Source organism: Paenibacillus sp. SYP-B3998 (assembly GCF_010820665.1).
In the GTDB taxonomy this organism is placed as follows: Bacteria; Bacillota; Bacilli; order Paenibacillales; family NBRC-103111; genus Paenibacillus_E.
On record NZ_JAAIKC010000013.1, the window covers coordinates 1 to 115,343 of the forward strand.

A 115,343-nucleotide genomic window follows, 5' to 3' on the forward strand; every position below is an offset into this window, starting at 1 on the left:
TTACGAGCTTTCAACTTTAACAATGTAACCTCGTCGTTTATTCTGGTTGGATTCCGGATAACAACTTCTCAGATTCGTACCATTCAACGTACAGGCAGAATGCCAAACGCAATTTCCAAATTATAGGAAAAAAGGGCGCTGAAAAGCGCCCTTTTTTCTTGTAACCTTAACTTCATTTAATACTGCAATAATGTTTTCGTTTTTTTCTTCAGCAAGATAAGTTCATTCCTTGGTGCAGCAGGCGTAAAGATATCGAAATGATCTATATCGTGAGTACCATCGGAAAATTCTCCAGCGCCTACACGATATTCTTCGTTCGCGCCATTTCTATGGCTTCTTCGCGGTTGTTGACGCCGAGCTTCGAGTAGAGAATCGAGCAGTAATTGCGGATCGTTCCCTCCGATAAAAATAGCTTGGCGGCGATCGATTTGTAGCGCAGTCCGCTCGACAGATGCTCCAGAATCTCCATCTCGCGTTTCGTAAGCCCGTACGGGTAGTTTCCCTGACTTGAGCTGATCTTCTCCAACTGCTCACGTTGACGCTTCATCTCTTCGAAAACTCGCGTAGCGACCGATTGGTCGATCCAGGTTCCTCCGTTATAAATACGTTTCAAGGCTTCCTTCATCTCCCGCGGATGAATCGACTTCAGCATGTAGCCTTCCGCCCCGCGCTCCAATGCAGTTGCTGCCTGCAAGGAATCCTCAAACGTTGTCATGAACACAACCTTCATATCAGGCCATCGTTGTTTCATCTCAAGTAAAGCTTCAATCCCGCCAATTCCCTGCATATGAATATCCATTAGCACGATATCCGGTTGGGACTGCTCACAATGTTCTAATGCTTCGCGCCCGTCTCCGGCTGTACCAACGACGATAAAATCAGCATGCTGATCCAAAATTTGCTTCAAGCTGTCGGTAATGATCACCTGGTCATCAACGATCAGCAGGCGGATCGTATCATGTACAGGCTCTGTCTGCAACGGAATATTACATATGACGAAAGTTCCTTGTCCTGACTCGGAATGCACGGACACCGTGCCGTGAAATAGTTCAACCCGTTCCTTCATCCCACCCAGCCCAAATCCAAATTGGATTTCTTCCATTCCGATGCCGTTATCTTCGATCTGTAACCGGAGTTGCTGGCTATCGAAATGCAACTGAACGGATATCTCGCTCGCTTTGCCGTGCCGAACCGCGTTGGTTAGAGACTCTTGAAGGCAACGAGATAGACAAAAGTTTATTTTTTGCATAACGAGAGTCTCACTGCCGATCACACGGAAGTTGACCGTTATACCTGTTGACTTCATAAAATCTTCAGTTAATTGCCGCAGCGATTCACTTAACGAATGGTTCAACGGAGTATGAGAGAGCTGATGCAGATGCTTTCGGATATCAACCAGACTGTGTTGGGCGATTCCGACAAGCGAATCGATCCTCTCTATTTGCGCATCTGGTACGGACGATCGCAGTGATTCGACGCCGACGATGAGCGAGGTAAGTGTATGGCCAATCGTGTCATGCAGCTCATGTGACAGCCGGCTGCGCTCCTCCATCAGTGTAAGTTCCTCAATCCGCTTAATATGCTGCTCCAGCAACAGCTTTTGTTCTTGAATAATTTGGGATTGCTTATGGTACTGAATTAATATATTAAACGCGAAGCCGATGGCGAAACCAAGGCTGCAGCTAACGATAAACTCATACGGGAGACGATCAGCAATCCAACCGTTCAATACCGGGAATACGATTCCGCTAAGGATACCTGTCCACACATAGGTTTTTCGACTGCTCGTCAAGCCGATAGTCATCACGAGTAAAATAAAAGACCAAAGCAATCCCGGGGCTGCGTAGGCTAAATAAAGATGGAATAAGCCCGCTACCGTGACTTCGACTGCAAGATACCGATCTGTATTCCTACACCAGACGATTAATGGAAAGAGATAAACGACGAAAGCAAGAGAAAGTACAACCCAAAGCGGCACAACGATCAATGACGGATCGACAAAACCAGCACTTGCGATAATGACCAGCCAAAGCGTTCGTATGGCCACAAGTATCCAATCATACCAGAACCTTTTTTTCAGTATAGAGAACACGAATTATGCACACCTGCTTATATTTTTTTGCAAACCAATTTCCGAATGATTCAGACCTATCATGCAATATAACTTCCCGATCCGTCAAGCGAAAGAGGGGGTTTTAACGCGTTAGAACGTAGCTTGGCAAGCACGTCATATAAGACAGTTGACATTTTGTCATGCGGTATATGTGACAGGTCCAAATACGATGTCATCAAAAGGTTGGCGGTTTTATCACTGTTTGATTTAACAATTTCGGGGGTAAGGTGAGGGGGTAAAGCAGAACAACATTCTAAAATAATAGGAGCGATGCGTTATGAAATCATTCACGATTCAAAAAGGGACTGTACTTGCATTTACAGCTATATTGGCGGGTACACTGGTATTTTCTGCTTATGGATCTGTAAACGCGGTACAGACTGAAAGCGTGGTACAAGTGGACACAGAGAAGGCAAAGAAAAGCAAGCATAGGGAGGAAGTCGAACGCGTCATTGATGAGGTGGTAACCACCAAAGGAGTCCCAAGTGTCATAGCTGGCGGGCTAAAGGATGGGGAACGCTGGTCTTACGCTACAGGTACAGCCAGTTACGAAGTACCACGCCCGGTGGAGTCCGATTTCTCATTCCGTATTGGAAGCATTTCGAAGACGTTCACCGCCTCCGTTGTATTGCAGTTGGCTGACGAGAAAAAATTGAATCTGGATGATTCGATTGAAAAATGGCTGCCAGGGGTCATAAAAGGTGAAGGGTATGACGCCAACAAAATTACGATTCGTATGTTATTGAATCATACAAGCGGGCTTGCTAGCTATACAGATTTGGATTTCCGAGATATTACTTTGCCTCAAAATCCGTTCCGTTACTATTCCGTCGATGAGCTTATCGGCATGGGACTTTCAAAGCCGCCTGTATTTGCGCCAGGGAAGGGCTGGAATTATTCCAACATGAATACTGTAATAGCCGGTCAAATTATTAAGAAGGTAACAGGAGAAACGTATGCGGAGCAGATCAGGAAACGGTTCATCATACCGCTTGGGATGACAGCAACATTTGTGATGGGAAATAGTCACGAAATTCCAGGTAAGCATGCCACAGGATATAATATGGACAGATCGGGTCAATTGTATGATTTTACAGATATGAATCAATCATGGGCAAATGCAGCCGGAGATATAGTCTCAACAACTAAAGATTTGACTACCTTCTTCAGTGCGCTGTTGGGCGGGAAGCTTCTATCTCAAGAGATGATGGACCAGATGCACACAACAGTAGATGGACCTATTGGTAAAGTCGGACTAGGGATTTATGAATTTAAAACAGCGGACGGGCAATCCTACTGGGGGCATGCCGGCGGTACTTTCGGATTTGAATCGAGAGCCTTCGGATCTCTAGACGGGAAGCATATTTTGGCAACGGTCATCAACGCGGTAGGCCCGGCAGTGGAACCGGCTCACAGTAAAATAATCAATAAGGAGTTTGGCCGTTAAGTTTAAAGTCGACATCGCGCCCTTTATTTGAGGGCGGATGTCGGTTTCTTGCTTTACCGCCGAAACCGGTGAAATAGGCTAGACGCAAATTGAATAAGAAGATATATGAATTTTTAGAAATACATAGTAGGAAAATCATTGTAGTAGTCAGCAATAAGATGCTACTGCATGAAGACTTATTCAATGAAAAACGATAGTTAAACATCTTAAGGACTGCCGTGTGACAGCCCTTAACTCCGCTAACCGGCAGAATACTTGAGAAGCAGCTCCAAGAAGAATCCTCAAAAATGATCAAAATATTAGCATATTCTGGTTATTTCGAGGAGGGGGAATTTTATACTTATCAGAACTCTTATTGAGGAAGATTTAAAAATAGTAGTAGTAAAAATAATGGGTGACAAATAAGTTTTGAAGTAAACGATAAAGTTCTGAAGTACTCCTTCAGAAGGATACCTTGACGTGACACACTCCGATTCATTACGTTTGTGCAAAATCATATTGAAAATGTGTATGGAGTCAGCCTAATTGGCAGGTTATAATGGGCTATGAATGTAGTGATAACGATTATCATTATTACTGATGGTGTTCATTGCATAACAATAGACATTAGCTAAGGGAGTTGGCACAAAGAATGGCAGAGAAATTAAAAGGGCACATACTGGGGATTCATTGGCTGGTTGTTCTCCTTGTTATTATGGTGAGTTTGGCAGGCTGCAGCGATAAGCAGGGGACAATTGACGCGGGAGTCAATAAACAGACGGACAGTGGAACAAGAACAGTCAAGGATGCTTTTGGTGAAGTGAAAATTCCCATTAAGCCAAAGCGAGTGGCGGGCATTTACTTGGAGGATTATATGTTGGCGCTGGGTGTGAAACCGATAGTGCAATGGTATCATCCATCGTGGGGCAAGCAGGATTATTTGGGGATGGCGAATACAGATGTGCCATTGTTCGATATTACCGGCAGTTTGGAGCCGTTGATTGAGCAGAATCTTGATTTAATTATTTTGAATGCCGGGATAGATCAAGCTGACTATGAATTATATTCTAAGATTGCCCCAACCTATCGGTTGACCCGCGAGGTGACTGTGGACGCTGCAGCGACACTACGAACTATTGCCGATCTGCTCGGTATTCCTGAAAAGGTGGACGGTGTATTGAAAGACTATGAGCAGAAGATAGCAGATGCAAAATTGAAGCTGGAAGCAGCCATTGGCAGGCAAACGGTTGCTGTTGTGCGTCTTGATGTCGGAGGAAAGCCGGAGCTGCGTTTGTTCGGTCAGAATAATGCCTACACGGGCATGATTTATAAAGACCTCGGTTTGGAGCCGTTTCCGTGGGTGAAGAGTATCGAAGCCCATGAAGTTATTTCACAAGAAAAAATACCCGAGTTTACTGCCGATCATATTATCATTTTCCCTTCTGATGGAAAGTGGGACTCAGAGTCCAATAAGAAGGCGGTTGCCCTGCTTGACGATCCCATTTGGAGAGGTATTCCAGCTGTAAAAAATGGTCATGTGTATCAACTTGAACGTTCGCATTGGCAATCGGGTGCCATTACAGCGAATCGTATGAAAATTGACGACCTGTTGAAATTTTTAGTGAAATAAACGGTCCAGTAAACACATCATTATGACATAAAGGGAAAGCTTTTCATGCAAGATTGAAGAGCTTTCTTTTTTGTCTTATAATAGTGATAATAATTCTCATTTAAAGAAAAAGGGGCGTGTAAGATGAATAATGAGACGGCATCTCGCCGCTATCCTTTCGTCATTTATATCATGACAGGTATCAGGAAACTCCATATGGCCCCATTTTCTAGCGAAAAGTGTGTCGGTCTCGATGGCGAATACATGCTGTTTGCCGTTATGGACGGAGCAGCAGAAATGAAGATAGGAAGTCGTTCCTACGGACTGATCAGGGAAAGTCTGATTGTTGCAGAGCCAGGTCAAGCCGCTCTCAGCTCTACACAGGAAAACAGCCTCTCTCTCTATTTCATCACTTTCAAAGCGTTTCGAGTTTCGGATATAGTTGCGTTGCGATACGAGTCGCCGGAGGCATTCCCGTGTATTGGCGAATTAACTTGCGTACCGTTCTCACAATGTGTCGATCTACTAGAAGCAATTGAGCAGCATAGTCCCGATGAAAATGAATTGATGAGGTTTTACAACCATGTGCGGTTCGAGGAGCTGATTCGTCTTGTCCTACAGCAAAACACAAGAGCAGCGCCGGCATCGAACTTGCGTGATATTGTGAAAAGCTCGATTGACTATATAAGCGGCCATTACGCCGATCAAATGACTGTGTCTCAGTTGGCTTCAGATGCGAACATTTTTCAGTGGCAATACACGCGGATATTCAAGGAACTGACAGGTCAATTCCCTCTTGAATTCATAAATAAGCTGAGGATCGACCATGCTAAGCAGTTACTGCTAAAAACAGAGGATCGGATTCACGAGATTGCCCAGCATGTCGGCTTCAACAACGAGTTTTATTTCAACCGCCGATTCAAGAAAATGGAGGGCATAGCACCAGGGAGGTACAGGCATCATCATCGGGGGAAGATGCGCATTGTCTCCTTGCTCATGGAAGATATATTACTCACTTTGGGAGTTACGCCGATTGTGCAGTGGTCGCATGCAGGCTGGGGTCGGCAAGAATACCTAAGCCTAAATGCGGTTCCAGCATTCGATGTGCTGCAGAATAGCTTTGAACCGCTTGCGACATTCAATCCAGATTTAATCATCGCACGAAGAAGTGATTATGAGTATCGAACAAATCAATACGAGCAATGCAAGCGTTTTGTGCAGACGGAGATCATTACGCATGATGATGAGGATTGGCACTCGACATTGCGAACAGTGGCGAATCGGTTAGGGCGGGTCGATCAAGCGGAGCTGGCTATCCAGCAATATGAGACCAAAGTATCTAAGGCCAGAAGTTTGTTAACCCATTCAATTAAAAATCGGACTTATGCTTTTCTGCGCATATCCGCCGAGTGTATTAGTGTTGATCAGACCTACACAAAGCCCTTTCTATGGGGGGATTTAGGGATTGTCCCACACCCGATGGTGCAGGAGTTAACCTGTGAAGCGGGCAGAAATGGCGTGACTTGGGAATGGTTGCAAGGGCTGAATGCAGATTATATTTTCTTCGCTTTCGATAAGTGGCATGAACAAGAGGCGGGTTCAGAAAGACGTCAAATTGCCCATCCGTTGTGGCAGACCATTCCCGCCGTACGCAATCGCCATGCCTTCGAGGTCGATTTTATGACGTGGATGAACCATGGATACCTAGCCAACAGCAAAAAAATAAACGATGTACTGAGCATGCTGGTTAATTAATTATGAAATGAAAGAGCTGATAATGAAATTTGAATGAAGAATCCCTGTGTCTTGCTGCGGCAACGATACGGGGATTTTTTGTTGTTTGTGTCCCGTGTTCTGGTTAGATACATTTTGTTTACAAGTTAGAGAAGTTTTATTAACATCGTTAATTTAGAATAACTTAAGAATCATGATGACTTTAGGGAAAGGTCGAACAAGATGACAAGGGCAAGATCATTTCTACGATTAAGGTATGTCTTGCTGGTGCTGGTAGTGGCGCTTGTTTATGGACAACACACAGAGAAATCGATGATTAATATCAAACCTCAAACAGCAGCGAACGAAGGGGAGACGAAGGGAGAGAAGACTCAGGTAAAGCAGACTCAGGTAAAGGCGAATCCTAAACGGCAGACAAAGGAAAAGCAGGTTGCACTGACCTTTGATGACGGACCGGATACGAAATATACCGTTGAAATTTTAGACATATTGAAAAAAAAGAAAGTAAAGGCGACTTTTTTTGTCGTTGGCTATCAGGTGGAGAGAAACCCGAAGGTTCTTGCCTCTATTGTCAAAGAAGGGCATGCACTTGGCAATCATACTTGGAGCCATAAGGATCTGACGAAACTCAATGATCGACAAATTATGAGTGAAATTGTAAAAGCAAATAATGCTATCCAAAATATAACGGGCGAGGTTCCAAAGTATATTCGGACTCCTTATGGAGCGGTCTCCAAGAAGGTGACAGCAGTAGCTGAACAAGCTGGCCAAAAAAATGTTTTGTGGAACGTGGATACAAAGGATTGGACTGGGGCGACGCCCAAAGAAATGATGAAGAACGTCAAAGCGAATATAAAACCCGGAGGTATCATTCTTATGCATAGCTTTGGCGGGAAAAAAGGCGATTTAAGCAATACGATCAAATGCTTGCCCATGATGATCGATTATCTTCAAGATCAGGGCTATTCGTTTGTAACGATACCCGAATTAAAGTCAAATCAAAGATGAGGGAGAATAGAAAATGAAAAAAATAATGTTCATTTTAATTAGTTGTATGATGATGTTTGCAGTCACAGCTTGCCAAAGCAGTAATAGCGGTGGGGGAACCAGTGAAGTCAATGGAGGAACAGCACAGCCAGTAAATGAGAATAAGATCGAAAAAGAACAAACGAACAATGCGAACTTGACCACCGAAACACCTCAATCAAAAGGTGGGAAAAAAACCATTGTTTTCTCGACACATTATGAGTACGATTCATTGAATGAGGCCAAGAAGAAGTATGAAGCGGCACATCCGAATATCGAAATCAAGCTTAATTATATCCCATCGGTAGATGGTGAGAAGGGAAAGGAATACTCGGATAATTTCATTAAAAAGACGAACACAGAGCTATTATCCGGGAATGGACCGGATATGGTTATAATGGACCACCTGCCTATGGGGAACTATGTGAATAAGAAAATTCTTGCTAATTTGAGTGAAATGATGGAGAAGGACCCAACGTTCAAGAAAGATCAATATTTCAATAACATTTTGGAAGGCAGCAAGCTTAATGGCAGCATCTATGGGCTACCGCTCAGATTTTTCGTGTATGGCCTCGCTGGGGACGAAGAAGCAATCGCGAAAACAGGAATAAAATTCGACGACCAGAATTGGAGCTGGAGTCAGTTTAACGAGTTGGCCAAGGGGTTGGTGAAAAAAGGGGATCGTCAATCTGCGCTTTTTGGCAATCGGGAAGATTTCTTGAACGAAATGGTGCAAGATAATACCGCCATGTTTGTGGATCAAGCGAACCGGAAGGCCAACTTTCAGTCCGAGCCCTTTATTCAATTATTGAATCAAGTAAAGAAGATGTTCGATGACAAGGTGGTTACGGAGAGGCCAACTAAAGTTTATTTTGTGCCAGCTCAGATTAATTCGCCAGCAGATTATATACTTTCTTTAAGGGAATATTTTGATAAACCAAAATTATACACCAAACCAAATGTAGGTGGACAGAAGGTCGGCAATTATTACAGAGCTTATAATACGATCGGCATCAATGAGAAATCAGCTGTAAAGAAGGAAGCATGGGAGTTCTTGAAATTTCTTTTGTCCGAAGATTTACGTCCTGCAGCTAATAAAACCGGCTTTCCACTCAATAAAGCCGAATATGACAGGCAAGTAAAGCAATTGATAAAAGACGGTAGTGTTAAGGCTCATGAAGAGGGGCCATTAAAAGGAAAGACGATCAAGGTGACGGAAGCGGATATTCAAGGACTGGATAAGTATATCTCCGGTGCGATCTATCCTGTAGAATTCAAGCCTACTAAGATCCAAGAGATCATTTCTAACGAGTCCAAAGCTTTTTTTAGCGGACAAAAATCTGCCGAAGATGTGGCCAAGCTGATTCAAAACAGGGTTACGACTTATTTGAATGAATAAGAATCGGAATAGCATGGACAACGTTAAGGAGTGCGGCAGTATGAAGTGAGGTGCGAACATGAAAACTCCTGCATTATTGAAAAAAGAGACTGCATGGGCCCTCTTGTTCCTTGCGCCGAGTGTGAGTGGATTCGCTCTTTTTTACGCTATACCGTTTATGATGGGACTTGTCTATTCATTTATGGATCGTACTATCGACGGAACCTTCGTAGGCTGGGACAATTATCGAGAGCTGCTAGCAAGCGGCTCTTTTCGGAAGGCAGCATGGAACACCACGTTCTTTACGATCATTAGCGTGCCGCTGATGGTAGGGCTCTCATTGGGGCTGGCGCTTCTTCTGAATCAGAACGTCTATATTCGCCAATGGCTGAGAACGGCCTATATGTTGCCGCTTGTCGTGCCTGTCGCTTCGATTGTGATGATCTGGCAGATCGGGTTCGACTGGAACGGGACAGTCAACGCTTGGTTGCACAACTTAGGGATCGATCGGGTCGATTGGATGAAATCCGACTGGGCGATCATTGTCGTAATGGTTATCTATATATGGAAAAATATCGGGTACAATATGATTTTATTTTTAGCAGGGCTACAAAATATTCCGGATAGCTACTATGAAATCGCAAATTTGGAGGGAGCGGGACACTTCACCAAATTGTTCAGGATCACTCTCGTCTATGTAATGCCGACGATGTTTTTTGTTGTTTTGATGTCGATCATCAATTCGTTCAAAGTGTTCCGGGAGACGTACTTGATGGCGGGCGATTATCCGCATGACAGCATTTATATGCTTCAACATTATATGAACAATATGTTTATATCCCTTGATGTCCAGAAACTGACAGCAGCATCAAGCTTCATGGTCGGAAGTATCATGCTCATCGTATTGGGGCTATATATGCTGGAACGCCGGTTCAGGAATTTTATGGAATGAACCCAGAGGGAGAAGTACATGTATAGGACTGTTTTATTACGAAAATATGCATTAACAATTGCACTCATCTTCCTTGCTTTGGTGATACTGGCTCCGATTGTGATTACATTCACCAATTCATTCATGACGGAGCGTGAAATCGGTTTTAACTATAACCTAATCGGTACGATGGTCAGCGCAGATTCAGGTAAGCAGGATGAATTTATCAATTTGAAGCTCATACCTGATTGGGTATCATTTGCACAATATGAAACGTTGTTAATACAATCCCCCAAGTTTTTATTCCTATTTTGGAATTCCGTGCTGTTGGTGGTTCCTATTGTTGCAGGACAAACAGTCGTAGCAGCGCTTGCCGCTTATGCACTTGCCATGTTGCGTTTTCCTGGAAGAGATACTTTGTTTCTGATGTATATCATGGCCATGCTGATGCCGTTTCAAGTTACATTAGTCCCCAACTATATTATCGCTGATCAGTTAGGCATTCTGAATCGTGCAGCTGCGATCATTTTACCAGGAATTTTCGCTACATATGGTGTATTTTTGCTGCGTCAGTTTTTGTTACATATTCCAAGCGCTTTAATTGAAGCAGCAAAATTGGACGGGGCAGGATATATGAGAACCTTCTTCTGGATTGTCCTTCCACTTGTGAAACCTGGAATAGCGGCATTAATTGTTTTGTTGTTTGTGGATTATTGGAATATGGTCGAGCAGCCACTCATTTTTCTAGATGATCCGTTTAAGTATCCACTATCCGTCTATTTGGCCCACATACAGGAGGGTGAGCGCGGTGTTAGTTTTGCTTCATCTTTACTTTATATGAGCCCAGTTCTACTATTGTTTCTCTACGCGGAATCTTATTTTATCAAAGGAATTCAGTCATCAGGCATTAAGGGGTAGGGGGTTTAACGTTGGAACTGCAACTCGAAGAGACGGTAGAGTCTCGAAAAAAGCGGAAAATAAAGATGATTGCAGGTATATTCTTCGGGCTATTAATTACGCTTACGTTATTTAGCAATACGCTGCAATCCATCACGCTGCCCAAGGTGCGGATTGAAAAGCCTGTCCAAGGTAGCCTTAACCATAATATCCAAGGGAGCGGTGTGCTGAAACCCTTGGATGAAGCTGAATTAAAGAGTGATATTGGTTGGAAAGTCAAGACCATACACGTCAAAAATGGAGATATCGTCGTAAAGGGTCAGGTACTGCTTACCTATGAAAGCAAAGCAGCAGAACGACAGATTCTGGATGAGAAAACCGCTCATGAACAGCAAAAGTTACAGTTGGAAGGGTTATTTGCAGGTTACGTGGAGGCGAGCAAAGGTGGGGATTATGCCCTCATTAGCCGTTCGAAACGTGATGTTGAATCTCTGAAACTTGAGATGAGTGTCCGAGAACGCAAGATACAAGCCTTACAAGAAGACTTGCAGATTAATCGCCAAATCATTGCCCCTTTTGACGGCATCATTACGAAGTTGAATGCGACCGAAGGGCTTTCTTCCGATGTTGGGAGCACAGTTGTTCGTCTATCCAATCATAACAAGGGATTCAGTTTGTCACTGCTGTTGACATCGGAACAAGCTGCACTTTTGCATGTTGGGGAAAAGATTGAAGTGGAAGTGAAGGACCCAGCAGTCCGAGTTGTAGAAGGCGAGATCGCGGAAATTCAAGATACAGAATCAACCCAAACGGGTTCCGGAGCTAATCAAAATAACGTGGTGGTTTCTAAAAGTGTGCGGATTACTGTGCAGGATGAAGCATTAAGAGGAGCGGAACGCGCAGAGGTTAGAGTGAAAAAGTCTTCGTCAAAGGAAGATGTGATCCTCGTCTCCAATGCCGCAATCCACAGAGATCGCGGTGGAGAGTTTGTCTATGTGATTGAAGAGAGAAAGGGACCTCTTGGCAATGTTTTTCGTGTTCGCAAAACCTATATACAGATCGTAGACGCGAGCGAAAATGAAACAGCCGTGCAACAGGGCATTTTTCTATTAGATGAGGTCATCATCGAGAGCAGCGAACCTTTACAAGAGGGGAATCGCGTTCGATTGCAATAATAAATAACTCAGCTTTCTCACCTTAAAACGACGACGCGGTTATTCCGTCTAATTATGACAGCAAGTTGCTGGAACGGGCCTTCTTAAATTTGTTATGAATGCTATCCTGCACATGTCAGCATGGACGTGAAGGAAGTGAAGGGCTGCCGCCTGGCAGCTCTTCACTCCGCTAACGGACAGATTGGCTCAATTAAAACAGTTCGCTCTTCCTTTGTTTGAGAGTGGTCGTTGTCATGCCTTTTTTTGCTGTTGACAAATGGAAAAAAATATTTTATTTTATATTGAACGGTTGATTCAATCAACCGATGTTGATCGAGGAGTGATAACTCATGATAAAGCATCCAATTATGCAGAAGGGTGATTTATGTTTAGTAACGGGGATAACTGGCTATTTGGCTTCCTGGATTGGAAAACATCTGATTGAAGAAGGATTTCAAGTAAGAGGAACTGTTCGGAAGCTCAGCAACGTTAATCAAATCGAGAAAATGAACGAGCTCCTTCCGGGAGTGGAGTTAGTCGAGGCGAATTTACTGAGTGAGGAGGGTTGGAAAGAGCCTGCTGAGGGGTGCAAGTGGGTTTTCCATGTAGCTAGTCCACAATTTAACGTCAAAGTTGATTTGGTAGAAACTGCAACCAAGGGAACTCAGCATGTAATGAATGCCGCTTTTCAGTCGGGAACTGTGCGGAAAATAGTCATCACAAGCTCTGAGGCTGCTATGGTTTTCGGACATCCGGCATCGAAACTTACTTTTAGTGAAGACGACTGGACAAATCCTAATGGAATAGCTGATTATTATCGCAGTAAGACCATTGCGGAGAAGTTGGCATGGGATCTGGTTAAAGACCAGACACGAAATCCAAGGGGAGTAGAGCTCTCTAGTATTAATCCGTGTATCATATTTGGACCTTCTCTTCTTCCGGGTGTACGATTCAGTGTTGAAAATGTTAAGAATATAGCAGAAGGAAAGATGCCTATGCTGCCGGATATGGTTTTGCATTTCGTGGATGTTCGTGACTGCGCCCGTATGCATATCTGCATAATGAACAGTCCCAACACGAATGGAAACCGTTACCTTTCTTTTAGTGCGAAAGGAAGTTTTTCGGATATTGCTTCAGTCATTCACGATAATTATTCGGATCTAGGATTTGCGCCTTCCAAGAAAGTTATGCCAAAGTTTTTCATGTGGCCACTAAAGTTTTTTAATAAAGAAGTTGCCTCAGTATATCCTCGGATAGGGAAGGATATAGCTTATACATCCAAATACCCTAATGTTTATCAATACAAATATACCGCATTTTCCGATATTATATGTGATACGATGGATTATCTCGTTGACAACAAGTTAATAAAGCCTAAGAGTGGTAATAATCGGATTTAAGACAAGATTCAAGGAGTGTGACTGTTAGTGCCCTTAAATGAAGAACAATTACAACAAATTCGTGATGAACGAAGAGATCAAATTTTGAAAGCAGGTCTTAAGGTCTTCGCAAGAAGGGGTTTAGTTGGAACGAAATTGAGCATGATCGCTACAGAAGCTCGCATCAGTCAAGGGCTTCTGTACCACTATTTTAAATCGAAAGATGAACTTTTCATTACACTTATAGAACAAGCACTTCAAGAATTAAAGAATGAGATGCAAAATGTTTATAAACTGCCTGGAAGCCCTCTAGAAAAATTAAGAAATTTAGTCCAGTTCGATGATGAAGGTCAGCTTTATTTTATGTTGATTCATCAAGTTCGTACCTCCGATGAAGTACCCGAGAAGGCGAAAGAATTAATAAAACAGTACTCCATGGAAACCTACGTCATTGATCAACTGGAATTGTTATTTATTGAAGGGCAGGAATTAGGTGAATTAGCGTCAGGCGATCCCCGAAAATTAATCTCCTGCTTTTTTACGGTTCTTTCTGCTCTGATGACATTGAACATTTCTGAAGATGGTGCTTATCAAATGCCGGAAGCCGATCTCATATTACGTATTGTAACAGGTCGCCCTTAGGATGTTCTTGAGGCAAGTAAGCGGCGTTAGGTTGTTTGACGGTAATTCGCACTTGGTTTTTTCCGACGACTTCCGTTTTTTCTACAAACGTTTCTTTTCCCTCGACAAGCGTATTGCGGACAGGAGGATGTTTCAAATAATAGTGATAGGAAAACTTGACATCATCTGCTGTTAATTTTGTACCATCATGCCAGCGCACATTGTCACGTATGGTAAACAAATAAGCTTTTCCATCGTTTTCGATTGTCCAATCGGTAGCCAACCACGGAACCAGGCCCTTCTCATCCTTTTCCTGGAGTCCATCAAACAGCAAATACATATTGCAGTAGCCCGGGCCTCGAGGGGAATGGGTATATGGAGACGGGATGCCATAGTCGCTTCCCGCCAACCGGATGATAAGCGGTGCAACGTTGCTTGCTGAAGGCTCAGTCGGAGCAGGCGCTTCTTCGAAACAAGCCGACAGCAGCAAAATAACACACAAAAACAGAGCGATGATCTTAACGGATTTCAATCTGAATCACACCAGTCTATAGAGTCACAAGAATTTGGCCAAAGCGTGTCGCCGTCCGAATCGGCACCACATTGGGATACGTTTCGGCTATATAGCTTTGTACCTTTTGTTTCGTGTCGGTATGAATGGGGATACGGAAACCGGGCAACAATTGCATGATGTATGCCAACGCCTGCTCAGGCTCCATCGTATCCTCCCGCTTTTCTTCGAACACGCGAAAGTCGAATTGATATTGACGGGCATAGAGGAGATTCAACATGTATACGATATCCAAACGCATGGCTGGCTGTTCCCCGCCCATCAGCAGCGGCCACAACTCACGGATGAGGTTGTGCTCTCGTTTTCCGGCAAATGTGCTCAAAAAGCAATACTTTCGGGCGCACTTTAGCGCTTTTTCGAGATATTGCCAGCTGCTGATGGCTGGGATCATGGAGGCGAATACAAGATCAAATGCTTGGTTCCAGCCTTCGTGATCGACATTGATGTCTTCCAATAATGCCTCGATTGCATCGATGGTAACGCCGTGGCTGTGCGCATGTTGGTGTAGCAATTCGATCATGGACGAAGAAGGTTCAACAGCCGTCACCTGAGCGGAACGCAGGGCAAAGGGAACGGCAAAAGCTCCCGGGCCGGAACCGATGTCCAGTACCGTGGCGTCCTCAAAACGTACACCGAGCTGATCCAGCCACCCAATGACATGCTCTGTCCGTCTTTTACCCGCATTTCCGAGGGCATTCCCGGCAAAGGATTGAGCTCGGGAGTCCCACATTGTGATGGCTTGATCTCCATGTTGCTTATGCGTTTGTTGCCAGACTTGATCCCACGAGGACCAATCCGTAATGTCAAAAGTTGTCATAATAATCACTCTTTTATTTTTTGTATTTTAATACCGTATTACGAGAATGGAGCTAATATTGTAATGACTCGAAAGGGCTGTTAGACCTCCGCCTTTCAAATGCCCCTATGGCTCCAGGCGCCAACTCATGAATACCAAGAACAGTGCAATTACCGAGAAGATAGTCCTAAATTTGTAATGAACGAAATGATTGAAAAAGCACAGCGAGCGATACTGTGCAGGCTGTGCTTTTTTTGGCGAACCCGCACTTAGTTCAGCACCGTCGTCATATGCTCGGTCGTGATTGACCAATGTGAGGCAGTCCAGTACTTCTCTTTATTTTTGATGTAGATGATTTGTGGTGATGCGTGCTTGACACCAAGATCTTCGGCGATTTGGTTCGATACTGGACGGGATTCGATTACCTTCACGAGGACATAATCGACATCACTATTCGGATTGTTTTGCAAATGTTGATTATATTCTTCTAGAGCGTTGGAACTAATCGGGCAAGCTGTGCTATGTTTCAGCACCACTTGTCCGCGTTCGGCGGAACGTTCCAACACGGCGTTCCATTCTTCAAGCGTCTTGATTTCTTCCCAATTCATGCGAGTCACCTCCCTCCCAACATAATCTAAGTCTTCAAGATATTTCTCGCAATCGAGCGCGGCCATACAGCCGCTACCCGCTGCGGTAATCGCCTGACGGTATTTGTGATCCTGCACGTCGCCGCAAGAGAATACACCAGGAATGCTCGTCTCAGATGTACCCGGCTTAACGATCAGGTAGCCGAGCTCGTCGGTTTCGAGCTGTCCGCCGAGGAAATCGGTGTTCGGCTTATGGCCGATCGCAACGAAAATGCTGTCGGTTTCGAGAATTTCTTCGGCACCCGTTGCGTTATCCTTTACTTTCAGGCCGGTTACGCCTTTATCGCCAGCAACGACTTCAAGCGGAGTTTTGTTAAGACTCCATTTGATTTTCTCATTGGCACTGGCACGATCTTGCATGATCTTGGAGGCACGCAGCTCGCCCCTGCGATGCACAAGGCGCACTTCGGAGCCAAAACGCGTTAGGAAATTTGCTTCTTCCATCGCGGAGTCGCCGCCGCCAACTACGATGATCTTCTTGTTCCGGAAAAAGAAGCCGTCACATGTCGCGCAAGCGCTGACGCCGCGTCCGAGGTTTTCCTTCTCGTTTGAGATGCCCATATATTTGGCCGAAGCGCCGGTCGAAATGATCAGCGTTTCCGCCGTCAGTTCGCCGATGCCTTCTACGCTCAGCTTGAACGGACGCTGTGACAGGTCAACGGAGTTGACCCACCCAGTGCGGAATTCGGTGCCGAAACGTTCGGCCTGTCTTCTCATTTTATCCATCAGTTCCGGTCCCATGATGCCTTCCGGGAACCCGGGGAAATTCTCTACGTCTGTTGTTGTAGTCAGTTGCCCGCCCGGTTCCGGCCCTTCGATAACGAGCGGCATCAGATTTGCGCGCGCCAAGTAAATGGCAGCCGTCAGTCCGGCTGGCCCCGTGCCGATTACGATGGTTTTGTATGTTGTCATTGCGATTCTCCCCTTATCTAATCGTTTACATGTTTACGCTTGCCTGCTGGCTAACGTAACGATGTTGTCTTTTCTTTTACCTAATTTGAACTTGATGACCCTACGGACTCTTGCAATTGCCCTGACTCCCGGTGTCGCCGACTCATGAATACCAAGGAAAATGCAATTACCGTGAGGATAATTCCAAGGACTTGAAATCCCTCGAAGCTGAACTTATTTCCCATTACGATGCCAATCAACAAGGAAGAGAGAATGGTTCCCAGGTATCTGGATGTATTAAATAATCCGGATGCTACACCGATTATTTCTTTTGGAGAACTTTTGAACAGGGCTGCTTGCAAACCGACATTGTTCAACCCGTTGCTAATACCGAATGCAGCTAAAGCCAAACACACACTGATAACTGGTGAAGTTTGATTCAATGTCACGATCCACACTGACCCCAATGTCATCAGAATTGCGGACACCAGCAATGCTGGCCTAGGTCCTGATTTATCGATCCATCGTCCTGCTATTGGAGAAGTAACTAACGAGCATAAGCCTAAGCTTAGCATGAGAATCCCTGTAAGGAACTCGCTGACATGACGTACCGTTTGCAAGTAGGACGGGAGCCCGAAAAAGAGCGAGTAAAAAAGTACGTTAACGAGCATGAATTCGACATTGACCCAAGTCATCGCAGGATATTTGGCAAATGTGCGCAAAGGAATAAAGGGTGACTTCGCTTTTAACTCATGTCGTACGAAAGCCACAAGTAGCACGAGGCCTATCAGCCCGACAATAACAGTACTTAATGAGAGTTGCCCAGATGATTTTGCTGACAGTAAGGAGGTGAGCAGGGCAACCAGACCCACTGTGAATAGCAGGATCCCTGAGGCATCAATCAAAGCAAACCATTTACGAAAGGACATGCCCCGTGCAACGGATGTTGACGGTTCGTCTTTAGGAATATTCCGCCAAGATAATAGAAAGCTCACCACCACGAACGGAATATTGACGAAAAAGATAGCAGGCCAGCCCCACCAGTGAATGATGACCCCGCCAATAAAGGGTCCAATTGCTGCCGCTCCGGATAGGAATATGGACAAAACAGACAGCGCAGTCGCTTGTTTATCCGTAATATGAATTCGCACAATGGCCATTCCAACCGCAACCATCATGCTTGTTCCGATGGATTGCACAATGCGGAATACGAGAAGCCACCCAAAGTTTGGTGATAGTGGAGCTATTAATGATGCAATGAAGGCTACAATAAGCCCGGTAAGAAATATCTTCCTACGACCGAATAAATCGCTGGCCTTTCCCATGACGGGTTGAGCGACAGCGCTTGCAATGTAGAAAGAAAAAATAATCCAGGAAACACCTGTAAAGTCAAGTTGGAACACATTTTGCAGCCTTGGAATAGCAACTGAAACCATGGAAGAATTTAATGGGTTCAGCAGTATCCCAAGGCCAACGGAAATCATCAACCACCTGCTGCGAGCATTCATTTTTGGTCACCCCTCAAAGTGTATTGATGTCATCGTACTTGAAATTGATTATTTATTCCAATGCATTTTATGTTATGATTTCATTGACTTGAGGGAATGAATGGAGGTGCGAAAATGGAGCTTCTTCAACTGCAATATTTTCTCGCGGTAGCTCGATTGGAACATGTGACCGAAGCTGCACGAAGTTTGCACGTTACGCAATCGTCACTAAGCAAAACGATTCAACGCTTGGAGGAGGATTTAGGGGTCCCTCTATTCGATCGAATAGGGAGGAAGCTGCGATTGAATGAGTTCGGAAGCAGATTCCTTCGCCGTGCGGAAAGGGCTTTGTTTGAATTGGAACAGGGGAAGCAGGAGCTTAGCGATTTATCCAGCCCGGAACATGGCACACTCGAATTGGCGGTGACCACGGCAAGCACGTTACCAAATATCCTTCGAGAGTTTCGGAAAAAGCGGCCCTATATCCAATTTCATGTGCAAATGCTGACCATGCAGGAAATGGTTACACTTCTTCATAGAGGAGAGGTCGATTTCTGCTTGTCCTCACCTCCTATAGAAGGGGATGACATTGAATGTCAAATCGTGTTCATCGACCCCATCCTTGTAGCTGTTCCAAAGGGGCATCGGTTGGCAGACCGAAGCAGCGTATCCTTGACAGAACTAAGGGATGAATGGTTTGTCGGTGTAAAGAGAGGCTACGGTACTCGCGATTTAGTGGACTCTATATGCAAATCAGCTGGATTTGTCCCTAAATATGTGTATGAGGGAGATGAACCTGCAAGGCTATTCACTCTTGTGGAAGCAGAAATTGGCATTGCTTTCATACCAAGTACGGCAAGGTATTCACATGAACATATCAAATATCTACAAGTAGAAAATCACGAATTAGTACGGGAAATCGCTTTATTATGGCATAGGAGTCGGTACATATCGCGGGCTGCAATGGAATTCCGTGAGGTAGTTGTACAATATTTTGCGTCGATATCCAAACTGACAATTTAGTCATCCTTCACCGGAGCCGGGCGGACAGCTGACGACGACGGAAGTCGAGAATTTTCCCGGATTTCCAGATGGAATCATGGGTCCGGAACTGATGGACAACATGCGCTAGTATTTCTGATTCATTTCTTCATGTGATTACTAAAGATTAATGTGTTAAAGGATCAATTTTAAATAGGCTCCTTTTATTATCCCATGAAAAACATCCTTCCTTGGTGGGTATGGTCTGGCAACCCTATTTTACCAAAGGATAGGGTGTTTTTAGTGCCTTTTCACAATGTTTTTCAGTTAAATCGAGGGTTTATAGTATATTTTAAGGTGCGGAAGTTGAGTTTAAAATAAAAGAAATTACAGTATGAATAAAAAAATATAGACAAAATTCTGCTGGTATAATAATATGAATCCAATAAATCTAAATATTTTGTCAATTCTGTTAGGAGGGGATGATGATCTGGAAAGTATCTACGAAAAGATCAGGTTACTGCGAACGCAGCACAACATGACATTAAAAGATTTAAGCATCAAAACCGGTTTGTCGATCAGCTTTCTTTCTCAAGTAGAACGGGGGAATAGCTCACTAGCGATTACTTCGTTGCAAAAAATCGGGGAAGCGTTACAAGTGCCGATTACTTATTTTTTTGAAGAACCCGCAAATGATAGTTACTTTTTGCCTGAGAAAGAACGGAAGCGGTTTCAAATTGGAGGATCTCACGTCGTCTATGTTCGGTTGGGTGGCGATTTCCCAGACAGAGCGCTTGAGCCTATCCACATCACTTTACCCCCTCAACAGCAGCAAGAGGTTGCGTTTAATCATCCAGGCGAAGAATTTTACTTTATTTTAGAGGGGAAAGTCGTCACGGTCGTCGATGGCAAAGAGCATGAAATGAGCAAGGGGGATACGATCCATTTTCCTTCTACCCTTGATCATACCTGGTATAACCATTCCGATGAACCGGCACAAATTCTATGTGTCTTGACGCCTGTCATTTTTAAGAATTAATCCATAATTATATTGTATTGATTTACCTACGTTAAGGAGGAGTGAAGGAATGATCATAGTGAATGCCAATACAGTAAAGCCGGATGATAGACCACAAGTCTTCCTGAAAACATTGTTTACTGAGGAATCTATTGCAGGAGGGAAAGTGAAATTCGGCACCATCGTTATACCGCCGAAAGCTAGAGTTCCATTGAATGGAGAAGGAGCGCATGACCAAGACGAATATTCCATCGTAATCAAAGGAGCCATCGAAACAGGGAGCGGGGGCAAAGAGTACCTGATTTCCGCAGGAGATGCGACGTTAATTCCAGCAGGGGAAGCACATTGGGCATATAATTCCGGAGACGTGGACTGCGAAATCGTTTGGGTGCTTGTCGAACGGTAAGTACATAGGAATTTAAAAAGATAATAATTGGGGGGAAAGCAAATGAAAAAAGTATTTACAAAGGTTTGCACAGTAACAATACTCAGCACCATCATTTTAACAGGCTGTACCAAACCAGCAACGGTAAACAACGAGTCCAAGTCACCCACGAATGAACCGGCAAAAGCAAGCGCTGCTTTACGCTCCAATTTAAAGGCAGAGCCGGTGTCTCTCGATCCGCCGAAAGCGTACGATCCGGTCGCATTTGAAGTGTTATACAACACGTTAGAAGGTCTGGTTCGCCTAGACGACAAACACATGATTATACCTGCGATGGCAACGAAGTGGGATATCACGGATAACGGGAAAAAATACACTTTTCATCTTCGCGATAGCAAATGGTCCAATGGCGACCCTGTAACCGCATATGATTTTGAAGTCTCATGGAAACGCATGGTTGATCCGAAGAACGGCTTCCCGGCTTCATTTCTCGCATTTGTCATCGCAGGGGCGGAAGACTTCAACAAAGGAAAAGGGACTGTAGATAATGTGAAAGTAAAGGCGCTTGATGATAAAACACTAGAAGTTGTTTTGAAAGCGCCTTCAGGATATTTTTTAAGTATGATTACAACTCCGGTGTTTGCTCCAGTTAATAAAAAGACAGTGGAAAGTAATCCGAATTGGTCTGCGGAAGCAGCAACCATCGTCTCCAACGGACCGTTTAAGCTGACGGAATGGACGCACAATCAATCGATCAAGGCTGTCAAAAACGACAACTACTGGGACAAAAATAACGTAAAGCTTCCTGGAATCAATTGGGTGATGGTGAACGATGAGAATACACAGTATCAGATGTTTAAATCTGGTGAGCTGGATAAAATTGAATCCGTTCCTAAAGACGTCAAGCAAAAATTGCTCGAATCCGGCGAGGCCAAGCTTGCGCCTGAGGCAGCTACTAGCTTCTATCGATTGAATACGGCAATGCCGCCATTTAACAACAAAAACATCCGCAAAGCGTTCTCGCTAGCAGTCAATCGCAAATTGATTATCGACAAGGTGGTTCAAGGTAAGCAAGTACCGGCTATGGGCATTGTTCCTGTCGGGTTCCCTGAGCCAGACGGCAAAGATTTCCGCGCTGTTGGTGGCGAGTACTTTAAAGATAACGATCTAGAAACAGCAAAAGATCTACTGAAAAAAGGAATGGAAGAAAGCGGGTATACGACTTTACCTGAAGTTACTTTGACATATGATACGAACGATTTGAATAAATCTGTTGCACAGGTCTTGCAAGAAATGTTCAAGAAGAACTTGGGCGTAGACGTCAAGCTGGAAAGCAAGGAATGGAAAGTTTTCTTGGACGAGCAGCGGGCAAGCAAGCACCAAGTGTCTTTAAGCACCTACTATGCCGACTATGCCGATCCGCTGAACTTCATTGAAATATTCCAAACGGGTCATCCGGGAAATCGAATTAACTACAGCAACAAAATGTTCGATGAATTAATTCAAAAAGCCAGCATCGAACCGGACGAGAAGAAGCGTTTCTCCATCATGCACGACGCCGAAAAAACGTTCTTCGAGGATATGCCGGTGCTGCCGCTCTTCTACAGCACGAAAGCCTATATGGAACGTCCGAACGTCAAGGGTATTATTCGTCACCCTGCTTCACTCATCGATTATAAACAAGTAGAAATCACTGGTAAATAAACAGAAATACGTACAACAACAATTAGAAAAGGGTATATCAGTACCCTTTTCTTTCTTATCCAGATCTAATACAGATGTGATGAAAAAGGAGGGAAACCGGTGTCGAGATACCTGCTAAAACGTATTTTGATGATGATTCTCACACTGTGGCTCATCGTTACATTGACGTTTGTCCTCATGCATCTCATACCTGGCGATCCGTTTTCCGCGGAGTCCGGCAAACTACCCAAACAGGTTGTGGAGAACTTGCGTGCCAAATATCATTTGAATGATCCCTATCCGGTGCAATATGTTTATTATTTAAAAAATTTAGTGACGCTTGATTTAGGTCAATCGATAAAAAGCGATATGCGCAGCGTAAACAGTATGATTGGTGACGGATTCCGCGCATCAGCTTTGCTAGGCATCCAAGCAATGTGCATATCCCTTGTTTTCGGAATTTTCTTTGGTATTGTTGCGGCGCTTAATCGCAATCGTATACCAGATTATGTGATGACAATTCTAGCGATTGCCGGTATTTCAATCCCGAGCTTTCTGATGGCTCCTCTTCTCATCAACTACCTTGCCATCAAAATGCCGATTTTTCCGGTAGCTACTTGGGGAACGTGGATGCACACTGTACTTCCCTCCCTCGCGCTATCGTTTGGCCCGCTGGCTATTATAGCACGGTATATGCGTACAAATATGATTAATGTAATGAGACAGAATTACATACGTACGGCGGAAGCGAAAGGTATTCCCATGCATTTGATCGTCATTAGGCATGGCATACGGAATGCTATTTTGCCGGTTATCACCTTTCTCGGTCCACTGATGGCGGCGCTGATTACCGGAACGTTTGTAGTGGAAAAAGTTTTTGCCATCCCGGGAGTCGGCAAGTATTTCGTTGAGGGTATCTTTAACCGTGATTATCCGGTCATTCTAGGAACGACCATTTTTTATAGCACGATTCTAATTTTGGCTGTGTTGATGATTGATATCGCGTATACCTTGATCGATCCGCGCATCAAATTGACCGTCAAGGAGGAATAGAAAAAATGATGGCAGAATCGAAATTGGATACATCGTTTCACCCGCTTAACAAGCAGATATTCGAGAAAGCTTCCACTCGTCCGAGCCTCACATATGGGCAATTAACCTTACGCAAATTGTTTAAGAATAAACTGGCCATGGTTGGATTCACGATCATTGTGATGATTCTCATCATGGCGATCATCGGTCCATATATTGCGCGATATAGTTTTTCCGATCAAAGTTTGCTCGAGGCTAACCAGACCATCTCGAAAGACCATTGGTTTGGCACAGACGATTTGGGCCGGGACGTATTTGCAAGAACTTGGTACGGCGCCCGTATTTCTTTGACGATCGGAGTTGTAGCCGCGCTCATCGACTTAGTCATCGGTGTGACCCTCGGCGGGATCGCCGGTTTTACGGCAGGACGCGGTAAACGAGGTGAACGGATTGATAATGTCATCATGCGCGTGATTGAAGTCCTGAGCGGGTTGCCCTATTTATTGGTCGTTATTTTGCTGATGGTGATTATGAAGCCCGGAATTGGGACGATCATCACGGCCTTAACCGTTACTGGATGGGTAGGCATGGCCCGGCTCGTTCGCGGCCAAATTATGCAACTTCGCTCACAAGAATATATCCTCGCGTCACAAGTATTAGGGGTTTCATCCGCGCGAATTATATGGAGACATTTAATTCCCAATACGAGCGGGATTATTATTGTAACGCTGACCTTTACGGTTCCTGCAGCGATTTTTTCGGAGGCATTTTTAAGCTTTTTGGGTCTGGGCGTTCAAGCGCCTATTGCCAGTTGGGGTACAATGACGAACGACGCTTTGGGCGTCATCCTAACCGGAGATTGGTGGCGTCTCTTTTTTCCGGGACTGATGATATCGCTGACTATGTTTGCTTTCAACGTGTTTGGAGACGGTTTGCAGGATGCGTTGGATCCAGGTCTTAGCGATTAGGGGGAAGAGTGATGGAACATTTATTAGAAGTAACAAACTTGAAGGTTAATTTCAAAACGCATGGTGGAGAAGTGAAAGCGGTGCGCGGCGTTTCATTCTATGTCGATCACGGTGAAACGGTTGCTATCGTAGGTGAGAGCGGCTGTGGGAAAAGCGTGACCGCTCTTTCAATTATGGGTTTGATTCCGAGCCCTCCAGGTAGATTAGCTGAAGGCGAAATTCGATTTAACGGCCAAGACATCACCCGACTCTCTAAAAAGGAATTGCTGAAGATGCGGGGCTCTGAAATGGGAATGATTTTCCAGGATCCGATGACAGCGCTAAATCCGACGATGAAAATAGGCCGGCAGCTCACGGAAGGGCTGGTTTATTACCACGGATTATCCAAAAAGGAAGCCCACAAGAAAGCAATAGAACTGCTCAATAAAGTGGGAATATCGGATCCGCAGAAACGGGTCGATCAGTATCCGCACGAGTTTAGCGGTGGCATGCGGCAGCGTGTCGTGATTGCGATCGCACTGGCATGCAATCCGAAACTGGTCATCGCCGATGAGCCAACAACGGCTTTGGACGTGACGGTGCAAGCGCAAATCCTTGATTTAATGAAGGAATTGCAGGAACAAACGAAGCTTTCTATTATTTTGATTACGCATGATTTGGGGGTTGTTGCAGAAGTCGCTCACAGGGCAGTAGTCATGTATGCTGGCACCGTGGTGGAATCTGGGACTACGCATGATCTGTTTACGAAGCCTAAACATCCTTATACATGGGGACTGATGAAGTCGATGCCGCATCTGGAAGGCGAACACAAGAAGCGGTTGGTTCCAATCGAAGGAACCCCTCCCGATCTGTTCAATCCGCCGAAGGGCTGCCCGTTTGCGGAGCGCTGCGATTATGCGATGGAAATCTGTGCGGAGCAAGCGCCGGTTGTCAGATATTTCGGTAACGGACATGAGGCAGCGTGTTGGCTACATGATGAGCGTGCCCCTAAATTCGAGGAACTTACAGCAGTCGGGAGGCAAGCCTAATGTCTGAAATCCTTGTTGAAGTTAACAATTTGAAGAAATATTTTGGTCAAAAAGCAGGAACGACTCTAAAAGCCGTAGATGGCGTATCCTTTGCGATTCGGAAAGGGGAAACGTTCGGGCTTGTCGGAGAGAGCGGCTGCGGCAAATCAACCTTGGGGCGGACGATCGTCCGGCTGTATGAGAGCACGGAGGGGGAGGTCCGGTTTAAGGGGGAAAATGTCCATCAACTTTCACGAAAAGAAAGCAAGCAGTTTAACCGTGATGTACAGATGATCTTTCAGGATCCTCATGCCAGCCTGAATCCCCGCATGAATGTCCGCTCTATTATTGCCGAAGGAATGAAAGTCCAAGATTTAAGCGGCAAAGATAGAGCGGAACGGGTTCGCGAGCTTCTGCAGCTTGTCGGACTTCGACCTGAACATGCTGACCGGTATCCGCATGAATTCAGCGGCGGGCAGCGCCAACGAATCGGGATCGCTCGAGCGCTTGCGGTCGATCCGCAGTTTATTATCGCAGATGAACCGATTTCGGCGCTGGATGTATCCATTCAAGCACAAATCGTCAATTTGCTTGAAGATTTACAGCATAAACGCGGATTGACGTTTCTGTTCATCGCGCATGATTTGTCCATGGTCCAGCATATTTCGAATCGGATTGGTGTCATGTATTTAGGTAAAATGGTGGAGCTTGCGGGAAGTGTCGAGCTCTATAAAAAGCCGCTGCACCCTTATACGCAGGCCCTGCTTTCGGCCATTCCTATTCCCGATCCGACTGTCAAAAGGGAACGGATCGTGCTGGAAGGGGATTTGCCGAGCCCGTCCAATTTGCCGAGCGGATGCAGATTTCGGACGCGCTGTCCTCAAGCGATGGAAAAGTGCAGCCTCATGGAGCCAGAATGGAAAGAAATTGAGAGCGGCCATTGGATTGCCTGTCATTTATATTAACCGATAGAAAGGTTGTTTATATTGGATACTCGCATCAAAAGGCTATATGCTTTTATGGAAGAACGGTCATTAGACGCCATGATGATCACGCAGCCGAAACTGATTTATTACTTCACAGGCTTTTATACGGAACCACATGAGCGCTTTCTCGCGCTTGTTTTGCCGAAGGGAGAGGAGCCGTTTCTCTTCGTACCGATGCTTGATCTCGAGAAAGCGGAGATGGCTTCCAACTGCAAGAAAATTTACTCATTTAAGGACTCTGAGGACCCATTTGAAGTTCTCAAAAGCAAACTGCCATCCGTTATTAGAAGAGTAGGATTACAAGAAGGCTATGTAAATGTCAAACGTTACCATGCGCTGATGAAAGCTATAGGAGCGGAACAATCGGTCGATTTGGAAGAACAGCTTACGGAGATGCGCGTCATTAAAAGCGCGGAGGAAATAGTCACAATCAAACGCGCGATCGTCTGCATCGAAAACGCGCTTCACGCAACACTCCCAAAGGTGAAAGTCGGCGTAACCGAATTTGAAATCGTGGCCGAACTCGAGTATCAGACGAAGCTGTTGGGAGCTGATGGACCTTCTTTTGACACATTAGTGCTATCGGGCGAAAAAACGGCAATGCCGCATGGTGTATCGGGAACACGTAAGATTAAAAAGGGAGAGTTGCTGTTGATTGACGCAGGGGTTTTTGTTGATGGATATGCCTCTGATTTGACAAGGACGTTTGCGGTAGGCGATGTCGACGAGAAGCTGAAAGTTATGTATGAGACGGTTTTGCAAGCCAATCTACAGATGATTCAAGCTGCGCGACCGGGTGTTACTTATGCAAGCTTAGACCTCGCTGCGCGTAATTTCATTGCTAAGAAGGGGTATGGTGAGTATTTTATCACTCGGGCAGGACATGGATTCGGACTGGAAATCCACGAATACCCGTCTATCCACGAGAACAACTACGATCTTCTGCCTGAAGGGTCCGTATTCACAGCTGAACCAGGCATCTATATGCCTGGAATAGGTGGAGTTCGTATCGAAGACGATGTGTTGGTGACAAAAGATGGCACAGAGGTACTGACTTCTTTTCCAAAAGAGCTGACCATCATCGGATCGTAGTGTTAGGGCTAATTGTTTGTGCGGTGAATAGTAACTGGTGAGCCCATCGCATGATGGTTGTATGAGCGATATGTAGTCCCCTTTCTTCCATCATCTCCACTATTCGAGCTTTGGACCATAATCGTCGGAGGTTCCTTATCCATTAAATGGGAGGGAAACAAGTAACCGTTATGCGCAAGTACCCTAGCTTCCTCGCGCATTTGCTAAAAGTACTTCAGAACATAATTTGTAAATCATTTTCACAAGAAAAACCAGCAAACCCTTGAGTTTGCTGGTTTCTTGCACTTCAAAACATTTTTGTCAACTAACAATCGATCGATGTTCTTCAACTTAAGCATTAGAGGAACGGAGGGGCGGTCACACAATGAAGTATCGAAAAGGCCAGCGTATTACCTAATGTAATTTTATTCATGAAGATGCTTCCTTTGAACAATTAAACTTATTCGATGCAACTATCTAGGGGGATCACGAAACTCTTAAGCCTGAATTTCGTCTTTCCCTTTGGAAACGTAAAGACATTCGATGGAGTTGGGAGCCCTTATTCATGTCTGGAACGCACCTCGGGAAGAAGAACGCAGGACCAACTAAAAAAAGGAATAAGCGCTATTTATGTCGAATCTCCTGATATGATGCGAATAATAAACAAAACCACTCTTAGATATATAGCCATAATTCTATTGTTTTTTAGTGCTCTCCTCTGCCTGCGCTGGGCTTGGTCCGAAATTTTTCCTACATCGGAACACCCCCCTGCTGTCAATGGCGTACTCGACATGCGCAGTTTGGATTTAGAGAAATCTCACTCATTCTTTTTGGACGGCCAATGGCAATTCTACCCTGGAAAATTAATTTCAAGTCAGGATATACAGTCAGAAGAAAGCCAATTCCGTAATATTCAGGCTCCGGGAGACTGGGGAAGCGTGCTGGATAAGGATTCTAGTTCCTCGCACGGGTACGGAACGTATCGGCTGCGCATTCTAATCGATCCGCTGAAGAAGCCTGTCGCATTCTGGCTTCAAGGAATTCAAGCATCATCGGAAGTAGAAATAAACGGGATTGTCTCGGGCGGTATCGGCAAGCCTGCCGCGAACGCTAATGAATACACGCCCAAGAATGTCTCTTACACAACTTCCTACTCTGTAGAAGGGACAACGGAGATAGAATTGCTTATTCGTGCGGCCAACTTCGACGATCCTTATAAAGGCGGGATCTTGCGCTCCATTCGCTTCGGGTCTCAGGCCGCGATTGACTACGTACGTTGGTACTCTATCGGATTTCAACTGGTTACATTTCTTATTTTGCTGCTTCACGGTTTGTATGCTTGTATCCTCTACTTATTCAATCCTCAAGAACGGGCTTTGCTCATTACAGGCCTGTTAACGCTGGCGGTCGGAATAGCGGTTTTGAGCGGTCATGATAACGTGCTCTTGTTATGGCTGCCGATCAATTATACATGGGCGATAAAGATTAGACTGATCTCCCTCCTGTGGCAAAGCTTTTTTATTCTACTTGTTTTTAGAAGATTCGCTTCGGCTCCTCCACGAAACGTATGGCTGCGAGCATACACGGTGGCACTTGTTTCCCTTTCAGGACTCCTGCTGGCTGCACCCGCTTCATTAGCAAATGGAATAGTCGATATAAAGATATTTATGGCCTTCTATTTATTCCCGTTCACTTGGTTTATTTATATAGTAGGAACAATGATCTTCAAGAAGCAGGCCGACAAAGACGTCATCTTCTTGCTGCTAACGGCAGCAGGCATAATATCCAACTTGTCATGGAGCATCGTGGAGTCTGTTAAAGACATTACCACCGTTTACTATCCAATCGATATCATTGCGTCCATTATCGGGTTTTCCACTTATTGGTTCAAGAAATACTTCCGCAATTCGAGGGAAAATGCCAAGCTAAACGAGCAGCTGAAAAAAGCCGACAAGCTGAAAGATCAATTTCTCGCTAATACGTCGCACGAGTTGAGAACGCCGCTGCACGGCATTTTGAATATCGCTCAGATCGTCGTTACCAAAGAGAAAGAGAAGATGAATGAGAGCAGCCTGAAGGATATGGAGCTGCTAATAACGATAAGTCGTCGCATGTCTCATATGATTGGCGATCTTCTCGATGTCGTACGGCTTCATGAACACCGTATTGTGCTGCAGCAAGAGCCCTTAAAGATTCAATCGATCGTTCCCGGCGTAATCGGCATGCTTAAATTCATGATAGAAGGAAAATCTATCCAGCTGCATATGGATATCGCGGAATCGATGCCGCCGGTAATGGCCGATGAGAAAAGGCTTGTGCAGATTTTATATAATTTATTGCATAACGCCATCAAATACACGGAAGAAGGAACGATCTCCGTTTCCGCCGAGACGCGGAATGGACAAGCCATCATCCACGTCTCCGACACCGGGGTCGGCATGAACGAGGAAACACAGGCGCGAGTATTTCTTCCTTATGAACAAGGGGCTTATGGAATAAGCGATGGAAGAGGAATCGGGCTTGGTTTAAGCATATGCAAGCAGTTGGTAGAATTGCACGGCGGTGCATTAACCGTTCGCTCCGAACTGGGTAAAGGCTCTGTCTTCAGTTTTGGTTTGCCGTTAGCGAACGTGTCGGATTTCCCATTATCACAACATCATCTGCATCTCCATCAGATAACGGATGGAACTGAAGATAGGCGCACTGGATTCATTTTTCCGGACACTGCAATCAGCGAATTGGCAACCTCCGTACTTATCCCGCCGCTTTTAAATGAAGGGAAGGTAAATATTCTTGCAGTTGATGATGACCCCGTTAACCTGAATGTGCTCGTTGGAATTCTTTCGACGGAGCCGTATACCATCACAACAGCTAATTCGGCCCGTGAAGTGTTAGAATTGTTAGGCACTGGGCAATGGGATCTGCTGATTGCCGATGTTATGATGCCACACATGTCCGGCTACGAGTTGACGCAGAGGGTCAGGGAGCATTACTCCGTATCAGAGCTTCCTGTTCTGCTGCTGACCGCACGTAGTCAGCCTGCTGACATCTACACCGGATTCTTATCGGGAGCTAACGATTACGTTACCAAGCCTGTAGACGCTCTGGAACTTAAATACCGAATCAGGGCGTTGATCGCACTGAAGCAATCCATAAATGAACGTTTACGCATGGAAGCCGCCTACCTGCAGGCACAAATTCATCCTCATTTTCTATTCAATACGCTTAATTCAATTATGGCACTTAGTGAGATAGACACGGAAAAGATGCGAAATCTGGGTGATGCTTTTGCTTCATTTTTGCGGATCAGCTTTGATTTTATAAATACGGGTGAACTGGTCGATCTTCCCCATGAACTAGAGCTTGTCGAAGCCTATTTGAATATTGAAAAAGAGCGGTTTGAGGACAGGTTGTTGATCGTATGGGAAGTTGAACCCAACATCAACTTGCTTCTCCCTCCGCTTTCGATCCAGCCGCTGGTTGAAAATGCTATCAAGCACGGTCTCCTTAGTCAGAACAAAGGCGGTACGGTTCATATTCGGATTACTCGCCATGACAGCTATACGCTTATTGAAGTAAAAGATAATGGCAAGGGTATGGAACAAGTAAAGGTAATTCAACTGTTAAGTCCCACCATGAAGGGAAAGGGTGGAATTGGACTTTCCAATACGAATCGACGATTGACACAATTGTATGGTCAAGGCTTGTCTATCTTCAGTAAGCCCAATGAAGGTACAACAGTGTCGTTTGTCATTCCGAACAGCCGAAATAAGCAGGATTGATATAGGCTGGACAATATGTGAACAACCAAGATGAGTCATTGAAATTTTGGACAGAAAAAGTAGGGTTTAGCTTAGTTGCTGAAGAAAATAACGGAGAAACGATAATTAAAAATAAAGGGTTCCACATATTAGGCATGTCTAATATGTGGAACCTTTTATTTGATTTTATTAAGTTTAGGTTGAGTAACAGGTTGCTAGGGCGTAAAGAAGAGTCTCAATTCACTATGTGGCCCATACCTTTTAGTAAGACTTCTTCTTACGAAAGGATGATTAATTTTGTATTCGCCTCACTTGATCACGCGAAAGATAATGCCAGAAAATCAGGAATTTCCAATGTTGTCACTATCCAGTCGAATCACTCCAGAAAATCTGTTTTATATCCGAAACCATTTTCCATATCCAAATGTTGATATCCGTTCTTGGGGACTATGTATTAAAGGATGTGTACACAGAGAAATCTATTTTCGTTATGATGATCTTTTAAAAATGCCTCAAGTTACACTGGCAGTAACACTCGAATGTGCTGGAGACAAAAGATCGCTTTTTTATCCAAAAGTCCGCGGAGAGCAGTGGGGACTAGGTGCAATAAGTCATGCTGTATGGATGGGGGTACGTCTTGTGGATTTACTGCATTTAGCTGGAATTCAAATGAACGTACGTGAAGTGACCTTCGAGGGCATGGATAAGGGAGTTAGAACAGACATGCCAGGTATTTTTTCCTATAAAAGAAGTCTACCTCTTGAACATGCTTTGAATCCCGATACAATTATAGCCCTTTACATGAATGGTAAGCCACTACCCTATCGTCACGGGTATCCGGCTAGACTAATAGTTCCAGGATGGTATGGAATGGCTTCAGTCAAATGGCTTCACCGAATTACGTTGATTCAGGAACAATTTCAAGGTCCTTTTCAGGTTGTAGATTATGTGTATAATCGAAATCTATTAACTTCATCATCTTCCAATCCAGTTACAACTATTCGTCTCAATTCAACCATTGCTCGACCTTTAGATCAAGAAGTATTGGCAAAAGGAGAGAATTGGGTATCGGGTACGGCATTATCGGGTGAAGATCCAGTCGTTCTGGTTGAAATAAGTACAGACAATGGAAAAACGTGGTTCCCTACATCTTGGTTGGAGCTGCATGAACCTTATTCTTGGAGGCGTTGGTCTTGGAAATGGCATGTAAATGATTCCGGAACCTACGACATTAAAGTCAGAGCTACGGATGCTGCAGGGAACATTCAAGGTGATAAGGCAGATTGGAATGTAAAAGGTTATGGTTATAACGCGATTCAACATATACGTGTGTATGTGGATTAACCAATGATAACGATTAAATTCGACTTTCTTTCAAAGGAGTGTGAAAAATGGCACTGAGCTAACGAAAAGAGTACTAGCGATCATTTAACAGGTCCCATATATTTAATATTCGTTTTCACCGATAAGTGGACATCAGCTTCGGAGAACGTTTCTCCCCAGTGCTCTTGTACTTGCTTCCACTTTTTATATTGATAAGCACGAGCGTATTGCCCTAAACCGATTGGATCAATTTGATTTTTCTGACATTTTTTTATGAGTTCCTCAAATTGCTTTTTAATCTGTTCTTGAATTTGCTGTTCAAGCTTTTCGCGGTTTTTTCTCATGTCATACGTAAATAATCGTTCTTTCAAGGATACGAACATATTCAGCTTGATATCGAATTCAAATTTACCATCACGGTAACCGGTTTTCATCTTGTTTTTAACGCTATTGATACTGAAAGTTAGGTTGTTTTTATCGTATATATCGCTTTTCTGCGCGCCGGGAATGGAGGCTGACAACGATTGCTGTCCTCTTGAGCTGTTTTGCAATATGCGTAATAGAGTTGTTTCATTTTGATCCAGAGTCATCACAAGCCTTCCTTTTTTATCAAGAAGCGCCGTACCTGTGAGTTTGATCCTTTCGTTCTCTACTTTAATTAACGAGATGTAAGGCGTAATCCCTTTCTCAAACATCTGCTTGTCGAATTGCTGCAAGTTTGTTTTCACCGTTTCGTTTCTGAGTTCTTTGGTATCGATCAAACTGGCCAAGTGAAGGGAAAGAGGCGGCATATCCTGAGGAATGTTTTGCATAATTTCAGATACATCTCCATCGACGGCAATCACTCTCTCACTAAGAGAGTTTTTGGCGTCACGGAAAAACACATCAAACAAAGAAAACCAATCCCCATGCTGCATTAGCCGTTTTCCAATCAAAATTACCTGGGTTTTCCCGCCAACTGCCAAACCGGTTGCCATGGAATCGAATTCCCTTCTTGTTGCCCTTAATGTTTTGGCGTTACTTTCCAAAGTTAACGTACTTTTACTTACATTTTTATTAAATAAAGGGCTTGAGAAGTAAGAAACAAGCTGATTATGCTCGTCAAGATCTACGCCAATGACCAGTCCGAGAGTTAAATTTTCCAAGTCAACAGCTTCGCTGCAGCCTGGAAGCCATACGATAAGTACTGCAGCTAATAAGATTCTAAGCTTGTTTTTCATGTGATGTATGACCTCCGAAAACGTTCATAAACAAGCACATAACCATATAGACATATTGGAAATAGATAAGAAATGAACAGACTTGCTTTTCCTATCCACATTTGTAACGAATCGTTTTGGCTGAAGGTATGATTGAAAAATACCGTGTACAGCACGATTACAAATAAAAAAAACCGTAAATATCTTTTATGATCCGGATTTCCCATTAGTTGGCTTGTGCTGAAAGTTGCTGCCCATATAAAATTCATCCACGTTTTTAATATAGCAAGCAGATAAACCGCGAACAAGAGAATCTCCAGTCGTTGAATAAAACGAAACTCGATCGTTTTTAATACGCTAACCGACGGTTCATTATACCTACTGATTTCGTCCGGGCTAAAATAGATGAAACAGACAAGTGTCGCCAACAAGTAGGCGACCATCGTCAGCGTATTTCCCGTAATCATACCGATAGTCGCATATTGCTTTCTTTGCAGCATCGGATAAAGGAGAAATGCGATTTCTGAACCAAAAAATGAATATGAGGTATTTAATGTCGCTAGCAAAACGGGTTCTATGCCTTCTTTGAAGAGTGGAAGCAAATAGTGCCAATTTCCGTCCTTTAAAGGAATCAGATAAAGTAGCGGTATCCCTAGAGTTAGGAAAAACGCCAATTCCGCATATCTGCCGATGATGCGAATTCCACCACAAGTTATCATATAACCAGGAATAGCAAACGAAGCGAGAATAATATAATCAGGTGTTTCCGGCAAAAGCCATACTTTGACAAACAGTATTGATCTTAATAATTCAGCGATCGCAGTAAGGGTGAAAAACAGGATGAAAGAAATCGTAAGAACAGTACTCGCCCACTTCCCGAAGTAGTGTTTGAGTAGTTCAGGCAATGTTCTTTCTGGATTTTTTTTCATAATTTGGATGACAATCAAACCGACGATTGTGGAAATGATCCAAGAGTTCAGTATGGAAATCCATCCATCCGTTCCAGCCATCTCGGCCAAAATTCGCGGGAGCTGCAACATACCGACGCCAAGCTGCGTGCCATGAATTAAAAATATATATTGCATAGTGGTAATCTCGTTCAATTTGTATTTCTTCATTGTCCGTCATCCTCCGGACGCCTATTTTCCATTTCCATAGATTGAATCGCATGCGTACTCTTTGGCTGCCTGGTCATTTTGTACAAGGGAAAACGGATGATCGTATCCTTCAAACCCGAATACTTCATTGGAGCGAACGGGCTACCGAACGGGGTTCCAAGCGATTCAAGTGAAATAAGATGTGCGATCAAGATTAAGAGTCCAATGACAATACCGAAAATTCCAAGCTGCGAAGCTATTAACATCATCGGAAAACGAATTAACCGGAAGCCGGAAGCCATGTCGTAATTAGGGAGAATAAATGAAGCGATGGCGGTCAAAGCAACGATTATCACCATGATATTGCTAACAATTCCTGCCTGTACAGCGGCCTGACCGATTACAATGCCCCCGACGATCCCGACTGTCTGACCGATCGGTGCAGGAAGACGTATCCCCGCTTCCCTCATCATCTCAATGGCAAGCTCCATTATTATGGCTTCAATCAGCGGTGGAAATGGAACTCGTCCTCTCGACTCGCCTATCGACAAAAGCAACTTCATTGGAATGAGTTCATAATTAAAGGATATAAGGGCGATGTAGAACGCAGGCAAAAACACGGCGATTAAAAAGCCCAAATATCGCTGTAACCTTATAAAAGAAGCAACTATCCACTGCGTACTATAATCGTCTATGTTCTGAAAGAACATTGTAAACGTTGCTGGGCCTATCAGCACGCTAGGGGAACGATCGACAACCATAACCATTCGGCCTTGCAAAATTTGGGAGGCCGCGAAGTCCGGCCGTGCGGTACTCAGAAATTGCGGAAAAGGGGAAAATGGATTGTCTTGAATTAATTCAGCTAATTCGCCGGAACTGATAATCGCATCAACATCTAATTTAGAGATGCGGTCTTCCAACTCTTGCAACACTTCCGGAAGGGCGATGTCCTCTAAATACACGATGGATACTTTGGTTTTCCCTCTACGACCAACAATCAACTCCTTAATTTTCAAGTCACTATCAGGAATATGCAGGCGAATTAATGCGATACTTTGACTGCCGGTTTCGACAAACCCTAGATGCGCCCCTTTTAATGAAGTTTCAAGATTAGGATCTTCGATCGCCCTTTGTGGCCAACCTTGTGTCTTAAAAAGAAGCGCTTCTGCTCGGTTATCAATAAGTAAAATGCTATAACCTTGAAATATGGCACTTTCAATTTGTGACCAAGTATTTACTGCTTTTACATGGCCTACGGATACCGTGATATCTGATCCAACGTCCCCAGTTTCATATAGGAGTGGACGCAGCACATCGTTATTTATAGAATTTTTATCTACCAGTCCTTCAAGAAAAATTAATGCACCTTGCCCACCAGTTTGTTTGATTTCAATAAACCGTACAATCAGGTCAGGAGTCTCGCTGAAAACAGTATCTAATACAGCTATATTTTTTGTAAGAGATGAATGTATGGAGTCATTATTAGGTATGTAACTTGCAGACTGCTCATTTTTACGTGCTCTAAGCAGAGTACTTTTTAAAAATGACAAAAAATTCACATCCTACAACTCCTCCTCATGCTAATGATACATTTATTACCTCATTGCAGAGGTTTAATACGTCATTCAATATGGTGCTTTCTTAGCTGTTTTTTTCTTTGCATGCTGGATAAACTAGGTGCCGCCCCCAAAAAAACGGACATCACCCAGTCCTCTTGCAACTGCATATCCGTCGCTCAAGTTAGCCTGTTTATTTTTTATTAAAGTGTGGGTCTTTTCTAAGGATCGTTTACGAAAATGTGTTTTTGTTTGGTAAAAAATCATAAAATTTCTGTTTCTTTTTGTTTATACGCTATACAAAACGAGGGTGTGGTGGTAATATAAAGTTAATCAAAAACAAAACAAAGATATCGTAAAAAAACGGAGGTATTTCACATGGTACAAAGTTTGTGGGATCAAACAGCAGCAGCACAATTGCAGAGCGGGCTTGAAGAGCTTGTTTATCGTTCAAATATCATTGGATCGGATCGCAGAGTATGCAACTGGGGTGGAGGAAATACGTCTAGCAAAACGATGGTAAAAGATTTCCGCGGCCGTGATGTAGAAGTCATGTTCGTGAAAGGAAGCGGTTCGGACCTGGCAACGATGAAAGCGGGCAATTTCACAGGTCTTCGCATGGAAGATGTCCGTCTATTGTTCGAAAAAGCTGAAATGCCTGACGAAGAAATGGTCGCTTACCTCGTTAATTGCATGATTGACTCCAAGCACCCGCGTGCTTCCATCGAGACCTTGCTGCATGCATTTCTTCCTTTCAAACATGTTGATCATACCCATCCGGATGCAATTATAAGCTTATGCTGTGCTGATAACGGAAAAGAAATTGCGCGCGAAATTTATGGTGACCGCTTTATATGGGTTCCTTATGTTCGTCCTGGCTTCACTTTGTCCAAGATGATTGCGGAAGGGGTATTGGCTAATCCGAAAGCCGAACTCGTTCTGATGGAAAAACATGGACTTGTTACATGGGGAGACACTTCTGAAGCGTGCTATGCTCAAACGATTGCTATCATTAGCGAAGCGGAAAGCTTTATCGAGTCCCGCATCAATGAGGCAAAAATCTTCGGCGGCGTGAAATACGCGGCATTATCGGCAGGAGTTCGACGCCATATTGCGGCTGGCGTGATGCCAACGATTCGCGGAGCAGTTAGCGATGCGAAGAAAATGATTCTTACATTTGATGATGAAACGGATGTACTTCAATTCGTTGGCGGCCATGATGCTGCTGAGCTTTCCCAAATTGGTGCAGCTTGTCCAGATCACCTGGTGCATACGAAAGTGGTTCCACTGTACATCAATTGGGAGCCGAATGCTGGAGATATCGAAGGTCTGAAAGAGAAACTGAAAGAAGGCATCGCAGCCTATAAAGAACAATATAAAGCGTATTTCGAAAGAAATAAAAACGAAGGCGACGTTATGTTCGAAGCTGCTCCGCGCGTTATTCTGATCCCAGGTATCGGCATGATCAACACGGGTAAAAACTGGGCAATGTCCAAAGTAAGCGGCGCCTTATACCACCGTGCAATTGCTGTTATGAGAGGCGCGACGGCGCTTGGTAAATTCGTTTCCCTAAGTGAGAACGAATCCTACAATGTTGAGTACTGGCCGCTTGAGCTGTACAAGTTGACTCTTGCACCTGCTGAAGCAGAATTCTCGCGCAAAGTCGCCTTCATTACTGGCGGCGCAGGCGGTATTGGCAGTGAAACGGCTCGCCGGCTCGTTGCTGAAGGTGCTCATGTTGTGCTAGCTGACCTCAATCTTGAGGGTGCTCAGAAAGTAGCGGATGAGATCAACGCTAAATACGGTGAGAACCGCGCTATTGCTGTTAAGGTTGACGTTACTAGTGAAGAATTAGTTACCGAAGCATACGCCGAAACTGCAATTGCTTATGGTGGGGTTGATATCATCGTCAACAATGCCGGACTTGCAACATCAAGCCCATTTGACCAAACGTCTCTGAAAGAGTGGAACCTGAACATGAACGTGCTCGGAACGGGTTATTTCCTAGTAGCACGCGAAGCTTTCAAATTAATGAAAACACAAGGTATTGGCGGAAATATGGTATTTATAGGTTCCAAAAACTCCGTTTATGCGGGTAAGAATGCAACGGCCTACAGCGCAGCAAAAGCTTTAGAGGCTCATCTGGCACGTTGCATTGCCGCTGAAGGTGGAGAGTTCGGGATTCGTGTTAATACGATTCTTCCCGATGCCATTCTCCAAGGCTCCGCAATTTGGAATGGCAGCTGGAGAAATGAGCGTGCGGCAGCTTACGGCATCGAGCCGGATCAATTGGAAGAATATTACCGTAAACGTACAACGCTGTTAGTCAACATTTATCCTAGAGACATTGCAGAAGGTATTGCCTTCTTCGCTTCCTCTAAATCGGAGAAAACAACAGGCTGCATGCTCACCATTGACGGCGGCGTACCTGCAGCATTTACCCGCTAAGCGGGAGTGAATAGATATGTACAAAGCAAGAGGGGAAACATATTGGTTTATACCTGATGGATACATGTCGGAAAAAAGCTCAGGGGAGCTGACGCAGTGGCAGAGCGTTGCTCGGCCGTTTGACTAATTGCAAAATCGAGGTTGAGGAGATTCATCGTTTCTCGAATGATCTAGTGTCCGCAGGGAAACGGCTGCACTGGGACATCCTCCGTCTTTATCACGAGATCAAGCAGGGGCTGTTGAAAGCCAAGCATCGTGGCATTGAAGCTAAAAGTCTTGGTATCGATTCTTGGGCCGTAGATTTCGGGTTGATTGGCATAGATGGCATCATGGAAGCTCATTTATCGATCCAGACGATCCGTTGTTCTTACATCCGGGTGATATGGGTTCTCGCATCAGATCGTACTGCAGGCAAACCGGACAGCACCTTCCTGATCAGCCTGGAGAAGTTGTTCGTTGTATATTGGAAAGTCTCGCGTTAAAATACCGTTATGTACTCGAGATGACTGAACGTGTATCCCAGCAGCGGTTTAACGGATTACATATGGTTGGAGGAGGCATTCAAAACCAACTGCTTTGTAAGTGGTCCGCAAACGCGATTGGAAAGCCTGTGTGGGCAGGCCCTGCTGAAGGAAGCATAATCGGCAACTTAGTCGTGCAATGGATCGCTCAAGGTGTGTTTTCTGATATTTGGGAAGCGCGTAAAGTCATAGGGGAATCATTCCCGGTTACCGTTTATGAGCCTGAAGAGCGAGAGGCATGGGAGGAAGCGTACGTACGCTTCCAAATCGTGACTGGGATTAAAGACTAGGAAAGAGGTATCGGTATGTTGGTTGCAGAACGGTATGAAAAGATTGTGCAGTTAGTGAGTGAAAGAGGGAGCATCCGGGTTACCGAACTTAGTGAGTTGTGCCAGGTTACAGAAGAGACGATTCGGCGCGATTTGGATCGCCTTGAGCAGGATGGCCGCTTACGTCGATCTCATGGGGGAGCTGTCAGCATCAAGGAGAACCAAACCAGTGAAACTCCTTACTTTGAGAGAGAGATTATTTTCGCTGAAGAGAAGAAGCGGATTGCCCGGGAAGCTATCAACTGGATTCAACCTCATGATCGAATCCTACTGGATGCCAGCACAACAGCTTGGTACATGTCTTCGTTGTTGCCTGATATACCTCTCACCGTTCTGACGAATTCGATTAAGGTCGCAACTGAACTCAGCAGCAAAGAAAAAATTGAGGTTATCTCTACAGGCGGACAGCTTGCAAAGCGTTCTCTGTCTTACATTGGTCCATTAGCGGAGCGCTCACTGGATAATTATCATGTCGATAAACTATTCCTCTCATGCAAAGGGGTTCATATGAATCGAGGCATTAGCGAGTCAAATGAACTTCAGGCACGCGTGAAGCAGAAAATGATCGAAATCGCTGATCAAGTGATTCTCCTGGCTGATGCAAGTAAGTTCGGTGTCCGAGCATTCACTCATGTGGGACATCTAAGCAAAGTGGATACGACGATTACGGATAATCGCATTTCGAGTGAAACGCGCACCCAATTAGAGGAACTTGGGATCTCTATTAAAGTAGTATAAATAGTAAGAACCTCGATCGTTGAGGTTCTTTTACTTGACATGTCTGACAACCTGATAAATATAAAATGTGTTAAAGATGAGAGGTGCGCAACATGAAAGTATCTTTATTTATTACTTGTCTTAGCGATGCGATTTATCCCCGAGTAGGAGAAGCGATGGTGCGGCTTTTGGCCAAATATGGCGTGCAGTTGGAATTCCCAACCGTTCAAACTTGCTGCGGTCAACCGGCTTATAATAGCGGATATTGGGATGAAGCACGGACAACGGCGAAAACAATTCTCGAAGCGTTTGAAGACAGCGATTTTGTTATTTCTCCTTCGGGTTCATGCACTTACATGATTCATCACTATGCGAATCTCTTTCAAGACGATCCTGTTCGCTTGGAGAAAGCGGTAAAGCTTCAGAAGAAAACTTACGAATTTACTCAGTTTCTTGTGCAGGTGCTGGGTGTTACTGATCTTGGGGCGGTGTTTCCGCATAAAGTTACCTACCATCCATCATGTCATGGAAGCAGACTTCTAGGTGTTAAAGATGAGCCGATGGAACTGCTGAAAAACGTCCAAGGTTTAGAATTTATACCGCTACCTTTTGCTGAGGATTGCTGCGGATTCGGTGGAACTTTTGCTGTGAAGATGGCCGACATTTCAGGAGCTATGGTCACAGAGAAAGTGGATCATGTGAAAGAAACAGAAGCGGAAGTCCTTGTCGGTCTGGATATGGCGTGTTTAATGAATATCGCTGGTAACCTGCGCTATCGAAACGAACCCGTCAAGGTTATGCACTTGGTAGAGCTGTTATATGAAGGAGTGAATCGGGCATGAGCACTGCAAATTCTGCGGCTTCTAGCGTAAAAGGACGTGCTGATCTGGCACTCAATGATGAGTTTTTGCGTAATGCAGTGCGCTTTACGACAGAGCGGCTGCGCGGAGGTAAGAACAAAGCTTCTGAAGAACATGGCAATTGGGATGAGTGGCGGGAGAGAGGTCGACAAATCCGTCTGCACACGATCGCTCATCTGGATTATTATTTAAATTTGTTCGCAGATAACGCTCGCGCCAATGGTGTTCATGTCCACTTCGCTGATACATCAACGGATGCAGTGAAAATAACTCTAGCTATTGCGGAAAGAAAACATGCAAAATCGGTTGTGAAATCGAAGTCGATGGTAACTGAAGAACTCCACCTGAATTACGCACTCGAATCTATCGGCGTGGAGGCTATTGAGACTGATCTTGGCGAGTATATCATTCAACTTGCCGGAGAAACGCCTTCCCATATTATTATCCCGGCGATTCATAAGAACAGATATCAAATTGCTGATTTGCTCTCCAAGGAAGCCGGAGAGACGCTTCCGCCGGATACCTCGATACTCGCGGGTTTTGTTCGCAAGAAGTTGAGGGAGAAGTTCCTTGAGGCCGACATTGGGATGACAGGCTGCAACTTCGCAATTGCCGAGACAGGATCTATGGTACTGTTCGAGAATGAAGGTAACGCGCGGATGGTGACGACGGTTCCGAAGACTCAAATTACGCTAATGGGTATGGAGCGGATCATTCCTTCCTGGACCGATCTGGAAGTGATGGCGACTCTTCTGCCTCGTTCGGCGACAGGTCAGAAGCTGACCGTGTATATGTCAGGCATAACGGGGCCACGAAGAGAAAAGGATGCCGATGGTCCGGAGGAAATGCACATCATTATCGTCGATAACGGACGTTCTCTACAGCTTGGAGATCCTGAATTTCAGGAATTGCTGAATTGTATCCGCTGCGGTGCTTGCTTAAACGCATGTCCGGTTTATCGTCATATCGGTGGTCATGCCTACGGTGGAACATACAGTGGTCCGATCGGCGCCGTATTGACGCCAGCCTTACAGAAGAATGTAGCCGAGTGGGACGATATCGCCAATGCATCCAGCTTATGCGGTGCTTGCTATGAAGCATGCCCAGTCAAAATCCCTCTGCACGATATGCTTGTTTCTTTACGGCGCCGTAAGGTGGAGAGCGGCTATGGCAACAAATTGGAAGCGGCCGGGATGAAAGGCTTTGCGGCGATTATGGGTAATTCCAGTCGTTTCAAAGGTGTGCTGAAACTAGGTAAGATCGGTCAAAAGCTTATCGTTCGAAATGGGGAAATCCGCTTGAAGCTAGGCCCGCTTAAAGGCTGGAATACGTATCGGGTAGCACCAAGTTTGCCTAAGGAATCGTTCCGGGATCGATGGGAGACATTGGAGGGAGAATTACGGCATGGGCTGAATGAGCTGGATCCAGAAGTGCGCAAACGAATGGAAGCCATCGTGAAGGACAGAGAAGCTGGAGGAGGGCATGAACATGGCTGATACGCATCAGGATTGGTTAGCGGAGCTTGAAGCGGAGTCACGCGCGAAGCAAGAAGCATTTATGAATGGCATCGCTAGTAAGCTTGGAAGACCACGGGTGATCGAGAAACCAGCTCATCCTTATCGGGGAGCGCCGGATTTCTGGCATGCGTTCGAGTGGCCTTTAGAAGAGAGAATTAAGAGATTTGCGGAAAATTTCCAAAGTGTTGGCGGACATGTGGCGCGTTTATCTTCATTGGAAGATGCTAAACAGTTCATTGTGAATAAAGCAGAAGAAATGAATGCGAAATATATCATCCGGCAAAACCAAGCGGAGCTTGACGCTCTCGATCTGGAAGGCGCGCTGACAGACGCTAAAATAACGGTATGGAACCGTGATCCGGAGGAGCACTGGAAAGCTCGCGCCGCTGAAGCGGACTTTGGCGTTGTTGTGGCGGACTATGCTGCTGCGTATACGGGATCCATGACCGTCTTGTCATCTCAGGACAAGGGAAGATCCGTTAGCCTGTTACCGACGGTATTGATGGCGATCATTCCTGTTGATCGACTGAAAACCCGCTTAGGGGAAACGTTGATAAACTTTGATCGTGCAGGAAGGGAGAACCTGCCGGCGGGTATTCACTTCATCTCCGGACCAAGTCGTTCGGCTGATATTGAAAATGATCTGACCATTGGTGTTCACGGACCTGGGGTCGTATACGCTTTGATCATAGGATAAAGAGGGTTAACAATATGGAAGTAACGAAACTGATGAAACGCAATCACTATGAGGAAATCACGGAGCAGATTAAGAACCTGATTCTCCAGGGTCAATTGAAAGTAGGAGATAAACTGCCTTCGACAAAGGAATTGTCCGAAAGGTTTGGTGTCGGAAGATCCACGACAAGAGAGGCTCTAAGCGCATTGAAAGCGATGGGTTTTATTGATATTCGGCAGGGTGGAGGATGCAGAATCATCAGCAATACGCCTAATGAAATTGAGCTGCCAGAGCTTGAATCGCTTCGCGTGAACCGTACGACGCTTTTGGAATTGCTAGAAGCCAGGCACTCTTTGGAGATTTCGAACGCTGCTATTGCCGCTGAGAAAAGAACGGATGATGACCTTGAAATTTTGAACGGATTGATGAAGGAAATGGAAGCCTCTATAGGAAACGATCTGGAAGGGGAACGAACGGATTTGTTATTCCATGTTTCCCTGGCCAAAGCGACACATAACTCGATTATGGTACGTCTGTTCGATTCCATTATGAACCCGATGGAGATGGCGATTCGTGAAACCCGCCGCGTCGAAATGTATGCCAATTGCTTCGTCGCGGAACGGCTGTATCAAGAGCATTCGATGATCTTCGAGGCTGTATCGGCACGTGATAAGAATCTTGCCGCTAGGCATATGAGGCTTCATCTGGAGCATGTTGAAAGTATTTTGACAAAATATGTGTAAGAAATAGCACATTGAATATTTACAAATCTATAAAAGTAGATATAATAATCGATATGGAACCTTTATTGATTTATAAAGCTTTGTCTAACGAGACGCGTAGTCAAATCATGCTATGGTTAAAAAATCCAGAGAAATTCTTTGATGAAAGGCCCTATTTGCAACAGGGTCTCAATTTCCGAAGTGGTGTTTGCGTGGGAGAAATTCAGGCTAAAGCGGGACTTGCACAGTCTGTTATCTCGAGTTATTTGTTGATTATGCAAAAAGCGGGTTTGTTGGAATCTGAGCGAATCGGGAAGTGGACGTATTATCGTCGGAACGAAAAGACAATACAGGAATTTTCCGAGTACATTAAAAAGGAACTATAAACGAAAAGGAGGTTTTTTTTTTGTATTTCACATCTAGATATCTGTATATATGAATATAAATGGAGGCTTACATTCAATATGAAAAAGGTTAACCCTTTGCTTATCATTATTCTGGCTTTAGGCGTATTCGGCATTATTACAACGGAAATGGGTATTATAGGGGTTTTGCCCCAGGTAACTCAAAAATTTAATATATCAGCTTCACAAGCAGGATGGCTTGTGAGTATATTTGCTTTAGTCGTTGCCATTTCAGGTCCTTTCCTGACATTACTCGCTTCTGGTATTAATCGTAAAATCATTCTCCTAACTGTAGTACTTATTTTCGCGATTTCAAATATCGTTTATGCCTATACTACGAAATTCGAAGTTATGCTAGCTTTCCGTATTCTTCCTGCCGTTTTTCATCCTGTCTTTTTTTCAGTAGCTCTTGTGACGGCAGCTAAACTTGTCCCTTCGGAACAAAGCAGCAAAGCGGTTACAAAGGTTTTTGCTGGAATAACTGTCGGGTTTGCTTTTGGTGTGCCTTTGACTTCTTATCTGGCAGAGCAGTTTTCGTTAGAAGCTGCTTTCTTGTTTGGTGCTTTTGTAAGTGTGATTGCTTTTGTAGGAATATTAGCTTGGCTTCCTTCCATGCCTGTTAAGGGAAAAATGTCTTATGGCAAGCAACTTGGTATATTACGCAAACCTCAATTGTGGTTAAATATCGTGACAGTTATTTTTATCTTTGCGGCTATGTTTTCTGTATATAGCTACTTTGCTGAATACCTTGGACAAGTAACACATATGAACGGGTCATGGATAAGTATCCTGTTGATGGCTTTTGGTCTAGTCATGATTTTGGGGAATTTTTTATTTGGGGGATTATTGCATAAAAGCATTACAAAGACCGTCATCATGTTTCCTTTACTATATGCGGTAATTTACTTATTCGCTTATTATTTGGGTTCTTATTTCATTCCGATGGTTGTTGTTGTGTTCATTTGGGGGGCCGTGCATGCTGGCGGGCTTATTGTCAGTCAAGCATGGTTAACGACTGAGGCGAAAGAAGCTCCCGAATTCGGCAACAGCTTGTTAGTCTCATTTTCCAATCTTGGAATTACTGTAGGGACTTTTATCGGTGGTTGGTTTATTTCTCACTTGGGCATACATCAACTCATCTGGAGTGGAATTATGTTTACACTGCTTGCTTTCTTATTGATCATAATTAAAATAAAAGTTTCCAAATCGGGCTCAGAGGAAGTAAACTTACGTTAAACGGTGAACGATAATTTATTATGTGGTGAAAGAATATGACATATATTTCGCCAATAGTATGTAAACTTGTTGCACAATCTTTGAGTCATGGAGGGGATTTTCATAATGAATGAGTTGAATGGATTATTTCGTAAAAGAATTGGCATTCCAGAGAACGAAAAACTTACATTTGGAACCTTAGATAACATTCTTGAAAGAACAGCAACAGCCCTTCCTTTTGAAAATTTATGCATCCTTTCAAATAAAACAAGAGCTATAACAAAAGAGAATTTAATTAACAAAATTCTCGTGAAAAATGAAGGTGGTCTATGCTATCAATTGAATCCTCTGCTTTATTTTTTCTTAGTTGAAAATGGGTTTAATGCAGTGTTAGTTCGAGGGGAAGTATACAATTATGCAACGGAGGACTGGTCAAATCTCGGGAGAACTCATGTAGCTATTCTTTTGCAGCATGAAGGTCAAACGTACTTGGTTGATACTGGATTTGGAGGGAACCTACCACTAAAACCTGTGCCGCTAAATGGAGAAACAACCTCCTCTATGAATGGAGAATTTCGAGTCAAAGCAATGGAAAGTGATTATGGAGACTATATACTTGAAATGAAATTAAAATATAAAGATGTAGATTGGAAAATAGGCTATGCTTTTGATACAAAACGACCATTAGAGGATTTATCTGAACTGAATGAAGTTCAAGGAATCATCACCCAGCACAAAGAATCACGATTTAACAAAACCCCATTGATTACCCAACTTAAAAGCAATGGGAATGTAACGTTAACCGATACTTCTTTCACACAATGGATTGATGGAAAATCGAAAAAGGAACAGATTGACAACGTTAGATTCAAAGAGCTAGCCAAACAGCATTTTGGATTTCTAGAACTATGAGAAACTAAAGAAAGTTGATGACTAATGTGAAGTGCGCCTTAACCAAGCAGGGAAAGACCTTTAAAGATTATCGGTATTTAACGATTACGGAAGGAACGCTGGTCTGTATCCTTAATATCATTAAAGGCCGACTATATTCCGATAAAAAGACGATAAATCCAACATACGAGTCGTATCCTACCAAGCAGGAAGCCGTCGATCGCTTGAAGGAATTGGCTTATGAACTCCAAGGTAAAGGATTCATCGAAGAACCGATCGACGTATTATTTCAAATCAAGGAAAAAGAAACATACGTGTTCGATAAGGCGAAATGGCATTATGAAGGCGAGTTTCCGCATGAACTGGATTCCTTTCAAGCCTACGTCCCGACCGGTATGTTCGTGGCCTGGGTGATCAAAAACGACCTGTCCAGCAAGCGAAACCGCAAAAACGATGCATCAGATATTGAGCTTGTCAAACGGGATGAAATGACAGGCGCCCAATTTTATCGAACAAACTGGGATGGCGTGCTGAGCTCGAATGATTTATCGGACGAAGCGGATGCGTTTGCGCGTGAATACCTTAATATCCATAACGATATTTATACTGCTACTGATTTCGCGGAAATTTTGGCATCTGGCTTGCCGACGATCTACCATGTGGAAGATTCGATCGAGAACTATCGCATAATCGAACCGGTCATTTCGGAACGCTACCGTGACTGGAAACGTCGTAATTGTTCAGGAACTCTCTAGAGTGTTGCGTGGCAACGCTTGATTCGATGAAAAAGGAAGGTTTTTTCTTCGATTTGAACGAATCGGGGGTATTGGTTTTTACTGTATCGGATGCTACACATGCACTAGAAGGTGATTGGATTGCTCATTGAATAGAAAAGAACTTGTTCTAGAATTTCAGAATTGGATCGGCAATTGATGGTCCAAACAGCGGGATTTTAGAGAGCGAAGCAAGGTTGCCACGGCTTCTGGAGCCGGGGGCTACTCGACTGTCTGAAGGCGAGATTTGAAGTCGTAATTGGCGGAGCCTGCTTTTGGCCAATAGAACTTGTAATCCTGTTAACAAGCAAGGATCAACGAAAACTAGGAGATCGATTAGCCCAAACTGCTGTATTTTATAGTGGGAAAAAAGTAAGTTTACCGGTTAAAATCTTACTATCTTTTTGTGCATTTCTTATGTTTGTAGGTGTTCTCTTCTCAATGACTATTTTTTTGATTAAAAGTAATAGATCCTACGAAATTTCAGAACGTTTTATTAGAGAAAATCCCCAAGTTCGATCGCAACTTGGAGAAGTAATTTCAATTGGTTTAGTTCCAATGGGTGGCGTTTCCATAAGTAATGGGAGAGGCGAGGCTAATTTTGATATCAAGGTGAAGGGCACAATGAAAAGTGCTACGATCAACATTAGCTTATATAAGGAATCAAACAGTGATTGGAAAATAAAGGAATATAAAATGAAGTAAGGGTACCTGGTAGAACTCTGAAATATTGTATTCTGGCTAAGTAAACGAGAAACGTCTGCTCAATAAACACTGCAAAGGCTGCCGCTATTTCCGGCAGCCTTTACTCACCTCACTGGCAGGTTTGCATGGCGGCGGCTTCAAATAAATATCTGCTTATGGCAGGGAAATCATGGGCAATATCGAAGGTATTCACTTAATATTGGTGTTTTGAGGGGGGATTTTTATTCATTCTGATTTAGACTTTATCATGGATGTCATGGAAAATTTCGAGAAGCCTTGGTTTATATCTGGAGGTTGGGTAGTCGATATTGCCTTGGGTAAATTAACGAGAGAGCATGACGATCTCGACATTTGCATTTACCGCGAGGATGCTAAAGAAGCACTTCGATATTTTGAAAACTGGGAAATTAAAGTCGCGGTACCAGGTGAAGGCCGTCTTGTTGACTATGAACAGTTTAGCGATTTATCACTGCCCAGATATTGTTTACATCTTTTTAGAGAAAAGAATTTTATAGAAATTTTGCTTACTGAACGTGTGGGGGATGAAGTTTTTTTTCGAAAAAATAAGAATATAACTATGGGCACAAATGATTTTGCCCTCAAAGATAGTGCAGGTAGACCCTTTGTAAATCCGGTATGGCAGCTGCTGTTTAAAAGTTTGAACCCGAGAGGAAAAGATAATGAAGATTTCAATAATTATCTCTCGATCATGAATGATAGGCAAAAGCTTTGGCTCGCAAGTGGAATACGTATAATGAAACCTGATTCAGTTTGGTTAGCGAAACTTTCGGTTTGACAATTGCGTTAACGGAAAACAAGAGATGAAAAACCTACACCACAAGGCTGACGCGGGAACAATCGGCAGCTTTGCTATGCTATTGGGCAGAATAAACGCAAGCATGTGCTCAACATATGGTATGGTTCAAAGAGGGGGCGGAAAATGAATGGTGTAATAATCAATTAATATCAGCAACCAAACCCAGACGCTATTGTGAAAATAATAAATCGAGAAGGCACCCATCTATGTGTAGAAAGGGTATAATAAATTGGTTTTATGTAAAATAAAAAACGAAGTTACAAAAGATAAAAGAAAAAGGAGATACAATGACAGAGAAAAAAGCAATGATAGAAACAGGATGGAACTTCGACAATAGTTATGCGAGTCTGCCGAAATTATTTTTTACCAGACTCAACCCAGCCCCTGCACGCTCACCGAGGTTGATCATTCTTAATAGTCCGTTGGCAATATCCCTGGGGCTGAACGTCCAAGCGCTGCAAAGCAATGATGGCGTAGCAATGCTTGCTGGCAACCAGATTCCCGAAGGCGCTTTGCCTCTTGCTCAAGCTTATGCAGGGCATCAATTCGGGCATTTTAACTTGTTAGGGGACGGCCGGGCTCATCTGCTTGGCGAACAGATTACTCCTTTAGGTGAGCGGGTTGATATTCAGCTTAAGGGTTCAGGTAAAACGCCATATTCCCGCAGAGGCGATGGTCGAGCGGCACTTGGACCGATGCTGCGTGAATACATCATCAGCGAAGCCATGCATGCGCTTGGGATTCCTACCACCCGCAGCCTAGCGGTGGTAACAACCGGTGAGTCAGTACTCCGCGAAACCGAGCAACCTGGTGCAATTCTGACCCGCGTGGCTGCCAGTCATCTGCGTGTCGGCACCTTTCAATATGTCTCAAAATGTGGCACTATCCAGGATCTTCGAGCCCTGGCTGATTACACATTGCAAAGACACTTTCCAGAAGTTATTGCTGATGAGAACCGATATCTTTGCCTACTTCAGGAAGTACTCAAGCGTCAGGCCGTGCTAATTGCCAAATGGCAGCTTGTTGGCTTTATTCACGGGGTGATGAATACCGACAACATGGCCCTTAGCGGAGAAACTATTGATTATGGTCCTTGTGCCTTCATGGATGCCTATGATCCAGCAACAGTATTCAGTTCCATTGACATTCATGGCCGCTATGCCTATGGAAATCAGCCACATATTGCCACGTGGAATCTTGCGAGATTTGCTGAAACCCTATTGCCGCTGCTGCATGTCAACGAGGCGCAGGCTATCAAACTGGCTGAGGATGCGATTTCAGACTTCTCCGAGTTGTATCAACGTAATTGGCTCGCGGGAATGAGGGCAAAACTGGGAATCTTTAACGAAGAGCAACAGGATGAATCCCTTATTGAAGTCCTGCTCAGTATGATGCAGACTTATCGTGCGGACTACACCAATACCTTTCGCGCATTAACTTTTGATAAGCCGGAGGATACAGTTCTGTTTGGCACCACGGAATTTGCTCAGTGGCATGAGCTGTGGCAGGCGAGATTAGGCAGGCAGCAGGAGTCAAAAGCCTCCTCGCATCAGTTGATGCGCAGCAGCAATCCCGCGATAATCCCGCGCAACCACCGGGTAGAAGACGCACTAGAAGCCGCGGCTAAAGGAGACTATAGCGTAATGGAGCGGCTTCTTGATGTCCTTTCAAGCCCCTACGCGCACTCGCCTGAACAGGTTGATTACTCTACATTGCCTGCGGTATCAACCTGTCCTTACCGAACCTTTTGCGGTACCTGATATACAGAAAAAATGAACGATAATGGAGGAAGCTCAATGAGTCAACGCTATCGAATTACAAGAGCATTTCAAGAAAAGGATAATTCGGTGAAAACAATATCTTTGGAAGAGTGCAAGCAGTATTTTACGTCTAAACCTGATTTTTCCTATACATCCGTATTTACGGTGACAGCCTCTACCAGTATGTCCATTGAGGGAGATTTTTTCATGTGGAGCTATGGCGATACAAAGATCCCGTTCCGGCATTATGAGGGAGATATTTATGTATCTGGCACCAATGAAGCAGTGATCCCCAAGATGATTGAGGTTGCGGGCGAGTTGGGGGCAGATGTGGTTGAAGGGTAATTTTGTAAATTCTTGTTTGGAAATCGAAGCTGGCAATTACCGATGCACAATATAAATAAAATGAGGCGACACAAATCCATCGACAAGAACTTAGACTCTCAGCCCGTTGCTGTGGGTCCCTTTTTTTGAATTAACGAAAGTGTCTTGCAATTGGAATATTTGGTAAAGTGATAGGAGCATTGAATTTTGATTTTGTTATGGAGGTTAGTGGATAAACAGATTTCAATTTGGTAGGGGGCAAATATGACACAATTAGAGTTCTCATCCATCGCTGGCTCCGAGTCGCCGATACCCTTTCTCGCATCTGGGTCATACCCTGTTCGTCACGGAAATAGGGTTCGTCCGCTCGTGGATAGTGCGCCCACCTTTCGTCGGATTTGTGAGGCCATCGAAGCAGCGCGGCACAGTGTCTGGCTCACAATTACTTTCATGTCACCAGATTTCCAGATGCCGGACAAGCGAGGTACCTTGTTCGATGTACTGGACAGCGCGGTATTGCGAGGTTTAGATGTTAGGGTTATTTTCTGGCGCCCCAATCTTGAGAGTAGTGGGTATGGCCAAGCCTTCCCGGGATACTGGGATAGTTACCCAACTCCCGGGGGATCTCCATTTGATATTTCCTCTGGCGAACGTTCAATCTTTGAACAGTACAAACGAGCGATCGATGCCGCTCGTTCCTCAATCTACATCGAGAATCAGGCTCTTCCGATCCCGGAGATTGCTGTCAGACTGGAGGAGGCCTTGAAGCGTGGCGTGGATGTCGTTCTTCTAGTTCCAGCTGAACCCGAGCAATACGTCTACACTTTCCGTCAACATCCGGACAGAAAAAGCTTCTTTGATCAGTTAGAAACGCTCGGCCAATACAAGAATTTTGCCCTTGTCGGAATAGCAGGATTGAATGGACAGGGGGGGCGCAGTAACATTTACGTACATGCAAAATTAATGATGATCGACGACGTGTGGGCGACAATCGGTTCCTGCAACCTTCATTCGAATTCACTATTTGGTCATACGGAGATGAACGCTACGTTTTGGGATCCGAAAGTGGTGCGTTCGCTCCGCAGTCAACTTTTGGTCGAACACTTGGGCCTAGGCACCCTACAGTTGAATGACCGCGAGGCGTTTAAGCTTTATCGGAACATTGCTCAAGAAAACCAACTCAGAGGAGCGCGCGGTGACTTCAATTGGAAAAGTCTTGCGTTTAGTCTAGACCCAACAACTTATGGCAAATAGCAGGTTCACTCCATTGGGTGAATCCATATTTTTTGATCGTTGCACTCCAACGATATGAATAAGCCGCCATTCATGGAATATTCCATGATAGCAGCTTATATTTTATTGATATAGAATCCTGCACAGAAGCTTTTTGATTTAATTATCGCTCCGAAAGAACGTATGAATTAAATTCGATACAGAGTGATCATACAATGTTTTAGCTGTATAAGCGCTTCCTACGTATTGTGTGTTTATCATACATATAGCGATGGGCAGTGCAATTAACCACCGTGGAGAGCGCATCGCTGGCAACGATGAGGTCAGGGGTTCAGTCCCTATACATCCAATGACACCTTTTTTTGAAAAGGATATTTTATCCTGTGTGTTATAATAGTGGATATAGGACACCGTTGATTATTGAACACTCCCCTCAATTTTAGATGTGGGGTATTTCTTGCAGTTTAAGTCGAGTTCTCAAGATATTCAAGAGTGAGGAGGGAATGTGGTGACGGAACGTATCCCGTGTACAAGGGAAGGCTGTTCAGCAACAATTTTGCCTACCACAGCTGAGAAAACAGGTGGTTATTGTATGCCATGCAAGCAGGAGATGAAGCGCCAAGAGCGACAACTATATATAGATAAGCATCGTAGAGACGTAAATTTGTATGAGGGGATTGCTGATCCTGTGGAAATTCTCAAGATCATGCATACCAATTTAGAATACGATCCTATGATCCGTTACACGCCATATAAACAGAATAAGGAGCAACTTTATATGTCATTGTCTGCGGAGGACGCAGGCAAGATGTTGGACTATGCAGTGAACTTACTTGTTTCGGGTGACGAGGATACGAGCAAGGACATTTTATTGTCGCTAGTTTGTTATAAGAACATATCGCTGTCTGCTTGGATCCCTGAGCTTATCTCCCGCGAACTATATTATCCTGGGATATTATTTAAGGATGCCTCGGAGGAAGTTCGGAATCAGTTGATGGATCAGGTGGAATACGATAATGATAACCGCAATCATCTATTATCGGCTTTGGTCTGGATCGGAGACGAACAAGTCGTACAGCGGTTGCATGAATGGCGGAAATCTTCCCCCGAGTGGGTAGGAAATCTCAATATTTCGCCTGATTTGTACACGTATGAAGCAGGATGGGAACTTACCGAAGAGGGGGAGCGGCACAATTTATTTTATGGATACAGTTATGCTATTGAGAAGGTGGAAAAAGCGGAGGAATCTGTCCACGGAGCTAGCGAATCAGTAATATTGCTGACTGAAAGCTCACATACTTGTCTGTGGTGCGGCGGGAAGTTGACTACACTTTTGGATATAGGAGTGAGCCACCCTTTTTTTGAATTTTTATCCTTGGCTGGAGAACGGCTTAAGGTGGAAACCTGCGTTATCTGCGGTTGCTACGGCACTGTATATATGGATGTGGATTTAAATGGGGAGACGAAGTGGAGTACATATAATAAGAGACCAGACTATTTGCCGGATATCAATCATGACGATTACGATGACCAATATTTATCTGCAAGCAAGTCTTTTCGGATAGCCAGCCAGCCTCGGAGTGTTTACCATGCTGCTGAATGGACGCTAGAGCCAACTGTCTCCCAGGTCGGTGGACATCCGTCTTGGATACAGGACGCAGAGTATCCGGCATGTCCTTGCTGCTCCAAGCGAATGACTTTTATCAGCCAATTAGATTGGGGAGAAATAGAGAAGCATGGTGAGGGCATCTATTATATGTTCCTATGCCCGAATTCCATGATTACAGCTACATTATTCCAGCAATCATAGCCATAGTTGTATGCTCATTATAGGAATCCAGGACAATATGATGGGAGTTTACCTATCCTAAAATTGTGTTTCATGGTTTTTACATAGGCGAAATTATTTCATACATCGAGTTGAGTAATGCAACCAACCACTACGGGAAAGCACCTGCTTATGCGAGAGGTTTAGGGGGGAGTAGTCCCCCTAGGCTCCAAAAAAAGCCGCTAAACACAAAGATTTCTGAGTGTTTAGCGGCTCTTTGGTATGCAAATTTCTAAGCTTTTTATTCCTGTGTTCAAACCGATGGTAAAAATGGGAATTTTTTAATTATCGGTTGTTTCTCGGTTGCTTGTGGACAATACGAGTTTATTTTAATATCTGTGGGTGGGAGATTCCCTCTTGGTTAAAAGTAACAATAAAAATAGAGCCTTATGTTAAAAAATGGTTGAGAAAAACCGATAAAGGGATAGAATCAGAATCTAGTTTTTAAGGAGTGGTCATAATTTCAGTATCAGGAGTGCGGTCAACTGCTTCTTACTACCAAACAGCATTTCGAGCGTAACTCCGAAGAAGACTCTGGCAGGTGCCGAGGGCTAGTAAATGCGGAATCGGTGCAATCAGCTTCTCCGTATGTCTTTGATAGCCACAAACTTCTTGCTGAGCTGATGGGAGCTACATGTGGGAAGCTTGCTTCAGACTCATGGTGGGAAGTAAACCTTGATGATTGAACCAGATATTCCATAGTAAAACAAGTTTATTTACGCGATCAAATTGTTCGAAATACCGAGGGCGAAGATAAGAAATGTTCAGCTAATCGCTGACAAATGGGTCAGTTTGTCACTGAATGTATGAACTGAGAATCACCGTATAGGTTTAAGGAGGAGGACAAAGTGATGGAGGAGCTCTATCAAATGTTTACTCCTGTTTTGAGCAACACAGAATAACTAGTCTGAAGTGGAGGTTTCATATGATTGCTAGAAAATTTGCTCGTAAAGTACTATCGATCGTTCTGATGATATGTTTGATGTTCGCATCAGTCGGAGTTGCATACGGTCAAACGCTTCATTCGGACATTGAAGGACACTGGGCGGAAAACCAATTAAGAAGCTGGATCTCCCAAGGTTTAATTAAGGGATATACAGACGGTTCTCTCAAACCGAACAACGAAATTACGCGTGGGGAGTTCATGGTTTTAGTTAACCGCTTGTTTCAATTCAATAAAACTACTAGTATAGGCTTCACTGATTTAATAGTGTCTGATTGGGAATATATAGAAGTTCAAAAAGCAGTGGAAGCAGGTTACATACAAGGCTATGAAGATCAGACAATTCGCAGTTCCAAACCCCTAAGCCGCCAAGAAGCAGCAGTTGTTGTAGCGCATCTGTTGAATTTGCCTAACGATGAGTGGGCGGCTAATCTATTTAAAGATGCTTCAGCAATGGCATTATGGAGCAAAGGCGCAGTAGGAGCAGCAGCATCCAAAAACATTGTTACAGGGTATGCAGACCCTATTTTCAAGCCAGAAGCAAACATTACTCGCGCAGAGGCCGTTGTGATGCTGGACAACGCGAAAAGCTTAACGTTAGAGAAGCCGCCTGCAAATATAAATAACGGTGGCACACCAACACCAACACCAACACCAACGCCAGCTCCTAGTGGAAACGGGAGCGGGAACGATGGCAATGGCAATGAATCGCCATCACCATCACCATCGTTGCCAACTACTACAGGTGTGAGTGGAACTACATCTATCACTACAGCAGGGACTCTTGCAACTGCGGGTGTCTCGCAAGTTGCAACATTAACGATAACCACGGGTGCAACAGCAACAGGAACGCTTCGTGTGACGTTCACGGATGGAACGACACCTGTGGCTGTAAATGTAACACTAACAGGAACAGAGGCAGCTGCTAGTGTGGCAACGAGAATTGCTGCAGCATTCGGCACTACGATTACGGGATGGAACGTAACTGTTAGCGGTAAGAATGTACTCTTTACAGCCAGTGCTCCAGCAGCAAATAATACAAATGTTACAGCTACAGTTGAAGGTGCCGCGACAGGAGTGGGGACACCAAGTAGTACGATCACTACCCCAGGCGCTGCAATGCCTACAGGTATTGCGCAAGTCGCAACATTAGCGATTTCTAACGGAGCTACAGCAGCAGGATCGATTTATGTAAAATTCACAGATGGAACGACGCCCGTGTCTGTAAATGTATCGATAGCAGGAACAGAAGCTGCTGCTGATGTAGCGACGAAAATTGCTACGGCATTCGGCACATCGATTATCGGCTGGAATGTAACGGCAAGCGGTACGAATGTTCAGTTCACAGCCCAAACACCAGCCGCGAATAATGCAAGTGTTGCAATAAGTGTATTTGAGGCGTCGGGAGTAGGAGCTCCAATCAGTACAATTACTACCCTCGGAAATTTAGGCACAAACACGGCACAGGTTGTAACATTGACACTTCCCGGTTCTGAATCAAGCGGAGGACCGATTGGGGTGAAGTTCACAGATGGGACAACATCTGTGTCTGTAAATGTAACCATGTTGGATTCTCCAGAAACAGGGGCCCAGCTAGCGACAAAAATTGCTGCAGCGTTCGGCACTTCTATCCCAGGCTGGAATGTATCTGCAAGCAGTACAAGCGTACTCTTTACAGCCAATGTTCCAGCAGTGAATAATACGAAGGCTGTAGCAAGGTTATCGGGAATGGCGACAGGAATAGGAATGCCAGATAGTACGATCACTATCCCAGGCGCTGCAATGCCTACAGGTATTGCGCAAGTTGCAACATTAGCGATTTCTAACGGAGCAACAGCAGCAGGATCGATTTATGTAAAATTCACAGATGGAACGACGCCCGTGTCTGTAAATGTATCGATAGCAGGAACAGAAACTGCTGCTGATGTAGCGACGAAGATTGCTGCGGCATTCGGCACGTCGATCGGCTGGAATGTAACGACAAGCGGCACGAATGTTCAGTTCACAGCCCAAACACCAGCGGCGAATAATGCAAGTGTTGCAATAAGTGTATTTGAGGCATCGGGAGTAGGAGCTCCAACTAGTACAATTACTACCCTCGGAAATTTAGGCACAAACACGGCACAGGTTGTAACATTGACACTTCCCGGTTCTGAATCAAGCGGAGGACCGATTGGGGTGAAGTTCACAGATGGGACAACATCTGTGTCTGTAAATGTAACCATGTTGGATTCTCCAGAAACAGGGGCCCAGCTAGCGACAAAAATTGCTGCAGCGTTCGGCACTTCTATTCCGGGCTGGAATGTATCTGCAAGCAGTACAAGCGTACTCTTTACAGCCAATGCTCCAGCAGTGAATAATACGAAGGCTGTAGCAAGGTTATCGGGAATAGCGACAGGAATAGGAATGCCTGATAGTACGATTACTACCCCAGGAGCTACAACAACTACGGGTATAGCGCAAGTTGCAACATTAGCGATAGCTAATGGAGCAACAGTTGCAGGTTCGATTCATGCGAAGTTCACAGACGGAACAACGCCTGTTTCTGTAAATGTATATATAGCAGGAACAGAAACTGCTGCTGATGTAGCGACGAAGATTGCTGCGGCATTCGGCACGTCGATTAGCGGCTGGAATGTAACAGCAAGCGGCACGAATGTTCAGTTCACAGTCCAAGCACCAGTGGTCAATAATGCGAATGTTGCAGCAACGGTAGAGGAAGTGGCAACAGGAGTAGGGACACCGAGTAGTACGATTACCACAGCAGGAACGGTAACAACTGCAGGTGTCGCGCAAGTTGCAACATTAACGATAACTACGGGGGCAACAGCAGCAGGAACGCTTCGTGTGACGTTCACGGATGGAACGACACCTGTGGCTGTAAATGTAACACTAACAGGAACAGAGACAGCTGCTAGTGTAGCAACGAAAATTGCTGCAGCATTCGGCACTACGATTACGGGCTGGAATGTAACTGTAAACGGTACGAATGTACTCTTTACAGTCAGCACTCCAGCTGCAAATAATACGAATGTAAGTGTAATTATTCATAAAGAATAGCGTGTGAAAGTTATGGTTAATTATCCTATAAATTCCATAAGCTTTAGGTGCTTTAATGCCCCATGGTGGGAGTGTGCATCGCTGGCAGCGATGCGGTCAGGAGTTTAGTCCTCACGGACTGTCCCTTGCGGCAGGAGTACGGTGTCTTCTTTACAGATAACGAGTGTTATAAGTATCAGAGAGAAGAATTGTTTATGTCTAGTTTAGTGCCGACTCTTCTAATGGAGTAATTAGTTTTAATTCTAGCGGCGGGGCAATAGAAAAAAATAGCGAACTATCATCTCGTTTATAACCTCTAATACACAGCAAACGTCAAATAGCCCCCATCTTTCAAAAGTTGGGGGCTATTTGACGACGTTTACGGAGGAGTACGGCATTTGAATTTACCGCTAAAAGCCCTCCTCCTCGTGAGTATGATGTCAGCCATTACTTAAAAATTTGCGCATCCCTTAGGGATGCCATAAAGACACATAATCATTCTGAAATTTTTACAAGGTTTTCTGAAGCCCAAGGGTTGTCGTTAATACAAGAACGTTGAAGAAGCAGAAAGGGGGAGGCTACTTAAAATTTTCTACCACGAAATGGAACTTAACTCAGTTGTGAGGCTCAGCTCTACCGGAAATTGCTGTGTGACTTGTCAACTGGAAGGGACCCTCCTTTAGGTGCTAGGATCTGACAACAAGGAGCTGACAATCAAAGACAACGTTTGCCTATATACTGCATGAGCCGATTGTACATCTCCCAAATGTCCACCCATGTAAAGATGAATGACGCCGTGAAGTGAGGCCCAGAATATACGTACAACGGATTCCGTATCATACTGGGCGGAAATCAGTCCTTGCTCTTGCGCATGGCTGATCACAGTTAATAATTGCCGCATGGCTGTTACAGTGCCATGCATGCTTTCCTCGTCCGGTTTGAAATTTGCGAAGGCTCCTCCAAACATCAGCTTATAATAGCTGGAGTAACGCTGCCCGAATTGCCAAAAAGTTTCGCCTATACTCAGCAAATGTTGTGCCGGATTAGCAGTCTGCGGTGTCCCCTCGAGCTCGTTAGCCAGAAGCTTACAACCGTCCTGATACAAATGCTGAGCCAAGCCCTCTTTATTAACAAACAAACTATAAATGATTTTTGTCGAGCAACCCATTTTCTGCGATACTTTACGCACCGTAACAGCTTCCGGGCCCTCTTCTTGCAAGAGTCTTGCCGCAGCATCAACTACGAGCTTCCGGAGATTTTCAGTATTTTGCAAGCGAGCTTCTTGGTAGGTTTTCAACATTCGTGTGCTCACATTAGAGGGTATATCTTGGTCGGTCATAATTATCACCTTCGGTTATCATGTTTTCGTCAGGAAACATAGTTTCCTACTCCATACCGGGAATTTTATATAGTTGTTGGGCAGTTGTCAATGTGAGGTTAAATGTTCAAAGATTATATTGACTTTCTAAAAAAGGGGGATTACAATGAGTCATATCGGAAACAGTGTTACCAAAATAATACGATGATTCTTAATTCTTTGGGTTTAGGGGGTTGCTTCCGAGTATTTGGTAACATTGTTACTAAACTATAACATAGTATTCTAAGAGGAGTGGCGTTATGAAAATTCAAGGAAAGTGGTCGCTTGTCACGGGGGCTTCCTCCGGTATCGGAGAGCAATTCGCGAGACAATTGGCCAAACAAGGCAGCCATTTGGTACTCGTGGCCCGATCAGAGAGCAAGCTTGAGAGCCTGGCATCAGAGCTTAGAAAGATGTATGGCATCAAAACCGAGGTAATCTCTATGGATCTTGCAAAAGAGGGCGCACCCAGCGAGTTATATCAGAAATGTCGACTTTTGAAAGTGGATATCGAAATGCTGATCAACAATGCAGGCTTTGCTACACATGGTTTATTTGAACAAGTGTCAGGTGAGCGTCAACATGAAGAAGTGATGCTCAATGTCGCCGCTGTTGTAGATATGACCCACTTGTTCTTGCCGGACATGTTGCACAGAAGCTCAGGTGTAGTTATCAATGTTGCTTCAACCGCGGGATTTCAACCACTTCCCTATATGGCGGTATACGGGGCAACGAAAGCTTTCGTCCTGTCATTTACTCAAGCGTTATGGTTTGAAAACCGCGACCGCGGCATCAAATTCTTCGCACTTTGTCCCGGTTCGACGGACACCAGTTTCTTTAATGTCGTAGGAGCGGAAGAAGCCTCCGTCGGAAAGAAAGACACACCAGAAAGAGTCGTAGAGGTTGCACTTCGCGCGTTGAAGGAAGGGAAAGTGTATGTTGTTCCGGGTGTGCAGAATTATCTCGGGGCGCAGTTATCGCGATTCATTACACGAAAGCAAAGTCTTCGGCTTGTTGGAAGCATGATTCGTCCACGTGAAGGATATAGCAGCAATAATAAGAATCCGGGTAATCAATCTGATCTTGCAAGGAGGACTATTAAATGAAAGCTATACAACTGAAAAATGGCTTCGGCTTTGAGGAATTAACCTTGACGGAACTCGACAAACCAACGCCAGGACCTAGAGAGGTGCTGATCCGCATGAAGGCAGCTTCTCTCAATTACCGGGATCTAGTGATCCTCAGCGGACTAATGCCGATTGAAATCAAATTTCCCTTCATTCCATTATCAGACGGAGCGGGAGAAATTGTAGCCGTTGGCCAAGGAGTAACAAGGTTTCAGGTCGGACACCGAGTAGCGGGTAATTTGCAACAGCGATTCATTGCCGGCAGTCCCAAAGCAGATGTGTTAAGAGACAGCTTGGGAGGTCCGTTGAACGGAGTAGCGGCCGAGTATGTCGTTCTTCATGAAGACGGAATCGTCCATATTCCCGATCACCTCACTTGGGAGGAGGCCGCTACCTTGCCGATCGCGGCATTAACCGCATGGAGCATGCTAATCGAATACGGTGGTTTGCAAGCGGGTGATACCGTGCTGCTGCAAGGAACAGGCGGTGTTTCGATCTTCGGGCTTCAATTCTCTCTTATGGCCGGAGCACGAGCGATCATCACATCGAGCAGCAACGACAAGCTGGAACGAGCAAAAGCTCTCGGTGCATGGCAAACGATTAACTATTCGGAGGTTCCCGATTGGGATAAGACAGTATTAGAGTTGACTGGCGGCGTCGATCATGTACTGGATGTTGGAGGAGCGGCAACGATGGTCAAATCCATAAATGCGCTTCGCATTGGAGGGACCTTGAGTATGGTCGGGTTCTTATCGGGCTTGACCATTCCGGAATATGATGTCACAGGCATCTTGCAGAAAGCCGCTACTGTTCGCGGCAGTCAAGTCGGCAACCGGGATCACTTTGAAAAGATGAATCGAGCGATTGCCCATCATCGTTTACATCCCGTCATCGACCATGTATTCCCTCTGGAGCGAATTGGAGAAGCATTCGCGCTCTTGGCTGAAGGAAAGCAATATTTCGGTAAAATCATCGTCCAAATTTAAATCTCACTTAAAAGACATAGGAGGCACTCAAATGCCAGATACACAAGTTCGCTCCGTTAAATCTACTGAAGGCGTAAATCGCCCTAAACGTTCATCAGGAAAAGTGCGCAGGTGGGGGCTATCGCTGCTTGCGGTGCTCCTTGTTGGAGTCATCATTTTCCTTCTTGTTCCTTCACCTATCGAACCAGTAAAATGGTTGGCGCCAACGGCCCCCTCTTTTCAGGAAGCGGGCCCTTGGAAACAGAACAACAAACTCAGCTCAGCTCAACTTATTACCGATGCCCCTAAATCCCCGGAATTCATTACATTTGATAAGGAGGGCCAGCTATATACAGGAGATTCGGACGGTAAAATTTATAAGGTTCCTTTCGATGCAGAGGGCAATCCGCAAAAGGCCCAAGTGTTTGCAGACACCAAAGGAACGCCAAATGGACTTAAATTCGATGCAAATGGCGATTTGATCGTTACTGATATCATGAAGGGATTGCTGTCTATAAAACCATCCGGGAGTATAGAGGTATTGGCCAATCAAGTGGACGGCAAGCCGATCTATTTGGCTAACGAGCTTGATATTGCCCGGGACGGCTCCATTTATTTCTCTGACACCTCGAACTATGGTCGCGTGACTTTCAAAGAAATGGCCGAGAACAAGCCGCATGGACGTTTGCTGAAGTATGATCCAATGACCAAACAGACGACAGTCCTGTTTGAAGGTCTCTATTTTGCGAACGGGGTTGCCTTGTCTGCGGATGAAGATTTCGTACTTGTGGCAGAATCGTATCATTATCAGTTGACCAGATACTGGCTCAAGGGTCCAAAGAAGGGGACATCTGATATTTTCGTTGACAATCTCGCAGGCTTTCCAGACAACATTACGCGTGATGAGCAAGGTCATTTCTGGGTCGGGATCTTCACGAGTCGCATTTCTTTTGTAGATCAGATGCACCGCAACCCGTGGTTGGCAGGTACCATGGCCAAAATCCCAGAGTCACTGCTTAGCGGCGCAAGCGCACCGGCGAAGCATGGGCTTGCTGTGGAGCTCAGCCCGCAGGGGGAGCTTATTGAAAGCTGGCACGATCCGGAAGGCTCACTGTATGGCGTAACTACGGCTGTAAACCATAACGGATATCTCTATATAGGAACAGCGCCAGGAGGCAGCGAAGGTGTTCGTCGTCTGCGTGTAACAAAATAATGCTGGAATCTGAAAGGGTTAAATCGGCGTCGCCATACCATAATAAAACATCGCAACCGTAAAGGTTGCTTTTTTTTATTTGGTGGAAGATATAGGAGGCTAACCCCCTAGTCCGCGTGGAGGGGCAATAAAATAAGCACACAGTGATTAGCTTTTATGCTAACTTGTATGATCTGTGTTATTTTTGATATCCGTCCGGAATTGAAGCTATTGAGATTAAGTACCCATTGTAATGGGGTTTAATGAATATGCGATGGGTGTAAGCATGGCGTTTGCGATCAAAAATTACACATCGAAAATCGTGGATAATTCAGGTTAAGTATGCGCTTTCAATGTGGGGGACAAGGGGTTTTACCTACCATCAAAAATGACATATTTACCGATGTATCATTGTTAACTATTCTTATGTAAACGCTATCAATTTTCTGAATTTTCGAACCGAAGCGTTGAACGCACAATCTCAGACTAACAATTCACAGAAATAGGAGGAGGTGAAACGATGCAGGTTACTCCAAGTATTATACAAGACAACGGGATTCCTAAAGTGAAACTGAAGGAAGAGAAGAATAATCTGAAGAAAAAGATTTTGAAGAACTGGGAACTATATATGTTCATATTACCTGCATTCCTGTACTTTCTTGTGTTCAGCTACGGGCCGATGTACGGCATACAAATCGCATTTAAAAACTTTGTTCCTACCCAAGGCATTCAAGGCAGTTCATGGGTTGGGTTCGACCATTTTACTCGATTCTTTAATTCTTACTATTTCTGGGATCTGATCTGGAACACACTTAGCATCAGTTTATATGAACTTGCGATTGGATTTCCGATTCCGATTATCCTAGCACTTGCTTTTAACGAAATTAAAGACGGTCTCTTCAAAAGAACCGTTCAGACGGTCACTTATGCGCCTCACTTTATTTCGGTCGTTGTAATGGGTGGAATGATCATTTCATTTTTGTCACCTTCAACGGGTATTATTGTTCATTTAATCGAAGCACTTGGATTCGATGCTCCTAAATTTCTTACAGACCCTGCCTGGTTCAAGACGATGTACGTGTTTTCAGGTGTGTGGCAGAGTGCCGGTTGGGGAACAATTATTTACTTAGCAGCTTTGTCTAGTGTAGATCCGGGGCAGCATGAAGCAGCGATTATCGACGGTGCTACCCGGTTCCAACGTATCCGTCACATCAATATTCCGACGATTATTCCGACGATTACAATCTTGTTAATTTTGAACATCGGGAGCTTGCTGGGAGTTGGATTTGAGAAAATCCTCTTGCTGCAGAATTCGCTGAACATGGAAGCATCAGATGTCATTTCAACATTCGTATATCGTTCAGGATTATTAGATGCCCAGTATAGTTTCTCTACAGCAATCGGCTTGTTTAACTCGGTAGTTAACGCAGTTATGCTAATTGTAGTAAATCAGATTGTGCGTCGTACGAGTGAGAATAGCTTGTGGTAGAAGGAAGGGGGAAGCGAATGGCAATCGTTGTTAAACAAGCCAAGACAGATAAACTATTTGGTATTTGTAACTATCTGTATGTATCCTTGGCATTTATGCTTGTGGCTTATCCAGTCATCTACATGATGAGTGCTTCCATCAGTGATCCAAAGCTTGTGAGTTCTGGTGAGATGTGGCTGCTGCCAAAAGGAATTACATGGGAGGGTTATAAGAAAGTTTTTGAGAACAGTGCAATTTGGATAGGTTATGCGAACACGATCCTATATACAGTGGTGGGTACCGCAATTAACTTATTCGTGACCCTTCCGGCAGCGTATGCATTAAGCCGAAAAGATTTCTGGGGACGCGGTTTCTTTATGGGTATGTTCATGGTCACGATGTTTTTCGGCGGTGGACTTGTACCGACTTACTTGCTAGTGAAAAGTTTAGGCATGATCGATACGATGTGGGCGATCGTCATTCCATCAGCTGCATCGATCTGGAATATTATCGTATCACGGACATTCTTCCAATCGATCATTCCAAACGAATTGCAGGAAGCAGCACAAATTGATGGATGTACAAATCTGCGATTATTTATCAAGATTGTACTTCCTCTGTCTATGCCGATTATCGCAGTTATGGCATTGTTCTACGGTGTAGGCAACTGGAACAGCTATTTCTCAGCCATGATTTACTTGGTTGACAATGCGAAGTATCCGCTTCAGCTCGTTTTGCGACAGATCTTGATCTTACAAGAAGCCTCGTCTGTAGGAGTGGGGCTAGATGCAGCAGCAGCAACAGCGATGAATAACAAAGCAGAAGTCGCAGCGCTTGTGAAATATGCAGTTATCATTGTTTCGACACTCCCGGTCATTATGATTTATCCATTCCTTCAGCGTTACTTCGTGCAGGGTATAATGATTGGTTCCGTAAAGGGCTAATCTTATCCATATATAATTTAGGGAAAAGGGGAATTTTAGAATGAAAAAGCTTCTTAAATCTTCGGCTCTAGTGTTAAGTTTGACTTTACTCGGCTCAACAAGTTTAGCTGGTTGCTCTTCATCTAAGGATGGTGCAGGAACGGAGGCTTCTAAGACTGTCGAAGGTGCGAAGAAGGTCGAAGGCGTTAAGAAGGAAGGATTCCCAATCGTTGAACAACCAATTACGTTGACGATGATGGCACAGGATAAAGGCTTGAGTGATTGGAATCAAATGCAAGTCCTTAAGGATATGGAGAAATTGACGAACATTAAGTTTCAATACAAAAATGCACGTGATGACAGCTTTGTAACAAAGAAAAATCTTGTATTTGCTTCTGGTGACTTGCCGGATGTGTTCTACGGAGCAGATCTTACACCTGCAGAGCAAGTAACTTATGGTACACAAGGTGCATTGATTCCACTTGAAGGCTTAATTGAAAGTTATGCTCCAAACTTGAAAAAGGTCTTGGATGAGCACCCGGACATTCGCAAGTCCATTACAGCTCCAGACGGCCATATCTATGCGCTGCCAAACATCGATTTAACTGCGGTATGGTGGCAAGGTCCGATGTGGTATAACGGTAAATTCCTGAAAGCCCTTGGCATGGAAGTGCCGAAGACGACAGATGAACTATACACATACTTGAAACGAGTAAAAGTAGAAGATCCGAACGGAAACGGTAAAAAGGACGAAGTGCCACTTTCCTCGGTAAAACTGAAGGATCTTAGACAGTACTTCCTTGGATTCTGGGGAATGTATGGATCGGACATTTACTCAGATAAAGAAGGCAAAGTCCACTATGCACCAATGGAAGAAGGCTACAAAGGCTACCTTACTTTCATGAATAAATTGTGGAATGAAGACTTGCTTGACCATGAAACATTCTCACAAACAAATGATCAGAAAAAAGCTAAAGGTAAAAATAATCAAATTGGATTGGTTGCTGACTGGTTTGCAGCATTTACCTACGGTGGTGATCCGAACAATGACAACCCGCTTATGACACCGGTGAAGAGTGAAGTACCGGGTTCTCCGGTATACGCTAAGCACCCTGGGCTATCTTCCAATGGTACATTTGCTATTACGAAAAATAACAAATCTCCAGAAGCATCCATGCGTTGGGCAGATTATCAATACGGTTATGAAGGCGCTACTTTGTTCTCCCAAGGTCCTGAGAATGTTCTTTGGAAATATAAAGACAAAGCGGCTCATGAGAAAGAATGGCTTCCCGTTCCTAAAGAGGGTGTAACTCGCGATGACTACAAAGGTCTGCTTACTCCTAACGTAGGGATCGTTCCTCCGGGTATCAACCTTCCAGATGTTACAAAGGGTTTGAGAAGTGATTTTGAGATGTGGTTAGACAAACAAAATCAAGAGAAGCTTGTTCCCATTGCGAAAGCTCCGTTCCCGAACCTTTACTTGACGAAGGAAGAGCAGGCTGAAGCATCTGCTATATTGTCTGACCTCAATAAATACGTAGAGCAAATGGAAGCGAAGTTTGTAACAGGTCAAGAGGCACTTTCCAACTGGGATAAGTACAAAGCTCAAGTAAAGAAAATGGGTGGCGACCGTATCGTAGAATTGAATCAAGCCGCATACGATCGTTGGAACAAAGCTTCGAAATAAATAGCTTGATTGATGCATGAAGGCAAGAAAGGAATCTACCGGGTCATGCTTATGGATGAACCGATAGATTCCTAATATAGGTTATGTTTCGAGGTCGCTTGAATCATCCGTGGCATCTATATTTGTATACAATTTGCGGTACTGACCAGGCGTATAGCCAGTATCCTTCTTGAATTTACGAATAAAGTTAGGCGTATCGAGATAGCCGACTTGCATAATGATATCTTTCAGTGGATCGTTTGTCGTTTTGAGCAGATGCATCACTGCTTCCATTCGTTTTTTCCAGATGTGTTGGATGAAGTTCAGTCCCATCTTATCTTTGAAAGTCCGACTAATATGGGAAGGTGAAACAGCAAATTCGAACGAGATTGATTCGAGACTGAGCGAGCTATCGGTATAGTGTTGATTGATGTAATCCACGATTTGATCCATAAGCGAAAGTTCTTCGTTCTTATGGGTGCGTTCAACTTCATCGCAAATTTGAGAAGCAAATGTCAGGAAGTTGCGTTCTAACTCGTCTAGCGAGTGAAAGATCATATTCGGAGCAACATTTTGCATGTCATGATGAACCCCAAGCTCAAAAGCTGATCTTAGCATTGTATTTAAAATATCGAAGGTGATACATCTTAGAAGCAGTGGAGAAATGTCAGGCGATTGTAAATTTTTGAATGCCGGACGAATGACTTGCTTCGCAGCATCGTAGCTTCCTTGCTTCAAACTTTGTGATAGCTTGAGTAGAGCAGACTGTGGAATCAACACCGAATGATTTGTGGTATAGGATAGCTTCTCAAAATAAGTAACCGTGCTTTGCTCGGAAGACATTCCTAGCTCGTATGCGGAGCAAGCTTCAATGAAAGACTGATTGAGTTGGTCGGGACTCGGATAATGAGTTCCAACACCTATCATCGGAATCATATCCAGCATGTCCAGTTCCAGTACATTGCTGCGAACTGCTTCGACAATACGGCGAACATGGACAAAGGGCTCTGCAGAGCGATCCAGATTAAAGCTGACGATAAGTGCAACCTGATCGAGTTGAGTTAGTTCGACGCCATAGGCAGTTGCTGAAAGCGCTGGAAATTCAACTTGCGTTAGCAATTGAATAACTTCTTGTCTGTTGTGTGGAATTGTTTGCATATTCTTCCAACCCAAGATCATTACAAAGTGCTGAGAATGATTGAACTGAAGATCGAATGCTTTGAGCATATCAGGAGTTGCGCCTTGAGCGTTCCCGTACTTGAGCAGCATGGATAAGAAATGATTGCGCGCATAAGGCTCCTGGAGATCAACGCGAGAGATGTACTCCTGTAAAACGTTTTTGATTCGTTCGAGTTCATTTCCTTGTTGGGATTCGCTCGTTTTAAACCTAGAATTAGCAAACTCGGCGAGCAGTGAAATCGGCTGATATTGGATCCGGGCTAATAACAGAGCGATGATTGCTCCTACAACAACAACAATGCAGAACAACATGATGATGATACTGCGAACATGCACAACACTGCTGAAAAATTGGTCACTCGGCATGACGGTCACATAGGTCCATCCGTTTTCTTCTGATTTTACCGAAACAATGGAATGATCCTTGCCATCTAAAGTTTGGCTGTGAATGCCAGGTGCAAGCTGGAAGAGTGAGCTCACTTCATTCTCTTTAAGAGATTCTTGCTGACTATTAGCAGTCAGTATGCTTCCGTAGTTATCAAAGATATAAGACTGTCCTTGATAATTGCCCAGGATGGAACTGATAAGACTGGAAAGCTCCGATTGTTTGATCAGGTACATCACTGTCCCGTGTGGGTTAGGGCTGTTCGGTGTAATGGGAACGAGATAAGCCAGCACAGATCCCTGCGAGGCCAAGTGATCGCTTGTAAGCTCAGTAGGACGCATCAGAGGGAATGTGACTTTGTTTAAGTCTTGGATTACATCTGCAGAAGACCAATTGTTGAAGCTGAACTGGCTATGAAACACATCTAGACTCGACATTCCTTTGGTCGAATATATTCGATTGTCATTGTGGAAATATAGGAACATTTCACTAATGATTGCGCTCGGTGCTGTGTATTGATTCAAGGCGTCAATGGCTTCTCTACTATAATATGGATCGTGAATCCGATAAGGCGTTAATCTTTCGTCATAAGCGATGCGTGAAGCAATATTGCTTAGTTCTTTTATCCGATCATCAATAATATTTCTGCTCTGGGTTAATTGACTGAGATGGGAGCGCTCAATTTCTGTTCGGAGATTAGTGACAGCGCTTAAATAAATGAACACCGTAATCATAATTAATGGGATAAGCAGAATGAACAAGTAGGACCATATATATTTTTTAAACAGTTTGGACTTGAAGTAATGTCGTTTCATGAATGGTGCCCCCTGTTCGTGTAAAAGGATGCTAATGCTTACATACATTAATGTACTTATTATGAAGATATGATGAATAGTTCAATGATAGCAATAAATATATCATTTGGACATAGAGACAGAGTTCTATTACTTTAGAAGGAAGGACTCTGAAACCCAAGAAAAGCCAAGAAAAGGCAATTAAATTCAATTAAATTCAAGGGAATCAATATACATGTAAAGGACAATTTTGCCTAAGGGTAGGTTGATGAGGAGGAAATTATGAAAATCGGCTTAAGTTCTTATAGCTTGCTGCAAGCGATTAAAGCTGGAGAGTTGACCATTTTGGATGCGATCCAATGGATTGCAGATCATGGTGGGGAACATATGGAAATTGTCCCTTATGGGTATACACTTGTGGACAATCTTGAACTAGCGGATGCGGTTCGAGAGAAGGCAAAGGAAGTGGGAATTGACTTATCTAACTACTCGATGCCAGCGAATTTCGTTCAGGAAACGGAAGAGAAATACCGAGATGAAGTTGCTCGTGTGAAGCAGCATGTTGACCTTGTGCATCGACTAGGTATGAAGCATATGCGCCACGATGTGACGGCTTTTACTTTGCCACCTGAACATATGACGATTGAATGGTTTGAGAAAAACTTGCACTTGATCGTAAGAGGAAGTCAAGAAATCGCCGATTATGCTCTTCAATATGGCATTACGACAACAATTGAGAATCATGGTTTTAGTGTGCAAGCAAGTGACCGAGTACAGCGCGTTCTTCAAGCAGTCAATCGTCCGAATTTCAAGACAACACTCGATATTGGCAATTTCATGTGCGTCGACGAAAATCCGATTATTGGCGTCAAGAAAAATTTGCCTTATGCTTCGCTTGTTCACTTTAAAGATTTCTACTTCCGTCCATATGATGAGCATCCTGGTGACGGAGACTGGTTTATTACCGCTCATGGCAATTACCTTCGTGGCGCGATTGTCGGACAAGGAGATATCGAAATTCGCAAAATTGTTAAGCTCATTAAAGAGTCTGGCTATGACGGATACATTACGATCGAATTTGAAGGCATGGAAGAATGTAAAATGGCTTCCCGCATTGCAATGGACAACTTACGCCGCCTATTTGAACAGTGTCCTCTGTGAGCGCATACTCATGCATGAAGTATCATGAAGAACTATTCCTGAAGTGATTTATTGTCTTAGGATATTCGAGCATCTGATGTTGAATAAGCCAACTTGCACCCTATCTTCTACATTCCTTCCCGGAAATAGCTGATAGGGTGTTTTTGACGTGGAATGAGACTTAATCGGTAGGTGTCTATCGAGAAGATCTGTCATATGACATTAAGGCACTATTCGATTTTACATCACAAGAACTAGTATAAGAGTTGTACAGATGAAGAGATTTCCAAAGTAGAGAGGGAGTGATGGGCATTAATCAAAGAATCCGAAAACACCTGAGAAACTTCGTTTTTTTACTACTTACTTTTGTGACAGGACTATTTTACTTTTGCTTTTATTTGGTGGGCATCACATTGGGAGTCACAATGGCAATTACCATCATAGGACTTCCGACCCTCCATTATGTGTTGCGTTCCACCCATGCGTTTGTGCAGCACGAACGGATACAAACCAAAATCTACACGAATATCTCTATTGGTCCGGTTCCAAGCCGAATAAGAGAGGAAGGAAGCTTGTGGGAGCAGGTTAAAGCTGAGCTATTGAATGAGCGTAATTGGCAAGCGATATTGTGGCTGATGCTGAGATTCGTGATTGGACTTGTCAGTATTATTTGTGTTGCTCTTTTTTACGTGACACCTCTTATTTTCCTGTTAGCTCCTGCCTTGTACCCGTTTTATAATTTTTCATTCTTCGGGATGGAAATCAAAACGTTCGGGGCCTCGCTCCTCATCATGCTTGCAGGTGCCATACTTGTTTGGATCGGTCTTTACTTGGGCAATGGTTTGGTAAAGATGATCGGGGGTCATACGCGTCGTATGGTTAAAGGTTTAGCTCGAAAATAAAGAGATGACAGAAGGTCACTATCATTTATGACACGATCTTTGCCATGCTGAATTGTGGATCCAGTGAAACCCAAAATGAGAGGAAGTGGATGTAGGGTCAGCTGCTTATTTAATCGTCTAAGTAAAGAATCTAGGGAGAAGTATAATTTCTAACGATTGTTGTATCCAATCCAAAATGAAAGTGAGAAAAGATCATGGCAGCGGCACTTATGAAAACATCTTTACAATCCCTCTGGATGATGTGGGAGAACGTGTTTGACTTTTTGACCAGATTTAGAAGCGAGTCTATGAGGGGATACGGCATATGCAAATTGGTGGTCAAGCAGCATCGCGGAAAAAGTATTACCTGTCACGATGGACATCGGATACTTGCCGGGGATTGGGTGGGCGAGCTTCATCTGGATAATCGACAGGTGTTGGGGCTTACACGTACGGTAAGTGCAGATCGAGCGGGGTTGAGTACTGCACGCAAGCTTCGCAATGCGATGAAGCAAATCAGTCAGGAGCTGGAAAGTAATCCAGAACTGGTGAAAATCAAGGCCATAACCGGGATCACGCTGCTTAATAGGGGGATCATTCACGGAATAGGGTTTGAACAGCATCCCATCGAGTCCAAATGGCAGCGACGATTTTATGCGATGTATCTTCGCTTCCTACTTCGTGTGCTGCATCCGGAGGGGAGACAACGAGTCCAACATAGCACTGAGAAGTTAGTTCCCGTGATGCTGGTGATAAGCAAGCAGTCTCTGAAAGAACGTTTTATGGTACGGAAAAATAGATGCGAAACCATCACCGCTTGATGGTCACCAGGATCTGCAGGGTCGAATGAAGAAAGAGGCGGTTTCATGATACAGATGCTAATTGTTTTATCCATAGATGTGATGATCCTCTATATGATCGTTCCCTTTATTCTTACCCGAATATATGGGTGGGGCGTTTTCTCCAAAGGAAAAGTAGCGAAGGAAATTGCCTTTACTTTCGATGACGGTCCTGACCCCCGTTATACGCCTGAATTGCTAATCTTGTTAAAAGAGCATGATGTAAAGGCCACCTTCTTCGTACTGGGCAGCAAAGCGGAAAAATACCCGGAGCTGATTCAGCTAATGCACCAGGAGGGGCACCAAATCGGCATTCATAACTATGTTCACACCTCCAACTGGATCTTGTCTCCATGGGCGAGTAAACGAGAGCAAGCAGATCGCACAGCTGACATTGTCGAGCGAATTACAGGAGAACGACCTACCTTTTACCGACCGCCCTGGGGACTTCTTAATCTAGGCGATCTCCTTTTGATGCGAAAGTTTTATCGAATTGCATTGTGGTCGGTTATGGTGGGAGATTGGAAACCATCGGTCAGCTCGGAACAAATGAAGCGTACCTTGTTGAAAAAAATTAAACCGGGCTCCATCGTCGTTCTGCATGACAGTGGCGATACACTTGGGGCAGATGTGGAAGCGCCGCAGCGTATGATAATAGGACTGAAGGAAGTTCTGAAAGAAGTTCGTACGAAGGGATTGAAATGTCTGCGAACGGATGCGCTGTTGGATAAGGAAGCAGGGAGTATTGGAAAAGTCATGCCAAGAGCCAAACGTTCTGGTCAGGTCCATTCGTAGGCTAGTGTAATGGAAGAGATGGTTACAAGGAGTATCGTTATTTCAATAACTTCTGATTTTTTTTGCTGACATGACAAATAACCCCCTAGATTGTAATCGAATTAACCCGTGGGGGGCTCTAATGTCTATTCTAAGGGGTGCACTGCATCAAAAAGAGTCAATTTTTTTAATTTTGAATTTAGTAGCTTCTTTTTGAAAGATTATCGCTTTCATTTTCCACGTTCCATCTTTTTCGAAGCTGGTTACGGACGCTACTGTTTCACCAACCTGAGCACCAGAGTCATCGTATAGCATTATATTAATTTCAATATTTTTCAGCTCTTTTCCAGAGTTGTTTTTTACGGTACCCACCACATATTTTTGATCATATTCACCCTCTTGGATTTTCGTGTCGGTTATATCGAGTTGACTTAGGTCATGCTGCTTAATCCGCTTCTCTTCTTCTATATGATCTTGTATTTTTTGATCTGCAATAGCCAAGGCATTCGCCCGTTGCTTTGCTTCTAAAGCTTGCCTTTGATCAACATTCGTTTTTAATGGCGAACTGTTTAATTGAGAATTCGAGCAAGCTGCGAGCAGCACGCATATTGTCGCTATAAAGAAAATTTTATGCATATGTTTGACGACTCCTATATCCAAATTGAGACTTAAGTGCGGTTGATTATATCACGAATTACGGAGATATGCATGTATAATCTACCATTTCCGTGACTCTGCGAGGGGCAGATCCTCCCGTGGGCATTTTATTGCCGAACAATGGCATGAAGCAATCAGTTTGAGCTCCCGTGTTTTTATTTCTTCGTGCTATTTGTGATGTATAGCGAACGTTGAGCTCGGCTCCATGCGTGCAAACATTCAAGTATATCGGAAATTTAATAGAAAATGTATAGACTTATGAGGCCGTATATTCCATAATTATTTTGATACATATTGTATCTAAATAATTATGGGGGTAGCTTATGAAAATATCCTATTCGAACTGGCTCTATGCAATGATTTTGTCGGTACTTGTTCTTGTGTCATTACCTGTCGGTTCTAGCGCACAGGATGGGGGAATTAGAATTGAAAAGCAGGCACCTGGGATTGTGGGTAATGTCGGGAGTAAGTTTGAAGTGAGAGTACTTGTTTATTATAACTATCCAATTACGAAAGTAACCGCACAGCTGGATACCGTATCCATAGATTTGGTACGGGTTAATTCCTCACAGACATGGAAAGTGCAAATGGACATTGCATCTTTAGGTAAAGGAAAAAAGAACGGCTTCATCACAGCAAAAGATATTCAAGGAAATATAGCGAGCATACCCTTTCAAGTGAATTATGATGATCCACCGACAATCGACGTCCAACAACCGGATATTTTCTCCATTACAACCAGAGATGTACACGTGAAGATGTCATGCATGGACGATGACCCTGCTGGGTGCAAGAAAGTCACCGTAGAGGCAAACGACAAACAGATTTTGTCGAGCGTAAGCACGATCGACAAGGTGATATCACTTGCTCAATACGAAGGCAAAAGAGTTACTTTAAAGTTTACTGGATACGATTCGGCGGGGCAGCGGGTTTCAGCAGTAAGATATGTGAGCGTAGGAGGAAATAATCGTCGTCTAACCCTGGTGAATAGTTTTCCAAATGCAAGGTTGCTTGACTATGATTCAGCCAGAGCGCTTCTCCTTCACGAAAATAAATTTGAAATTAGGGATCTGCATTCGGGCCAAGTGGTCGCATCCATTCCAAACCGTTTAGACATAACAATTAAAGAAGCCCATTTGACGCCCAAAGGGGCCATGATTAGGACGGATGGAATTTTTGACGAATGGGAGTCTAGAGAAGAATTGTACGAATGGAGAGAAGATCGGCTAGACTTTGTCCTAAATACGGATAAGTATGCCGTGTTTGATAACCTGATAAAAATAAATGGCAACTATGCTCTGTTTGTGAAAAATGGCATCCTATTAAGGAATTTATTAACGGGAGTAGACACAAAAATCTCGCAAGGTTCTCAAATGTTTGAACTCTTACAAGATGGCACTGCGATTTATTATGAAGATGGGGTTTATAAGCAATATAAGGAAAGCGCAGGTGCTTCGTTATTCTTACCTGCATTACCTGGATACTCTTTGGCAACGACGGATGGGATTAACACGTTATTTAAGAAATGGCTTCTTCCAGACGGCTCCCCCTATCAAAAATTTGCACTTCTGCTGCATAATTCAGCAGGTGACCGCGAGCTAGGCACAGTTGAGCTAAGTACTGGGATGACGTTACCATTTCCGACTGAATTTATGGTGAATAACGGATGGATCGCCTATGCTCGAATAGATCACAGCCAAGATACAAGTGAAGAGGATGCCGGCATCCGGCAACTATGGGTCATTTCTCCTGACGGAACGGAGCGAAAAGTTACGGATAAATTTTTTGGTTTGGAGGCGCTCTCGGAAAATGGAGATATCGCATTTACGAAGGGGTTCTATGAAAGTACGGGGGAAATATATGTAAGCAACAACGTCACAGGTCAGAGAGATGGTATCGTACGAATACCCTCAGCAGCAGCAGCAAGGCCTATTTGGAAGGATGGTCAATGGTATGGTGTCAGTGGATATTCGCAAGTATATAGTATCAACACAGCTATGCCTGATCCAGAACTGCTTTTTATAAGCCCGAGACACCTTCAGTCCCTTTACACAGATACTCCTACTATTGTAGCGGCAGTGAAGGCAAGCGAGGTGGGGATCGACCCAGCTTCCATTGTGGTGAAGTTGGACGATAAACAAGTACCAGCCCAATATGTGAGTGAGTCTTCATCCATTATCGTGCGAACACGGGTGGAAACAAAGGGTTTCCATAAAATAACTATTGATCTTGCCGATAAAAATGGAAATCACATGGATGTGTTGGAAAGTTATTTTGAAATTTTAATGGGTGATTCTTCAGATAATTATTATGTGGCGCTGGGCGACTCTTTAGCCGCTGGTGTGACGCCAACAGGAACGATAGACATCGGTTATACGGATTACCTCTCTAAGTATTTGTACGACAAAGGAGATTTGTATGCAAGCAATGATAATTTCGCTGTTCCTGGTTACACTTCTAATCAGGTTTTGGCGGATATTCAGAATAATGTTCGTGATTTGGGAGGTGGGATAAAGGATCATTTAGCTAGAGCTAGGATGGTTACGATTGATGCAGGGGCCAACGATTTCTTGCAAGCGTTGGAGGCTAATCATTATCAGCTTAGTTCGGCTCAAGCCCAGCAGCTTATTGCTTCCGTATCAGGAAACACGAACCAAATTATGACTGAAATCAAAATGTTAAACCCAGCTGCGCAGGTCTATGTCATGGGTTATTACGATGCCTTCCATAACGCGCCTTTAACAGACATTCAGAAAGCTGGATTGCTGCAAATTTTGGATGAGTTGAATGAAGCGGTTTCTCAAGTTGTACAGCAAAAAGGCGGGTTTTTCGTACCTACGAAAGAAGCGATTGCTGCTAATTATGCTTTGTATTTGCCGACCACGGATATTCATCCAAGCTTGGAAGGTTATCAAGTGATTGCCGATGAGTTTAAGAGGTTCATTCAGCCCCAATTGCTTTGGTCTGGGAATAGCGCTTTAACGGCAACGGATATTACGTCATCAGGGCTTAAACTTCAATGGACAGCCGCTGGAGAGGAAACTGTCTCTTACAGTGTGTATAAGAATGGTCAAAGGTTAGCTATTTTGTCTGGTGATGTAAGTAACTATGAAGTAGCGGAGTTAAAGTCAAATACTGCCTATGATTTTAAAATTGAGGCTAGCCATGATTCTGAGCACTGGTCTAAAAATGGACCAAAGATAACCGCGAAAACAGTCAAGGGCCCACTAGAATTAGATACAACGGCTCCCACAATCAGCAATGTGGAGCCTGCTGATGGACAAATAATAACGACAGCAGCACCGACACTGTCAGCCCAATTAACAGATATGGATTCTGGTATCAATACAGATTCCATTCGTCTCAAACTGGATGGAGAAGTCTTGCAAGCTCAGTATGAGAACTCTACAATGACCGTTACAGCTTCAGCTTATGGCTTGTCGAATGGCATCCATCATCTGGAGATTATCGTTGCGGATCGTGCTGGGAATACAGCGCTATCAACCACTAGCTTCCAAAAGAAAGATCTGGAGCCGATTGGTAAATTACAGTTCACTACCCTCGTAACGATGGTAGGCGAGAGTGCGGGTACGGTAACGGCCACTGTATATCGCAGCGGAGGCAGCCGCGGAGAGATAACGGTCAAGTATATGACATTGAACAGGTCTGCTCTGGCAGGAAGCGACTACATTTCCTCATCGGGTCAACTGACGTTCAGTGATGGCGAAATGAAGAAAAGCATTCAAGTTAAGATCGTGAATGATACTGACAAAGAACAATTAGAAGCATTTTATCTGGGTTTGTATGCTCCTTCCGAGGAAGGAGCCCTGGGAGCCGATACGGGCACGACTTTCATCATTAGGGATGACGATTAATATCAGGAGGAAATAGGCAGCATAGCAAAGCTGTAAAATTATAGCTTCCGATATGGTTAATTTCTAAATTCCTAGCTATCTAGGTCCCATGCCCGCGATATCAGCTGCGTTCACTCCAATGAGTGGACGCACTTTTTATTTAGCAGCCGCCTTTTTATTTTTGTTCCACAGAAACGAAATCGGTCGCCACGGCAAGCTGGGTGAATAGAGTGGATGGACGACCATAAACGAATACAAAGATTTAAAACTGTAGCAGCAACAAAAAAATCGAAACGTTTCTATTGTATAAGAGAACAAGCTGAATTTGCATTTATCTACTTGTATCTATCAATATATTACAAATTATAAGCGTTTCTAATAAAAAATAATAATGTGTTACACCAATTGACTATACGTTTTATATTTATTAGAATTATAAACAGCTAAATCGAAACGTTTCTATTGATTTGAATATCTTGAATTACTAACTAAATTATTAACTTAAAATGAGGGATAAAATCATGGATCATCAACTACTTTCTCTAATCCATCAAATGACGCGAGAGGAGAAAATCGCACAACTGATGCAGTTGGCGGCGCCTTTCTTTGAAGGCGGGGAGAATGAGGGGCAGATCACGGGCCCCATGGCTTCCATGGGCATTTCGGAGCAAACTGTGCGAAATGCCGGCTCCGTACTTGGCTTAGCTGGGGCAAAGCAGGTTATTGATATTCAGCAGGCCCATTTGAAAAGTAATCGCTTAGGCATTCCACTGCTTTTCATGGCGGATATTATCCACGGCTATCGAACTATTTTCCCGGTAACGTTGGCTATCGGCTGCTCATGGGATTTGGAGCTAGCAGAAAAAAGTGCAGAAATCGCTGCCAAAGAAGCAGCCGTTTCTGGCATTCATGTTACCTTTGCGCCCATGGTCGATCTCGTGCGAGATCCGCGTTGGGGAAGGGTTATGGAGTCGACAGGGGAAGATCCTTATTTGAACAGCCTATTCGCTCGTGCGTTCGTCCGGGGGTTCCAAGGTAAAGATTTATCGACGGAGACCGATAGGGTTGCTGCATGTGTGAAACATTTTGCCGCTTATGGCGCGGCCGAAGCCGGACGTGATTACAATACCGTGGATCTGTCAGAACGACAGCTTCGAGAATTTTATTTACCCGCGTACAAAGCGGCGCTAGACGAAGGCTGTGAGATGGTGATGACGGCTTTCAATACAGTCGATGGTATTCCCGCCAGTGGCAATAAATGGCTGATGCGAGATTTGTTGCGAGAAGAATGGGGCTTTGACGGTGTTCTAATCTCAGATTGGGGAGCGGTGAAAGAAATGATTCCGCACGGTGTTGCTGCGGATGAGGCGGAAGCTGCTCATAAAGCCATTCAGGCTGGTGTCGACATCGAGATGATGACGCCTTGTTATATCAATCATCTAGATACGCTCGTCGAGATCGGTGCCGTAGAAGAGAGGCTCATTGATGAGGCGGTTCTGCGCATTTTGCGTCTAAAGAAAAAATTGGGCTTGTTTGAGCACCCTCTGAGGGGAGCAGACCCGGAACGGGAACGTGCTATCGTGTTCTGTGAAGATCACCGGCAAGCATCCCGCAAGCTTGCGGAGAAATCTTGCGTTTTGCTGAAGAATGACAACAATGTACTGCCGCTTAAATTAGGACAGAAAATCGCTTTGATTGGCCCCTTCGCCAAGAGCGGAGATATTCTCGGGCCTTGGTCTGGGCTGGGTTCCAAAGAAGAAGCCGTACAGTTATATGATGGAATGGTTTCTATCATGGGGGCATCTTTACTAGCAGTGGCTGAGGGATGCGGTGTCGAGACGGCTGCTACGGAGCAGCAAATGAACGAAGCGCTGCAAATTGCTCATCATGCTGACGTCATCGTACTAGCTTTGGGTGAACATTCCGATATGAGCGGCGAGGCTGGAAGTCGGGCGGATATCAGGTTGCCACAAGCTCAGCTTGACCTACTTGCACAATTGAAATCGCTAAACAAACCAATGGTGACCATTTTGTTCAATGGAAGACCGCTGGATCTGCATGGTGTTGTTGACCAGGTCGATGCGGTGTTGGAGGCTTGGTTCCCAGGCAGCGAGGGTGGTGCGGCCATCGCCGACCTCTTGTTCGGTAACGTCCAACCAGTCGGCAGGTTGAGTATGTCATTCCCTTATTCGGTTGGTCAAATTCCCGTTTATTACAACGCTTTTAATACGGGAAGACCAAAAGGGGCTCCTGATGCGCAAGAACGATATATTTCTCAATATTTAGATATTCCAAACGAGCCCTTATTCCCATTTGGATTCGGTTTAAGTTATACGACGTTTGCTTACGAAGACGCACAGCTGTCTGCTGAGACAATAACAGAGGAACAAACACTGACCATAAAGGTGCGAGTTAGCAACACAGGAAACGTTCCTGGTGAGGAAGTTGTCCAGCTTTATGTAAGGGATATGTCAGGTGATGTCGTTCGTCCGCTCAAAGAATTGAAGGCGTTCCGTCGTGTATCGCTGCAGCCTGGCGAGAGTGAAGAAGTCTGTTTCAGTATAACTGAGCCGCAGCTTCGTTATTACCATGCTGACTACAAATATGCTAGCGACGCAGGTGACTTCATTGTTTATGTGGGTCCTAACAGCCGAGATACGATGGAGCTCCGATTCCAACTGGTAAAAAATAAACAAGAAATGAGTGAAGCATAATGATAAATAAAGTCGATTCTAAGTTTCATTTACAAGAGGGGCATCTGCGTTTCACCTTTTTGAATAGCGGTGATCTATATGAAGCGTCTCATGCAGATACACTTATCAATCAACTGCTTACCAATCCCATTGACGGATCTTTAAATAATATATACCTACGGATTCATCGGTCAACTGGCATCGAAGCGGTCCCTCTGCTCGGCGTTCGCTCTGCAAGCCAGATGCGCGCTTCGGAGGAAGCGCTGACTTGGGAGGGTTCTGTGTGTGGGATCGCATACAAAGTTGATTTCCGTCTGACAGATCGTGGCGTTTGGTTCTGGGATGTACAGCTAGACGGTAGCGACGAGGAAGTAGATTTGATCTATGGTCAGGATATCGGGATTGCTGACAAGGCGGCAGTACGTTCCAATGAAGCGTATTTATCCCAATATATTGATCATACCGCCTTTAAAGATGAGGAAAAAGGGTTTGTCATTTGTTCCCGCCAAAACCAAGCTCAACAAGGGAAATTCCCTTATATGCAGCAAGGGGTGTTGACAGGAGCAACTGGATATTCCACAGATGGCTTCCAGTTTTATGGCCTCTCTTATAAAGAGACCAATGAACCAGAGAGCCTGACAATGGAAACACTGGCGAACGAAATTTATCAATATGAGTTTGCGTATGTGGCCCTGCAGTCAGCGCGCGTGAAGCTGGATGGACAGACTCGAATTGTATTCTATGGACTGTTCAAAGAAGACCATCCCGCGCCAATAATGGCGCTAGAATATGGAGCAGATGTTGCGGATGCTTGGATGCAGATCGAAGCGCAACTGCCTGTCGAAGGACGTTCTATCGAGAAGGCTGCGCTTAAATCGACCATCGGCAAGCCTTTGCGTTCGTTGGAGATGAGCGTCGAAGAAATCAATCATCGCTTCCCGGCTCGACATCAAGAGGAATGGGACGGAGAGACCTTGCTTTCCTTCTTTACACCGACGAATGAGCATGTCGTACTGAAGGAGAAAGAGCTTCAGGTTGAGCGTCCGCACGGGCACATTTTGATGACCGGCAATAATGACCAGATGAACGAGCACATTCTGACCTCGACATCGTACATGTATGGCATATTTAATTCTCAAGTCGTGGTGGGCAACACCTCATTCAACAAAATGCTAACGAATGCTCGTAACGCATTGAATGTCATGAAAACATCTGGACAGCGTATTTATGTCGAACTGGATGGAGATTATCGGCTTTTAGCCATGCCATCCTTATATGAGATGGGTTTCAACTATGCCAGATGGTATTACAAAATGCCAGAGGATACACTGGTCATCACCACTTTTACCACGGTGGATACGCCTGAGATATTCCTCACGGTTACCTCCGAGAGCGGAAAACTATATCGTTACCTGCTAACGAATCAAGTGACGATGAATAATAATGAGTACGAAGTGCCGTTTCATTCGAAACAGGACGGAGCTATGTTAACATTCCGAGCGGACAACAGTTCCCAAAGCGCTTCGGTCTATCCAGATTTGTGTTACCGTTTGTTGGTGTCGGGAGCGGAGTTGAGCGTCGGTGACGAGCGTATGCTAGCAGAGCATGTCGAGCCTAATGAAGCGTCACTAGTCGTCATGCAGCTTACCGAAAGCAAGTCTTGGAGCCTAACCATTCAAGGGTTACTTCATGGACAAGAACTGCCTTTTGTTTCCCGTGATATGGAAATGGAAATAATAGCGTATCGTCAATATTTTAAGAAGATATTGAACGGCTTTCACCTTTCTTTAAACGGCGAAGCAACTGATGAACTCGATAAAGTAAACGCGTTAGCCTATTGGTACACCCATAATATGCTTGTTCATTTCTCGGTACCGCACGGTCTTGAGCAGTACGGTGGAGCAGCTTGGGGAACGCGCGACGTGTGTCAGGGGCCCGTCGAATATTTCATGGCAACCCAGAAGCATGTCATGGTACGGGAAATCCTGTTGACGTTATACGCCCATCAATACGAAGATACCGGGAACTGGCCGCAATGGTTTATGTTCGATCGGTATACAAAGATTCAGCAGGAAGAAAGTCACGGCGACATTATCGTTTGGCCACTTAAAGTACTGGGGGATTACTTGAACGTCACCAAGGACTACAGCATTCTGCAGGAGCTCGTGCCTTACATGGATCGCCATACGTTTGACTTCACAGAAGAGCGAACATCTTTACTTATGCATGCCCGTAAGGAAATCCAATATATCAAGGAGCATTTTCTGCACGAGACACACTTGTCGGCCTATGGAGATGGCGATTGGGACGATACGCTGCAACCGGCCAATGCGCAGCTTAAGCAGTATATGGTAAGCAGCTGGACGGTAGCCTTGACCTATCAGGCGATGAATCAGTTATCCGCAGCGTTAGTGGACTACGATAAGGTGATGGCGGAAGAATTGCACGAACTTGCATCTGGCATCCAAGCAGACTTCCACCGCTATATGCTGCAAACAGAAGTCATTCCAGGGTTTCTATACATGGAGGAGCCGGGACAAGCCGAGTTGATGCTTCATCCAGAGGATACCAAGACTGGCATCCATTATCGTTTGCTACCCATGACGCGCAGCATGATTAGCGAGCTGCTCACCAAGGAGCAGGCGGAGGCTCATTACACGCTTATTAAGGAAAAGCTGTATTATTCAGACGGCGTCCGACTGATGAATCGTCCAGCTAATTACAATGGCGGCGTTAGCACACACTTCAAACGTGCCGAACAGGCTGCCAACTTCGGAAGGGAAATCGGACTGCAGTATGTGCATGCCCATATTCGCTTCGTCGAGGCGATGGCCAAGCTTGGTCATCAAGATGAGGTGTGGCAAGGACTTCTGAGGATTAATCCGATCGGACTTCGAGATATCGTTTCGAATGCTGAGATGCGCCAGAGTAATGCATATTTCAGCAGCTCGGATGGTAAATTCAAGGACCGTTACGAAGCGCAAGAGCGTTTTGAAGATCTCAAACAAGGCAAGGTTCCGGTTAAAGGGGGCTGGAGAATTTATTCTAGCGGTCCAGGGATTTATATGAATCAGCTTATCTCCAATTGCCTTGGCATCCGTCAGGAGGGGGGAGATTTGGTTATCGATCCTGTTCTTCCTGCTCATTTAAACGGCTTGCAGTTTGAATTCCGCTTCATTGACCGACCTATCCAATTCGTCTATCATCTCAGTGGCTGTCCAGTAAGTCTTGTAAAGGTGAATGGCGAAGCAGTACCTGCTCAAATGGTACAGAACCGTTACCGGAAAGGCGGCTTGCGAATGACTAGGGAGCTGCTTGAATCGGTTCTCACTTCTGAGAGCAACAAGATTGATATCTATATGTGACCAAATGGCGAATTAACAGCACGATGTGGTATATTTAGAGCGAAAAATAGGGAGAGGAGCGTGTACCATGGCCAATATTAAAGATATTGCTAAACAAGCAGGCGTTTCAATATCAACGGTCTCTTATGCGCTCAACGGAAGTCCGAAAGTAACAGAAGAAACTTCAGCTAAAATACTTGCCATTGCCAAGGAACTGCACTACGTTCCGAATGCCGCAGCACGGAATTTGAAGAGGCAGGAAACGAAAATTATTGGAGCTTTCTTGACCGACTTCAGCGGATCATTCTACGGAGATCTGCTTCAGGGGATGAAAGAGGGCGCAAATCAGCGTGGTTATGATCTCGTAGTTTGCAGCGGGAAGCAATCGCATCAACTGCTTCCCCAGCGAATGATAGACGGGGCCATCGTTCTCGACGAGAAGTTCTCTAATGAAGAACTGCTGAAATATGCTGATCTTGGTCATAAATTGGTTGTCATGGACCGCGACTTGAAGCATCCGAATATCAATCAGGTGCTGCTTGACAATAAAGCTGGAGCCACAATCGCGATGGAGCATATGATTGAGCTCGGGCATCGCAAAGTATATGTGGTGACGGGGCCAGAAGGCTCGTTCGATTCCAGGCAGCGCCTGCAAGCAGTCAAACAAACAATTGGTCGTCATCCAGACATGCAGTATATCGAAATCGAAGGCGACTTTAATAAATCGGCTGGCGCGCATGCGGGTCTCCAAATCGCTAAGGAATATCCAGGTCCTGCGGCTGTTTTCTGCTTAAATGACGAGATGGCAATTGGGATGTACGACTATTTGATGACTACTGACATTCGGATCGGCGAGGATATTCACCTTATCGGGTTCGATAACATTGAAGTATCCCAATACACGCAGCCGCGTCTAGCCACGATCGATTATTCCAAGCGGAAATGGGGGAGCTTGGCTTCCGAGCAGCTGCTCAAGCTCATTGCAGGCGAAGAGGTGGAACAAGAGCGGATTTACGTCACTCTCGTTAAAGGCAAGTCGATGGGATCTGTGTAGTATTTTTTCTAATATTTTAGCGCTACTGACAGATTTGTTTGCATATAAAAAACATGATGCGTTCACCTAATGAACGGTGACCATCATGTTTTTTTATATACCTTGGGTGATTGGATTCAATCCATGTGATTAGCGCAGTAGCGATATTTGTCACAGGGCTATTTGCGTGAATCTCCGTCCCAAATGAGATGTCCTTGTCCGAGGTCAATCTCGGTGAAGCCTGCCATATTGCGTAATTGGAAACCGATGGGCTTGTTGCTGCCGATGATCATGATATTCTTGATGTCGGCTGCACCCTCTGACTGGAGGGAAAAGGATTTGGTAAAGGCATATTCTTCGCTAAGTGTCGTATGAATAGCGTTCATTAGCGTGTCATTCTCGCCTTTACCCATAAGATTCATGATGATAGAACCCCGAGCATCAAGTTTTTCTTTAGTTATTTTGAAAAACTCTTTGGATGTTAGATGCTCTGGAGTCCCCTTATCCGTAAAGGCATCCAAAATAATATAATCATAAGCAAGCGGCGCTTCACTGCTTAGAATATGTCGTCCATCGCCAACGATTACATTATCTTTATGGTATCCGAAATACTGCTTGCTAAGCGCCACTACTTTCTCGTTGAGCTCGGCTACTTTAAATCGCTTCTCCGCAAAGTGACTGGCGATCGTTCCAATTCCATGCCCAATGACGAATACGTCTTCGAATGTCGGGTTGTTAAACGCCATTAAGTGAATGATGGCCCTCGGATATTCGAATAGGATTCGATCCGGATTATTCAAATCTAGTGCCCCTTGTATGGCCTGATTCGAAAACTGCATGACTCGGAATTTTCCCTTTTCGCCATATAACTCCGTAGTGTCATAAACAGTTATTTCATGATTATTACCGAACTCCCTAGCCAGTAATTGCAAGTCATCGTTCTCCTTCAAGGACAATTGTGGGCGCAGAGCGTACCCGTTTCATTCGGTTAAATAATACCTTCGGTTTGGCTGATCACTGCAAGGTTCAAGACAATCGGGCAATGATCGCTGCCTGTTACATGAGCATCAATCTGTGCACCCATTAAGGAAGGAACCAGTCGTGAAGAGGCGAGGAAATAATCGATTCGCCATCCGACATTCCGCTCTCTCACCTTAGGCATCGTAGACCACCAGGTATAGGCATCGGTTTGGTCTGGGTAGAAATGCCTGAAGGTGTCGATAAATCCGGCATCTAGTAATTGGGTCATCTTAGCTCGTTCTTCTGCTGTAAAACCGGAATTATTGCGATTCGCTTTCGCATTTTTGATGTCAATCTCATGATGGGCCACATTCAGATCGCCACAAATGATGACAGGTTTATGAGCATCCAGCTTCTGAAGAAAGCTCCGAAACCGCTCTTCCCATTCCAGTCTAAGCTCCAGCCTTGACAGATCGCGTCTTGCATTGGGGGTGTATACATTGACAAGATAGAAGGCTTCGAACTCTAGCGTGATGATCCGCCCCTCAGATTCATGATCCTCTTCCAGGCCGTATCTTACGGAAAGCGGTTTGTTTTTTGTAAATACGGCAGTTCCAGAATACCCCTTCTTCACCGCGTAATTCCAATACTGATGATATTCCTTGTCATAGGTCAGACTAATTTGTCCTTCTTGTAATTTCGTTTCTTGGATACAGAAAATATCTGCGTCCATCTTCGTAAAATAGTCATTAAATCCTTTGTTTACACAAGCCCTTAAACCATTAACATTCCAGGAAATCAGCTTCATTGTTGTCCATCTCCTTGCAGTTCTTTCTAGTAGTATAGCATATTCACAATTCCCTCTTTTCAAAGTGCGTGTTACGCGCATTTATGTGCTACTCAACCAGCATGGTTGCAATAGCGACAGAAAGGATAACTGTAACAAAAGAAGAATAGGTAAGTTGACATGAGCATGCGTCCAACCTAGGGGGAATTTTTTATGCAAAAAAATGATCTTGATCCTTCTAAAAAGATGGACTTCTTCGAAGACGAGGATTTTGAATTTATTATTGCCGATACGGAAGGGATAGATAAAGATTCAACGGAGCTCCACTGGCATGATTGGATGGAAGTTAATTATATTAAACGCGGAACAGGCAATTATATCATAGGGGATCGGGAGTATGCCTTTGAGGAAGGAGATATTTTTATAATAAATGCTAGAGACCTTCATTTTGCATTTAATGATCATAACCTCGTTATGCAAGTTATGTTATTTGAACCAAAGTTTATATTAACGAATGCGGTATATGCCTTTGAAATCCTCAGTCTGTTACCATTTTGGAAAGCGGGCATACTTTTTGAAAATAAGTTAGAAAAGAACAATGAGCATCACAAGCTGATCGTCTCGCTGCTGCAGGAAATGCAAAACGAATATGAACGTAAACAGAATGGGTTCAAACTCATCATCAAATCGCTTATTTTGAAACTTGCGGTTATATTTGAAAGATACTTGGAATCCGAAGGAGGCCTGTTTCTATCCGATAGAATCATGAAACTCACACGCTTCCGGCCCGTTTTCGAACATATTAAGAGAAACTCTCATTTACAAATAAAGCTGAGTGAATTAGCTAGTCTTGTCAATATGAGCGTTTCAAACTTTAGCTTGGTGTTCAAAAAGTCCATGGGGGTTTCTCCAATTGAATATGTAAATCGCGAGCGGGCAATCAAAGCCTCGCAGTTATTAATCGAAACGGATATGAAAATCGCCGACATTGCCGAATTTTGTGGATTTTCATGCACCTCCTATTTTATAAAGGAATTCAAAAAATTTACAGGTGAAGTTCCAAGTCATTTTCGGAAATCGGTAAAAGGGAAATAAACCTTATTAATGAAAGGAATGGAAGAGATAAGAAAATGATGAAATGAAATAAGAAAATGACGTAATGAAATAAGAAAATGACTAAAGAAAAGATAGATATGAAAGCATATAATCAAATTGTCAAGATCATCCATGGATTGACGCTATTAAATTAAATTCGGGAGGTTCGTTCTAGTGAAAAAGAGTACAAGATTACTGCCTATTGTCGTTGGTGCTACGTTGTTATTCAGCACGGCTAATATCTCAACTAGCTTTGCTGCAACAGACCGTGCAACCGCTTCGACCAATGCTTATAATTGGTTGGTTTCCGTTAAGCAAACGAATGGTCTTTACGATAGTCAGGCAGACGGTGAAGATGTTTGTTATACCTATGATCAAGCTGTTGCAGCAGTCGCTTTTATTGCGAAGAATGATACGGCGAGGGCTTACGATTTACTTAATAAGCTAAAAGGCTTGCAGCATAAGGATGGTTACTGGTATACAGCGTACTCGAGTAAAAATGCGGTTGCCGAATCAGAGAAATGGATAGGTCCTATTCTTTGGGTGGTTATGGCCGCTGCCCAATATAAGAAGGCTACAGGTGCAACTTCGTTTGATGCTATGGCAAACGATGCCATTAACTGGGTCTTGAAATTCCAACAATCGGACGGAGGCATAAATGGAGGAATAGATGCAAGCGGAAAAAAGCTGACCTATGCTTCAACAGAAGAAAATGAAGATGCGTATGCAGCGCTGAAAGCATTTGGCTTTAATTCGCAGGCTGAAAAGGTAAGAACCTTCCTTACTACGAAGATGTGGGATTCAGCGAACAACAGGTGGTATGTGGGACGTAATAACAAAGGTGTTTTCTTGGATGTAAACGCATGGGGAGTTCAATCGCTTGGGTCCCTAGGACCAGCAAATTACTTGAAATCCCTTGACTATAATATGAATCAAATGCGTCTGAAAAAGACAGTTAATGGCATCGTAGTCGATGGTTTTGATTTTAATGCTGACAAAGACGATGTATGGCTTGAGGGTACCGCACAAATGGCGGCAGCCTTGTACACGGCAGGAAGAACAACGGATGCCGACTATTTTACAGATCAAGTCATTAAGTTTCAAAAACCGAATGGCGGTATTCCGTATTCAATGGCTGGGGGAACAACCGGCGACGACTGGAATATGCCAAAAGTTGAAGCAATCTCATCAACAGGATGGCTAATTTTAGCCATTCATAAGGTGAATCCGTTCAAACAATAGTACACACAAGATACGCATATGCAGCAATTCGTGCACGACATGTACTGGAGCAAACTGCGGAAGTAAAGAAAGGGGCTATCCAAGTCTATGACTTGTGATGGCCCCTTTCGTTTGAGTAATTACAACACAGATCCAGTAATGACAACGACTGCAGAACGTGGCTCCTTCTCGCTAGCGCGATGCTGCCATTGGCTAGTTGGTTTATTTGTCCCTGCTCCTACAGCTCCAGGATGGTTGACCGCCAAGAATACAGTCGCTTGATTCTCGGTGAAGGAAAGACCGCACAATGCAGCTTCCGTAGGAGCCGACGCATACTGCTTGGTGCGTTGAGCGCTGCCTGTAGGATGAATGAGGTAAAGTCCGTTGTTCTTAAATTCCGACCAGGCTCCGCTGTTTAGTCGATCGGCGGCAATGTCGGAAGCGACCCATAAGTTTCCACTGTTGTCGATGGTCATGCTGCCCGGGGAACTAAAGCCACTTTGGCGTCCACCTGTGATAAAGGTTTCGAATTGGAAGGTAAGTCCCCCGCTATTTTCTTTTAGCTTGAAGATCTGCCCATGGAGGTTGCCACGGCTATCATTCTGTGTGCAGGCGATGAATACGGTTTTATTCGTCGAATGCACAGTGAGCTCGGCAGGCCTGTCGCATGGCGTAGCCCCGATAATCGTTGCCGCTTCGCTAGCGGAAGCAAGAACGTCGCTCTGCGATTGGAATTGCTGCAGTAACGTTTCTTTGGATTTATACAAACCCTCTGGAACTTGATAAGTCAGACGGTTCAATTGGTTTCTGACATTAGTAATTGAAAGTTCGATCCAACGTCCTTGAATGAAGTCTGCGGCGTACAGAGTACCTTCGCTTAAGAGTTTAGCGTTCAATTTGCCATCGTTTTTAGTCCAGTGGTCTGCGCTCACGAACTTATAAACGAAGCCATCTGGAGAATCTTCGCCCATGTAGACAACAATCCGGTTGTCAGCGCTTAAGGTCATAGCAGCGCTACCGTGATGGAATCGCCCAAGCGCCGTATGTTTAACCGGCGTATTTTTGTGATCAAAAGGATCGATTTCAACCATCCATCCATAATGGGAAAGCGCTAGCCCTGCATCGCGCGAGGTGAATTCATAACGATTTTCACAAGTAAGCTGGGTGTTCCAAAGCGTTTTTCCTCCGCCACGATTCGCGAATGTACCTTGAACGAGCGTAGCTCCGTTAACAGCTGTCGTACCTCGCACTGGACCAGTTAACTCAATAGGGGTTAATCCGGAAATTCGACGGGCTACGGTAGAATCGGAGACAAGCTTCCAAGCACCAAAGGCGTCCTTCTTTATATGAATAAAAGAACCACCTTGCTCATAGAGCATTTGCTTCTGCTGTTCCGAACTTACAAGCTTTGAGCGATCTATCATCCATGGATACTTAGCAGATTCATGGTTTACCCATAACAAGGCCTCCGAATTGGATTCGGGGAACGGAAAAAAGGATGTATAGCTACTATTAAATCCTAAGGTGTCGCCTTGCTTATTGATCGTATCTCCGTACGCAGCTAGAACATTATAAGTAAAACCATTAGCTAGCAGAAGTTGGTCTGCATCTGCGGCAGTATGTAAGGTGGGGTTAAATGTCTCAGGTAATTGTTCATAGGTATTGACATTGGTTGAGGCATTAGCCGTTTGACTAAGTGAGCTTAAACCGGAAAAAGTAGCCGCTAATGAAGCAGCGCTTGCACCTAAATATTTCAAGAAATGTCTGCGGGATAGATTTTTTTTCAATTCCATTTCGTAGTTCCTCCGAGGATTAGGCATCTTGTTATAAAGATAACATATATTCTTTGGATTTGAATGCTTTTTTCAATATAATTTGCTAGAATCATAGTCACAAGGACCCATAAATAGTCGATAGTATCAACAATTTATACGTAGCTTATGTGGGGTTTTAAGTAACCAGAAGCCGTAGGAGTTCAAATTTGTTTGGCTATCGATCGTTCGGATCAGGTAGGTTGCATAATAGAAATATTAAATAAGAGAGTTCAGAAGGAGGAAATACGATGCCAGAGCCCTTGGTTGGCGAAATTCGAATGTTTGCCGGTAAGTTTGCCCCGGATGGATGGGCGCTTTGCGACGGACAGGTATTACCGATTCGCGAGAACGAGACATTATTCAGCTTAATAGGTAAGACTTACGGTGGGGATGGTCTGCAGACATTTGCTTTACCCGATTTGCGTGGGAGGGTTCCGCTTCATCAAGGAAACGGTTTTATACAAGCGGAAACTGGCGGTGTAGAAAATGCCACGCTAACGGTTCAACAAATCCCTTCGCATGGTCATACGGCAGGTGTATCATCCAAATTCGGCAGCACGAACAGTCCTGATGGTACTGTGATGGCGAGGTCGACCTTGAACCAGTTCACGGATACCGTAGGGACGAAAGGTACGATGCTGGGAGCTAGCACCGTCGTAGGATTATCTGGCGGAAGTCAACCTCATAACAACTTGCAGCCGTATGTGGCGATCAATTATATCATTAGTTTATTTGGAATTTTCCCTAGTCAGGGCGGTGGAGGCGGAACAGAACCTTACATGGGTGAGATTCGTTGGGTGTCATTTAACTTTGCTCCTGGTGGATGGGCACTATGCAACGGGCAAATGATGCCGATTAATCAAAATCAAGCTTTATTTGCATTGCTGGGTACAACGTACGGCGGAGATGGCCAAACTACATTCGGGCTACCGGAAATGAAAGGAAGGGTGCCGATCCACTTTGGGAAGGGGCATACTTTGGGAGAAAAAGGAGGAGAGCAAGCGCATACGCTAAGCTTGAATGAGCTGCCTGGGCATGCGCATTCTCTTCATGCAAGCGGGAATCCAGCGACATCTAAGAATGCTCAGGGTAACGCATTTGGCGTGACCTCCACAAGCTCCTATGCTTTTGTGCCAGATAGCCAATCCCATGTGGTAACCGACAATGTAGGCGGTAGTCAAGCACACCTTAATATGCAGCCGTTCCTAACGCTAACCGCTATTATCGCTACACAGGGCATATTTCCAAGTAGAAACTAAGGAGAGATATTATGGATCCGTTTGTTGGGGAAATTCGTTTATTTGGTTTGAATTTCGAACCGAAAGGGTGGGCCTTTTGCAATGGACAACTTCTACCGATTTCGCAAAATTCAGCGTTGTTTTCTCTTTTGGGGGCTACATACGGAGGGGATGGGAAGAGTACTTTTGCCCTCCCCGATTTACAAGGAATGGTCCCGATGCATGCTGGACAAGGTCCGGGATTGTCCGAATACGCTCTTGGTAAGATAGGCGGCTCGGAGAGTGTTACACTGCTAGCAGATCATATCCCCACCCATTCACATGCTCTACAGTATGGAACCTCCGGAGGAACGCAAGAATCGCCAGTAGGCCAAATATTGAAGGATACAGGTGGGCGTCGCGGAGGTTTGGCCTACACAAGTCTAACTAATATGGTGCCAATGGGGGGAAATGCGATTATGCAGGCGGGTGGCGGCCAACCTCACAATAATATGCAGCCGTATTTGACGCTAAATTTTTGTATTGCTTTAGAAGGTGTGTTTCCACCTCGCTCTTAGAGTATGGGGAATTGGTTTCTCGTTGAGAAAGAGAGGAGTTTGGGGAAGTGATAGATGAACGTGAAGGATACGGGTCTTCTCTTTTTAATCGTAGAAATATAAGATTTGTAATGTTATGGATGTTATTACTAGTAGGTGCGTGTCTGGGGCTTGCTGGTTCGGCTTACGCGGCGTCTTTTACGGTGACGACAACTGCAGATTCAGTAGATAGCAGTCCTGGCAATGGGGCATGTGCAGATAGTAATGGTCAATGTTCGGTGCGTGCTGCGTTAATGGAAACCAATGCGCTTGCGGGTTTAGATGTAATAGATATTCCTGAGAATATCTATACGCTGACATTAGGGCAGCAATTGGAAATTAAGGATCAGGTAAAGCTCATCGGGAGCTCTAACAATCCTAATAGTACGATCATCCAAGCGGCAAGCAGCGCTGCGGCAGCAACGCACAGAGTTTTGGAAATTAATCCAGCGCTTGATGTAAATGGATACGATGTGACTATACAAGGATTGACGATTCGCAACGGTAAAGCCCCAGATCTTAACGGATATGGCGGCGGGGGAATTGGTGGCGATATAGGGGTCAAAACGTTGGCAATCAGCCAATCGATTATTGAGAAAAATATCGCTTCCCAAGAAGGTTTTGGCGGTGGTCTCTTTATTTCGGGGGCTGCGGCAGGGAAAGTTCAACTTACGGATACGATTATTCGCAATAATACGGCAGGAGAGTCAGCATCATCTAGTTACGGCTCTCAAGGCGGCGGTGCATATTTGGAAGGTGATATGGGCCTAGAGGTGTCGAACCTTACCGTACAGAACAACACTTCGTATGGGCTTGGCGGAGGGATGGCAATTGTATCAGCGTCGCAATCGTTGCGAAGCGTTACGATTGGTTCCAGTGTTATAAGCGGAAATACGGCCGTTAGCAAAAATGGCGGGAGCGAAGGACGCGCCGGGGGACTGTACTTGGGAACACCAGCAGTTGTTACGGATACGACATTATCTGCCAACAACGCAGGCGGGGATGGAGGCGGATTGGTGCTCGATTTTTTCACGGGTTCCGTTTCGCTAACGAATGTGGCGGTAACTAGTAATACGGCTGCGCGCGGAGGCGGGATGTTCATCAATGCGAACAAAGCCCCAATTCTGACGAGTACTTCAATTACTGGGAATACAGGCGGGAATGTCGCTGTTAATCCAGAAGGAACGGATATGCAGGTTACAATTGTACCTACGGGGACGTTCTCTCAAGGAAAAACGGGCGTTCATTATACAATTACAGTAAGAAATAACGGTAAAGTAAAAACAAATGGCACAGTCACAGCGACGATTACGCTTCCGACGGGACTAACGGCTACGAAGTTAGCGGGTTCAGGATGGAATTGTCCGGCGGGCACGTTGACCTGTTCACGTTCAGACGTTTTGAATGGTGAGAGCAACTATCCGATTGATGTGACGGTTAATGTTGCAGCAAATGCTGAACGTACATTGCGAAGTACGGTGGAAGTATCGGGAGGCGATGAACTCGATGTAAGCAACGATACGGGGTATCACGATACAACGGTGTTGAGCAGCGATGCGAGTCTCCAAGGGCTTTCGACAACGAATGCTGTATTAAAAGAAACCTTTGCTCCAGGAACATTAGCGTATACAGCAGATGTGCCTTTCGCGGTGAACTCATTGACGGTTAAGCCTACTGTAAATGAGTCTCATGCTAAGGTTAAAGTAACATTGAATAGTAAAGAGGTGGGTGACGGAAAAGAGAGCGAACCACTTGATCTTGGTGTAGATATTAATACAATTACGATTGATGTGACCGCTGAGGATGGGACAACGAAGAGAACTTATAAGATAACAGTAAACCGTGCGGCTCAATCTAAAAATGCAAATTTGAGCGATTTATTCGTAGACGGAACGAGCATAACGGGCTTTGCGTCGGACACGTTGGCGTATACCGTGAACGTGCCGAACGTCACGACAGCCGTTACGGTGACGGGAACGAAGGCAGATGCAACGGCAAGTGTCGTCGTGGCAGGTGGCAGCAACCTGACCGTAGGAAGTAATACGGTTACGGTAACCGTGACAGCTGAGGATGGCACGAAGAAGAAGACGTACACGATTACGGTAATAAGAGCAAAGAGCAATAACGCTAATTTGAACGATTTAAAGATAAACGGAACAAGCATAACGGGCTTTGCCTCAGGCAAGTTGGCGTATACGGTGAATGTGCCGAACCCTACAACATCTGTTACGTTGGTAGGAACAAAGGCAGATGCAACGGCAACTGTCACCGTGACAGGCGGCAGCAATCTGATCGTAGGCGATAATACGGTCACGGTAAAGGTGACGGCGCAGGATGGCACGACAGAGGTTGTTTATACGGTGACGGTGGTAAGAGTGAAGAGCAGTGATGCCAGCTTGAGCGACTTGAAGGTGGACGGAACGAGCATAACGGGTTTTGTGCCTAACACGTTGGCGTATAAGGTGCCAGTGTCGAACGCGACGACAGCCGTTACGGTAACGGGAACGAAGGCAGATGCAACGGCAAGTGTCGCTGACGCGGTAGGTGGCAGCGATCTGGTCGTAGGGGATAATAAGGTTACGGTAACGGTGACAGCTGAGGATGGCACGGTGCGGACGTATACGGTAACGGTGGTGCGAGCGGGCAGCGATAACGCGAGCTTGAGCGACCTGAAGGTAGACGGAACGAGCATAACAGGTTTTGCGTCTGGCACGTTGGCGTATGCGGTGAACGTGCCGAACGCGACGACAGTCGTTACGGTGACGGGAACAAAGGCAGATGCAACGGCAACTGTCGTCGTGGCAGGTGGCAGCAACCTGACCGTAGGAAGTAATACGGTCACGGTAACCGTGACCGCTGAGGATGGCACGACGAAGAAGACGTATACGATTACGATAATAAGAGCAAAGAGTAATAACGCTAATTTGAGCGACTTGAAGGTAGATGAAACAAGCATAGCAAATTTTGCCCCAGGTACGTTGGCGTATAAGGTGAATGTGCCGAATGTCACGACAGCCGTTACGGTAACGGGCACGAAGGCAGATGCAACGGCAACTGTAACCGTGACAGGCGGCAGCAATCTGATCGTAGGCGATAATACGGTCACGATAAAGGTATCGGCGCAGGATGGCACGACAGAGGTTATCTATACGGTGACGGTGGTAAGAGCGAAGAGCAGTGATGCCAGCTTGAGCGATTTGAAGGTAGACGGAGCGAGCATAACGAACTTTGCCTCAGGCAAGTTGGAGTATAAGGTGAATGTGCCGAACGCTACAACAGCCGTTACGGTGACGGGAACGAAGGCAGATGCAACGGCAAGTGTCGCTGACGCGGTAGGCGGCAGCGATCTGGTCGTAGGGGATAATAAGGTTACGGTAACCGTGACAGCGCAGGATGGCACAGTGCAGACGTATACGGTAACGGTGGTGCGAGCGGGCAGCGATAACGCGAGCCTAAGCGACCTGAAGGTAGACGAAACGAGCATAGCGGGTTTTGCATCTGGCACATTGGCGTATACGGTGCCGGTGCCGAATGCCACGACAGCCGTTACGGTGACGGGAACAAAGGCAGATGCAACGGCAACTGTAGTCGTGACAGGCGGCAGTAACCTAGTCGTAGGGGATAATAAGGTTACGGTAACCGTGACAGCGCAGAATGGCACGACGCAGACGTACACGATTACGGTAATAAGAGCAAAGAGTAATAACGCTAATTTGAGCGACTTGAAGGTAGATGAAACAAGCATAGCAAACTTTGCCCCAGGTACGTTGGCGTATAAGGTGAATGTGCCGAATGCCACGACAGCCGTTAAGGTAACGGGCACGAAGTCAGATGCAACGGCAACTGTAACCGTGACAGGCGGCAGCAATCTGATCGTAGGCGATAATAGGGTCACGGTAACCGTGACGGCGCAGGATGGCACGACAGAGGTTATCTATACGGTGACGGTGGTAAGAGCGGCGCAGAACAGTGATGCCAGCTTGAGCGACTTGAAGGTAAACGGAACGAGCATAACAGGATTTGCGCCGGGCAGGTTGACGTACACGGTGCCGGTGCCGAATGCCACGACAGCCGTTACGGTGATTGGAACGAAGGCAGATGCAAAGGCAAGTGTTGCCGACGCGGTAGGAGGCAGCAACCTGATCGTAGGGAGTAATACGGTCACGGTAACTGTAACGGCTGAAGATGGCACGAAGAAGACGTATACAATTACGGTAGTAAGAGCGAAGAGCGATAATAAGAGTTTTACATTCCTTCTTAACACAAATGGAAATTCGCAGGAAATTATATGGGATAAGGCTACGAATACAGCTTCCGCAAACGTAACGAGTGCAGTCTATAGTGCGACTGTTACAGGAACTGTCTATGACCCAGCGTCGATCCTTACAATTAACGACATTAACGTAGTAAGCGGGAAGCCTACGACGATTGACCTGAATGATGGGCTGAATCCTATACTAGTTAAGGTTACGGCACAAGACTTATCCGTTCAGGAGTATGTACTTAATATTATGCGATATGGTAATGCGGGGCTTAAGGGACTTACGGTAAGTGGAGTGGATCTAACCCCTCCGTTTAACCTTGATTCCTTAACCTATGCAGGAAGTGTCCCTTATGCAGTTAGCTCGGTAACGGTAACCGCCTCTGTGTATGATCCAAACGCAACAGTAACTGTAATGGGCTTGAAGGTAGTTTCTGGCACACCAAGCGTTCCAATAAATTTGGCAGTTGGCCAAAATGAAATTCTTGTCCGGGTTACTCCAACGTTTGGCGTTACACAACCCTATACGATAACTCTTACGCGGGCAGCGTCGAATGATGTAGGTTTAGCTGGAATCGTCGTCAATAACGGGTTGGTAGCAGTTACATCAGGAATAGATGGAAAGTATTACGCGACAGTGAGCGAGTCCACGTATAACTTGATCGTCAAGCCGCAATCGACAGATCCTGCATCGAGAATTAAAGTTAATGGTGTAGATGTGGATCGTCAAGGGAATTCGAACATCATTCCGCTATCCTATGGAATCAATGAAATTACGATTGTCGTTACCTCTGAAGATGGTACAGCTCAGGCGTACAAACTGCTTGTTACACGTCAGCAACAAGACAAACAGCAAGGGAATGGCGGCGGCGGTGGCGGCCCAATCTCTCCTCAAGTTAAGGTCAAACTGATTGTAGGGGATAATGGGAATAGCATACATGTTGATGTACAGCGGGAACGTACAGTCAATGGTAGGGTTACTGATAGGGTTGCTATAACACCAGAAGTTATCAAACAAATCGAAGAAGCAGCAGGAGGCAAGCTAAACTCACTTAAACTGGTTATTCCGCAAATTCCGGAAGGCAGCGATGAGTTTATGATCAATCTGCCTAAGAATACTTTGCAGGATTTGGTCGGATGGGGTTCGGAAGTGAGTATCGTAACTGAAGATGTGCAAGTTACACTTCCCAAAGCTACAATCACTGGCGCGCTGCAATTAAAAGAAGAGCTCTATGTCCGCTTTATTTCGAATCAAACGAATGAAATGAAGCAGGCAGCTAAGAAGCGGGTTCTCGCTGCGCAGCTCGTAACAAAAGCTGCTGGGAATGGAAAAGCGGAGCTTCTTGGATGGCCGATGACGATTGAGACAAACTTGAATAACCAGGAAACGAAACTGAACTTTTCGTTAAAAGGGGTTAAGATCCCTGTAGATCCGAAGGAAAGAAATGCATTTTTGGCTTCCCTTGGCGTCTATATCGAGCATAGCGATGGAGAGAAGGAACTACTAAAAGGCACTATTCAATACGATGCGCAAAAAAATCCGTTAAGTATTGAGATTGTCATTACTAAATTCAGTACCTTCAGTTTGATTGAAATTCAGAAGACGCCAATCGAAACGGTAACTTACGCGAGATGGACAGATGGTTATCCAGATGGGACGTTCCAACCCTACCAGTCAATCACGCGAGCAGAAGCAGCAACGATTTTGGTAAAAGCAATGAATCTTCCGAAACCATTGAACAGCTTGCAGAAGTTTATGGATGTATCAGATAGCCACTGGGCGGCGGATGTGATTCATCAAGTGCAAGGTGCAGGATTGCTAGGTGGTTATCCGGATGGATCGTTCAAGCCAGATGCACCAATTACTAGAGCAGAATTAGCTGCCATCATCGTAAGGCTCAAAAAGCTAGAAGTAGCTGAAAGTGCCCAATCTTTCACTGACACCAAAGGTCACTGGGCAGCTAATTACATTCAAACGGCGAAGATTGCAGGATTGGTAGCTGGTTACGAAGACGGCTCATTCAGGCCAGATCAAAAATTAACACGAGCAGAAGCGGTTAAAGCAATGAATTCCCTTCTCGGACGTCCGACCCCAGAGCTGGGCAAGGACGTTTGGAGCGATGTTAGCAAAAAGGATTGGTTCTGGCTGGATGTTCAGTCAGCCTCGCAATCATTCAGCAACACTAGCTACGAAGATGGCACTAGCAATGCGGTGATCATTCCGTAATAAAAGAATGCTGATATAAGATTTAGAAAAATAAGAGATAAAAAATCCCGCTGGGCCTTAGGCTCAACGGGATTTTTTGATGGTTAGAAGGGATTTTAATTTAAATTGGAAATTATCTTCCATTCCTCATTGAGCAAACCCACTAGGGGAGTTCCTTCTGGACAGCGCTAGGAATGCCAAGGTAACGCGACCAGCAATGAGCAGGGAACCGAGAAATTGCTGCGTGGTAATGAGTTGACCATGGATTGGATAATCCACCACTGAATCGATTTCGATAGGAACATGCGCACAAATTATAGTTTTCGTGTATTTGAACCCGACTCGCCCAAGCAAATCTATTAATATTTAATATACTATCGTATTAAATGGTAGGGGAGTTGAAACTTACATTGAGTCAATTAACTGTAGTGGCGCTGCGCAAAGCAGCCAGGAAGAGCTTGCCAATTTACCTTAAAATTGCTTTAAGTCCGCTATACGCGGCACGTTTAACCCTTGCGATTCGGAACGCTAACCTCAATACAATTAATCGCTTGTTCAAGGAAGTGACATCAGGCTTCAATAGTGTTGGTTCCAATACATTTGGCTTTAGCATTCAATTTGCTGCGCCAGCTCCAGCGAATGAAGTCGGAAATGCGACCAATACGAAAGGAAACGTTCGTTTGACAGTAAGTAGCCTAAGAAGTATTTCTAAGAGAGTCTTACGTTTATACGGCAAAATCAGCCGTGATAATGCGTTCGCAACTCAACTCGTCCAAGCTGCAAAAGTGGGCAACAACATTCGACTTCGCGCCTTGATTACCCCGCTGCTGCCAAGTAACAGCTTAGTGGCGGTACAAGGTGATCGGACAGGGATTGTTTTGCAAATTAAGTCATCCACAGGTGTAGTGTTTATTAGTCAATTTTTTGTATTGTAAGATATTAATGCGTGGACAAGAAGCCGAATGCGATGAAGCATTCGGCTTTTTAAACACGAGAGAATGTATATGTTTGAGGTGGTATCGTTCTTTTTGACTATAAATGCTATAGTGATAAAGGGGAAATATGCCAAATTTCTACCTTATATATTTAAGGGGATGTACACTTGTTTAAGAAATTGATTCTTTATATCGTGATTTGTGTGCTAGTTTTACAATTCGGTTCTGTCGTATACGCCGAACAAAAGGTTGAAATCAAGGAAAACGGCGAAGTAACGATTGATTATCGGACTTCATTAGGCGATCCCAAAAAGTACGCCCAAACAGCTACAATTATCGTGAAAGATGGACATCCTATGATCCCACTTTTCACCTTAGAACGCTATTATACCGTTGAGAAGCCAGATTTGATCCTTTTAACCACGGAGAAAAATGGTGCGATTAGTGTCTTGGACACACGTAATGAAACGGAATACCAGATGAAAGTAAACTCCAATAAAGTAAAAATAGTGGGGACTGATCATCAGAAACTGGGGGATGCCACCTTGTCTACAACGGTATCCGTGCATTTGGAAGGGGATATTCCTTTTATCCCCATTGATTTCTTTCAAATTCTAGGCTACTCATCCTCCATTGACGCTGGTAAAAAAGTGCAGATTAACTTGATTCAGAAATCCTCGGGTTCAACAAACAGTGGAGGATCGTCTAGCGGAAGCGTATCACCAGGTACAGACGCTTCCTCAAATGCTCAAACGTTGTATCCTATGAAAATTGGTCGGAAATATGGATTCATGGATCAGGCTGGAAAGGTCTTTATCCAACCACAATTCGAGGGAGCGGGAAATTTCTCTGAGGGTCTTGCCGCTGTCCAAGTGAAGGGCAGCTGGGGATATATAGATCCAAAAGGGAACACGGTAATTACCCCACAATATGATTCTGCTTCTGAATTCTCAAATGATAACGCCATTGTAAGTAAAAAAGATAAAAATGGCGTCAAATTCGGGTACATTAATAAGCGCGGAAAAGCAGTTGGAAGTATCATGTATGAGAGTGCGCTTGATTACAAGGAAAATTTTGCTCCTGTCGTGACGGGTACTCACTTTGCTTTCCTTAATCGTGATGGCAATATCCAGTTCTTTGATTCATTCGAGGATGCGGGTTCGTTCTCGGAAGGTTTGGCGAAAGTTCAAATCAAAGGGAAATATGGCTATATCAATAAAAAGGGCGAGGTTGCGATCCCTTACCAATATACGAAGGCATTGGACTTTTCGGGTGGAATGGCCGCAGTAAGCATACAAGGAAAATGGGGTTATATCGACAAAGAGGAAGAGCAAGTCATACCTGCCAAGTATGAGGATGCAGCTCCTTTCTCCGAAGGGTTGGCAGCCGTACAATCAGGTGGTAAATACGGTTACATCGAACCATCGGGCAAAACCGTTATTGCGATGCAGTACGATTTTGCCGGTTCATTTAAGATGGGCTATGCGCCTGTGAAGCAATTGGGGAAATGGGGTTTCATCGATCAGAAGGGTATGATCGTTGTCCAACCGAAGTATGATTTCGCTTATGAAGCAAATGGCGCTTTATTCCGTGTTCAAGATGGTGGCCAAACAATTTATCTGGATCATAAGGGCAATCCTGTTAAACCGTTAAATGAGAATGGCCAAGAAATAAATCTTGTTATGGTGGCAGGTAACGTTATTGAAGTTAACGGCGTTTTGCTTGACTTGGAAGTACCGCCAGCTCTTGTGGAAGGAAGTACGTTGGTTCCTCTTCGCGCTATTTTAGAAAGTTTGAATCTTAAACTGGACTGGAATAGTCAAACGAAGACGATAAATGCTTCTAAAGATGGTGTGAACATCGTTTTACAAGTAGATAATCCGATAGCGACAGTTAATGGTAAATCGGTGACCCTGCCCGTTCCACCTAAAGTCATCCAAGGTAATACACTTGTTCCAGTACGCTTTATTTCACAAAGTGTAGGAGCACAGGTGGACTACGCACCGTATCAACCTGCTGATATAGAGACGAGCTTGTTCGATGGGCTAGATACTGCGTATGTTGAGCGAATGAGTGCCTATGGGCAAGCCACTGAGCATTGGGTGACTGTACAAGGCGAGGATTCAGCCGATGCTGCAGCAGCTAAGGCGGCAATACAAGTGGCTGCAGAGGGACTTATTAAAATTAAGGATCAGATGGTTCATGACATTCAGCAGAAATATGAGCGTAAGATCGACGCTACCCCTAATGATGCTGAGCTGTACATGCAATACGCAACTGTTCTTGCAGAACTGGGCCATTTATACGAGGACCGTAATTTAGTTGTGGAATCCGAAATGGTAGCAGCTGAAGCAGGTAAAATTGACGTGAAAGCTTTGCAATTTTACCGTTTGTATACGGCAGATTTGTATGGAGAAGAAGCAGCAAGAGAGAAAATTTATCAGGAAGCCGCCAACATGGACCCGTTTATCGTCTTAAATCATGCACAGAAGCATGGAAACTATTATGATGCAGGTCTTGCATTTAGTAAAAATGAACGTACGCCCGATTATGCAATCTTTGCTTTGAAGAAAGCCTATCTGAATGGCAATGATCGTATGAAAGCGAAAGCTAAGCAATTACTGAGCGCCAAATACAAGATCCAGCTGTAAATGGTTTAAAATCGAACTCAAGCTGTTAGGAAGTCAGAATTGTGACTTCCTAACAGCTTTTTATTGTTCCCTTAACAATCGGGTTTGCCATTTTTTGAGATTCGGTGGTAAACTAAACGCGCAATCAGTTTGAACAAGGGGGCGACTCATGCCTAGAATCGGAACCTTCTATCAGAACCATTTGAAGAGAAAAATGTTTAATAAAATTTTATTTCTTTATTCCATTGCTTTGATTATTTTGTTTGTAACGGTGTCGTTCTTAGTCTATCGGTACTATGAGCAGCGAGTGATTCAGGAAAAGATGGATAAGAATCTGCAAACGATTGATATTGTTAGCGTTTACATGAATCAACAGGTGGAAAGAATGCAATCCAATATTCAGGAGTTGTACACAGATGCTGTCGTCAATGAAGACTTGAACTATTTTTTGACGCATGAATATACCACCTATTTGGAACATCGGCTAAATCGCTATTTCAATAGCGAGAATTACCAAGGAAAAGGGATCGATACCTATTTGAAATCAATCGTAGAGAGTGAAATTGGCATTGAAAACCTTATCCTTTACAGCTATGAGAAGAGATTTTTTTACATTCTAAATCAGAGCTATCAAGATCGCATCACTTCACCGATAAGTGACCTGGAAGAAACGAAGTGGCTCAAAGAGCTGAAAAATCAAAGTTGGAGAAGCTTGGAGGACGGTGCTTTACTCGAACGAAAGCTGGAAGGAAAGTCTTTATTTATGTATGCAAGGACGCTTCAGGACCCCGTTTCGCTAAAGACGAATGGACTGATGATTTTTGATTTTAATACGGATCAAATTATTAAATCGATTCCCGGCATGACGGAAGACAAGCGAGGCAAGTTCGTCATTGTCACGCCAAGCGGTGAGGTTATCTATGATTCTGGCAATGAATACTATGGTAAAACGTACCCTTATTGGAGAGAACTGCAGACTCCCAAGGAATGGTACGCATTGGAAGAGCCCTCCAAAGTAAACCTAATCAATATAGGGAATACAGGATTAGTCATTGCAGGAATCATACCCATATCGACGATTCAGGAGAGTGTTCATACGGTTCGTAATACGTTGATTGGAGTCACCTTGCTTTGTATCGTAGTAAGCTTTGCTTTTACGTTCACGGTGATTCGACGTTTTTCCAAAAAGATCAGGAAAATCATGCTGCATACGAGCCGGCTGCAAGGAGGAGATTTATCAGCGCGTATCCGGATGGAGGGCGAGGATGAGCTTCAACAAATATCAGAGAGCTTTAATTATATGTGCGATCGTTTGGAGTCCTATATCGAGAATATGTACGTATCTGAAATTCGGCAGAAAAGCGCTGAATTGTCTGCTTTACAAGCGCAGATTAATCCGCATTTTCTCTACAATACGCTGGAGAGTATTCGTATGAAAGCTTTAGCTTCTGGAAATAGAGATGTCGGGCAAATGATTTATTTGCTTGCAGACATTTTCCGTAACATGATTCGTAACAAAACGAATATTTCACTCTCGGAAGAAATAGCCATGTGTGCTTCGTACTTGGAATTGTTCCAATTCCGTTATGAGGATACGCTCATCGTCCATACGCAAATCAACAGCTCAATTGCTAATTGCAAGGTGCTTAAGCTGCTCATCCAGCCGATTGTAGAGAACTACGTTGTGCATGGGTTTCGACCTAATGCCACTGACAACCGCATCTCTATTACGGCGCATATTGTAAACGAGCGGATCGTAGTCAAGGTTATGGACAATGGAAAGGGGATTACGAAGGAAACACTAGCTGGAATTGAAAAAAGGTTGAGGCAAAATCATTCGATGGAGAGCTTGCCCAGCAATTCTCTTGGTTTATTTAACGTAAATGAACGTATAAGGTTAACTTATGGGAACGAATATGGCATCCGTATCTGGAGTGAAGTGAACGAAGGGACGGAGGTTTCGTTGGAAATACCTGCTTGGAAGGAGGAACCCCTCGCATGAGAAAAGTTTTTTTTGCCGATGATGAGCCATTGATTGCCAAAGGGATGCCATCCGTCGTAGATTGGCAGCAATTGGGTCTGACTGTCGCAGGTATCGCAATGGACGGGACAGAAGCGCTGGCGAAGCTGAAGGATGAGCCGGTAGATCTGCTGATTACAGACATTATGATGCCAGGCTTAAGCGGTTTGGATTTAATTCGGAAGGTCAAAACGATGCATCCGCGCACGAAATTCATTGTCATGAGCGGATACGAGGAGTTTAAGTATGTCAAGGAAGGGATCACGTTAGGGATAGAAAATTATATACTAAAGCCAATTAATATCGACGAATTGGAGTCAACGATTAAGCACATTCTTAGAGACTGGGAACGGGAGGAATTTACCCTATTTCGCTCCGCTGAGGATTGGAAAGTGCTTCGCAACAATATCCTTCAGCGTTGGTTGAGTGGAGAAATTGAAGGTCAAGAACTTAAGAATCGGGCTGCATTGCTAGGCATTCCGATGTTTCATGCATATTATCAGGTGGCTTCTTTGAAAATTGTATATGAAAGCGAATTGTCCTCCAGACTTCACAGATTGGACGTGCTCGCTGAACAATGCGAGAAGATGGCCAAAGAACAGTTGTCTGTATCCAGTGAAGTCGTCTGTTTTCCAGATGGAGATGACAATCTTGTTGTTATCTTCGCCATGCCTGATCCGGACAATGAAGAAGCTTGTTACCTTGCTCTTGAGCGTATGGTGAATTGGCTAAGCGAGGTTACAGGGTTCCCCATATGGGGCGTATTTGATGGATCCAAAGAAGACTATCTAAGCGCAGCCAACAGTTACACGACCATAAAACACTGGTTTCAAGAGCATTTACTGCCGAGCGGAGATCAGACCGTATTCCTCAAGCTATCTGAGAAGGGAGAAATCGAACGCGCCGCTGGCAAGCAGCCTGTGGGCATGGAAGCATTTGCTCAGCTTTTGATGGAAGGACAGGAAGAACGTATCCATGCCTATGTGGAAGCGGCCCTGTCCATTCAGCAAGAGGACAAGGAACTTCCGCCGCTCAGGTCGTTATTCTTTAACGTGGCTATCCAGTTGATGCTGGCCGCCAAAGATCGAGAGAAGAGCAAGGATTACACGGAAATTTTTGCCCCTCTCTCTCTTTTACATACGTTGAGCGGATTGAAGAATTATGTCATCACGACGATAGACCGAACCTTGGAGCGTATACATAGCGATCCTCAGAAAGCGTATAGTCCGCATGTTGCCGAGCTTCTGGAGTATGTTCATGGACATTATCAAGAGGAATTATCTTTAAAAACATGGGGACATAAAGTGGAACTGCACCCGAACTATTTGGGACAACTTTTCCACGTAGAGGTAGGGACTAGCTTTTCAGACTATTTGAATCAGTATCGCATCGAGAAAGCGACCCACTTACTTCTATACACCGACCGTAAAACGGCAGAAATCGCCCAAGATGTGGGCTATTGGGACACTTCTTACTTCTATCGGCAATTTAAGAAATACGCTGGAGTTTCTCCGACAGAATTAAGATCGATGTATGCCAAAAAGTAAATCTTTAATTTATCCATCCCGATTTAGCATTTATCTACTTTCGAGCCTTATGACACTCTTGGCATAATAAGGGTAAGCGATAGATAAAGGGGGAGAAGCCGTGCCGCGTACAGTCAAGAATGTCATGAAGAACAAAGCATTCCTCTTTATGGTGCTGCCAGGAGCGCTATACTTTGTGATATTTGCCTATTTGCCTATGTTTGGCTCCATTTTAGCATTCAAGGACTTCCATATTAGTCCGCAAGGATTTTTTGCGAGCGTTTTCAATAGTAAATGGGTCGGTTTAAAAAACTTTGAGTTTTTGTTTTCCACCGATGATGCGTTTCTGATTACGAGAAATACGGTGCTTTACAATTTAGCTTTAATTTTTATTGGACTTGTATGTGCAGTTACGTTTGCGATTATTTTGAATGAGCTATTGAGCAAAAAGTTGGCGAAGATCTATCAAACAGCCATGTTTATGCCTTACTTTTTGTCCTGGGTCATTATTAGTTATTTTGCTTTTACCCTTCTTAGCGTAGATAAAGGGGTTCTGAACCGAATTATCCTTTCGCTGGGTGGGGAGAAAATCAGTTGGTATGCGGATACAACCTACTGGCCTTATATTTTAATCATAATGGGAATTTGGAAATCAGTTGGATATGGCAGCGTCGTTTATCTTGCCGCGATTACAGGGATTGATCGTTCCTACTATGAAGCTGCTATGATCGATGGGGCGACCAAATGGCAGCAGATTCGCTACATTACGCTTCCACAGCTGAAGCCGCTCATGATTATTTTGACCATACTTGCATTGGGGGGGATTTTCCGTTCCGATTTTGGGTTATTTTTTCAAATCCCTAAGGATTCCGGCGCTCTGTATGCAGTTACTAATGTGATCGACACGTTTGTTTACAACAGTTTGATTAATACGGGGGATATTGGCATGAGTACGGCAGCTGGCTTGTACCAGTCCGTAGTGGGACTAATCTTAGTCATGCTGGCCAACTACACCGTTCGTAAAATTGAGAAAGAGTATGCCGTCTTTTAACAGGAGGTGAGGAAGATGTCGCAAGTGACGACAGGGCAGGATTTGAACAAGATTAACTATACTTGGAACGTGATATTTAGTTTTCTAATTGGATTGTTTGCTTTATCCTGTGTGTTTCCCTTTTTATTCGTAATTATTATTTCGTTCACAGATGAGCATACGCTCGCTGTGGAAGGGTTCAGTCTCGTTCCTAAACAATGGAGCGCAGATGCCTACAAGTTCGTGTTCGAGTCGGGACATCAGCTGCTTCGTTCATTCGGAGTAACAGTGACCGTTACGGTTATCGGGACGTTGTTAACCTTGTTTTGCGTATCTACCTACGCTTACGCCATCGCTAGAAAAAACTTTACCTACCGACGGTTTTTCAGCTTTCTAGCTTTTTTTACGATGCTTTTCTCAGGTGGCTTGGTACCTTCTTATATCATTATGACGCAGTTTCTTCATCTGCAAAACACGATCTGGAGTCTCATTCTGCCATCGATTTTAAATGCATTTTACATCATCGTGATGCGAACATTTTTCCAAACGACAGTTCCTGATGCCCTCATTGAATCGGCCAAAATTGATGGAGCTTCGGAGTTTGGCATTTATGTCAAGATTGTACTCCCGATCTCGCTGCCAGGCATCGCAACCATCGGGTTATTCAGTACTTTAGGATTTTGGAACGATTGGTTTAACGCCTTGTTGTACATTGATGATCCGAAGCTTGTCCCGCTTCAAGCTATGCTTATGCGTATTCAAAATAATATGGATTTCATGGTCCAAAATAGCAAAAATCTAATTTCCTATGATGTTATGAGTTCACTTCCCACGGAAACGGTTCGAATGGCGATGGTTGTTTTGGCAACTCTACCTATTGCGATGGCCTATCCCTTTTTCCAAAAATACTTTGTGCAAGGTTTAACGATTGGCTCTGTCAAAGAATAACGTGAATTGTCCCTGCTTAGGCAGTGTCAATAGATGAGTTTGACTTAAAGGGGGAAAAGAACGATGACGAGAACGAAAAAAACATATCCAATAGCAATGGCAGCTTTGCTGCTTAGTTCTGTGGCATTGGCCGGATGCGGAACAGATAGTGGCAAGAGTGGTACTCCTGCTTCAACTAGCGAAGCTTCCGCTAAAGCGCCGGGTAATGATAAGGATAAGGATAAGCTTGATCCAGTTAAGCTGAAAATGTATGTGATCGGCGCTCCGCAGGGGGATATGAAGATGGTTCAGGAAGAAATGAACAAATATATCAAAGAAAAAATACATGCAGAAATTGATATTACACAAATTGATTACGGCGATTATACGAAGCGCATGCAGGTGATCACAGCTTCTGGTGAAAATTATGATATCGCTTTCACGAGTTCTTGGGCGTTCGATTATCGTCAAAATGTGGCGAAAGGGGTCTTTTTACCGCTGAATGAGCTGCTCGATAAATACGGTCAAGGCATTAAAGATACCTTAGATCCGCGGTTTCTCGCGGGGACCAAAGTTAACGGTAAAAACTATGCGATTCCTGTAAATAAAGAATTGGCGCAGCAATTCGTATGGCGCTTTAATAAAAAATATGTGGATAAATACAATTTGGACACGACCAAAGTACGTACGCTAGAAGATTTGGAGCCGCTTCTTAAGAAGGTCAAAGAGAGCGAATCCAAGGATATTATCCCACTTGCAGTACCGAAGGGCTTCAAGGCTTATCTGCCGTTCGATTATCTGTTTGATGACAATATTCCAATCGGGATGGCGATGAACACCAAAGACTTCAAGTTTGTTAATATGCTGGAAACACCTGAGATGAAAAGTTCCTTGAAGACGATTCGAGGTTATTATCAAAAAGGTTATCTCCGCGAGGATGTTGCTACCTTGGAAGGCATTGACAATATGAAGACAGGCAAGTGGTTGGTAGATCGAGAAATTACCCAACCCTATGCAGAGAAAGGCTGGTCCAGAAGCGCTGGTTACGAGATCGTAACCTCTGCGATGCATGAACCGATTATTTATACTGGCTCCGCTGCCGGATCTATGCATGCAATCTCCGCGAACTCCAAAAATCCAGAACGGGCGATGATGTTTCTGAATCTCTTAAACACGGATAAGAAGCTGCGGAATATGATCCAGTCCGGTATCGAAGGCGTGCATTATAAGAAGCTTTCAGAGAATGTCATTGAAGACCTTCCAGCTATGAAAGAGCGCTATGCGATGCCTGGATTCGCTTTGGGTAATATGTTCTTAACGTATCTTCATGCGGATGAGCCTGCTGACAAATGGGATGCTTTCAGTAAATTTAACAAGTCGGCGGTCGTTGCGCCAACATTCGGCTTTAACTTTGACCCGACTCCGGTCAAAACGGAAGTTGCGAACATCACGAATGTGGCGAAGGAATTCATGCCAGCAATTTATACGGGTTCAGTCGATCCAGACGCCTATGTAGGGAAAGCGATGGAAAAGTTAAAATCGGCGGGAATGGATAAAGTGATTCAAGAAGCTCAAAGACAATTTGATGAGTGGAAGAAATCAAATCCATAAGGAGCGATTTGTCCTGTAAGGCTTGTGGGAGACGGTTGTACATGATACCGTTTCCCTTCTTTAAAGGAGGTTTAGCTTACCTAGAAGGATGTTTGATTACTTGACAACATTGGAGGGTTATTAATGAAGAAATATGGATTAAGTCTCATGTTCTTGCTTGTGATCTGTCTTGTCGTGCCCTTAGCTGTTTCTGCTAAACAGCCGCAATCCTCGTATTGGTTCCCCGATCAATTGCTGCAATGGAACCCGAAAAGCGATTCAGATGCTGAGTTTAATCGAAGCATGATCCCGCTGCAGGAGCGGTTTATGGGGAATAAAGTGAACCCGAACGCTTCTAAAGATGCCAAAATCGCAGCACTTTCTGCTATGAATAAAATGACTAGCGGGGTGCCTTCACAGGGCTCGCGCAAGTTTGAATCGAACACCTTCTCCTACTGGCAGTATGTGGATAAGCTCGTATATTGGGGAGGCTCCTCTGGTGAAGGCATCATAGTTCCCCCAAGTGCAGATGTGACGGATGCTGCTCATAAGAACGGCGTTCCGGTGCTGGGAACCGTTTTCTTCCCGCCCAATGCGTATGGAGGGAAATTCGAGTGGGTACAGCAATTTCTCAAACAAAATCAAGATGGCTCATTCCCGATGGCAGATAAGTTAATCGAAGTTGCTAAGTTTTATGGTTTCGATGGTTGGTTCCTCAATCAGGAAACGCAAGGGGCCTCGGCTAGCGATGCTAAAAAGATGCAAGCATTTATGACGTATATACAATCTCACAAACCAGCAACCATGCAAGTCATGTGGTATGACTCGATGACTTCAGACGGCAGCATCGATTGGCAGAATGCGTTGAACGACAAAAATGCGATGTTTTTGCAGCAAAATAAGAAACCAGTTTCCGATAGTATGTTCCTCAACTTTTGGTGGAAGGAACTCGATTCTTCTGCGAAAAAAGCTAAAAGCTTAAATAGAAGCCCTTATGATCTTTATGCGGGGATTGATGTGGAGGCGAACGGGTACAACACGAATCTTCCATGGCAGACGTGGTTTCCTGAAGGGAAGTCGCCTGTAACCGCTCTTGGTATTTATCGCCCAGATTGGGCTTATAACACCGCCGATAACATGGAGGATTTTTTTGCTAGAGAAAGCCGTTTCTGGGTCGGTGAGAAGGGTGACCCTAGTCATACGCAAACCGCCTCTACCTGGAAGGGGATTGCCAATTATGTGATTGAGCAAACCCCTGTAAATAAACTCCCGTTCACGACAAATTTTAATACAGGCAGCGGTAAGCAATTCTATGTAGAGGGTCAACGAAGCAGTGAGCAAGCCTGGAACAACCGCAGTCTTCAAGATGTGCTCCCGACATGGCGTTGGCTGACTGAGAGCAAGGGCCAAGCGTTGAAAGCGAGCTTTGATTGGTCGACAGCTTACAATGGGGGAAGCTCTCTGAAGGTTGAAGGAAAGTTGAGCCCAGAGAATGCGACTCATTTGAAGCTGTATCAGACAGATCTTCGCGTTGACGCTCGCACCCAATTGTCTATTACGTATAAAACAGAGCTTTCCCCAGCATTGAAAGTGGGGCTCGCCTTCGCGGATCATCCTGACCAATTCATGTTCTTGGATGTGAAAGACAGCATAAACAAAGACTGGACTACAGCCTCATTTAACCTTACGAAATACGCAGGGAAGCGGATTGCTGCTATCTCTTTGAACTTTGATTCGACAAAGACAGTTGATCATTACTCTATCTCTATTGGTCAATTGTCCGTTAGCAATGTGAAGGACGCAGAAGCTGTTTTACCTGCTGTCAAAGACCTGAAAGTGCTAGCAGCAGATTACAGAGACGGAATTTATGGAGACGCAAGGCTTCAATGGAATCCTTTAGGTAAAAATGAGACGTCTTATGATGTGTACCGAGTTTATCCGGATGGTAAAGAGGAATGGCTTGGCGCTACGCCCAATCACGTATATTATGTGCCTGAAATGAAAAGAGCAGGGAGAGAGAACCAAACCATTCTAAAGGTTGTGGCGGTGGATGCTGCGAATCAGCGAGGCAAATCAGCGGAAGTTGTTTACACATGGCCAGCATATCCGAAGCCTGTCGCTCAATTTAAGACTGATCGTACATTACTCGCACCGGGGGACAAAGTTTCTTTTAATGACTTATCTTCGGAAGTGACAGAAGACTGGGCTTGGTCCTTTGAAGGGGGTACACCTGCAGCAAGTACGGATAAAAATCCGGTTGTTACTTATCAACAAGAAGGGACATTCTCTGTAACATTGACAGCAAAGAACAGTGTTGGGGAGCAAAGCCTTACGAAGACGGCCTTGATTACAGTAACCAAGCTGGCTTCTGGCGGTGTGAAGAATCTGGCTCTAAATAAAACCGCGACAGCAGACGGGGCTTGCGGGCCGAATGAAACAGCCTCCCGGGCAGTCGATGGGAAAGTAGCGGATAACAGCAAGTGGTGTGCGAACAGCAGTCAGCCTCATTGGATCACCGTTGATCTAGGTGGCGCGCACCTGATCAGTGAATTCATTATTAAACATGCTGAGGCTGGAGGCGAAGCGGCAGCATTCAATACAAAGGATTACAAGCTTCAAATCAGCAACGATGGTAGCACTTGGACAGATGTCGTGTCCGTAGTAGGCAACACTTCAGGAGAGACGAAGGATGCCATTTCCTTAACTAAAGCGCGATATGTGAAGCTGAATATCTTAAAAGCGACGCAAGGTGGGGATACGGCTGCTCGTATCTACGAGTTAGAGGTAAACGGATTGGAATAATACCAACTAGCCTAAAGAATGGAGCCTTGGAAACAAGGCTCTGTATGCATGTTGAGCGTCTAACTAGTAGTCTTCGAAATCTCCATAGGTGATCTCCTTGAATCTTTCTTTCCATGGGGAGATAGCGGGGATCTGTTCGAAAAGTTCGTTTGCTTTTTGAATGCAAATCGATTGTATAACTCGGGCATATTCTTTGCAGCCTGAATCGTCTATATAGGTTAATAGCTCCTGTTTCTGCTTCAACAGATCTTCCTTGGTGATCTTATTCTCATAATAATCCTTTAAGCCTTGAAAGGAGGAATCATCGATTGAAAATAAGTACAGGATCGGCAACGTCATCTTTTTCGCAAACAGGTCATTTTTTAAATCATATCGTGTGAAATCCTTGATATCATTCTGAATTTGATGAATAAGACCGATGCAATCGGCTAAATCGTTCATTTGTTGAATCGTTTCCGCTGTGCAAGGCAAGGAAGAGTAGCCCATGTAACAGGCAAGTCTAAAGAGAGAGCCGGATTTCTCTTGGACCATCATTAAATAATCATCCACGGTTAGAATGCTATTGTTTAAATCTTTCTGTTGGCCGTTAATCGATCTAAACAGAAGTTTGCTTATTTCAGAAAAGATTTTCTCTTTTTGCTCTTTTCCAATTAAGAGTTCTAACTCCCCAATAAAGCCGGTAATAAGAGCTAAAATGGCATTTAACGTGTAAGGTTGTGGACATTTCATCCAGGGTTTGTTTTCATTATCTTGATCCTGTAGATCATCAATAATGTCAAATGATAACAAAATAAGCTCCGTAGCGGCTGAGATTCGATCGATGTTTGGTGAATTCCCTCCTAACATCAAGTGAGTTTGTCGTGTAATCTCCGACCAGAGGCTTTCTTCCTTCTCTTTTTCCTGAATAAATGATTTAAGCAGTAAGTTCAAATCCTCAACAAAGACATGTTCATCTATAATTGTCATCATTTCTAAAAGCACATCTTGCTCCAAAGCCGCTGCCTCCCTATAGTGTTAAGCATTATTTTCTTTGAACAAACTTTTCGACGGCCTCAATTTTGGATTTTGCGCCTAATTTATCGTAAACCTTTTTCAAATAATTATCGATCGTTCTTCGACTCATATGGATCTGTTCGGCAATTTGTTCATGTGTGTAGCCTTTGACAAGCATATTCATCATCAGAACTTCTTCCTTTGTAAGTTGGGCTCTCTCACCAACCTTTTCGTTATTCAGACTAATGTTTCGGAAGAGAGCGATTGGAAGTATAGTATGGTTATCTAAAATGCAGTTCACCATATTCTTAATCGTTCTCACACTGGATTCCTTAGATAAAATCCCGCTTATTTTCATATCAATAAATTTATTGAATAAATCGGTAACGTCTATCCCCGTGAAAATAATAATATGGATGTTCGGATATAGCTGTTGAATTTGTCGGGTAACTTCCGTGCCAGATTGATCAGGAAGTTGGTAGTCAAGAAATACAAAATAAGGTTGGTGTTCCGCAAGCATTTCCATACATTGCTTCGCGTTCCCAGCTATACCTATCACTTCAATGTTATCGATCTCTTCCAAAAGATTTTTAGTCGCTTGTGCGAATAAAGGATGATCATCGACCACAAGTGCTTTCACAGAACTAACATTTTCACTCATGCGGAAAGGGCCTCCTTCATAGGGATTGTGATCTGAATCTTCACTCCGCTGTCTTTGGCTGAATGTAATTGAAACTGTCCATTCAAATAATGGACACGCCCTTTCATTTGTTCCATACCGATTCCAGAATTACCGATATTCGGATTTGTGATAGCTTCGTTTTGAAAACCGATACCGTCGTCTTCATAAAGCAAATAAAAAGATTGATTCCTTATGCTCATATTAAATGTGACTTGAGTAGACTGTGAATGCTTCTTCGCATTATTAAGCAATTCCTGCACAATTCTAAAAATATGCCGTTTTATGATTAACTCTTTTTTTTCAATGGCCTCTGCATTTTCGGTAAGAAATTGGATATTAAAGGAACTGTACGGCGCTTCTTCATCTAACAATTTTTCAACCGTGCGGATGAGCCCCATTTCGCTGAGCATATACGGATTAAGTTCAAAGCAATTTTGTCGTAGATTCGTATTAATTAATTCGATGAAATTGATCATTTCATGTAATTGCTCTAAATCTTCGTCTTTCATAGAATATTTATGGATTAGAGACGTCAGCCTTCTTTTAAGAAAAAACAAATCTTGCATTGTCGTATCGTGAAGGTCGGTAGCAATGCGAATCCGTTCCTCCTCTTGGAGTTCGAACACAAGTTTGCGAAACCATTGAATATCTCGGGCTCCTTGTTCACTCGGTAGTTGCGAAGCCAATTGCTTTAATTTTTGTGTCAACTTTCGCATCAAATGAATATTTTCTAAACTGATTGCCAAATAAGCAGTAATTAAGTGAAGCCATTGAAGCTCTTCCTTGCCGAGCAGCGTATTCGTTTTCTTTCTTGTCAGGATCAAATAACTCGTATATTCTTCATGTCGATTAATCTCGATGTTCGTATAGGAGGTATGGTTAACGAGAGAGGATGTGCGGATAAGTTTTTCGACCTCATCTGGACGAATATTTCCTTCATAAATGGTTTCGATTGTATCCTTGTACTGAAATACAATCGCCCCGCCTTGGACTTCTAGTGTTTCGACAATATCCACCAAGATCAAATCTTTCAGCTCACGAAAGCTTGAAATCATCTCCAAGCTTAGGGACATCTTTTTTAACGCAGTTCGTAGAATATACTTTCTTGGAAACATAAATGATTCTAATCTTGTTGTGAAATATTCTGCTGAATAAAGGATCGTTGCGACAAGAGCAACGGAAGTGAAAAGAATGAAAAAGAGATGCTTGAGATCCGCCTCATCAGGAAATATGAGAGCAAATAATCCTGTAAATAGGCTGCATGGAACCAGAGCGATAATAATGGCAAATAAAATGCGCCTTAACACAACGCTAATATCGTAAAGTTGATC

At 44.3% G+C, this 115,343-nt stretch carries 80 protein-coding genes and 7 pseudogenes (1 of these 87 running past the window's edge); 68 read left to right on the forward strand and 19 right to left on the reverse strand.

Annotated elements, in window-relative coordinates; translation table 11 throughout:
• Positions 1–298: 298 nt before the first annotated feature.
• Positions 299–2,092, reverse strand: a complete 1,794-nt coding sequence (locus GK047_RS23950) for a response regulator (RefSeq protein ID WP_163952511.1) — start codon at positions 2,090–2,092, stop codon at positions 299–301.
• Positions 2,093–2,519: 427 nt separating this feature from the next.
• Here GK047_RS23950 and GK047_RS23955 point away from each other — a divergent pair.
• The 10 genes and pseudogenes from GK047_RS23955 to GK047_RS24000 all read left to right on the forward strand — a co-directional run.
• Positions 2,520–3,560: pseudogene (locus GK047_RS23955) on the forward strand (serine hydrolase domain-containing protein); the annotation flags it as partial.
• Between the two features lie 631 nt (positions 3,561–4,191).
• A complete protein-coding gene (locus tag GK047_RS23960; RefSeq protein WP_163952515.1) occupies positions 4,192–5,169 on the forward strand; it encodes an ABC transporter substrate-binding protein in 978 nt (325 codons plus the stop codon).
• Positions 5,170–5,292: 123 nt separating this feature from the next.
• Positions 5,293–6,903, forward strand: a complete 1,611-nt coding sequence (locus GK047_RS23965) for an AraC family transcriptional regulator (RefSeq protein ID WP_163952516.1) — start codon at positions 5,293–5,295, stop codon at positions 6,901–6,903.
• Between the two features lie 291 nt (positions 6,904–7,194).
• On the forward strand, positions 7,195–7,890 hold the full coding sequence (locus tag GK047_RS23970; RefSeq protein WP_240344166.1) for a polysaccharide deacetylase family protein: 696 nt from the start codon (positions 7,195–7,197) through the stop codon (positions 7,888–7,890).
• Positions 7,891–7,903: 13 nt separating this feature from the next.
• Positions 7,904–9,307 (forward strand): ABC transporter substrate-binding protein, encoded by a 1,404-nt coding sequence (locus GK047_RS23975; RefSeq protein ID WP_163952520.1) that lies wholly within the window; start codon positions 7,904–7,906, stop codon positions 9,305–9,307.
• A gap of 58 nt (positions 9,308–9,365) precedes the next feature.
• A complete protein-coding gene (locus tag GK047_RS23980; protein WP_163952522.1) occupies positions 9,366–10,238 on the forward strand; it encodes a carbohydrate ABC transporter permease in 873 nt (290 codons plus the stop codon).
• Between the two features lie 18 nt (positions 10,239–10,256).
• Positions 10,257–11,135 carry a carbohydrate ABC transporter permease gene (locus GK047_RS23985; protein ID WP_163952524.1) on the forward strand — a complete coding sequence of 293 codons (879 nt, stop codon included), beginning with the start codon at positions 10,257–10,259 and terminating at the stop codon, positions 11,133–11,135.
• Positions 11,136–11,146: 11 nt separating this feature from the next.
• On the forward strand, positions 11,147–12,289 hold the full coding sequence (locus GK047_RS23990) for an efflux RND transporter periplasmic adaptor subunit (RefSeq protein WP_163952526.1): 1,143 nt from the start codon (positions 11,147–11,149) through the stop codon (positions 12,287–12,289).
• 329 nt (positions 12,290–12,618) lie between these two features.
• Positions 12,619–13,668, forward strand: a complete 1,050-nt coding sequence (locus tag GK047_RS23995; RefSeq protein ID WP_163952528.1) for an NAD-dependent epimerase/dehydratase family protein — start codon at positions 12,619–12,621, stop codon at positions 13,666–13,668.
• A gap of 27 nt (positions 13,669–13,695) precedes the next feature.
• Positions 13,696–14,289: a TetR/AcrR family transcriptional regulator gene (locus tag GK047_RS24000; protein ID WP_346010383.1), complete on the forward strand. Its 594-nt coding sequence runs from the start codon at positions 13,696–13,698 to the stop codon at positions 14,287–14,289.
• Here the strand turns inward: GK047_RS24000 and GK047_RS29320 are convergent.
• From GK047_RS29320 to GK047_RS24020, 5 genes and pseudogenes are all read right to left on the reverse strand, one after another.
• The gene (locus GK047_RS29320; RefSeq protein ID WP_205516954.1) at positions 14,258–14,800 is read right to left on the reverse strand and encodes an ABC transporter substrate-binding protein; all 543 of its coding nucleotides are present in this window, start codon (positions 14,798–14,800) and stop codon (positions 14,258–14,260) included. The two genes, GK047_RS24000 and GK047_RS29320, sit on opposite strands and share 32 nt — an antisense overlap.
• Positions 14,801–14,816: 16 nt before the next feature.
• Positions 14,817–15,656, reverse strand: coding sequence for a class I SAM-dependent methyltransferase (locus GK047_RS24010; RefSeq protein ID WP_163952529.1), 840 nt, complete (start codon positions 15,654–15,656; stop codon positions 14,817–14,819).
• Positions 15,657–15,904: 248 nt separating this feature from the next.
• Positions 15,905–16,243 carry a bacillithiol system redox-active protein YtxJ gene (gene ytxJ / locus GK047_RS29860; protein WP_240344177.1) on the reverse strand — a complete coding sequence of 113 codons (339 nt, stop codon included), beginning with the start codon at positions 16,241–16,243 and terminating at the stop codon, positions 15,905–15,907.
• A gap of 33 nt (positions 16,244–16,276) precedes the next feature.
• A pseudogene (gene trxB / locus GK047_RS24015) lies at positions 16,277–17,194 on the reverse strand (thioredoxin-disulfide reductase); the annotation flags it as partial.
• 80 nt (positions 17,195–17,274) lie between these two features.
• On the reverse strand, positions 17,275–18,681 hold the full coding sequence (locus tag GK047_RS24020) for an MFS transporter (RefSeq protein ID WP_163952533.1): 1,407 nt from the start codon (positions 18,679–18,681) through the stop codon (positions 17,275–17,277).
• Positions 18,682–18,795: 114 nt separating this feature from the next.
• On the opposite strand from GK047_RS24020, the gene GK047_RS24025 reads away from it, so the two are divergent.
• From GK047_RS24025 to GK047_RS24070, 10 genes and pseudogenes are all read left to right on the forward strand, one after another.
• Positions 18,796–19,683, forward strand: a complete 888-nt coding sequence (locus GK047_RS24025) for a LysR family transcriptional regulator (RefSeq protein ID WP_163952535.1) — start codon at positions 18,796–18,798, stop codon at positions 19,681–19,683.
• 10 nt (positions 19,684–19,693) lie between these two features.
• Positions 19,694–19,789: pseudogene (locus tag GK047_RS29865) on the forward strand (thioredoxin-disulfide reductase); the annotation flags it as partial.
• Between the two features lie 342 nt (positions 19,790–20,131).
• The gene (locus GK047_RS24035; protein WP_163952699.1) at positions 20,132–20,680 is read left to right on the forward strand and encodes a helix-turn-helix domain-containing protein; all 549 of its coding nucleotides are present in this window, start codon (positions 20,132–20,134) and stop codon (positions 20,678–20,680) included.
• A gap of 49 nt (positions 20,681–20,729) precedes the next feature.
• Entirely contained in the window at positions 20,730–21,065 is a 336-nt protein-coding gene (locus GK047_RS24040; RefSeq protein WP_163952537.1) for a cupin domain-containing protein, read from the forward strand.
• A gap of 42 nt (positions 21,066–21,107) precedes the next feature.
• Positions 21,108–22,748 (forward strand): peptide ABC transporter substrate-binding protein, encoded by a 1,641-nt coding sequence (locus GK047_RS24045; protein WP_163952539.1) that lies wholly within the window; start codon positions 21,108–21,110, stop codon positions 22,746–22,748.
• A 99-nt stretch (positions 22,749–22,847) separates the two neighbouring features.
• Positions 22,848–23,780 (forward strand): ABC transporter permease subunit, encoded by a 933-nt coding sequence (locus tag GK047_RS24050; RefSeq protein ID WP_163952541.1) that lies wholly within the window; start codon positions 22,848–22,850, stop codon positions 23,778–23,780.
• An 8-nt stretch (positions 23,781–23,788) separates the two neighbouring features.
• Entirely contained in the window at positions 23,789–24,727 is a 939-nt protein-coding gene (locus GK047_RS24055; RefSeq protein ID WP_481856052.1) for an ABC transporter permease, read from the forward strand.
• Between the two features lie 11 nt (positions 24,728–24,738).
• A complete protein-coding gene (locus tag GK047_RS24060; RefSeq protein ID WP_163952546.1) occupies positions 24,739–25,755 on the forward strand; it encodes an ABC transporter ATP-binding protein in 1,017 nt (338 codons plus the stop codon).
• Entirely contained in the window at positions 25,755–26,699 is a 945-nt protein-coding gene (locus GK047_RS24065) for an ABC transporter ATP-binding protein (protein ID WP_163952548.1), read from the forward strand. The genes GK047_RS24060 and GK047_RS24065 overlap by 1 nt, the downstream gene beginning before the upstream one ends.
• 21 nt (positions 26,700–26,720) lie before the next feature.
• Complete coding sequence (locus GK047_RS24070; RefSeq protein ID WP_163952550.1) at positions 26,721–27,812, forward strand: M24 family metallopeptidase; 1,092 nt, start codon at positions 26,721–26,723, stop codon at positions 27,810–27,812.
• A gap of 34 nt (positions 27,813–27,846) precedes the next feature.
• Here GK047_RS24070 and GK047_RS24075 read toward each other — a convergent pair.
• Positions 27,847–27,918 (reverse strand): annotated as a pseudogene (locus tag GK047_RS24075) (IS6 family transposase); the annotation flags it as partial.
• A gap of 664 nt (positions 27,919–28,582) precedes the next feature.
• Here GK047_RS24075 and GK047_RS24080 point away from each other — a divergent pair.
• From GK047_RS24080 to GK047_RS24085, 3 genes and pseudogenes are all read left to right on the forward strand, one after another.
• Positions 28,583–31,573, forward strand: a complete 2,991-nt coding sequence (locus tag GK047_RS24080; RefSeq protein ID WP_240344169.1) for a hybrid sensor histidine kinase/response regulator — start codon at positions 28,583–28,585, stop codon at positions 31,571–31,573.
• 17 nt (positions 31,574–31,590) lie between these two features.
• Positions 31,591–31,671, forward strand: a pseudogene (locus GK047_RS30435) (VOC family protein); the annotation flags it as partial.
• Between the two features lie 235 nt (positions 31,672–31,906).
• On the forward strand, positions 31,907–32,896 hold the full coding sequence (locus tag GK047_RS24085; protein ID WP_205516955.1) for a sulfite oxidase: 990 nt from the start codon (positions 31,907–31,909) through the stop codon (positions 32,894–32,896).
• Between the two features lie 80 nt (positions 32,897–32,976).
• Here GK047_RS24085 and GK047_RS24090 read toward each other — a convergent pair whose 3' ends face one another.
• From GK047_RS24090 to GK047_RS24100, 3 genes are read right to left on the reverse strand one after another with little or no spacing between them, the layout of a single operon-like run.
• Positions 32,977–34,095: a Ger(x)C family spore germination protein gene (locus GK047_RS24090; protein WP_163952554.1), complete on the reverse strand. Its 1,119-nt coding sequence runs from the start codon at positions 34,093–34,095 to the stop codon at positions 32,977–32,979.
• Complete coding sequence (locus tag GK047_RS24095; protein WP_163952556.1) at positions 34,092–35,192, reverse strand: GerAB/ArcD/ProY family transporter; 1,101 nt, start codon at positions 35,190–35,192, stop codon at positions 34,092–34,094. The genes GK047_RS24090 and GK047_RS24095 overlap by 4 nt, the downstream gene beginning before the upstream one ends.
• Complete coding sequence (locus GK047_RS24100; protein WP_163952558.1) at positions 35,189–36,721, reverse strand: spore germination protein; 1,533 nt, start codon at positions 36,719–36,721, stop codon at positions 35,189–35,191. Before GK047_RS24100 ends, GK047_RS24095 begins: the two co-directional genes overlap by 4 nt.
• A 381-nt stretch (positions 36,722–37,102) precedes the next feature.
• Here GK047_RS24100 and GK047_RS24105 point away from each other — a divergent pair.
• The 18 genes and pseudogenes from GK047_RS24105 to GK047_RS24190 form a co-directional block, all read left to right on the forward strand.
• A pseudogene (locus GK047_RS24105) lies at positions 37,103–39,175 on the forward strand (bifunctional aldolase/short-chain dehydrogenase); the annotation flags it as partial.
• Between the two features lie 343 nt (positions 39,176–39,518).
• Positions 39,519–39,986 (forward strand): annotated as a pseudogene (locus GK047_RS24110) (FGGY-family carbohydrate kinase); the annotation flags it as partial.
• A 15-nt stretch (positions 39,987–40,001) separates the two neighbouring features.
• Positions 40,002–40,763 (forward strand): DeoR/GlpR family DNA-binding transcription regulator, encoded by a 762-nt coding sequence (locus GK047_RS24115; RefSeq protein ID WP_163952562.1) that lies wholly within the window; start codon positions 40,002–40,004, stop codon positions 40,761–40,763.
• A 92-nt stretch (positions 40,764–40,855) separates the two neighbouring features.
• Positions 40,856–41,584 (forward strand): (Fe-S)-binding protein, encoded by a 729-nt coding sequence (locus tag GK047_RS24120; protein ID WP_163952563.1) that lies wholly within the window; start codon positions 40,856–40,858, stop codon positions 41,582–41,584.
• Positions 41,581–43,098 carry a LutB/LldF family L-lactate oxidation iron-sulfur protein gene (locus GK047_RS24125; RefSeq protein WP_163952565.1) on the forward strand — a complete coding sequence of 506 codons (1,518 nt, stop codon included), beginning with the start codon at positions 41,581–41,583 and terminating at the stop codon, positions 43,096–43,098. Before GK047_RS24120 ends, GK047_RS24125 begins: the two co-directional genes overlap by 4 nt.
• On the forward strand, positions 43,091–43,816 hold the full coding sequence (locus GK047_RS24130) for a LutC/YkgG family protein (protein ID WP_163952567.1): 726 nt from the start codon (positions 43,091–43,093) through the stop codon (positions 43,814–43,816). Before GK047_RS24125 ends, GK047_RS24130 begins: the two co-directional genes overlap by 8 nt.
• A gap of 14 nt (positions 43,817–43,830) precedes the next feature.
• Positions 43,831–44,538: a FadR/GntR family transcriptional regulator gene (locus GK047_RS24135; RefSeq protein WP_163952569.1), complete on the forward strand. Its 708-nt coding sequence runs from the start codon at positions 43,831–43,833 to the stop codon at positions 44,536–44,538.
• A 53-nt stretch (positions 44,539–44,591) separates the two neighbouring features.
• On the forward strand, positions 44,592–44,903 hold the full coding sequence (locus tag GK047_RS24140; protein WP_163952570.1) for an ArsR/SmtB family transcription factor: 312 nt from the start codon (positions 44,592–44,594) through the stop codon (positions 44,901–44,903).
• Between the two features lie 78 nt (positions 44,904–44,981).
• Positions 44,982–46,157: an MFS transporter gene (locus GK047_RS24145; protein ID WP_163952572.1), complete on the forward strand. Its 1,176-nt coding sequence runs from the start codon at positions 44,982–44,984 to the stop codon at positions 46,155–46,157.
• Positions 46,158–46,262: 105 nt separating this feature from the next.
• On the forward strand, positions 46,263–47,048 hold the full coding sequence (locus GK047_RS24150; protein ID WP_163952574.1) for an arylamine N-acetyltransferase family protein: 786 nt from the start codon (positions 46,263–46,265) through the stop codon (positions 47,046–47,048).
• Between the two features lie 17 nt (positions 47,049–47,065).
• Entirely contained in the window at positions 47,066–47,782 is a 717-nt protein-coding gene (locus GK047_RS24155; protein ID WP_163952576.1) for a DUF7832 domain-containing protein, read from the forward strand.
• A gap of 435 nt (positions 47,783–48,217) precedes the next feature.
• Complete coding sequence (locus tag GK047_RS24160; RefSeq protein ID WP_275901707.1) at positions 48,218–48,505, forward strand: cytochrome c oxidase assembly factor Coa1 family protein; 288 nt, start codon at positions 48,218–48,220, stop codon at positions 48,503–48,505.
• Positions 48,506–48,752: 247 nt separating this feature from the next.
• Positions 48,753–49,301 (forward strand): nucleotidyltransferase domain-containing protein, encoded by a 549-nt coding sequence (locus GK047_RS24165; RefSeq protein ID WP_163952579.1) that lies wholly within the window; start codon positions 48,753–48,755, stop codon positions 49,299–49,301.
• Positions 49,302–49,609: 308 nt separating this feature from the next.
• On the forward strand, positions 49,610–51,082 hold the full coding sequence (locus GK047_RS24170) for a protein adenylyltransferase SelO (protein WP_163952581.1): 1,473 nt from the start codon (positions 49,610–49,612) through the stop codon (positions 51,080–51,082).
• A 36-nt stretch (positions 51,083–51,118) separates the two neighbouring features.
• The gene (locus GK047_RS24175; RefSeq protein WP_163952583.1) at positions 51,119–51,427 is read left to right on the forward strand and encodes a hypothetical protein; all 309 of its coding nucleotides are present in this window, start codon (positions 51,119–51,121) and stop codon (positions 51,425–51,427) included.
• A 243-nt stretch (positions 51,428–51,670) separates the two neighbouring features.
• Positions 51,671–52,660: a phospholipase D-like domain-containing protein gene (locus tag GK047_RS24180; RefSeq protein ID WP_163952585.1), complete on the forward strand. Its 990-nt coding sequence runs from the start codon at positions 51,671–51,673 to the stop codon at positions 52,658–52,660.
• A gap of 487 nt (positions 52,661–53,147) precedes the next feature.
• Positions 53,148–54,449 (forward strand): DUF1963 domain-containing protein, encoded by a 1,302-nt coding sequence (locus GK047_RS24185; RefSeq protein ID WP_163952587.1) that lies wholly within the window; start codon positions 53,148–53,150, stop codon positions 54,447–54,449.
• A 943-nt stretch (positions 54,450–55,392) separates the two neighbouring features.
• Positions 55,393–58,470 carry an S-layer homology domain-containing protein gene (locus GK047_RS24190; RefSeq protein WP_163952589.1) on the forward strand — a complete coding sequence of 1,026 codons (3,078 nt, stop codon included), beginning with the start codon at positions 55,393–55,395 and terminating at the stop codon, positions 58,468–58,470.
• Positions 58,471–59,128: 658 nt separating this feature from the next.
• Here the strand turns inward: GK047_RS24190 and GK047_RS24195 are convergent.
• Positions 59,129–59,788 (reverse strand): TetR/AcrR family transcriptional regulator, encoded by a 660-nt coding sequence (locus GK047_RS24195; RefSeq protein WP_163952590.1) that lies wholly within the window; start codon positions 59,786–59,788, stop codon positions 59,129–59,131.
• A gap of 278 nt (positions 59,789–60,066) precedes the next feature.
• Here GK047_RS24195 and GK047_RS24200 point away from each other — a divergent pair, with 278 nt between their 5' ends.
• From GK047_RS24200 to GK047_RS24225, 6 genes are all read left to right on the forward strand, one after another.
• Entirely contained in the window at positions 60,067–60,912 is an 846-nt protein-coding gene (locus GK047_RS24200) for an SDR family NAD(P)-dependent oxidoreductase (protein ID WP_163952592.1), read from the forward strand.
• Positions 60,909–61,919 (forward strand): zinc-dependent alcohol dehydrogenase family protein, encoded by a 1,011-nt coding sequence (locus GK047_RS24205; protein WP_163952594.1) that lies wholly within the window; start codon positions 60,909–60,911, stop codon positions 61,917–61,919. The genes GK047_RS24200 and GK047_RS24205 overlap by 4 nt, the downstream gene beginning before the upstream one ends.
• Before the next feature lie 31 nt (positions 61,920–61,950).
• The gene (locus tag GK047_RS24210) at positions 61,951–63,111 is read left to right on the forward strand and encodes an SMP-30/gluconolactonase/LRE family protein (protein ID WP_163952596.1); all 1,161 of its coding nucleotides are present in this window, start codon (positions 61,951–61,953) and stop codon (positions 63,109–63,111) included.
• 499 nt (positions 63,112–63,610) lie between these two features.
• Positions 63,611–64,579, forward strand: coding sequence for an ABC transporter permease (locus tag GK047_RS24215; RefSeq protein WP_163952598.1), 969 nt, complete (start codon positions 63,611–63,613; stop codon positions 64,577–64,579).
• A 17-nt stretch (positions 64,580–64,596) separates the two neighbouring features.
• Positions 64,597–65,502 (forward strand): carbohydrate ABC transporter permease, encoded by a 906-nt coding sequence (locus GK047_RS24220; RefSeq protein ID WP_163952600.1) that lies wholly within the window; start codon positions 64,597–64,599, stop codon positions 65,500–65,502.
• Positions 65,503–65,542: 40 nt separating this feature from the next.
• The gene (locus tag GK047_RS24225; protein WP_163952602.1) at positions 65,543–67,168 is read left to right on the forward strand and encodes a type 2 periplasmic-binding domain-containing protein; all 1,626 of its coding nucleotides are present in this window, start codon (positions 65,543–65,545) and stop codon (positions 67,166–67,168) included.
• A gap of 81 nt (positions 67,169–67,249) precedes the next feature.
• Here GK047_RS24225 and GK047_RS24230 read toward each other — a convergent pair whose 3' ends face one another.
• Positions 67,250–69,526, reverse strand: coding sequence for a helix-turn-helix domain-containing protein (locus GK047_RS24230; protein WP_163952604.1), 2,277 nt, complete (start codon positions 69,524–69,526; stop codon positions 67,250–67,252).
• Positions 69,527–69,787: 261 nt separating this feature from the next.
• Here GK047_RS24230 and GK047_RS24235 point away from each other — a divergent pair, with 261 nt between their 5' ends.
• The 4 genes from GK047_RS24235 to GK047_RS24250 all read left to right on the forward strand — a co-directional run bounded on the left by GK047_RS24235 (position 69,788) and on the right by GK047_RS24250 (position 73,160).
• Positions 69,788–70,666: a sugar phosphate isomerase/epimerase family protein gene (locus GK047_RS24235; protein WP_163952606.1), complete on the forward strand. Its 879-nt coding sequence runs from the start codon at positions 69,788–69,790 to the stop codon at positions 70,664–70,666.
• A 284-nt stretch (positions 70,667–70,950) separates the two neighbouring features.
• Entirely contained in the window at positions 70,951–71,547 is a 597-nt protein-coding gene (locus GK047_RS24240) for a sensor domain-containing protein (RefSeq protein ID WP_240344171.1), read from the forward strand.
• A 209-nt stretch (positions 71,548–71,756) separates the two neighbouring features.
• On the forward strand, positions 71,757–72,347 hold the full coding sequence (locus tag GK047_RS24245) for a YkoP family protein (RefSeq protein WP_240344172.1): 591 nt from the start codon (positions 71,757–71,759) through the stop codon (positions 72,345–72,347).
• Positions 72,348–72,392: 45 nt separating this feature from the next.
• Complete coding sequence (locus tag GK047_RS24250; RefSeq protein WP_163952612.1) at positions 72,393–73,160, forward strand: polysaccharide deacetylase family protein; 768 nt, start codon at positions 72,393–72,395, stop codon at positions 73,158–73,160.
• A 147-nt stretch (positions 73,161–73,307) separates the two neighbouring features.
• On the opposite strand, the gene GK047_RS24255 is transcribed toward GK047_RS24250, so the two are convergent.
• Positions 73,308–73,775 carry an FxLYD domain-containing protein gene (locus tag GK047_RS24255; protein WP_163952614.1) on the reverse strand — a complete coding sequence of 156 codons (468 nt, stop codon included), beginning with the start codon at positions 73,773–73,775 and terminating at the stop codon, positions 73,308–73,310.
• Positions 73,776–74,119: 344 nt separating this feature from the next.
• On the opposite strand from GK047_RS24255, the gene GK047_RS24260 reads away from it, so the two are divergent.
• The 4 genes from GK047_RS24260 (at position 74,120) to GK047_RS24275 (ending at position 84,741) form a co-directional block, all read left to right on the forward strand.
• A complete protein-coding gene (locus GK047_RS24260; protein WP_163952616.1) occupies positions 74,120–77,671 on the forward strand; it encodes a GDSL-type esterase/lipase family protein in 3,552 nt (1,183 codons plus the stop codon).
• 500 nt (positions 77,672–78,171) lie between these two features.
• Positions 78,172–80,364, forward strand: a complete 2,193-nt coding sequence (gene bglX, locus GK047_RS24265) for a beta-glucosidase BglX (protein WP_205516956.1) — start codon at positions 78,172–78,174, stop codon at positions 80,362–80,364.
• Positions 80,364–83,708, forward strand: coding sequence for a GH36-type glycosyl hydrolase domain-containing protein (locus GK047_RS24270; RefSeq protein ID WP_163952618.1), 3,345 nt, complete (start codon positions 80,364–80,366; stop codon positions 83,706–83,708). Before bglX ends, GK047_RS24270 begins: the two co-directional genes overlap by 1 nt.
• Positions 83,709–83,775: 67 nt before the next feature.
• Positions 83,776–84,741 carry a LacI family DNA-binding transcriptional regulator gene (locus tag GK047_RS24275; protein ID WP_163952619.1) on the forward strand — a complete coding sequence of 322 codons (966 nt, stop codon included), beginning with the start codon at positions 83,776–83,778 and terminating at the stop codon, positions 84,739–84,741.
• Positions 84,742–84,899: 158 nt separating this feature from the next.
• On the opposite strand, the gene GK047_RS24280 is transcribed toward GK047_RS24275, so the two are convergent.
• Entirely contained in the window at positions 84,900–85,670 is a 771-nt protein-coding gene (locus tag GK047_RS24280; RefSeq protein WP_481856051.1) for a spermidine synthase, read from the reverse strand.
• Between the two features lie 38 nt (positions 85,671–85,708).
• The gene (locus GK047_RS24285) at positions 85,709–86,488 is read right to left on the reverse strand and encodes an exodeoxyribonuclease III (RefSeq protein WP_163952622.1); all 780 of its coding nucleotides are present in this window, start codon (positions 86,486–86,488) and stop codon (positions 85,709–85,711) included.
• Positions 86,489–86,680: 192 nt separating this feature from the next.
• Between GK047_RS24285 and GK047_RS24290 the strand changes: the two genes are divergently transcribed.
• Both GK047_RS24290 and GK047_RS24295 read left to right on the forward strand, forming a co-directional pair.
• The gene (locus GK047_RS24290; RefSeq protein ID WP_163952624.1) at positions 86,681–87,562 is read left to right on the forward strand and encodes a helix-turn-helix transcriptional regulator; all 882 of its coding nucleotides are present in this window, start codon (positions 86,681–86,683) and stop codon (positions 87,560–87,562) included.
• Between the two features lie 174 nt (positions 87,563–87,736).
• The gene (locus tag GK047_RS24295) at positions 87,737–88,804 is read left to right on the forward strand and encodes a prenyltransferase/squalene oxidase repeat-containing protein (protein ID WP_163952626.1); all 1,068 of its coding nucleotides are present in this window, start codon (positions 87,737–87,739) and stop codon (positions 88,802–88,804) included.
• 119 nt (positions 88,805–88,923) lie between these two features.
• On the opposite strand, the gene GK047_RS24300 is transcribed toward GK047_RS24295, so the two are convergent.
• Positions 88,924–90,576 (reverse strand): PhoX family protein, encoded by a 1,653-nt coding sequence (locus tag GK047_RS24300; RefSeq protein WP_163952708.1) that lies wholly within the window; start codon positions 90,574–90,576, stop codon positions 88,924–88,926.
• A gap of 269 nt (positions 90,577–90,845) precedes the next feature.
• Here GK047_RS24300 and GK047_RS30440 point away from each other — a divergent pair, with 269 nt between their 5' ends.
• From GK047_RS30440 to GK047_RS24360, 11 genes are all read left to right on the forward strand, one after another.
• Positions 90,846–91,856 carry a phage tail protein gene (locus GK047_RS30440; protein WP_346010384.1) on the forward strand — a complete coding sequence of 337 codons (1,011 nt, stop codon included), beginning with the start codon at positions 90,846–90,848 and terminating at the stop codon, positions 91,854–91,856.
• 11 nt (positions 91,857–91,867) lie between these two features.
• Positions 91,868–92,392, forward strand: coding sequence for a phage tail protein (locus GK047_RS24315; RefSeq protein ID WP_205516957.1), 525 nt, complete (start codon positions 91,868–91,870; stop codon positions 92,390–92,392).
• A 47-nt stretch (positions 92,393–92,439) separates the two neighbouring features.
• A complete protein-coding gene (locus tag GK047_RS24320; RefSeq protein ID WP_163952628.1) occupies positions 92,440–98,898 on the forward strand; it encodes a cadherin-like beta sandwich domain-containing protein in 6,459 nt (2,152 codons plus the stop codon).
• A 389-nt stretch (positions 98,899–99,287) separates the two neighbouring features.
• Positions 99,288–99,812, forward strand: coding sequence for a hypothetical protein (locus tag GK047_RS24325; protein ID WP_163952630.1), 525 nt, complete (start codon positions 99,288–99,290; stop codon positions 99,810–99,812).
• Positions 99,813–99,979: 167 nt separating this feature from the next.
• A complete protein-coding gene (locus tag GK047_RS24330) occupies positions 99,980–102,463 on the forward strand; it encodes a WG repeat-containing protein (RefSeq protein ID WP_163952632.1) in 2,484 nt (827 codons plus the stop codon).
• A gap of 148 nt (positions 102,464–102,611) precedes the next feature.
• Complete coding sequence (locus tag GK047_RS24335) at positions 102,612–104,444, forward strand: sensor histidine kinase (protein WP_163952634.1); 1,833 nt, start codon at positions 102,612–102,614, stop codon at positions 104,442–104,444.
• A complete protein-coding gene (locus tag GK047_RS24340; protein WP_163952636.1) occupies positions 104,441–106,009 on the forward strand; it encodes a response regulator in 1,569 nt (522 codons plus the stop codon). The genes GK047_RS24335 and GK047_RS24340 overlap by 4 nt, the downstream gene beginning before the upstream one ends.
• Positions 106,010–106,133: 124 nt before the next feature.
• The gene (locus GK047_RS24345) at positions 106,134–107,039 is read left to right on the forward strand and encodes an ABC transporter permease (protein WP_205516965.1); all 906 of its coding nucleotides are present in this window, start codon (positions 106,134–106,136) and stop codon (positions 107,037–107,039) included.
• 15 nt (positions 107,040–107,054) lie between these two features.
• Complete coding sequence (locus tag GK047_RS24350; protein ID WP_163952640.1) at positions 107,055–107,966, forward strand: carbohydrate ABC transporter permease; 912 nt, start codon at positions 107,055–107,057, stop codon at positions 107,964–107,966.
• A 63-nt stretch (positions 107,967–108,029) separates the two neighbouring features.
• Positions 108,030–109,556, forward strand: a complete 1,527-nt coding sequence (locus tag GK047_RS24355) for an ABC transporter substrate-binding protein (protein ID WP_163952642.1) — start codon at positions 108,030–108,032, stop codon at positions 109,554–109,556.
• Positions 109,557–109,679: 123 nt separating this feature from the next.
• Positions 109,680–112,337, forward strand: a complete 2,658-nt coding sequence (locus tag GK047_RS24360; RefSeq protein ID WP_163952644.1) for an endo-beta-N-acetylglucosaminidase — start codon at positions 109,680–109,682, stop codon at positions 112,335–112,337.
• A gap of 63 nt (positions 112,338–112,400) precedes the next feature.
• Here GK047_RS24360 and GK047_RS24365 read toward each other — a convergent pair whose 3' ends face one another.
• The 3 genes in view from GK047_RS24365 to GK047_RS24375 are tightly spaced (at most 52 nt apart) and all read right to left on the reverse strand, a layout consistent with a single transcriptional unit that may run on beyond the window.
• Complete coding sequence (locus GK047_RS24365; protein ID WP_163952646.1) at positions 112,401–113,306, reverse strand: polyprenyl synthetase family protein; 906 nt, start codon at positions 113,304–113,306, stop codon at positions 112,401–112,403.
• Positions 113,307–113,358: 52 nt separating this feature from the next.
• Positions 113,359–113,991 (reverse strand): response regulator transcription factor, encoded by a 633-nt coding sequence (locus GK047_RS24370; RefSeq protein WP_163952648.1) that lies wholly within the window; start codon positions 113,989–113,991, stop codon positions 113,359–113,361.
• Positions 113,988–115,343: the 3' portion of an ATP-binding protein gene (locus GK047_RS24375; protein WP_163952650.1), read on the reverse strand. 966 nt of this gene lie beyond the right edge of the window; the window shows 1,356 of its 2,322 coding nt (coding positions 967–2,322); the start codon falls outside the window, past its right edge; it ends in the stop codon at positions 113,988–113,990. Before GK047_RS24375 ends, GK047_RS24370 begins: the two co-directional genes overlap by 4 nt.

Excerpts from the sequence above, each read along its gene's own strand:
- GK047_RS23960 (WP_163952515.1), top strand. The coding sequence starts at position 4,192 with ATGGCAGAGAAATTAAAAGGGCACATACTGGGGATTCATTGGCTGGTT.
- GK047_RS23965 (WP_163952516.1), top strand. The coding sequence starts at position 5,293 with ATGAATAATGAGACGGCATCTCGCCGCTATCCTTTCGTCATTTATATC.
- GK047_RS23970 (WP_240344166.1), top strand. The coding sequence starts at position 7,195 with ATGATTAATATCAAACCTCAAACAGCAGCGAACGAAGGGGAGACGAAG.
- GK047_RS23975 (WP_163952520.1), top strand. The coding sequence starts at position 7,904 with ATGAAAAAAATAATGTTCATTTTAATTAGTTGTATGATGATGTTTGCA.
- GK047_RS23980 (WP_163952522.1), top strand. The coding sequence starts at position 9,366 with ATGAAAACTCCTGCATTATTGAAAAAAGAGACTGCATGGGCCCTCTTG.
- GK047_RS23985 (WP_163952524.1), top strand. The coding sequence starts at position 10,257 with ATGTATAGGACTGTTTTATTACGAAAATATGCATTAACAATTGCACTC.
- GK047_RS23995 (WP_163952528.1), top strand. The coding sequence starts at position 12,619 with ATGATAAAGCATCCAATTATGCAGAAGGGTGATTTATGTTTAGTAACG.
- GK047_RS24010 (WP_163952529.1), bottom strand. The coding sequence starts at position 15,656 with ATGACAACTTTTGACATTACGGATTGGTCCTCGTGGGATCAAGTCTGG.
- ytxJ (WP_240344177.1), bottom strand. The coding sequence starts at position 16,243 with ATGAATTGGGAAGAAATCAAGACGCTTGAAGAATGGAACGCCGTGTTG.
- GK047_RS24020 (WP_163952533.1), bottom strand. The coding sequence starts at position 18,681 with ATGAATGCTCGCAGCAGGTGGTTGATGATTTCCGTTGGCCTTGGGATA.
- GK047_RS24025 (WP_163952535.1), top strand. The coding sequence starts at position 18,796 with ATGGAGCTTCTTCAACTGCAATATTTTCTCGCGGTAGCTCGATTGGAA.
- GK047_RS24040 (WP_163952537.1), top strand. The coding sequence starts at position 20,730 with ATGATCATAGTGAATGCCAATACAGTAAAGCCGGATGATAGACCACAA.
- GK047_RS24045 (WP_163952539.1), top strand. The coding sequence starts at position 21,108 with ATGAAAAAAGTATTTACAAAGGTTTGCACAGTAACAATACTCAGCACC.
- GK047_RS24055 (WP_481856052.1), top strand. The coding sequence starts at position 23,789 with ATGGCAGAATCGAAATTGGATACATCGTTTCACCCGCTTAACAAGCAG.
- GK047_RS24060 (WP_163952546.1), top strand. The coding sequence starts at position 24,739 with ATGGAACATTTATTAGAAGTAACAAACTTGAAGGTTAATTTCAAAACG.
- GK047_RS24065 (WP_163952548.1), top strand. The coding sequence starts at position 25,755 with ATGTCTGAAATCCTTGTTGAAGTTAACAATTTGAAGAAATATTTTGGT.
- GK047_RS24080 (WP_240344169.1), top strand. The coding sequence starts at position 28,583 with ATGCGCAGTTTGGATTTAGAGAAATCTCACTCATTCTTTTTGGACGGC.
- GK047_RS24085 (WP_205516955.1), top strand. The coding sequence starts at position 31,907 with ATGTTGTCACTATCCAGTCGAATCACTCCAGAAAATCTGTTTTATATC.
- GK047_RS24090 (WP_163952554.1), bottom strand. The coding sequence starts at position 34,095 with ATGAAAAACAAGCTTAGAATCTTATTAGCTGCAGTACTTATCGTATGG.
- GK047_RS24095 (WP_163952556.1), bottom strand. The coding sequence starts at position 35,192 with ATGAAGAAATACAAATTGAACGAGATTACCACTATGCAATATATATTT.
- GK047_RS24115 (WP_163952562.1), top strand. The coding sequence starts at position 40,002 with ATGTTGGTTGCAGAACGGTATGAAAAGATTGTGCAGTTAGTGAGTGAA.
- GK047_RS24120 (WP_163952563.1), top strand. The coding sequence starts at position 40,856 with ATGAAAGTATCTTTATTTATTACTTGTCTTAGCGATGCGATTTATCCC.
- GK047_RS24125 (WP_163952565.1), top strand. The coding sequence starts at position 41,581 with ATGAGCACTGCAAATTCTGCGGCTTCTAGCGTAAAAGGACGTGCTGAT.
- GK047_RS24130 (WP_163952567.1), top strand. The coding sequence starts at position 43,091 with ATGGCTGATACGCATCAGGATTGGTTAGCGGAGCTTGAAGCGGAGTCA.
- GK047_RS24135 (WP_163952569.1), top strand. The coding sequence starts at position 43,831 with ATGGAAGTAACGAAACTGATGAAACGCAATCACTATGAGGAAATCACG.
- GK047_RS24140 (WP_163952570.1), top strand. The coding sequence starts at position 44,592 with ATGGAACCTTTATTGATTTATAAAGCTTTGTCTAACGAGACGCGTAGT.
- GK047_RS24145 (WP_163952572.1), top strand. The coding sequence starts at position 44,982 with ATGAAAAAGGTTAACCCTTTGCTTATCATTATTCTGGCTTTAGGCGTA.
- GK047_RS24150 (WP_163952574.1), top strand. The coding sequence starts at position 46,263 with ATGAATGAGTTGAATGGATTATTTCGTAAAAGAATTGGCATTCCAGAG.
- GK047_RS24155 (WP_163952576.1), top strand. The coding sequence starts at position 47,066 with ATGACTAATGTGAAGTGCGCCTTAACCAAGCAGGGAAAGACCTTTAAA.
- GK047_RS24160 (WP_275901707.1), top strand. The coding sequence starts at position 48,218 with ATGTTTGTAGGTGTTCTCTTCTCAATGACTATTTTTTTGATTAAAAGT.
- GK047_RS24165 (WP_163952579.1), top strand. The coding sequence starts at position 48,753 with ATGGATGTCATGGAAAATTTCGAGAAGCCTTGGTTTATATCTGGAGGT.
- GK047_RS24170 (WP_163952581.1), top strand. The coding sequence starts at position 49,610 with ATGACAGAGAAAAAAGCAATGATAGAAACAGGATGGAACTTCGACAAT.
- GK047_RS24175 (WP_163952583.1), top strand. The coding sequence starts at position 51,119 with ATGAGTCAACGCTATCGAATTACAAGAGCATTTCAAGAAAAGGATAAT.
- GK047_RS24180 (WP_163952585.1), top strand. The coding sequence starts at position 51,671 with ATGACACAATTAGAGTTCTCATCCATCGCTGGCTCCGAGTCGCCGATA.
- GK047_RS24190 (WP_163952589.1), top strand. The coding sequence starts at position 55,393 with ATGATTGCTAGAAAATTTGCTCGTAAAGTACTATCGATCGTTCTGATG.
- GK047_RS24195 (WP_163952590.1), bottom strand. The coding sequence starts at position 59,788 with ATGACCGACCAAGATATACCCTCTAATGTGAGCACACGAATGTTGAAA.
- GK047_RS24200 (WP_163952592.1), top strand. The coding sequence starts at position 60,067 with ATGAAAATTCAAGGAAAGTGGTCGCTTGTCACGGGGGCTTCCTCCGGT.
- GK047_RS24205 (WP_163952594.1), top strand. The coding sequence starts at position 60,909 with ATGAAAGCTATACAACTGAAAAATGGCTTCGGCTTTGAGGAATTAACC.
- GK047_RS24210 (WP_163952596.1), top strand. The coding sequence starts at position 61,951 with ATGCCAGATACACAAGTTCGCTCCGTTAAATCTACTGAAGGCGTAAAT.
- GK047_RS24215 (WP_163952598.1), top strand. The coding sequence starts at position 63,611 with ATGCAGGTTACTCCAAGTATTATACAAGACAACGGGATTCCTAAAGTG.
- GK047_RS24220 (WP_163952600.1), top strand. The coding sequence starts at position 64,597 with ATGGCAATCGTTGTTAAACAAGCCAAGACAGATAAACTATTTGGTATT.
- GK047_RS24225 (WP_163952602.1), top strand. The coding sequence starts at position 65,543 with ATGAAAAAGCTTCTTAAATCTTCGGCTCTAGTGTTAAGTTTGACTTTA.
- GK047_RS24230 (WP_163952604.1), bottom strand. The coding sequence starts at position 69,526 with ATGAAACGACATTACTTCAAGTCCAAACTGTTTAAAAAATATATATGG.
- GK047_RS24235 (WP_163952606.1), top strand. The coding sequence starts at position 69,788 with ATGAAAATCGGCTTAAGTTCTTATAGCTTGCTGCAAGCGATTAAAGCT.
- GK047_RS24240 (WP_240344171.1), top strand. The coding sequence starts at position 70,951 with ATGGGCATTAATCAAAGAATCCGAAAACACCTGAGAAACTTCGTTTTT.
- GK047_RS24245 (WP_240344172.1), top strand. The coding sequence starts at position 71,757 with ATGAAAACATCTTTACAATCCCTCTGGATGATGTGGGAGAACGTGTTT.
- GK047_RS24250 (WP_163952612.1), top strand. The coding sequence starts at position 72,393 with ATGATACAGATGCTAATTGTTTTATCCATAGATGTGATGATCCTCTAT.
- GK047_RS24255 (WP_163952614.1), bottom strand. The coding sequence starts at position 73,775 with ATGCATAAAATTTTCTTTATAGCGACAATATGCGTGCTGCTCGCAGCT.
- GK047_RS24260 (WP_163952616.1), top strand. The coding sequence starts at position 74,120 with ATGAAAATATCCTATTCGAACTGGCTCTATGCAATGATTTTGTCGGTA.
- bglX (WP_205516956.1), top strand. The coding sequence starts at position 78,172 with ATGGATCATCAACTACTTTCTCTAATCCATCAAATGACGCGAGAGGAG.
- GK047_RS24270 (WP_163952618.1), top strand. The coding sequence starts at position 80,364 with ATGATAAATAAAGTCGATTCTAAGTTTCATTTACAAGAGGGGCATCTG.
- GK047_RS24275 (WP_163952619.1), top strand. The coding sequence starts at position 83,776 with ATGGCCAATATTAAAGATATTGCTAAACAAGCAGGCGTTTCAATATCA.
- GK047_RS24285 (WP_163952622.1), bottom strand. The coding sequence starts at position 86,488 with ATGAAGCTGATTTCCTGGAATGTTAATGGTTTAAGGGCTTGTGTAAAC.
- GK047_RS24290 (WP_163952624.1), top strand. The coding sequence starts at position 86,681 with ATGCAAAAAAATGATCTTGATCCTTCTAAAAAGATGGACTTCTTCGAA.
- GK047_RS24300 (WP_163952708.1), bottom strand. The coding sequence starts at position 90,576 with ATGGAATTGAAAAAAAATCTATCCCGCAGACATTTCTTGAAATATTTA.
- GK047_RS30440 (WP_346010384.1), top strand. The coding sequence starts at position 90,846 with ATGCCAGAGCCCTTGGTTGGCGAAATTCGAATGTTTGCCGGTAAGTTT.
- GK047_RS24315 (WP_205516957.1), top strand. The coding sequence starts at position 91,868 with ATGGATCCGTTTGTTGGGGAAATTCGTTTATTTGGTTTGAATTTCGAA.
- GK047_RS24335 (WP_163952634.1), top strand. The coding sequence starts at position 102,612 with ATGCCTAGAATCGGAACCTTCTATCAGAACCATTTGAAGAGAAAAATG.
- GK047_RS24340 (WP_163952636.1), top strand. The coding sequence starts at position 104,441 with ATGAGAAAAGTTTTTTTTGCCGATGATGAGCCATTGATTGCCAAAGGG.
- GK047_RS24345 (WP_205516965.1), top strand. The coding sequence starts at position 106,134 with ATGAAGAACAAAGCATTCCTCTTTATGGTGCTGCCAGGAGCGCTATAC.
- GK047_RS24350 (WP_163952640.1), top strand. The coding sequence starts at position 107,055 with ATGTCGCAAGTGACGACAGGGCAGGATTTGAACAAGATTAACTATACT.
- GK047_RS24355 (WP_163952642.1), top strand. The coding sequence starts at position 108,030 with ATGACGAGAACGAAAAAAACATATCCAATAGCAATGGCAGCTTTGCTG.
- GK047_RS24360 (WP_163952644.1), top strand. The coding sequence starts at position 109,680 with ATGAAGAAATATGGATTAAGTCTCATGTTCTTGCTTGTGATCTGTCTT.
- GK047_RS24365 (WP_163952646.1), bottom strand. The coding sequence starts at position 113,306 with ATGATGACAATTATAGATGAACATGTCTTTGTTGAGGATTTGAACTTA.
- GK047_RS24370 (WP_163952648.1), bottom strand. The coding sequence starts at position 113,991 with ATGAGTGAAAATGTTAGTTCTGTGAAAGCACTTGTGGTCGATGATCAT.